Here is a 112875-nt window from a genome sequence, read left to right on the forward strand (position 1 = left end):
GCGTGAAGTGCACCACTTCGCGCTGCTGGCCGGCTACGGCGCCGAAGCCGTGCACCCGTACCTGGCCATGGAAACCCTGGCCGACATGGCCAGCGGCCTGTCGGGCGACCTGTCGCCGGAAAAGGCGGTCAAGAACTTCGTCAAGGCGATCGGCAAGGGCCTGTTCAAGGTGATGTCCAAGATGGGCATCTCGACCTACATGTCGTACACCGGCGCGCAGATCTTCGAGGCCATCGGCCTGTCGCGCGAGCTGGTGCAGAAGTACTTCCACGGCACGCCGTCGAACGTCGAGGGCATCGGCATCTTCGAGGTCGCCGAGGAAGCGCTGCGCCTGCACAAGGACGCCTTCGGCAACAGCCCGGTGCTGGAGAACATGCTTGACGCCGGCGGCGAGTATGCCTTCCGCATCCGCGGCGAAGAGCACATGTGGACCCCGGACTCGATCGCCAAGCTGCAGCACTCGGTGCGCGCCGACGACGCCAAGGGTTCGTACCAGACGTACAAGGAATACGCCAACATCATCAACGACCAGAGCAAGCGCCACATGACGTTGCGCGGCCTGTTCGAGTTCAAGGTCGATCCGGCCAAGGCGATTCCGCTGGAAGAAGTCGAGCCCGCCAAGGAGATCGTCAAGCGCTTCGCCACCGGCGCGATGTCGCTCGGCTCGATCTCGACCGAAGCCCACACCACGCTGGCGCTGGCGATGAACCGCATCGGCGGCAAGTCCAACACCGGCGAAGGCGGCGAGGACGAGAAGCGCTACCGCAACGAACTGCGCGGCATTCCCATCAAGCAGGGCGACACCCTGAAGGGCGTGCTGGGCGACGGCGTGATCGAGAAGGACCTGGAGCTGCAGGCCGGCGACTCGCTGCGCTCGAAGATCAAGCAGGTGGCGTCGGGCCGTTTCGGCGTGACCGCCGAGTACCTGGCGTCGGCCGACCAGATCCAGATCAAGATGGCGCAGGGCGCCAAGCCGGGCGAAGGCGGCCAGCTGCCGGGCCACAAGGTCTCGGACTACATCGGCAAGCTGCGTTACTCGGTGCCGGGCGTGGGCCTGATCTCGCCGCCGCCGCACCACGACATCTACTCGATCGAGGATCTGGCGCAGCTGATCCACGACCTGAAGAACGTCAACCCGTCGGCGGATATCTCGGTCAAGCTGGTGTCCGAGGTGGGTGTCGGCACCGTGGCCGCGGGCGTGTCCAAGGCCAAGGCCGACCACGTCGTGATCGCCGGCCATGACGGCGGCACCGGCGCCTCACCGTGGTCGTCGATCAAGCACGCCGGCACGCCGTGGGAACTGGGCCTGGCCGAGACCCAGCAGACGCTGCTGCTCAACGGCCTGCGCAACCGCATCCGCGTGCAGGCCGACGGCCAGATGAAGACCGGCCGCGACGTCGTCATCGGCGCGCTGCTGGGCGCCGATGAGTTCGGCTTCGCCACGGCGCCGCTGGTCGCCGAGGGCTGCATCATGATGCGCAAGTGCCACCTGAACACCTGCCCGGTGGGCGTGGCCACGCAGGATCCGCAGCTGCGCAAGAAGTTCCAGGGCAAGCCGGAGCACGTCGTCAACTTCTTCTTCTTCGTTGCCGAGGAAGCCCGCGAGATCATGGCGCAGCTGGGCATCCGCACCTTCGACGAGCTGATCGGCCGCGCCGACCTGCTCGACACCAGGGCCGGCATCGAGCACTGGAAGGCGCGCGGCCTGGACTTCAGCCGCATCTTCCACCAGGTGTCGCTGGGCGCGGACGTGCCGCTGTACCACACCGACGTGCAGGACCACGGGCTGTCGCCCGAGGCCGGCAAGGCGCTCGACCACGTGCTGATCGCCAAGGCCCGTGCCGCGATCGAGAAGGGCGAGCGCGTCTCGTTCATCCAGCCGGTCAAGAACGTCAACCGTACCGTCGGCGCGATGCTGTCGGGCGTGGTGGCCAAGCAGTACGGCCATGAAGGGCTGCCTGACGACACCATCCACATCCAGCTGCAAGGCACCGCCGGCCAGTCGTTCGGCGCGTTCCTGGCGCACGGCATCACGCTGGACCTGGTCGGCGACGGCAACGACTACGTCGGCAAGGGCCTGTCGGGCGGCCGCGTGATCGTGCGCGCCCCGCACGAGTTCCGCGGCGATCCGACCCGCAATATCATCGTCGGCAACACCGTGCTGTACGGTGCCATCGCCGGTGAAGCGTTCTTCAACGGCGTCGCCGGCGAGCGCTTCGCGGTGCGCAACTCCGGCGCGGTGGCGGTGGTGGAAGGCACCGGCGATCACGGTTGCGAGTACATGACCGGCGGCACCGTGGTGGTGCTGGGCGGCACCGGCCGCAATTTCGCGGCCGGCATGTCGGGCGGCGTGGCCTACGTCTATGACGAGGACGGCCTGTTCGACAAGCGCTGCAACACCTCGATGGTGGCGCTGGAAGCGGTGCTGGCCTCGGCCGACCAGGAGAAGGGCCAGCCCCAGGCTTCGTGGCACAAGGTCGACGGCAAGCGCGTGCTGGATGAAGTCATCCTGCGCAACCTGATCGAGCAGCATTTCCGCTACACCGGTTCCGAGCGCGCCAAGGCGCTGCTGGCCGACTGGACCACGGCACGCCGCAAGTTCGTCAAGGTCTTCCCGACCGAGTACAAGCGCGCGCTGGGCGAGATGTACGCCAAGGAACAGGCCGCCCGCGACAGCGACCGCGAAGCCATCGCGGCCTGAGCGAGACGAGCGCAGCAAAACCAACGTAGCGAAGGACCGCGGCAGCCGCCGCGGCCCCGACAAGATACTGACCCCACCGCAGGGCCGGCGACGCCGCCGGTCCCGCGCAGCATGACCAAGGACGCAACATGGGTAAGGCGACTGGCTTTCTCGAATTTCCGCGCCAGAATGAGGGCTACGAACCGGTAGTCAAGCGCGTGAAGCACTACAAGGAATTCGTGTTCGCGCTGTCCGACAGCGAAGCGAAGCTCCAGGGTGCGCGCTGCATGGACTGCGGCATCCCGTTCTGCAACAACGGCTGCCCGGTCAACAACATCATCCCCGACTTCAACGACCTGGTGTACCGCCAGGACTGGAAGTCGGCGATCGAGGTGCTGCACCAGACCAACAACTTCCCCGAGTTCACCGGCCGCATCTGCCCCGCGCCGTGCGAGGCCGCCTGCACGCTCGGCATCAACGAGCTGCCGGTGGGCATCAAGTCGCTCGAGCACGCCATCATCGACAAGGCCTGGGAAGAGGGCTGGGTCAAGCCGCAGCTGCCGCGCCACAAGACCGGCAAGACCGTCGCCGTGGTCGGCTCCGGCCCCGCCGGCATGGCCGCCGCGCAGCAGCTGGCACGCGCCGGCCATGACGTGACCGTGTTCGAGAAGAACGACCGCATCGGCGGCCTGCTGCGCTACGGCATCCCCGACTTCAAGATGGAGAAGGCGCTGATCGACCGCCGCATGGAACAGATGCAGGCCGAAGGCGTGACCTTCCGCCCTGGCGTGATGGTGACCGACGGCGAACTGCCGGCCGGCATCAAGAACTATGCGCGCGAAACCATCTCGGCCCAGGCCCTGATGGACCAGTTCGACGCCGTGGTGCTGGCCGGCGGCTCGGAAGTGCCGCGCGACCTGCCGGTGCCGGGCCGCGACCTCGCCGGCATCCACTTCGCGCTGGAATTCCTGATCCCGCAGAACAAGGAAGTCGCCGGCGACGGCGCCAACGAGATCCGCGCCGAGGGCAAGAACGTGATCGTGATCGGTGGCGGCGACACCGGCTCCGACTGCGTGGGCACGTCCAACCGCCACGGCGCCACCTCGGTGACCCAGTTCGAACTGCTGCCGCAGCCGCCGGAAGAAGAGAACAAGCCGCTGGTGTGGCCGTACTGGCCGATCAAGCTGCGCACCTCGTCGTCGCACGACGAAGGCTGCGAGCGCGACTGGTCGGTCGCCACCAAGGAATTCATCGGCGAGAACGGCAAGGTCACCGCGCTGAAGGCCTGCCGCGTTGAATGGAAGGATGGCCGCATGCAGGAAGTGGAAGGCAGCGAGTTCATCCTGCCGGCCGACCTGGTGCTGCTGGCAATGGGCTTTACCAACCCGGTGGGCTCGATGCTGGAAGCCTTCGGCGTCGACACCGATGCGCGCAAGAACGCCAAGGCCTCGACCGAAGGCGAGCGTGCCTACCATACCAACGTGCCCAAGGTGTTCGCCGCCGGCGACGTGCGCCGCGGCCAGTCGCTGGTGGTGTGGGCGATCCGCGAAGGCCGCCAGGCCGCGCGCTCGGTCGATGCGTTCCTGATGGGGCATAGCGACCTGCCGCGCTGATCCGGCGTTACCGCTGCAACAAAAAAGCCCGCCTGGCGCAAGCCGGCGGGCTTTTTTTGTCTGTGCGATGGCGGCGTTCAGCCGGCCGGGGTCTGCTCCATGGTTCGCTCCATCAGCACCGCGCTGGCGCCGTATGCGGCCAGCTTGCCGGCGTGCCGCGCCGCTGTTTGCGCCGGCACCGGGGCGTACCCGAGCCTGCGCCACCACGGCGCCGCGGACTGCACCGCGATCAGACGCGAGCGCCGCAGCCCGGCGGCGAGCGCCGCCGCCTGCGCCGCCGCGTACAGGCGCGGCGCCAGTCCGGCGCCGCGGCCGGCGGGGGCCACGGCCATGTCGTGCACGAACCAGGTCAGGCTGTCAGCGGCGGCATGCTGGCGCCAGTCATGGTCGAGCACGCCGTCCAGCGGCGGCAGGCTGTCGTCGGGCCAGGCGTGGGTGAACAGGTAGGCGGCGAGGGGGCCGCGCTGCGCGGGCTCGTGCGCGACCCAGCAGGTGGCCGGCGACAGCGCCAGCCGGCTGGCCAGTGCTGACTCGCCTTCGAGCAGACCTTCGGTATAGCAGCTGGCCTGCACCGCCAGCACGGCCGGCAGGTCGGACAAGACCATGGGCCGCACGGTGAATTTAGTCATCGGCGGATTATAGTCGCGCCCTTAGCCGCGACCTCAACCGCGTCTTTAGCCGACCTCCCGCCGCCCCGCCGCGGCGCATTCAGCAAGGCGCAGCAAGGCTTTCAGGGTTCTCCCGGCTATGGTTTACGTGCCTGTGGCGGCCCGGACATTGTCCTTACAATTTTCTAAAACAATTAACGGAAACTGCCTCGCCAATCCTTTTTCCCCAGAACCAGTTTGCCGTCTCCTCAGGAGACGGGCCGGAGGAAAACGATGTCCGAAGTGCGCAATTTGTCGCGACTTTGGCGAGGTATAGCGAAGTTCGCACCGCGCCTGCCCGCGGCCGCTGCCGCCCGGCACTGGCTCCCGCCGGTGCTGTGCCTGTACGCCCTGGGATGTGCCACGCTGGCGTTCGCCGTGCCCGCCAGGCCCGCGCATGCCGGCACCCCGCTGGCGCGCAGCATGTCGTTCCCCGATCGCCCGATGCGGCTGATCGTGCCGTTCCCGGCCGGCGGCGTTGCCGACGCGGTGGCGCGGATGCTGGCCGAGCGCCTCTCGGCCAGGCTCGGCGTGCCGGTCGAGGTCGACAACCGTCCCGGCAGTGCCGGCACCATCGCCGGCGATGTCGTCGCCAAGGCCAGCTCCGACGGCCATACGCTGCTGTTCCACCAGGCCAACATGCTGATCCAGCCGGGGCTGGAGCCGGTGCCCTACGACGTCGTGCGCGATTTCACGCCGGTGGCGCGCGTCGCCACCACGCCGCTGTTCCTGGTCATCGACGCCCGGCTGCCGATGCGCACGCCGGAGCAATGGATGACCGCGGTCAGGTCGAGTCCCGGCTCCTACAGCTACGGCTACGGCCAGCCCGGCAGCCCTTCGCACCTGTACGCCGAATACGCGGTGCGCGGCCTGCGCGGCGGCGTGCCGCTGGTCACCGGCAAGGGCGAGGCCGCGGTGGTGCAGGAAATGCTGGCCGGCCGCATCAGCGCCTGCTTCTGTTCCTTCGCGGCGGTCCAGAGCCAGGTCAAGAGCGGCGGTCTGCGGCTGGTCGGCGTGACCGGCGTGGCGCGTTCCCCGTTGGCACCGCTGGTGCCGACGCTGCAGGAATCCGGGCAGGACGGCTACGCCGCGGCGGCCTGGTTTGGCGTGATGGCGCCCGCCAAGACGCCGCGCGCCATCGTGGCGCGGCTGGCGGGCGAGCTGGACGGCGTGATGGCCGAGCGCGAGGTGCGTTCGCGTCTGCAAGCCGCCGGGCTGACGCCGCTGCGCGACTCGCCGGAGGCGTTTGCCACCGCGATCCGCTCCGAATCGATCCAGTGGCAGGTCATCCTGAAGGACGTGCCGATCGTGCAGGAGCCCTGAGCGGCACTGCGGCGTGGCAGAAGACTGGCCGGTTTCCAGGGGAAACCGGCCGGATTGCCGGGCGGCCAGGAGAATTCTGAGGCACCACAGGCACGCCGCATGTGGCGCGGGACACACGGGTGCCAGCAGGGCTAGGTAGTACACCTTATAATGCGCCCCTGTCCCGACCGGTGCCAACGTGACCGCTTCTGCTCAAAATCTTGTCGAACTGACTGCAGTGGATTTCGCCTACGCGGACCACGGCAAGCCGATCCTGTCCGGCCTGACCATGCAATTCCCGCGCGGGAAGGTGATCGCGGTGATGGGCGGCTCGGGTTGCGGCAAGACCACGGTGCTGCGGCTGATTGGCGGCCAGGTGCGGCCGCAGGCGGGCGCGGTGCGCTTTGCCGGCACCGACATCCACCAGCTCGACACCGCTGGCCTGTACGCCGTGCGCCGCCAGATGGGCATGCTGTTCCAGTTTGGGGCGCTGTTTACCGACCTGTCGGTGTTCGACAATGTCGCCTTCCCGCTGCGCGAGCACACCGACCTGCCCGAGTCGATGATCCGCGACCTGGTGCTGATGAAGCTCAATGCGGTCGGCCTGCGCGGCGCGCGCGACCTGATGCCGTCGCAGATCTCCGGCGGCATGGCGCGGCGCGTGGCGCTGGCGCGCGCAATCGCGCTGGATCCGGCGCTGCTGATGTATGACGAGCCCTTTGCCGGCCTCGATCCGATCTCGCTGGGGCTGACCGCGCGGCTGATCCGCAGCCTCAACGACGCGCTCGGCGCGACCACCATCATCGTCTCGCACGACGTGCACGAGACCTTCCAGATCGCCGACTACGTCTATTTCATTGCCGACGGGCGCATCGCCGCCGAAGGCACACCCGAGGCGCTGCGCGCCTCCACCGATCCGTTCGTGCATCAGTTCGTCCATGCCGAGGCCGACGGCCCGGTGCCGTTCCACTACGCCGGGCCGTCGCTGGCCGAGGATTTCGTCGGGGGCGCGCGATGACCAGCTTCCTGGCAGGCTTTTTCAGCGCCATCGGCGCGGCCGTGCGCCGCAGCGTTTCCGGGCTGGGCCACGCCACGCGTATGTTTTTTACGGTGCTGGCGCTGTCGCCGGCGCTGCTGCGCCGCTTCCGGCTGGTGACCGACCAGGTCTTCTTTGTCGGCAACCTGTCGCTGGTGATCATCGCGGTGTCCGGCCTGTTCGTCGGTTTCGTGTTGGGGCTGCAGGGCTACTACACGCTCAACCGCTACGGCTCCGAGCAGGCGCTGGGGCTGCTGGTGGCGCTGTCGCTGGTGCGTGAACTGGGCCCGGTGGTGACCGCGCTGCTGTTCGCCGGCCGTGCCGGCACTTCGCTGACCGCCGAGATCGGGCTGATGAAGGCGGGCGAGCAGCTCACGGCGATGGAAATGATGGCGGTCAACCCGCTGCAGCGCGTGGTCGCGCCGCGCTTCTGGGCGGGCGTGATCGCCATGCCGGTGCTGGCCGCGATCTTCAGCGCGGTGGGCATCCTGGGCGGCTACGTGGTCGGGGTGCAGCTGATCGGCGTCGACGCCGGGGCCTTCTGGTCGCAGATGCAGGGCGGCGTCGATGTGCGCGCCGACGTGCTCAACGGCGTCATCAAGAGCTTTATCTTTGGCATCGCGGTGACGTTCATTGCGCTGTACCAGGGATTCGAGGCCAAGCCCACGCCGGAAGGCGTCTCGCGCGCGACCACCCGCACCGTGGTGATCGCGTCGCTGGCGGTGCTGGGGCTGGATTTCCTGCTGACGGCGCTGATGTTCAGCAACTGAGGCGGGCGCCCGCGACGATCATGCGGGAAGTACGATTACAAGACGGCGACCAGCAGCGACAACAAGGCAGCGACAACAAGGCAGCGTCAACAAGGCAGCGACAGATACTACGGGGTTGAAGAAAGAGATTCCAATGAAAAAGAACACACTCGATTTCTGGGTGGGGCTGTTTGTGGCGGCAGGGTTCGTCGCCTTGCTCTTCCTGGCCCTCAAGGCGGGAAACATGAGCGCCTTCAGCTTCCAGGACACCTATAGCGTGCAGGCCCGCTTCGACAATATCGGCGGGCTCAAGCCGCGCGCGCCGGTCAAGAGCGCGGGCGTGGTGGTCGGCCGGGTCGCGGCGATCCGCTTCGACGACAAGACCTACCAGGCCACCGTCGAGATGAGCCTGGAGACGCGCTACCAGTTTCCGAAGGACACCTCGGCCAAGATCCTGACCTCGGGCCTGCTGGGCGAGCAGTACATCGGCCTGGAAGCGGGCGGCGACACCGCCATGCTGGCCGATGGCGCGCGCATCACCATGACGCAGTCCGCGGTGGTGCTCGAGAACCTGATCGGGCAGTTCCTGTACAACAAGGCCGCCGATGCCGGCGGCGGCTCGTCCCCCGGCGCCAGCGCGCCGGCGCCGGCTGGAGATCTCAAGTGAACGCCGCCCGCCCCCTCCGCAACCTCCTGGCCACGGCCGCCGCCGCGGCGGCGCTTGCCGGTTGCGCCACCGGTCCCACCGCCAACCCGAAAGACCCGCTGGAGCCGTTCAACCGCGAGGTCTCGAAGATCAACGAGGACTTCGACAAGGGCATCCTGCGCCCGGTCGCCGAACTCTATGCCGACTACATGCCGACGCCGGTACAGCGCGCGGTGGAGAACTTCTTCTCCAATGTCAGCGATGTCTATTCGGCGGTGAACAACCTGCTGCAGGGCAAGCCGACGCGCGCGGCCGAAGACACCATGCGCGTGGCCATGAACACCGTGCTGGGCATCGGCGGCCTGATCGATATCGCCACCCCGGCCGGCCTGCCCAAGTACAAGGAAGACTTCGGCCAGACGCTGGGCGTGTGGGGCGTGCCGGCCGGCCCGTACCTGGTGCTGCCGCTGTTCGGGCCCAGCACCTTCCGCGACACCGCCGGCATGCTGGTGGACCGTCAGGCAGATCCGTCGGCGTACTTCTACCCGGTTTCGCTGCGCAATTCGCTGGTCGGCGTGCGCATCGTCGCCGGCCGCGCCCAGTTGCTGGGCGCCAGCAACCTGCTGGAACAGGCGGCGCTGGACAAGTACTCGTTCCTGCGTGACTCCTACCTGCAGCGGCGCCAGTATCTGATCTACGACGGCAATCCGCCGGGCGCTGAAGACGAGGACGAGACCGAAGGCGCAGCGCCGGCAGCGACCGACGCCGATGCCGCGCCGGCGCCGGTTCCGCCGGCGCAGGGGGCTTCGGCGCCTGCCGCCGAGCCGCCCAAGCCCGGCGCCGCGGGCGAGACCCAGCCCGAGGGCCAGAGCATGCCCCTGCCGCCGGTGCTGCCGGGCGGCCTGCCGGGGGTACGCTTCCGCTGAGGCGCTGAAGGCGTCACAAGTGCTGTGAATGCGCTGTGACCGCTGAAACAAATTGTTTGTAGGTGGCGTCGGGTGCGCTTTTGATGGCAACGCGCGCGACGCCGCTATGTTCCAATCTGCAAGGACCCGCAGCCTCCCGTGCGTGTATCGAGGTGCCGGCGCGCGGGTCACGACCTCTTTGATAAAGAAGGAAAATCTCACATGCTCAAGCGACTGTTGCTCCCCCTCCTGACGGCGGTTGCCTTCGCCGGGACCGCGCAGGCCCAGGTATCGCCCCAGGACGCGGCGACCCCGGACGGGCTGGTCAAGGCCGTGGTCAATGACGTGATGTCGACCGTGAAGGCCGACAAGGACATGCAGGCCGGCAATATCGGCAAGATCACCGCGCTGGTCGAACAGAAGATCATCCCCAACGCCAACTTCCAGAAGACCACGCAGATCGCCATGGGCCGCAACTGGTCCAAGGCGACGCCCGAGCAGCAGAAGCAGATCACCGAGGAATTCAAGACCCTGCTGATCCGCACCTATGCCGGCGCCATCGCGCAGATCCGCGACCAGACCGTGCAGTACCGTCCGTACCGCGGCACCGCCGACGATACCGATGCCACCATCCGCACCCAGGTGATCAACAAGGGCGAGCCGATCCAGATGGACTACCGCCTGGAAAAGACCGCGCAGGGCTGGAAGGTCTATGACATCAACGTGCTGGGCGCGTGGCTGACCGAGGCCTACAAGGGCAGCTTCAACACCATCGTCGGGCAGCAGGGTGTCGAAGGCGTGATCAAGACGCTGCAGGACCGCAACCGCCAGCTCGCCAACGCCAAGAGCTGACCGGCACGCGCGGCGCGCCGCTGCGATGCAGCACGGCGCGTCGAAGTGCACTACAATGGCCGTTCGCAACACCGGCTCCCGCCCTCGCGCGGGAGCCTGGTTTTAGATTCCTCGCTTTCATTCCGCATCCAGGCCACTGACGCCATGCTTTCGCCAGGTAACTCGCTGACCAACCAGAACGCCGCCGCGGTGCTGCGCGACGGGTTGGCGCGCGTGGCCCAGGGCGACGTCGAGGTGGACTGCACGGGCCTGGCGCAGGTGGACTCGTCTGCCGTCGCCGTGCTGCTGGCATGGCATCGGGCCGCCGTCGCGCGCGGCCAGGCGCTGGTGCTGCGCGGCGTGCCGGCGCAACTGGCGCAACTGGCCAGCCTGTACGGCGTAGACGGCCTGCTCGGACTGGCGGCCGCGCCCGCCGCCACCCCACCGCGACACCACCACCGACATTGATCCGGCATCGCCGGTCGCCACCCTGGCGGCCGCACGCGATGCCGCGGCGACCGCTGGCGCGGCCGCCGAGCCCCCGGGGCGGATCCGGCGAGGATCAAGCGGGACCGACCCCGCATCCCCTATAATTCCGGGTTGTTCGCCCATCCCCCCGCCTGTTGCCGGCCCGATCCATGCCGGACCAGGATATCCGGGCACGCAGTTGCTCCCCATTTCCTGGCGGCCAGCCCGAAAGAGCCGGACCCGCCACAAACAATCGGCCATGAAAGCCATTGAAATCCACGACGTTCGCAAGCGCTACCGCAACCTGCAGGCGCTCAAGGGCGTCAGCTTCACCGTCGAACGCGGCGAATTCTTCGGGCTGCTCGGGCCCAACGGCGCCGGCAAGACCACGCTGATCTCGATCCTCGCCGGCCTGAACCGGGCCGATTCCGGCCGCGTCAGTGTGCTGGGGCACGATGTCGTCGCCGATTACCGGATGGCGCGGCGTATGCTGGGCGTGGTGCCGCAGGAGCTGGTGTTCGATCCGTTCTTCACGGTGCGCGAGACGCTGCGGCTGCAGTCCGGCTATTTCGGCCTGACCCGCAACGACGACTGGATCGACGAAATCATGGCCAACCTGGACCTGACCGGGAAAGCCGATGCCAATATGCGCCAGCTGTCCGGCGGCATGAAGCGGCGCGTGCTGGTGGCGCAGGCATTGGTGCACCGCCCGCCGGTGATCGTGCTCGACGAGCCCACCGCCGGCGTCGATGTCGAGTTGCGGCAAACGCTGTGGAAGTTCATCTCGCGCCTGAACCGCGAAGGGCACACCATCATCCTGACCACGCATTACCTCGAAGAGGCCGAGGCCCTGTGCGACCGCATCGCCATGCTCAAGTTCGGCGAAGTGGTGGCGCTGGACCGCACCAGCAACCTGCTGACGCAGTTTGCCGGGCTGCAGCTGGTGCTGACCTTCGCGCGCGGCGGCCTGCCGCCCGCGCTGGAGCCGCTGCGCATGCCGGCCAATCCGGGCGAGCGCGCGGTGCGGCTGCGGCTATCGGGCTACCAGGCGGTGGAGCCGATCCTGGCCGCCTGCCGCGAGGCGGGCTGTGACATCGAAGACATGGAAATCAACAAGGCCGACCTCGAGGACGTATTCGTGCAGATCATGCGCCGCGAAGGCCATATGCCCGGGGCGCTGCCCGATCCGGCGATGGAGGCCGCGGCATGAAGCAGCCTGGCGAGATCGACATCCTGGAAGACGCCCGCCTCGGCCCGATGGCCGTCGGCGGCCTGGTCGGCTTCCGCACCCTGCTGTACAAGGAAGTGCTGCGCTTCTGGAAGGTGAGCTTCCAGACCGTGGCGGCGCCGGTGCTGACCGCGGTGCTGTACCTGCTGATCTTCGGCCATGTGCTGGAAGACCGGGTCAAGGTCTATGACCAGATCAGCTACACCGCCTTCCTGGTGCCCGGGCTGGTGATGATGAGCGTGCTGCAGAATGCGTTTGCCAACAGTTCTTCGTCGCTGATCCAGTCGAAGATCACCGGCAACCTGGTGTTCGTGCTGCTGCCGCCGCTGTCGCACTGGGAGATGTTCGGCGCCTACGTGGTGGCCTCGGTGATCCGCGGGCTGACGGTCGGCCTGGGCGTGCTGCTGGTGACGGCGTGGTTCGCCAACCTGCATTTCGCCAACGTGGGCTGGATCCTGGTGTTTGCGCTGCTGGGCGCCGGCATCCTCGGCACGCTCGGCCTGATCGCCGGCATCTGGGCCGAGAAGTTCGACCAGCTCGCCGCGTTCCAGAACTTCCTGATCATGCCGGCGACCTTCCTGTCCGGCGTGTTCTATTCGATCCACTCGCTGCCGGCCTTCTGGCAGGCGGTGTCCCACGCCAATCCGTTCTTCTACATGATCGACGGCTTCCGCTACGGCTTCTTCGGCGTCTCGGACGTGTCGCCGCTGTTCAGCCTGGCGGTGGTCGGATCGGCGTTCGTGGTGCTGGCCGCGCTGGCGCTGCGCCTGTTGAAGTCCGGATACAAGCTGCGCCACTGAGCGGCGCCGGCCCTGTTGAATCAAGCTGAATCACGCTGAAGAGAACCCCATGCTGCCTACACCGGAACAAGTCAGGGACTACATTGCCCAAGGACTGCCCTGCGAACACCTGCAAGTCGAGGGCGATGGCCAGCATTTCTTTGCCACCATCGTCAGCAACGAATTCGAAGGCAAGCGGCTGATCCAGCGCCACCAGCGTGTCTACGCGGCACTGGGCGACCGCATGCGCGCCGAGATCCATGCGCTGTCGATGAAGACGCTGACCCCTGCGGAGTGGCAGGGGGGCGAAGGCAAGTAAGAACCATGCGCCGCGCTGGCGCGCGGCTCCAGAACAATGATGCCGGGCACGTGCCCGGACCAGACCACAGAACATGGACAAATTCCAGATCCACGGCAATGGCCCGCTCAAGGGTGAAATCCGCGTCTCGGGCGCCAAGAACGCCGCCCTGCCGATCCTGTGCGCGGGCCTGCTGACGGCCGATACCGTCGCGCTGGACAACGTGCCCAACCTGCAGGACGTGCGCACCACGCTCAAGCTGCTGCGCCTGATGGGGGTGCGGGCCGAGCACGATGGCGCGCGCGTGACCCTGAACGGCGCCGACGTCAATGTGCTCGAGGCCCCGTACGAGCTGGTCAAGACCATGCGCGCCTCGATCCTGGTGCTGGGTCCGCTGGTGGCGCGCTTTGGCGAGGCGCGCGTGTCGCTGCCGGGCGGCTGCGGCATCGGCGCGCGCCCGGTCGACCAGCACATCAAGGGCCTGCAGGCGATGGGCGCCGAGATCACCATCGAGCACGGCTTTATCCATGCCCGCGCCAAGCGTCTGAAGGGCGCGCGCGTGGTCACCGACATGATCACCGTGACCGGCACCGAGAACCTGCTGATGGCCGCCACCCTGGCCGAAGGCGAAACCGTGCTGGAAAACGCCGCGCGCGAGCCCGAGGTGACCGACCTGGCGCACCTGCTGGTCAAGATGGGCGCGAAGATCGACGGCATCGGCACCGACCGCCTGGTGGTGCACGGCGTCGAGCGCCTGCACGGCGCCAGCCACAGCGTCATCGCCGACCGCATCGAGGCCGGCACCTTCCTGTGCGCGGCCGCCGCGACGCTGGGTGACCTGGTGCTGCGCGGCGTGCAGCCCGAGATCCTCGACACCGTGCTCGACAAGCTGCGCGAAGCCGGCGCCAGCATCGAGACCGGCGCCGACTGGATTCGCCTGGCGATGCCGCACCGCGCCCGCGCGGTGAGCTTCCGCACCTCCGAATACCCGGCCTTCCCGACCGACATGCAGGCCCAGTTCATGGCCCTGAACGCCGTCGCCGAAGGCACCGCGCGCGTGACCGAGACCATCTTCGAAAACCGCTTCATGCACGTGCAGGAACTGAACCGCCTGGGCGCCGACATCACCGTCGAAGGCAACACCGCGGTGGTCAACGGCGTGCCGCGCCTGTCGGGCGCCAACGTGATGGCGACCGACCTGCGCGCCTCGGCCAGCCTGGTGATCGCCGGCCTGGTGGCCGACGGCGAGACCGTGATCGACCGCATCTACCACCTGGACCGCGGCTACGACCGCATGGAAGACAAGCTGTCGGCAGTGGGCGCGAAGATCCGCCGCATTGCCTGAGCACCAAGGACTGAAGCCCGATGAGCCCCGCTTTCAACGCATCGCCCAACCAGCTGACGCTGGCGCTGTCCAAGGGCCGCATCTTCACCGAGACGCTGCCGCTGCTGGAAGCGGCCGGCATCCGTGTCACCGAGGATCCCGAGACCTCGCGCAAGCTGATCCTGCCGACTTCCGATCCGGCGGTGCGCGTGGTGATCGTGCGCGCCTCGGACGTGCCGACCTACGTGCAGTACGGCGCGGCCGACTTCGGCGTGGCCGGCAAGGACGTGCTGATGGAAAGCGGCATGGCCGGCCTGTACGCGCCGATCGACCTGAACATCGCGCGCTGCCGCATGTCGGTGGCGGTGCCGGCCGGGTTTGACTACGCCAAGGCGGTGCGCCAGGGCGCGCGCCTGGCCGTGGCCACCAAGTATGTGCAGACCGCGCGCGAGCATTTTGCGAAAAAGGGCGTTCACGTCGACCTGATCAAGCTGTACGGTTCGATGGAGCTGGGCCCGCTGGTGGGGCTGTCCGACGCCATCGTCGACCTGGTCAGCACCGGCAGCACGCTGCGCGCCAACAATCTGGTCGAAGTGGAAGAGATCGTGCAGATCTCGTCGCGGCTGGTGGTGAACCAGGCCGCGCTCAAACTCAAGCGCGAGCGGCTGGCACCGATCCTCGAAGCCTTCGAACGCGCTTCGGCGGCGCAGGCCTGAGAGGCCATCGCCGCCCGAGAAGGAAAGAAGTCATGAACCCAACCGAAATGGAAAACCTGCCGATCCGCCGGCTCGATTCCAGCGAGCCGGGCTTTGCCGAGGCGCTGCGCCAGGTGCTGGCCTTCGAGGCTGGCGAAGACGAGGCCATCGATCGCGCCGCCGCGCAGATCCTGGCCGACGTGAAGTCGCGCGGCGATGCCGCGGTGCTGGAATACACCCGCCGCTTCGACCGCGTCGAGGCGGCGTCGATGGGCGCGCTCGAGGTATCGCAACAACAGCTCGAGGCCGCGCTCGAAGACCTCGAGCCCAAGCGCCGCGCCGCGCTGGAGGCGGCCGCCGCGCGCGTGCGCGCCTACCACGAGAAGCAGAAGATCGAATGCGGCAGCCACAGCTGGGAATACACCGAGGCCGACGGCACCATGCTGGGCCAGAAGGTGACGCCGCTGGACCGCGTCGGCATCTACGTGCCGGGCGGCAAGGCCGCCTACCCGTCGTCGGTGCTGATGAACGCGATCCCGGCGCGGGTCGCGGGCGTCAAGGAAATCATCATGGTCGTGCCCACGCCCGGCGGCGTGCGCAATGAACTGGTGCTGGCCGCGGCGCAGATCGCCGGCGTCGATCGCGTGTTCACCATCGGCGGCGCGCAAGCCGTGGGCGCGCTCGCCTACGGCACCGCGACGCTGCCGCAGGTCGACAAGATCGTCGGCCCTGGCAACGCCTACGTCGCCGCGGCCAAGCGCCGCGTGTTCGGCACCGTCGGCATCGACATGATCGCGGGCCCGTCCGAGATCCTGGTGATCTGCGACGGCACCACCGACCCCGACTGGGTGGCGATGGACCTGTTCTCGCAGGCCGAGCACGACGAACTGGCGCAGTCGATCCTGCTGTGCCCGGACGCGGACTATATCGCCCGCGTGGAAGCCAGCATCCAGCGCCAGCTTGGCACCATGCCGCGCCGCGACGTGATTGCCGCGTCGATCTCCGGCCGGGGCGCACTGATCAAGGTGCGCGACATGGAAGAGGCCTGCGAGATCGCCAACGCGATCGCGCCGGAACACCTCGAGATCTCGGCCGAGAACCCGCGCCAGTGGAGCGAGAAGATCCGCCACGCCGGCGCCATCTTCCTGGGCCGCTATACCAGCGAGTCGCTGGGCGACTACTGCGCCGGCCCCAACCACGTGCTGCCGACCTCGCGCACCGCGCGCTTCTCGTCGCCGCTGGGCGTCTATGACTTCCAGAAGCGCTCGAGCTTGATCGAGGTGAGCGAGGGCGGCGCGCAGATGCTGGGCCAGATCGCCGCCGAACTGGCCTATGGCGAAGGGCTGCAGGCCCACGCCCGCAGCGCGGAATACCGTTTCAAGCGTAGCTAACCCTGACCCAACCCACCTGGAGCTTCCATGTCAGCCGTAGAGCCCTCCCTGATCGAACGCATCATCCGTGACGACGTGCGCGCCATGGGCGCCTACCACGTGCCGGATTCGCACGGTCTGGTCAAGCTCGACGCGATGGAAAACCCGTACCGCCTGCCGCCCGCGCTGCGCCAGCAGCTGGCCGAGCGGCTGGGCGAGGTGGCGCTGAACCGCTACCCGGTGCCGAGCAGCGAGGCGCTGCGCGCCGCGCTCAAGCGCGTGATGCAGGTGCCGGCCGGCATGGAGGTGCTGCTCGGCAACGGCTCGGACGAGCTCATCAGCATGCTGGCGCTGGCTGCGGCCAGGCCGGGCGCGAAGGTGATGGCGCCGGTGCCGGGCTTTGTCATGTACGCGATGTCCGCGCAGTTTGCCGGCCTGCAATTTGTGGGCGTGCCGCTGCGCGCCGACTTCACGCTGGACCGCGCCGCGATGCTGGCGGCGATGGCCGCGCAGCAGCCCGCCATCATCTACCTGGCCTACCCGAACAACCCCACCGGCAACCTGTTCGACGCCGCCGACATGGAGGCCATCATCCGCGCCGCGCAGGGCGAGGTCTGCAACAGCCTGGTGGTGGTCGACGAGGCCTACCAGCCGTTCGCCCAGCACAGCTGGATGCCGCGCCTGACGGACTTCGGCAACCTGCTGGTGATGCGCACCGTATCGAAGCTCGGCCTGGCCGGCATCCGCCTGGGCTACCTGGCCGGCGCGCCGGAATGGCTGGCACAGCTGGACAAGGTGCGCCCGCCCTACAACGTCAACGTGCTGACCGAGGCCGCCGCGCTGTTCGCGCTCGAGCATGTGTCGGTGCTCGACGAACAGGCCGCGCAACTGCGTGCCGAACGCACCCGCGTGGCCGATGGCATGGCGGCGCAGCCCGGGGTCACCGTGTTCCCGAGCGCGGCCAATTTCCTGCTGGTGCGCGTGCCGGATGCCGCACAGACCTTCGAGCGCCTGCTGGCGCGGAAGGTATTGATCAAGAACGTGAGTAAAATGCACCCGTTGCTGGCCAATTGTCTGCGCGTCACGGTCAGCACGCCCGAAGAAAACGCGCAGTTCCTTGAGGCATTCGCAGCGTCGCTGCAGGATTAACACCATGCGTGTTGCAGAGGTCACCCGCAATACTTCGGAAACGCAGATTCGCGTTTCCCTGAATCTCGACGGCAGCGGCCGCCAGAAGCTGGCGTCGGGCGTGCCGTTCCTCGACCACATGCTGGACCAGATCGCCCGGCATGGCATGTTCGACCTGGAGGTCGAAGCCACCGGCGACACGCATATCGACGACCACCATACGGTGGAAGACGTGGGCATCACGCTCGGCCAGGCGGTGGCCAGGGCCATCGGCGACAAGAAGGGCATCACCCGCTACGGCCACAGCTACGTGCCGCTGGACGAATGCCTGTCGCGCGTGGTGATCGATTTCTCGGGCCGCCCTGGCCTGGAGTTCCACGTTCCCTTCACGCGCGCGCGCGTGGGCAGCTTCGACGTCGACCTGACCATCGAGTTCTTCCGCGGCTTCGTCAATCATGCGGGCGTGACCCTGCATATCGACAACCTGCGCGGCATCAATGCCCATCATCAGTGCGAAACCGTGTTCAAGGCCTTCGGCCGGGCGCTGCGCATGGCGGTGGAGCTGGACCCGCGCGCGGCCAACACGATCCCGTCGACCAAGGGTACCCTCTGAGCTTTCTGAAACCGTAGGCGTGCCGGCTGGTTGCGGCGCCCGCTGACGTTCCCAGTCTGAACCTGGCCAGCGACGCTGGCGACCCGCAACCAATGGATACGCTCAAGTCGTTTATCTCGCTGCTGGCGCTGATCAACCCGATCGGGGCGATCCCGTTCTTCATCAGCCTGACCACGCAGCAGACCGAAGCGGAAAAGCGCCATACCATCAAGATCGCGTCGATTTCGGTGGCGATCGTGGTGGCGGTGTCGGCGTTGCTGGGGCAGCAGATCATCGAGTTCTTCAATATCTCGGTGGCGTCGCTGCAGGTGGGCGGCGGGCTCATCATGATCATGATGGCCATGAACATGCTGAATGCGCAGACCAGCCGCACCAAGGCCACGCCGGAAGAAGAGGATGAGGCCGGGGTAAAGTCCAGTATCGCGGTGGTGCCGCTGGCGCTGCCGCTGCTGACCGGGCCGGGATCGATCAGCACGGTAATCGTCTATGCCGGCAAGACCCAGCATTGGTACCAGTTGCTGATCCTGGTCGGCATCGGCGCGCTGCTGGGCGCGGTGGTGTACCTGGTGTTCCGCGCGGCCGACCCGATCGCCCGGGTCATCGGCCGCACCGGCATCAATATCGGCACGCGCCTGATGGGCCTGATCCTGTCGGCGCTGGCCGTGGAATTCATTGTGGACGGGCTGAAGACATTGTTGCCTGTTTTGAAATCATGACTACCATAGCAATTGTGGATTACGGCATGGGCAACCTGCGCTCGGTGGCGCAGGCGCTGCGTGCCGCGGCGCCGGAGGCCGATGTCCGGGTGGTGGATGCGCCCGAAGGCATCCGCTCGGCGGACCGCGTGGTGCTGCCGGGCCAGGGCGCGATGCCTGACTGCATGTCGGCGCTGGGTGCGTCGGGGCTGCAGGAAGCGGTGGTCGAGGCCGCCGCCAGCAAGCCGATGCTGGGCGTGTGCGTGGGCGAGCAGATGCTGTTCGAGTTCAGCACCGAAAGCCGCGCCGGCACGGATCGCACTCCGGCGCTGGCGTTGATGCCCGGCCAGGTGGTGCGTTTCGCGCTGGACGGCATGACGCAGCCCGACGGCTCGCGTTTCAAGGTGCCGCAGATGGGCTGGAACCGGGTGCGCCAGGCCAGGCCGCACCCGCTGTGGAACGGCATTCCGGACGACAGCTGGTTCTATTTCGTCCACAGCTACTATGTGCAGGCGCAGGATCCGGCCCATATCGCCGGCGAAACGGAATACGGAGTCGTGTTTACCAGCGCGGTAGCGCGCGATAATATTTTCGCGACGCAGTTCCACCCCGAAAAAAGCGCGGCCCTGGGCCTGCAGCTGTACCGGAACTTCGTCCACTGGAATCCCTGAAGCGCAGCCTTGCCGATTCGCGATTCGCTTGTGTTCGCTTGTTGACCCGATGCTCGACCGCTGACCGACCCGGCACCTGACCCGTTTCCGATCGACTATCGACCCGACCTGACCGGCACGCGCCGGTCTCGCTCAATCTCACTCACTCAACCACGCTCGTCACGCATATGTTGCTCATTCCGGCCATCGACCTGAAGGACGGTCAGTGTGTACGCCTCAAACAAGGCGACATGGACCAGGCCACCGTCTTTTCCGAAGATCCCGCCGCCATGGCACGCCACTGGGTGGAGCAGGGCGCCCGCCGCCTGCACCTGGTGGACCTGAACGGCGCGTTCGTGGGCAAGCCCCGCAACGAGGCGGCCATCAAGTCCATCATCGCCGAAGTCGGCGACGAAATCCCGGTGCAGCTGGGTGGCGGCATCCGCGACCTGAATACCATCGAGCGCTGGCTGGACGACGGGCTCTCGTACGTCATCATCGGCACCGCGGCGGTGAAGAACCCCGGGTTCCTGAAGGACGCGTGCTCGGCCTTCGGCGGCCATATCATCGTCGGGCTCGATGCCAAGGACGGCAAGGTCGCCACCGACGGCTGGAGCAAGCTGACCGGCCACGAGGTGGCGGACCTGGCGCGCAAGTATGAAGACTACGGCGTCGAGGCCATCATCTACACCGACATCGGCCGCGACGGCATGCTGCAGGGGATCAATATCGATGCCACCGTCAAGCTGGCGCAGTCGATGTCGATCCCGGTGATCGCCAGCGGCGGGCTGTCCAACCTGGCCGATATCGACAACCTGTGCGCGGTCGAAGGCGAGGGCGTGGAAGGGGTCATCTGCGGCCGCGCGATCTACTCCGGCGACCTCAACTTTGCCGACGCGCAGGCGCGCGCCGACAAGCTGCGCGACGGGCAATAAGGCAACGGCGCCGCGGGGCGCGGCCGCCTGGCCGCTGCCAGCACGGCAGCGGTGGCGGACAAGGAATCTCATGCTAGCCAAACGTATCATCCCCTGCCTGGACGTGACCAACGGGCGGGTGGTCAAGGGCGTCAACTTTGTCGAGCTGCGCGACGCGGGCGATCCCGTCGAAATCGCGCGCCGCTATGACGAGCAGGGCGCCGACGAAATCACATTCCTGGACATCACCGCGACCAGCGACGGTCGCGACCTGATGCTGCATATCATCGAGGACGTCGCCTCGCAGGTGTTCATCCCGCTGACGGTCGGCGGCGGCGTGCGCACGGTCGAAGACGTGCGCCGGCTGCTCAATGCCGGCGCCGACAAGATCAGCGTGAACTCGTCGGCGATCGCCAATCCGCAGCTGGTGTCGGACGCCACCGCGCGCTATGGGTCGCAATGCATCGTGGTGGCGATCGACGCCAAGCGCAGTTCCGCCCCGGACGAAGCGCCGCGCTGGGAAGTCTTCACCCACGGCGGGCGCAAGGCAACCGGGCTGGACGCGGTGCAATGGGCACGCGAGATGGCGACGCGCGGCGCCGGCGAGATCCTGCTCACCAGCATGGACCGCGATGGCACCCGAAGCGGCTTCGACCTGGAACTGACCCGCGCGGTCAGCGATGCGGTGCCGGTGCCGGTGATCGCCTCGGGCGGCGTCGGCGGCCTGCAGGACCTGGCCGACGGCATCACGAAGGGCCGCGCCGACGCGGTGCTGGCCGCCAGCATCTTCCACTACGGCCAGCATACCGTGGGCGAAGCCAAGGCATTCATGGCCCGCGAGGGCATTCCGGTGCGGATCTGATCATGCCGAAGAAGTGGCTCAACAAGGTGAAATGGGACGACAACGGCCTGGTGCCGGTGATCGTCCAGGAAGTCGGCTCGAACGACGTGCTGATGTTCGCGTTCATGAACCGCGAGGCGCTGCTGCGCACCGTGGAACTGGGCGAGGCCGTGTTCTGGTCGCGCTCGCGCAAGCGCCTGTGGCACAAGGGCGAAGAATCGGGCCATGTGCAGAAGGTGCACGAGATCCGTCTGGACTGCGATGAAGACGTGGTGCTGCTGAAGGTCACGCAAATCGACAGCATCGCCTGCCATACCGGGCGCCACTCCTGCTTCTTCCAGAAGTTCGAGGGCGATGCGGATGCCGGCGACTGGCAGACAGTCGAACCGGTGCTGAAGGACCCTGCCCAGATCTACACCAAGCCATGAGCGACAACGCACTCAGCAGCAACGATGTCCTGGCGCGCCTGGCCGAGGTGCTGGAATCGCGCAAGCCCGCCAACGGCGGCGACCCCGACAAGTCCTACGTGGCGCGCCTGTTCAGCAAGGGCGACGACGCCATCCTGAAGAAGATCGGCGAGGAAGCCACCGAGACCGTAATGGCCGCCAAGGACGCGCGCGCCGCCGGCGAGAGCGGCGCCGCGGCCGGAAAGGTGGTCTATGAAGTGGCCGACCTGTGGTTCCACAGCATGGTGCTGCTGGCAAACTTCGGCCTGACGCCGGCCGACGTGGTCAACGAACTGGCGCGGCGCGAAGGGCTGTCCGGCCTGGAAGAAAAGGCCCGGCGCAAGGACTAGCCGGCGCGCGCGCCGGCCGGTCTCCCGCCTGCCGCAAGGCAGGCTTCCAACCGAGGGCAATCATGGCGAACGACTACACCGGGCAGGTCACCACGCCCAGCGGCGAACAACTGGGCAGCCTGCGCAAGCTGCTGCACATCCTCTACGCGCTGTATGCGATCTTCTGGCTCACCGGCGGCATCACCGCGCTGATCGCCATCGTGATCGACTACGTCAAGCGCGATGACGCGCGCGGTTCACTGTATGCCTCGCACTTCGCCTGGCAGATCCGCTCGTTCTGGTGGTCGGTGGCGTGGGGCGTGCTGGGCGGGGTGCTGTTCGCGACAGTTGTGCTGATGCCGCTGGCCTTCGCCGTCTGGGGCGTGCTGTCGCTGTGGATGCTGTATCGTATCGTCAAGGGCTGGCTGTATCTGAACGACAGCAAGCCGATGTACCCGGACCAGCAGTTCTGATGTCGCGGGATGCCGGGCCGCCGGATGCATGAGGCGGTCAACGGGCCCCGGTCGTCGCAATGAAATTTTCATGAACGCTCAGGATAATTGCATCTTCTGCAAGATCGTGGCCGGCCAGCTGCCGTCGAACAAAGTCTATGAAGACGACGACATGCTGGCTTTCCACGATATCCATCCCAAGGCCCCGGTACACTTGCTGGTCATTCCCAAATCGCATGTCGACTCGCTGGCCGATTGCGGCGCCGGCGAAGGACAGGTGCTTGCTAGAATGATGCTGAAGGTGCCTGAACTGGCGCGCGCGGCCGGCTGTTCCAACGGCTTCCGGACGGTGATCAACACCGGTCCGGACGGCGGACAGGAGGTCTACCACCTGCACCTGCATGTGCTGGGTGGACCGCGCCACGCCTGGAAGGGACCGCTGCCCTGACCGGGCAGCCTTGGCAGGGGAGCGTCCGCGGCGGCAACGCCCGGGCAGAAGCTGCGCCGGCAACCGTCGCCCGGCGCGGCCATCACGGGACGGAACAACGGGTCCGGGCAACAAGGATTGCGCCCGCGGCTGCATCAGGAGCAAGAAATGGGTTCGTTTAGCATTTGGCACTGGCTCATCGTGCTGGTGATCGTCATGCTGGTGTTCGGCACCAAGAAGCTGCGCAATATCGGCCAGGACCTGGGTGGCGCGGTCAAGGGCTTCAAGGACGGCATGAAGGACGGCGAAGACAAGGGCGCCCAGCCGGCCGCCTCCAAGGAACTGCGCGATTCCACCACCATCGACGTCGACGCCAAGGAAAAGTCCCGCCAGCAATAAGCCGGCGGTGTGCCCTCCCTTCCACGCAAATCTCGCTGCCGCGTGCTCGCGCACGCCCGCGCTATTCCGCATGTTGTCCGCATGATGTGTCCGCATGATTGATCTCGGCATTTCCAAGCTGGCGCTGATCGGCGCCGTGGCACTGATCGTGATCGGTCCCGAACGGCTGCCCAAGGTCGCGCGCACGGTCGGCGCGCTGGTCGGCCGTGCGCAGCGCTACATCAACGACGTCAAGGCCGAAGTCAGCCGCGAGGTCGAACTCGAAGAACTGCGCAAGATGCGCACGGAGTTCGAGGACGCCGCGCGCGATGTCGAGCGCACCATCCACAAGGAAGTCAGCGAGCAGACCCAGGCGCTCAACGAAGCGCTGGGCGGCGCCGAAGCCAGCGCAGGCACCGGCGCCGGCAGCAGCAGCGACGCCGGCGGCGGCTTCGTGCCCAGCTGGGACGCGGCGCACAAGGCGCACAACGGTCGCAAGAGCTGGCGCGTCAAGCAAGGCGCCCGTCCGCTGTGGTTCAAGCGCCAGCACAATGTCCGCGTCTGGGTGCAGTCGGGCGCGGCGCGCGTCAAGCGGCACCGGCCGGCCGTCCGGCCATCACGTTCCTTCTTCGAATAAGCATGGCGCGCGGCGAACTCCTGCCGGCCGCCATGGCCGCTGTCGTTGTGTCCGCCTCCCCACGCCGCCACGTTGCGGTTTCATCGATCCACTTGCCAGCCCTCGCGGCTGAGCGGTTCACGCCATGAGCGACACCCGGTCCTCCGATCCCCAAGACCCGCAAGACGAGTCGCAGCAGGAAACCTTTATCTCCCATTTGATCGAGTTGCGCCAGCGACTGGTCAAGGCGGTGGCCGGCATCATCCTGGTGTTCGTCTCGCTGGTCTATTGGGCGCCGGTCATCTTCAACCTGTTCTCCGCGCCGCTGATGGAATCGCTGCCCAAGGGCGGCAAGATGATCGTCACGGATGTGACCGGCTCGTTCTTCGTGCCGATGAAGGTGACCTTGCTGGTGGCGTTCCTGATCGCGCTGCCGTGGGTGCTGTACCAGGTCTGGCAGTTCGTCGCACCCGGCCTGTACCAGCATGAGAAGCGCCTGATCCTGCCGCTGGTATCGAGCAGTTATTTCCTGTTCCTGTGCGGCGTGGCCTTTGCGTATTTTCTGGTGTTCCCCACGGTGTTCCATTTCATGGCCCACTACAACGCGCCGCTGGGGGCGGAGATGTCCACCGACATCGACAAATACCTCAGCTTCGCCATGACCACGTTCCTGGCCTTCGGCATTACCTTCGAAGTGCCGGTGGTGGTGATCGTGCTGGTGCGCTTCGGCGTGGTGGAACTGGAAAAGCTCAAGCAGATCCGTCCCTATGTGATCGTCGGGGCCTTTATCATCGCCGCCATCGTCACGCCGCCTGACGTGCTGTCGCAACTGCTGCTGGCGGTCCCCCTGGTGGCGCTCTATGAACTTGGCCTGATCCTGGCCCGTTTTATCGGCCGCCCGGCGGCCGAAGAGGCCACTTCCGCAGAAACGCAGCCTGACGAATCGCGCTGAGGCAGGCCTTTTCGCAGGCTCGCGCGCTGGTTTGCACCAAATTGGGGATTTTTGCCCGCATTCCTGTTGCTCCCCGACAACAAAATCCGCCGGTAAGCATGGTTTACGCCGAAAAAGCCTTCTGAGGGCCGGGGGGGCTGGCACATAATACGCAGCAGACGTGAATGTAAATGCGTCGCCCAAGCACTTGGGCAACCAAGATTTCCCAATCAGTTGACAAGGAAAGTGTCGATATGAAGATGAAACTGTTTGCTGCTGCCGTCGCCGCTCTGGCCGCTGGTGGCGCGTATGCCCAGTCGAGCGTGACCCTGTACGGCGTGGCTGACGTCGGCCTCGAATACGTCAGCAAGGCCAACGCTGCCGGCGACGATCTGTTCCGCATGTCGTCGGGTAACCAGTCCGGTTCGCGCTGGGGCCTGCGTGGCGTGGAAGACCTGGGTGGCGGTCTGAAGGGCGTGTTCGTCCTGGAAAGCGGTTTCGACCTGGATGACGGTCGTTCGTCGCAAGGTGGCCGTCTGTTCGGTCGTCAAGCCTACGTCGGTCTGCAAAGCAACTTCGGTTCGCTGCTGCTGGGCCGTCAACAGACCGCCTTCTATGACTTCGGTCTGATGTATGACCCGATGGCCATCTCGTCGCGCTACGGTATCCTGGCTCAGGACGCCGCCTTCGCTTCGCGCGCTGACAACACCGTCAAGTACATCGGCAAGTTCGGTGGCCTGACCGCTTCGGCCTTCTACAGCTTCAACAACAACGGCCAGGAAGTCGCCGGCGCCTTCCGCCGCGGCCAAGAGTACGGCGCGCTGCTGAGCTACGCAGCTGGCCCGCTGTCGATCGGCGCAGCCTACGACGAAGCCCACGGCACCACCGTCGGCCCCGTCACTGCTCCCGTCGACGCAAGCGGTCAGCGTATCCGCCGCGCCACCGTGGGTGCCAACTACGCCTTCGGCCCGGCCAAGGTCTACGCTGGCTACCGTTGGGCCAAGGCTGCCGACGGCGCAAGCCTGCCGGGCCAGGTCGCTACGACCGCCAACCCGGGTGCCATCAACGGTACCTCCAACCTGTACTGGCTGGGTCTGGGTTACCAGCTGACCCCGGCGTTCTCGCTGTCGGGCGCTGCGTACTACCAAGACTTCCGCAAGAGCGACGCGGATCCGTGGCAATTCGTCGTGACCGCCGACTACGCGCTGTCGAAGCGTACCGACGTGTACACCTCGCTGTCGTACGCTCTGAACGACAACGGTTCGCTGCTGGGCGTGAACGGCTTCAACACCGTTCAGGCTGGCAAGGACCAGTTCGGTGCTGTGGTTGGTCTGCGTCACAAGTTCTAATCTGACGCGGGTGCAAGCCCGTATCAGGTTGGCTTGAAAAACGCCGGCATCCGCAAGGATGCCGGCGTTTTCTTTTGTGCCATGAGGTGGCGCGGAAATGCGCGAGTGCCTGGTCTCTCCCGCGTCATGTGGCATGTGAACCGCCACGGGGTTGTCCTTACCTTCGCGGTGCCCTCCGCCTGTCGCGCATGCCTGCCGTCGGGACAGGGGCCGCCGCGCAAGCCGCACGCCAGCCACGCAAAGACTGACCAGCGCCGGATTCCCGAGTCGTAGTTGATGCCGCCAGGCATGACACGGTCGCGGTCGCGAAGCCGGACGCAAGTCGACGTCCCGCTCTCGCCGCCACCTCCCAGCCGGCGGGCGTGGCAGCCATAAAAAAACCCGCCATCGCTGGCGGGTTTTGCTTGCTCCGGCACGGGCAACGCCGGACTTACTCTTCCTCTTCAAACGGCAGCGAGCGCCGCGGCGGCGGGGGCCGCTTGCCGATGGTGACCGTCAGGTCCGTCGGCTTGCCGCGGCGGATCACCGTCATCTTGATGTCCACGCCTGGCTTGAGCTGCGCAATGGCATTGAGGAGCGCCGTGGTGTCGGTGATCGACAAGCCATCCACCTTGGTCAGCACATCGCCGGGCCGCACGCCGGCCTTGTCCGCCGGGCCACCCTGGACCACCGCGGCGATCAGTGCGCCTTCCTTGGCATCGAGCCCAAACGATTCGGCAATTTCCGGTGTCATGTCCTGCGGCTCGACGCCGATCCAGCCGCGCGTCACGCTGCCGGTCGAGATAATCGACTCCATCACCTGCTTGGCCGTCGATACCGGAATGGCGAAGCCGATACCCAGCGAGCCGCCCGAGCGCGAGTAGATCGCCGTGTTGATGCCCAGCAGGTTGCCCTGCGCATCGACCAGCGCACCGCCCGAATTGCCCGGATTGATCGCGGCGTCGGTCTGGATGAAGTTTTCGAAGGTATTGATGCCCAGATGACTGCGCCCCAGCGCCGACACGATGCCCATCGTCACGGTCTGGCCCACGCCGAACGGGTTGCCGATGGCCAGCACTACATCGCCCACCTTGACGTTCTCGAGCCGCCCCAGCGTGATCGCGGGCAGGTCCTTGAGCGTCACCTTCAGCACCGCCAGATCCGTCTCCGGGTCCGAGCCGACCACCTTGGCATTGGCCTTGCGGCCATCGGTCAGCGCGATCTCGATCTCGTCGGCGCCGTCGACCACGTGGTGGTTGGTTAGAATGTAACCCTCGGCACTGACAATCACGCCTGATCCCAGGCTCGACACCGGCTCCTGCCGTTCCGGCAGGCGGTCGCCAAAGAAGAAGCGGAACCACGGATCCTCGGCCTGCGGATTGGGCGAGCGCTTGTTGCCGTTCTTGCTGGTAAAGATATTGACCACCGCCGGCATGGCGGACTGGGCGGCCTCACTGTAAGACCCTTCGGCGGCAGGGCCGGACACGTTGGGCACGACTTCCTTGAGCGCCACGATGGGCGACCCGGACTGGACCGCGACGCGCCCCCTCTGCAGCCATTCAGGCTTGAGCGTTGCCACGACGAACCAGACCGCCAGCACGACGGTGACAGCCTGGGCAAAGAACAGCCAAAAGCGCCGCAACATATTGGAGTTTTGAGCAGAAAATGAAAACAAAAGAGCTTGAATTGTACTTGAACGACCTGTTGGAAGTTTCCCGTTACAAGGACTATTGTCCCAACGGGCTGCAAGTGCAAGGTCGCTCGGAGATCACACACGTGGTGACCGGCGTGACGGCAAGCCTGGCGCTGATCGACGCCGCCGTCGAGGCCGGCGCCGACGCCATCCTCGTGCATCACGGTTATTTCTGGAAAAACGAGGATGCGCGCGTGGTCGGGCAGAAGCATGCGCGCCTGAAGCGCCTGCTCGGGGCGGACGTCAATCTGTTCGCCTACCACTTGCCGCTGGATAATCACCCGGAATTCGGCAATAACGCCCAGCTTGGCCTGCAACTCGGCTTCACTCCCACCGGCCGCTTCAGCGATGACCAGCTCGGCTGGACCGGTACGCTGCCCGCGCCGATGCCGCTTGCCGCGCTGGCTGCGCATGTCGGCGGCGTGCTCGGCCGCGAACCGCTGGCGATCGGCGCGCCGGAGCAGATGATCCGCACCGTCGGCTGGTGCACGGGCGGGGCGCAAGGGTATTTCGATGCCGCGGTGGCTGCGGGAGTCGATGCTTATCTGAGCGGCGAAGTTTCGGAGCAGACCACGCACCTGGCACGCGAGAGCGGCGTGGCGTATCTGGCGGCGGGCCATCATGCGACCGAACGCTATGGCATTCGCTCGCTGGGCGAGCATGTGGCCGAACGCTTCGGCCTGCGCCATACCTTTATTGATATTCCGAATCCGGTCTGATCTGACAAAAAAACAAAACGGCCCCAGCGGGGCCGTTTTATCGTTCGGGATTCGAGTCAGCGGGTCTTCAGGCTGTCGCGGATTTCGCGCAGCAGCACGACTTCCTCGGGCGGAGCGGCGGGCGGCGGCGGCGGTTCTGCGGCACGCATCCGGTTGAAGGCGCGCACCATCAGAAAGATGATGAAGGCCAGGATGATGAAGTTGACGACGATGGTCAGGAAATTGCCGTAGGCAAATACCGGTACGCCGGCCTTCTTCAAGGCATCGAGCGTCAGCGGTGTCCCGGGAGGGGGATCCGCCAGAGCAATGAACATGCTGGAGAAATCCAGCTTGCCCACAACCCGGCCCACCAACGGCATGATCAGGTCGTTGACCACCGAATCCACGATCTTGCCGAAGGCCGCGCCGATGATCACACCGACAGCCAGGTCGATGACGTTGCCGCGTACGGCGAAGGTTCTGAATTCCGAGATCATGCCCATGGGGGGTTCTCCTTCTTGTGGCGATGGGTGAACGGTTTCAAGCTGGAAGCCTGCCGCATCACTCACCGGAAATCAAGCATGCAGGCGGACTTCCGGGATGCATGTCCGATAATCGCGCGAGGCCGTGGCATTTTCTGCCTATCTAGTGCGCAGGTGTCTAAGGTACACTTTATGGTTGACGCAAAATCTAAATTGACTTCCCCTGGGGTTTGGAATGAGTGACCAGCAAGACGTGAAGAGCGTGGATAAAGGTCGCCGCAATTGGTTGATCGCGACATCCGTCGCTGGCGGCGTCGGAGGCGTGGCGGTAGCGGTTCCTTTCGTCAGTACCTTTGCACCATCGGAGAAGGCCAAGGCCGCGGGTGCCCCAGTCGAGGCGGATATCGGCGCCCTGAAGCCGGGCGAGATGATGACCGTCGAGTGGCGCGGCAAACCGGTCTGGATCATGCGGCGCACGGAGGAGCAACTGGCGTCGCTGAAGAAGACGGACGGCGAAGTGGCCGATCCCAATTCCGAAATCCCGTTCACCATGCAGACGCCCGAGTACTGCAAGAACGAAACCCGTTCGCGTCCCGAGCACAAGGACGTGCTGGTGGTAGTGGGCATCTGTTCCCATCTCGGCTGTTCTCCGTCGGGCCCCTTCGCCCCCGGTGCCAATCCTCAGCTCGGCGCTGATCCCGGTTTCCTCTGCCCCTGCCACGGCTCGACCTTCGACCTGGCCGGGCGCGTCTTCAAGAACAAGCCGGCTCCGCAGAATCTCGATGTTCCCCCCTACCAGTTCCTGTCCGACAGCAAGATCGTGATCGGCAAGGACGAGAAAGGAGAAGCCTGATCATGGCGGCCGAAAAACAAGTCAAGACGACCGGCCTGCTGGGCTGGATCGACGCCCGCTTTCCCGCGACCCAGCTGTGGGAAGACCACCTGTCCCGCTACTACGCGCCGAAGAACTTCAACTTCTGGTATTTCTTCGGTTCGCTGGCGCTGCTGGTGCTGGTGATCCAGATCGTTACCGGCATCTTCCTGGTGATGAACTACAAGCCGGACGGCACGCTGAACGCCGCCGGCATTCCCGTGGCCTTTGCCAGCGTGGAATACATCATGCGCGAAGTCCCGTGGGGCTGGCTGGTGCGCTACATGCATTCGACCGGCGCCTCGGCGTTCTTCGTCGTGGTCTACCTGCACATGTTCCGGGGCCTGCTGTACGGTTCGTACCGCAAGCCGCGCGAGCTGGTCTGGATCTTCGGTTGCCTGATCTTCCTGTGCCTGATGGCCGAAGCCTTCATGGGCTACCTGCTGCCGTGGGGCCAGATGTCGTACTGGGGCGCCCAGGTGATCGTGAACCTGTTCTCGGCGATTCCGGTGATCGGCCAGGACCTGTCGCTGTTCATCCGCGGTGACTACGTGGTCAGCGACGCGACCCTGAACCGCTTCTTCTCGTTCCACGTCATCGCCGTGCCGCTGGTGCTGCTGGGCCTGGTGATCGCCCACATCATCGCGCTGCACGAAGTGGGCTCGAACAACCCGGACGGTGTCGAGATCAAGGCCAAGAAGGACGAAAACGGTATCCCGCTGGACGGCATCCCGTTCCACCCGTACTACTCGGTGCACGATCTGCTCGGCGTTGGCGGCTTCCTGATCCTGTTCTCGGCCGTGATCTTCTTCTTCCCCGAAGTGGGCGGCTATTTCCTGGAAGCCAACAACTTCTTCCCGGCTGATCCGCTGAAGACCCCGCCGCATATCGCGCCGGTCTGGTACTTCACGCCGTTCTACTCGATGCTGCGCGCCACCACGTCGAACTTCCTGCCGATCCTGTGGGTGTTCTTCGCGCTGCTGCTCGGCATGGTGTTCCTGCGCAGCAAGGATGCGCGCGTGAAGATCGGCGCCATCGCCATCGCGGTGATCCTGGCCGTGGGCTTCTACTTCATCGACGCCAAGTTCTGGGGCGTGCTGGTGATGGGCGGCTCGGTGGTGATCCTGTTCTTCCTGCCGTGGCTCGACTGCTCGCCGGTCAAGTCCATCCGCTATCGTCCCGCTTTCCACAAGACCATCCTGATCGTCTTCGTGGTGGTGTTCCTGGTGCTCGGCTATCTCGGCGTGCAACCGCCGTCGCCGGTGGGTGAGAAGGTGTCGCAGCTGGGTACGCTGCTGTACTTCGCCTTCTTCCTGACCATGCCGCTGTGGAGCCGTGTCGGCGAGTTCAAGCCGGTCCCGGAGCGTGTCACGTTCCACCCGCACTGAGCGAAGCGAACCCCGACAAGAGCACAAGGACACAAGATGAAAAAGCTGCTTTCGATCCTCGCGCTGGCCGGCGCCTGCATTGCCGGCGCGCCCGCCATGGCATCCGAGGGGGGCTTCCCCCTCGAGCCGGCGCCGGTGAACACCGCCGACCTGTCGTCGCTGCAGCGCGGCGCCAAGGTGTTCGTCAACTACTGCCTGAACTGCCACGGCGCATCGATGATGCGCTACAACCGGCTCAAGGACATCGGCCTGACCGACGACCAGATCCGCGAGAACCTGCTGTTCACCGCGGACAAGGTCGGCGAGACCATGAACATCGCCATGCAGCCGAAGGAAGCCAAGGCCTTCTTCGGCGCGCAGCCGCCGGACCTGTCGGTGATCGCGCGTGCCCGTGGCGACGACTGGCTCTACACCTACCTGCGCACCTTCTACCGCGACGACAGCCGCGCCACCGGCTGGAACAACCTGGTGTTCCCGAGCGTCGGCATGCCGCACGTGCTGTGGGAACTGCAGGGCCAGCGCGCCGCCAAGTTCACCGAAGTGGAAGAACACGGCGAGAAGGTGCACAAGTTCGCCGGCTTCGAGCAACTGAGCCCGGGCAAGCTGAGCAAGGTCGAGTACGACCAGATGACCGCCGACCTCGTCAGCTTCCTGGACTGGATGGCCGAGCCCGCGCAGAACCACCGCAAGCGCCTGGGCGTCTGGGTGCTGCTGTTCCTGGGCGTGTTCACCGTGTTCGCCTGGCGCCTGAACGCGGCGTACTGGAAAGACGTGAAGTAAAAACTGTGACAGGGCCGGATCGGCCCTGATCCAACGAGGCCAGGGGCGGTCGCTGCGGAAAGGCAGCGCCGCCCCTGGCCTTTTTATTGGTGGCAGCCACAAAAAGCGTCGTATTTGCCACTTATTTGCTTTTCGGTAGCCGACTTTGGCAGAATGGCAGACCTTACTGTCCGACCCAGCTCCGGCTAAGCCCAAGGAATCCAACCATGATGGTGTTGTATTCGGGTACGACTTGCCCGTTTTCCCAACGTTGCCGCCTTGTCCTGTTCGAAAAGGGCATGGATTTTGAAATCCGCGACGTCGACCTGTTCAACAAGCCCGAAGATATTTCGGTGATGAACCCGTACGGCCAGGTGCCTATCCTGGTCGAGCGCGACCTCATCCTGTATGAGTCGAACATCATCAACGAATACATCGACGAGCGCTTCCCGCACCCGCAGCTGATGCCGGCCGATCCGGTCCAGCGCGCGCGCGCCCGCCTGTTCCTGTTCAACTTCGAAAAGGAACTGTTCACCCACGTCTACACGCTGGAGAACGAAAAGGGCAAGGCCGCGGAAAAGAACCACGAACGCGCCCGCGCCGCCATCCGCGACCGCCTGACGCAGCTCGCCCCGATCTTCGTCAAGAACAAGTACATGCTGGGCGAAGAGTTTTCGATGCTCGACGTCGCCATCGCGCCGCTGCTGTGGCGCCTGGACCACTACGGCATCGAGCTGTCGAAAAACGCCGCGCCGCTGCTGAAGTATGCTGAACGCATTTTCAGCCGTCCGGCGTACATCGAAGCGCTCACCCCGTCCGAAAAGGTGATGCGCCGCTAACCGGCACCGGCCCGACGGCATCCGCCCTCGGGCCCTCGCGGCGCCATTGGAAGCACAATGCCTGAAACCTCCACCAAGCCTTACCTGATCCGCGCCATCTACGAATGGTGCACGGACAACGGCTTCACGCCGTACATCGCCGTCTTCGTCGACGCCAACACCAACGTGCCGCGCGAGTTCGTCAAGAACAACGAGATCGTGCTCAACGTCAGCTTCGACGCCACCAGCGGCCTGGACATGGGCAACGAGTGGATCACCTTCAGCGCACGCTTCGGCGGTGTCTCGCGCAAGATCGACGTGCCCGTCGAGAACGTGCTGGCCATCTACGCCCGCGAGAACGGGCAAGGCATGGCTTTCCCGGTCGAACGCAGCATGCCGGAAACGCAGGCCGCCACCGAACGCGAAAACAACCCGCCGCCCAAGCTCGCCCCGGTGGAAGCCGAAACCCCGGCAACCCCCGGCGACACCGGTCCCGGCGACGACGACACGCCGCCCCCGGTGCCCCGCATCGGCGGCAAGAAGCCTGCACTGAAAGTGGTGAAGTAAGCCATCCCAAAGCCGACCGCAATGCAGTAGAATCGCGGTCTGCACCAGACATGCCGGCTTAGCTCATCAGGTAGAGCAGTTGATTTGTAATCATCAGGTGGCGGGTTCGAGTCCTGCAGCCGGCACCAAAGAATTCAAGGGGTTACGCGAATTTTGCGTGGCCCTTTGCTTTTTTGAGTGGCGAAAAGTACAGTTTCGGTACACCCCGGCGCCGTCATTGGCCGTACCGTCGTCGACAACTGTGCTTCTCCGTGCCTACCGAACCCCGTCCTGATTCCCCTTCAGCGGATGCGGTGCCTCTTGCCCGCATGTTTTCCTATGTCGGGTCTCACCTATTCGAATCTATAGCGCTTTTGCTCACCTGTGGCGCTGGTCTCAGCTACGCAGTCGGCCGCTCCTACCTCGATGGATGGGCTGAAGTGGCTGGAGTGCCAACGCTTCTCTTCCGCGCGGACTTTTACGACACCATTCTGGCCGGTGTACAACTCCACCGTGTTTGGCGAACGGCCGTTATCGTCATAGTGTTGGCGATAGCATATTTTTGGGCGATCTCAGCAATTCTAGACTTGTGGCCTGGACGTATTGCAAGCGTCCGGCGCCGACGACAATGGCAGGACGGCTGGGGCCATCTGAAGTTGAGAGATCGCTTTGCCAAAGCGGCCAGGACGGCCGGCAAGGGAGTGCCTCCCCACCTTCGCAATGGCATCGCCGAGATTTCGCGTTGGCAAGTACTTGGCCGCCGAGGCGAACGTAGGAATGAGTCTACGAGGACTAAGAGGAGAAATGGTCGGCCGAGCATAGGCACGCTCTATCTGGTACTAACGATTTCGTTTGCTACTTTGGTGACCGCTACATATTTCCTCATTCAGATCCTTCTGCTGAAGCCTGCAAGCTCTGATGGGGCTCGGACGGCAGTTAAGGCGTATGTCGCGGTGACTGGCCATATCCCTTACCAATATGAGCATGAGCGGGGTGACACGAGTCGTCACGTGCTGCGAACTTGGGCGTGTGAAGGTCGACACATACTTTCCCAGTACCGAACGGTGACGCTTGTCGAGGATCTCACAGACGGAGCGGGTGGGAGCGGAGAGTCAGTAAGTGGTCAGCATCCTGAAAGGCCTAGGCGGGAAACGTACTACGTGCTCCAGGGAGTTGATAAGACCTTTGCGCTACTGGGGAAGGGTGGGTCGGTAATTCGATCTTTTGGCGATGGACCCTTCAGCTTGCGGGAGTCGCGTGTCCGACCAATTTCAAAGCTCGCGCAAGATTGCCAGGGCAATGAGTGAGTGGCTATGGCAACGATTGTGAAGACACCGTCTGGGACGTGGAAGGCCGTAATACGCAGGTCAGGATGGCCGACGACAGCCAAGACCTTCCGGACAAAGCGTGATGCGGAAGATTGGGCTCGGCGGACAGAAAATGAGATGGTGCGAGGAGTGTTTCTATCGCGTGCGCCATCCGAAAGACTAACGATCGCGAGCGCGTTGAGGCGTTATCTGGAAGATGTGTCGATAACGAAGAAGGCGACTACGCAGCGAAGTGAGCGATTTACAGCGAAGCACCTGGACGAGTATTTTTGGGAAGTATTCCATGGCGGCTGTTAGCGCTGAACTGGTTGCGAAATACAGAGACCAGCGCTTGGCCGCTGGCAAGTCCAACAACACGGTACGTATCGAGCTCGCGATGCTGGGCCACCTTTTCCGAACAGCAATTCAGGAGTGGGGGATTGGCCTAACCTTCAATCCTGTCTCCAACATTCGGAAGCCGAGCCTAGGCGCTGGGCGCAATCGACGCCTAGACCACGAAGAGCAGGGGCGGTTGTTTGCTGCGGCAGATGCTCACAGTAATCCAATGCTCGGCTGGATTGTGCGATTTGCGGTAGAAACAGGCATGCGGTCATCCGAGATAGTCGGAATGCGGCGCGGACATATTGATTTGCAGCGCCGCGTCGTCACTCTCTACGATACGAAAAATGGAGCTACGGACATTCTGACGATGGTAATCGAAAACCCGATGCGGCCGCATGACACTGATTTGGTGTTTTTTGACGAGCCAGGACGGGACGGTCAGCGCAAGCCATATGTTTTTCAGAAGCTCTGGGCACGTATCACGAACGACATGGGGCTGGAGGATCTCCATTTTCATGATCTTCGTCATGAGGCTGTCAGCAGATTGGTAGAGGCGGGCTTGAGCGACCAAGAAGCTGCGGCCATTAGCGGGCACAAGTCGATGCAAATGCTAAAGCGCTATACGCCTCTTCGAGCGGAGGACCTGGTTGGCAAGCTAGACCGCATTGCCCAAGCGGATTCAGCCTAGTCCGATTCGACATTGTTTTTGGGGATGTAAAACAGATCCCAGACACCCTGATGTGCTGATCGATGATCGATGCCGACGAATTTCTCGTTGGTAATTCCTTTCGACTTGCCGTCGGCGCTACTCCCTGCTGCGGCCTCGCCGCCCTCAAATAGACGCAACCGCTTGAGAGTGCTTTCGCGCTCTGCTTCCCTTGCAAGCCACTGCTCGCGGAGCTCGGCGTAGCGGGACCCATCAGCCAAAGCGTAGGCGCTATCTAGGCTTTCAGTTGCGATCCAGTGCGCGAACGGCTTGCGCCTCTCTGCCGCGTACCAAGCTGTCAGATGAGCTCGGTCGCCAATCGGGCATCGACCTTGACAATGAGCAGCAGCGAATGCTTGGGGCAAAAGCTGCGTGAGAAGTCGCTCGCCCAAATTTCAGCCATACCCGACTGCTGGCGCCTCGACTATTTTCGGGACCTTCATGCACGGCTGCCGTTTGAACTTCAACATCACGTGTGCCGGTACTTGTCCACAGGCGAAGGCGCACAAGAGTCGACGCCGACTACCCTATCCAAGTGCCGATACCCTATCCAGTAGGGTATCGTACGGTAGCGGCGTTAACATTAACTCTACAGTTAACCTAACAAAAACTTTAACCGATGCCCGCGGCGGGCAGGGCGGTCCACTGCGCAGAGTTTGCGATGCAGGCGTTCCGAGCGATGACCAGAGCCTAGTAATGCGCTCATAGATGGCGTATGACATCAGGTTTAGTGCGGCGGTAGCTGCGTCAACCCACTGCAAATCAACGGGCGTCGTAGCGCGGAAGCGCTACGACGATGCTCGTACTATGCGAGTACAAGTCATGATCAATGGAATAATCGACGACTGCGCCACGCGATTCGAGGCAGCCACCGAAATTCTGAACACACTTATCGCACTGTGCGAACACGACCTGAGCAGTGAGCAAACTGCGTCCGCGCTCGGCCAAGCCCGCATCGATCAACTACACGATCGCCGACGCGCGTTAGTGCTGATGCGTCGCGCTCTTGATCCAAGCGACTTAGAAAGGATCGAGCAGATTCTCAAAGAGGAGGGCGCTGCTGTACGGTCGCGCATGGACGAGTTGCGCTCCGCAGCACGCAATCACCTATCCGCGAGATGACAGCAGTTCCAGCGCCAGCTTTCGTCAACGAAAGCCCGTGAGAGTGGTTTGCGCTAGGGCAGGATAGGAAATGTGCTACAGATCGCAACAATGCCACGCTCCGCCGCCTATCCTGCGCTGGGAGACGCCTCAATGATGCAGCCACGCCGCAACCGGCTTTCGTCAACGAAAGGGACAAAAGGTTAAGGGGCCTAGCGCGCAGGATAGGCTTTGTGCTGCAAAGCGGCCACGATGACGCTCCAAAGCCGAACAGGGCGACAGAAGAGCTAAGAGCAGCAACGTGCCGGCCTTGGGTGTATTTCCGGATATGCGGAATCCCCGGTCCACCGTGGAGCGCAGGTTTTGAGCCTACGGATGCGACCAGGCTATCGGGAAGTGGAATTTTCCTAGTAGCTTGGCACGTAGGGCTCATTGGAGTCAAACCATCGACCCGGCCGTGCTGGATTGCTGTCGCGCACCAAGCTAGCGCGAAACTGTGCGCTCATGTTCCCTACCTTAGTAAGGTGCCCTAACCGGCGAAAAATGCGAAGATGTGTATCCCGTATCATTTTGTACTTGGTAAGTCGGCAGCGCCAAGCGACTAAGCTTGACAGGCTCTCAACATCGCACTCAGCACGAAGATGAAACAAGAAGATATCGAGATCATAAAGAACAAGATCTGTCCGCTTTTGAAAAAAGGGGAGTTGTCGCTATTACTTGGTGCAGGATTTAGTTATAGGAACAAATCTATCAAAGCGGAACTTCCATCAGGCGATGAGCTTCGTGACGAGTTGCTGCGTGAGTGTAAGAAGACACCCGGCCCGCGTACCACCTTGAAAGATGCATATCTAACTGCATCAAGAAACATCCCAAACTTCAACGAATATCTGAAGCAGTATTTCACCGTCGACCACGTTCGCCCTTGGCAGGCGAAAATATTCGAATACGTTTGGAGTCGAATCTATACTACAAACATAGATAATGTTTTGGACGTCGCGTACCAGTCGACGAAGACATCGAACCGACTCTCAGGTGATTTTTCATTCTTCAACTATTGCGATCAGGCTTCGATTGGCGGGGTGATAGGCAGTACCCCTGTGGTGACAATTCATGGCACTATCAGAGATCTTGAGGCGGGATTCATATTCTCAAACTTCGAATATGCCATGGCAGCAAGTAAGCTATTTGATTGGCATAATGAGTTGGCGGCCAGAATTTTGATGGGTGGTCTTGTTGTTGTCGGAAATCAATTGGATGAATCCGACATTGAAAGCCATATTTCACGTCGCCTAAATACGTACGGAAGTATAGTGCCAGAAGCGAATAACTGGATCGTCATGCCAGATCCCGACCCGATTAAGAAGGAAAACTATATCGCTTCGGGGTATAACGTCATTGATGCCACTGCTGAAGAGTTCTTTGGCGTGTTGTTTCGTGAAGTTAAGTCGAAAAAAATAGATGATATTGTTTTGGAGTCTATACCGGCTGTTCGCAAGCGTTTTGCGACAGCGGCTGCCATGGCTTGGTTTAAGGAGGCGTTCGATCCAGTAATTGGTGAGATCGAGCGTGCATCCGAGACGCGCGGGATTCTCCGTCACTACGTAATGGGCGCGCATCCGGAGTGGTTCTATATCACGAATAAGGCGCATGCAGTTACCTCGCGTGTTACAGAGCTCACAAAGTCGATTTCTGCTCGAATGACTGCCGGGCAATCTGGTGTCGAAGTTCTACATGTTGTCGGGCCAAGTGGATCTGGCAAAACTACGGCCATTCGCTCTGCATTGTCGGAGTTAGTGGAAAAATATCCCTATATCTATGAATACAATTCGGTTAATGGAATTGATATTGATAGATTCCTTGCTATTTTGTCGGGTTTCACGGAAAAATCCATATTTGTCTTCTACTCTGCGGCTGAGTTTTACTATGCTGTGAACGCAGTAAGACTCGGGATGGCCGATAAAGAGTTGCCATTCTGTCTGTTCGTGCTGGAAGATCGCATTAATGATTACAAGTCGAACTTGCGCCATCTGCCAGATTGTGAGGACGTGTCGTCTACGTTCCAGTTCGGATCCCTACAGTTTGATGAGGCTAAAGCGATTTGCGAGAGAATTGCAAATCACGCAATTGTCTTTGATAAATTTTCAAACCTGCCTCTCGAAAAGCAAGCTGGTCGTTTGATGGACAAGGAGCGGGGTTACAATGGCGACCTCCTTTCGGCATTGTATTCGTTGACTACCCACGAAAACTTCGAGACAAAGATCTTTGAGGAGTATCAGTCCGTTGAGGATAAAGAGGCCAAGCGGATACTAAGTGTTGTATCAACTATCAATTCGCTTGGTTTTTCAGTACCGATCAATTACGTCGCGGGAATTGTCGGAATTTCAGTGGAGAGAGTTTCGGAGCAGTTGGCTAATGGCCTCTCTGGTATTCTTGTTGACTTTGCGTCGCGCGGTATTGTGGCCTGTCGGCATCGGGTGATCGCGGATTGCTATTTCAATAATTGCATCCAGGGGCAGGGGGATGTGGGGGAGATTTCTGATGTCCTCCAATATCTCTCCAACAAGTTCACCATTGAGGATATTAAATTTCATCCTCTGGCATATCAAATGTACAAGGAAATCGTTTCGTTCAATTTCCTATACGAGCGATATTTCCCCTCTCGTACCCGAACGGACGATACCGAGAAAACTTATCATCAGGCGCAAAAATATTATGGTCAGGATGGTGTATTTTGGCTTCAATTTGGTCGATTCTATAGAAAAATACATCGCCTTGACGATGCAATCGAATGCTTTAGAACTGGGCTCGAATTCTATGAATCTTTCCAGACAAAGCACTCGTTGGGACATACGTTGCTAATGAAGTATCTCGATGAGGGCCTCGAGGATCGCTCGATTTACGATGAGGGGCTGCAATTTCTTGAGATGGAACGTTTGCGTCGAGGTACAACGGACCCGTATCCCACGACCACCATATGCGAGTCTCTGATTCAAATTTGCCAGAAAAGAAGAGATGTTGGTGCGTATGAAAAACTGAAGGAGTGTATCAACTATGGGTTGAAACACTTCAAAGAGGATGAGTATTTCGAGAGGCAGGTTCGTCGGTACCTAAAGTTGCCGGCCCCTTAAGAACGATTCAACCCTCGGCGCATGCAGGGGGGCAAGCCTGATCCAGTGATGAGTCGCTTTTGCTTATGCGAGATACCGCATTAACGCATTACTGCGTCAGCTTGGGCTCTGTACCGCTTTGTTCATTGCACCTCTAACTGGCGAGATTTGGACGGTAGGCACACTTTTCCCAAATGAGGACTTGCATTCAATCTAGCGCGAAAGACTTTTGGGCGGTTCCTGGTCGTTTGGGAGGGTGGACGGCCGCCGACGTGCCAATGCGGAGATCGAGCGCCTTGCTTTGCAAGGTATGGAGGCGGACGAATAGTTGAGCACTTGCCACTGGCGCACATCAAAGTAGCCGATGCAAGCCGTGGCTAGCAGCAGGATGGCAGTACACAAACAAGCTCGCGCCGCCTGTGCTCCCTTACGCTAAGTTACTGAATCTAAAGTATTTTATACTTTTGTCGCTTACGCCTACTTTGGCTTGAAAATCAGTAACTTACTGATTTATCATCAGGTGGCGGGTTCGAGTCCTGCAGCCGGCACCAAGAATTGAAAGACGGGCTACGCATTGCGTGGCCCGTTTTGTTTTTGGCGGTGTCCGAGGCGTTGTCACTGGGGCAGCCGCGCTGACATCTGGGCCATCGACGCCCGTTTTCCGTAGTTTCACGCCACCATCCTGTCGATTCCCGGCAACCGCATGTCAGCGCCGTTGGCGCGGTGGTAACCTGCCCCCATTTCCGCCCAACCACCCACCCGTGCCTTTCCCAAACTCCCGCCTCTGGCGCTCGGCCCCCGAGCAACGTGCCTACGAAGAAGCCCGCCACCGCGTGCGCGCGTTGCGCTTCTTCTATCTGCACGCCATGGTCTACGTGGTGGTGAACGCGATGCTGATCGGCTTCCATCTGATGGGACCGTCGCATCGGCCCTGGGCGGGTGGCCCACTGATGGGTTGGGGGATTGGCCTGGCGGTGCACGGCATCATGACCTGGGGACGTGTAGGCCTGCTCGGGCGGCGGTGGGAAGAGCGCAAGATTGCCGAGTACATGGCGCAGGAGCAGGTGCGCACGCTGTCGACGGAGAAGCAGCTGGTCGAGGCCCGCATGAAGCTGCTGCAGGCGCAGATCGAACCGCACTTCCTGTTCAACACGCTGGCCAACGTGGTCAGCCTGATCGAGCCCGCGCCGCAGAAGGCCACGATGATGCTGGAGCATTTCATCGCCTATCTGCGTGCGTCGCTGGCCGCCAGCCGCGCTACGCAAGGCACGGTGGCGCAGGAGGCGAAGCTGCTGCGCGATTATCTGGCGCTGATCCGCATCCGCATGGGCGAGCGGCTGCAATACACGGTCGATGTCGACCCGCAACTCGAAGCGATGCCGCTGGCGCCGATGCTGCTGCAACCGGTGGTCGAGAATGCGATCAAGCATGGCCTGGAGCCGAAGATCGAAGGCGGGCGCTTGCTGGTCCGGCTGGAGCGGCAGGGCGCGCGCATGCTGGCGACGATCGAGGACGATGGCATGGGGTTCCGGCCCTCGGCCGGCGCTGGTGTCGGGCTGTCGAACCTGCGCGAACGGCTGGCCGTGCTGTATGACGGTGACGCCCACGTCAGGATTGAAGAGCGCTCGCCCGGCACCGCCGTACTGATCGATCTCCCGCTGCCACCCGCATCCTGAACCGGAGACGCACCATGACGCCCACCGCCCTGATTGCCGACGATGAAGAGCATCTGCGTGCGTACCTGCGCGGCAAGCTGCAGCGCCTGTGGCCGGAGTTGCAGATCGTTGCCGAGGCGACCAACGGCATCGAAGCCGCCGACGCCATCGCGCGCTTGTCGCCGAGCGTTGCCTTCCTCGATATCAAGATGCCGGGCCTGTCGGGGCTGGAAGTGGCGCAGGGGTTGGAAACCGAAACGCGGGTGGTGTTCGTCACCGCCTATGACGAGTTTGCGCTCGATGCGTTCGAGCGCGCCGCAGTCGACTACCTGGTCAAGCCGGTCAGCGAGGAGCGCCTGGGCCGCACCATCGAGCGATTGCGCAAGGCGTTGCAGGAAGCGGCGCCGCTGCCCGAGTTGGCGCAACTGCTGAACCAGCTGACACGCGCCCAGCCGCGCGCCGAAGGTGCCAGCCAGTTGCGTTGGGTGCGGGCCAGCCGTGGCAATACCACCAGCCACGTGCCGATCCAGGAGGTGATGTATTTCCAGAGCGAGGACAAGTACGTGGTGGTGCATACCGTGGATGGCGAGCACCTGATCCGCACGCCGTTGGCGGAGCTGATTGCCGGTCTCGATCTCGAGGTGTTCTGGCAGATCCACCGCTCGTCCATCGTCAATATGGAATACGTGGCCGGCACGCGGCGCGATGAGTCCGGGCGGCTGTTTGTCCGGATGCGCGGCAGCGATGCCGAACTGCCGGTATCGCGCGCCTACATGCATCGGTTCCGGCAGATGTAGGCCGGCTGGCGCGCGCGCCGCCGGCCAGTGGTCTGTCTAGTGTCGATCCATGAATTCCTGGATCTTGCGCTGTTCCCAGTCGCGGCCGCGGCGCGACAGCCGCATCCAGACCAGCAGCCCGTGCACGGTCAGCCCGAGCCCCCAGGCCAGCGTGGTGGTCAGCGGCCACGGCCAGCCCGTGGTGGCGTAGTGCGACCAGGGCGGCGAGGGGAAGTAGAAGAAGCGGAACCACAGCCATGCATTGACCACCGCATAGACCAGCAGGTGGATATACCAGCCGCGCAGCGCGCGCACCATGCGGCGCGCGCGCCAGTAGGCCATGGCGTTGGGGTCGTTGGGCGGGAAGGCGTGGTGCATGGGATACCTCGTCATCAGGAAGGTTGGCATGCGACAGGTATAGGCCACCGCCAGGCGCCGTTCCAGGCCCATGGGCTGAATCGACGGATTTCGTTCGCGAGCGTGCACGCCGTCAGCGTCAATGTCGCGCCATCGCCACCTTCATGATTGCACTTTCAGTGCATCCCAGACCGCTTGCACCCCTGGCAGCGGTGCGACTGCGCCGTGGCCAGTGGTGGCCAGCGCGGCCGCCACCGCTGCCCAGCGCGCGGCGGACACAGCGTCATCTCCGGCCACCAGCCGCGCGAGATAGGTTCCGTCGAAGCAGTCGCCCGCGCCGGTCGCATCGACCGCGTCGACGCGGAATGGCGCCACGGCGGTCAACTGTCCGCCATCGGATACCAGGCAACCCTGGCTGCCCAGTTTCAACACCACATGCGGCGCGCCCATGCGATGGCACCAGTCGACGATGCCCACGGGATCGTCGAGGCCGGCAAGCCGGCGCACGTCGTCCAGGCTGGGCAGGAACAGGTCGCACAACGGAAGTGTGGCGACGATGACTTCACGGGCGCGCTCCAGGGGCCACAGCCTGGGGCGCAGGTTGGGATCGTAGGACACCTTGGTGCCGGCCTGGCGGGAGATGCGGATGGCCTCGCGCACGGTACGCTTGGCTGACGTGCTGATGGCCTGGCTGATTCCGGAGACGTGGAGCCAGGTGGCCCGTTCCAGCAATGCGACCGGCAGGTCGCCGGGTTGCATCCGGCTCGCGGCGGAGCCCGAGCGCCGATAGGTGAAGACGTGGCCATCCGGGCCGTGATGGACGAAGTAGAGCCCGGTAGGTGCCGATGCGTCGATGACGACGCCGCTGGTGTCGACGTGTTCGCGGTGCAACAGGCACCGGCACATGCGGCCGAATTCGTCGTCGCCCAGCCGGGTCAGGTAGGCGCACCGCGCACCCTGGCGCGCCGCGGCGATGACGGCGTTGGAGGTATCGCCGCCGAAGCCCTGCAAGTAGGTCCGCGACCCGCGCGGGCCGGTATGGTTGAACTCGACCATGGCCTCGCCCAGCGCGACGATGTCGAAGCTGGCGCGCATGTCAGGCGTCCTCGCCCAGGTCGAGCAACACCTTGCAGCTGACGCGGGGCTGGTTTTCGGCGAGGTCGAATGCGTAGGCCACGTCGCGGAAATTGACCTGGTGCGTGATGATCCGGCCGGGATCCACCAGACCGCGCGCGATCCAGTCGATGACGGTGGGGAACATCGCGCAATTGAGACGCGAGGCGTACAGGGTCAATTCCTTGCTGGTCAGCGCTTGCTGCGGCAGGGCCGATGGCGTGGCGGAAAACCCCAACACGCCGATGCGGCCTGCCGGCGCGGCGATGGCAACGGCTTCTTCCAGGATCGCAGGATGGCAGACCGCATCGTAGATCAGCGTCGGCCCGCCCGCCGCGCCGCGGCGCTCCAGCGCGCGCGCAAGCGGCTCGCGCGCGGTGTTGATGATTTCGTCATCCGCGGCGCCGCAGGCTTGCGCCAATGCCAGCCGTTCATCGACATGGTCGGTGATGAAGGTGCGTACACCATAGACGCGCTTGAGCACCTGCAGCAGGTTGAGTCCAACCGGCCCGGCGCCATAGATCAGCGCTACGTCCGAGGGCAGTACGCCGGTGCGGTGGGTGGCGTTGGCGGCCACCGCAAACGGCTCGATCACCGCGGCACTGGCAGTCGGCATGCCATCGGGCACCGGGTAGGCGTTACGTGCCGGCACGCATGCGAATTGGCTGAAGCCGCCATCCCGGTGCACACCGATCACCTGGAGCCGCTGGCAGACATTGTGCCGGCCGATCCGGCACGCATGGCATTGACCGCAGCTGACCACCGGATCCACCACCACCCGTTCGCCGATGCGGTCGGCGCTGACGCCCGCGCCAACCGCATCGACATGGCCCACGAACTCGTGGCCGATGACGCGCGGATAGGTCACGAACGGATTCTTGCCATGGAAGATGTGCAAATCCGAACCGCACACTCCGGCAAGGCGCACGCGCACGCGCACCTCGCCTTCGGCCGGGACCGGGTTGGGTCGCTCGCACACGGCCATGCGGTGTGCTTGCTCGACGACTACGCTCAACATGCTGGCTCCTTGTTCCGGTCAACTGGCGCGGCGGCTACCAGTTCCACATCGCGCCGTCGCGCAGCCGCGCCACCGGCAGGTAGGCGCGTTCGTACGGATAGCGGGCCGCCAGCCGCTCGTCGATGTCGACGCCAAGGCCGGGCACGTCGTCCATCACCAGGTAACCGTCCTCGAGGCGGTAGTTGTGCGGAAACACCGCGTCGACCAACGCGCCATGCGGCATCAGTTCCTGGATGCCGAAGTTTGGCGCCCACAGCCCGAAGTTGACCGCCGCGGCCATGCATACCGGTGACAGGTCGGTGGCGCCGTGGAAACCGGTGCGCACCTGGTAGGTCGCGGCGAAGTCCGCGATGCGGCGCACATGCGTGATGCCGCCGGCGTGAACGATGGTGGTGCGGATGTAATCGATCAGCTGTTCGCTGATCAGGTCCTTGCAGTCCCACAGCGAATTGAAGACCTCGCCGGCCGCGAGCGGCGTGGTGGTGTGCTGGCGGATCAGCCGGAACGCCTGCTGGTTCTCGGCCGGCGTCGGATCTTCCAGCCAGAACAGGTTGAAGGGCTCCAGCGCCTTGCCCAGGCCGGCCGCTTCGATCGGTGTCAGGCGATGGTGCGCATCGTGCAGCAGGTGGGGAGCGAAGCCGACGGCTTCGCGCACCTTGTGGAACAGTTCCGGCGTGTGTCGCAGGTAGAGCGAGGTATCCCAGGGTTCCTCCGGCGGCAAGCCCTTCTGCGCCGGCTCATAGTGACCCGGTTGCGTGCCCACGCCGTACACCTTGGACAAGCCGGGCACGCCCGACTGCACGCGGATTGCCTTGTAGCCTTGCGCGATATGGCTGTGCACCGCGTCGACGGCTTCGGCGTGGTCGCGGCCGGTGGCGTGGCCGTACACCATCAGGCCATGGCGGCTGCGGCCGCCCAGCAGCTGCACCACCGGCATGCCGGCCAGCTTGCCCAGGATGTCCCACAGTGCCATGTCGATGGCCGCGATCGCGGTCATCGTGACCGGCCCGCGCCGCCAGTAGGCGCCGCGGTAGAGGTATTGCCAGATGTCTTCGATCCTGCGCGGATCGCGGCCGATCAGGCACGGAATCACATGCTCGTCCAGGTACGTGCGCACTGCCAGTTCGCGGCCATTGAGCGTGGCGTCGCCCAGCCCGTACGCGCCGGCATCGGTGACCACCTTGACCGTGACGAAGTTGCGCCCCGGGCAGGTGACGATGGTTTTTATCTGTTCGATCTTCAAGGGTGTCTCCGGCCGGATCGTCGTTGTCGTGGGCCCGATGGCGCCGCCTGGTTGCGCAACGCCTGCATCGGTGAGGATGCGGCCAGAGTACTGCGGGCCGATTGCGGCGGAGTACGGCCGATTCCGCAATCAAATGCAGCGTTAGCCGCAGTTGAATCGCGAAAGCACCGCACGTTGGACACCACGGCGGCGTGCAAACTTCTTCGCATCGAAGACAACGCCGGATGCACGCACGATGCTGCTGCCAACAGACCTGCCGAGGTACCGCTGATGAGGCTCACGCAACGCAACGGTTGCCGCGCCAATCGTGAAGTGCGCCAGCCCGGCTACGATCGCGGACGCTTGTCGCGCGGCGTGCTGCATCTTGGCCTTGGCGCATTCCATCGCGCGCACCAGGCGCTGTACACCGAGGCCGCAATCCGCGCCGGCGATAGCCGCTGGGGCATTGTCGGCGTCAGCCTGCGCGAGCCGCGCACACCGCGCATGCTGGCGGCGCAGGACTTCCTGTATTCGGTGACCGAACGCGAAGGTGCGGCGGCTACGACGCGTATCGTCGGCGCCGTGGTGCAAGCCTGGTATGCACCGCATGCGCTGGAGGAGGTGCTGGGTGCGCTGGCCGACCCCGGTATCGCGGTGGTGACCTGCACGGTCACGGAAAAGGGCTACTGCCAGCATCCGTCCAGCGCCGACCTGGACACGGACCACGCCGATATCCGACACGACCTGGCCTATCCCGACACGCCCAGAAGCACGCTTGGCGTACTGGCTGCCGGACTGCGCCGCCGGCCTGTTGGGGCGCCGCTCAGCATCGTTTGCTGCGACAACATGCCCGCCAACGGCCAGACGCTGCGCAAGCTGCTGGCGCAGTACGCAGCGCTGACGGCCCCGGCACTGGCCCGCCGCGTGCGGGACGACGTGGCATTTCCCAACACCATGGTGGACCGGATCGTGCCCGCCGCCACGCCGGCATCGCGCCGTGACGCGCAGCGTCGCCTGGGTTTGCGCGACGAGGCCGCCATCGTCTGCGAAGCCTTTACGCAGTGGGTGATCGAGGACCGCTTTGCCGGACCCAGGCCGGCATGGGAAGCGGGCGGCGCGCTGATGACGAGCGATGTCCGGCCGTTCCAGGCGATGAAGCTGCAGCTGCTCAACGGCACGCATTCCGCCATCGCCTATGCCGGGCAACTGTGCGGGCTGCAGACCGTTGCCGAGGCCATGGACGATCCGCTGGTCGGCGCCTTCGCGCGCGGCGTGATGGCGGACCTGCGCGCCACCGTGCAAGCGCCGCCCGGATATGACGTGGACGCATACAGCGAGGCCTTGCTGCAGCGCTTTCGCAATGCCGCGCTCGATCATCGCACTGTGCAAATCGCAGCCGACGGCACGCAGAAAGTGCCGGTGCGCTGGCTGCCCGCCCTGCGTGCCAGTGCAGGCATCGAGCGGCCCTGGCTGGAACGCGCGCTCGCGGCCTGGCTGCATTGCCTGCGCAGCGGACGCAGCGATGGCGGCCGCGCGCTTGCCTTCGACGATCCCGGCGCACCGGCGCTGGCGGCGTGCCTGCGTGGCGCCCACAGCGATGCCGACGCCGTGACACAGGCACTCGCGCACGCTCCTGTCTTCGGCAGCGAGCCGTGGCCCGTGCCGCTGGCCGACCGCCTCGCCCGTCACCTGGCGGTGCTGCGCGTTGGCGGCACCGCCGCGCTGCTGTCGTCCTGAGCCATCCCCATCCGACAACAAGGAGACCACCACACCATGGCCATGCTGTTGACCCGACGCCGTTTTGGCGCGCTAGCCGCCGGCTCGCTGGCGATGACGCTGCCGGCAGCCCACGTACTGGCCCAGGCCGCCACCATCCGCCTGAAGTACGGCACCGCCTTTCCCGCCGACCATCCGGGCACGCTGCGCATCCAGCAGGCGGCGGTGGCCATCCGCCTCGACACCGGCGGCAAGGTCGATTTGCAGGTCTATCCCAACAGCCAGCTCGGCAGCGAGCCCGACATGATCGCGCAGGTGCGCACCGGCGCGATGGACTTCATGTCCACGGCCGGCACCAACCTGCAAACGCTGGTGCCGACCGCCGGCATCAACGGCGTGGCCTTCGCCTTCAAGGACTACGCCACGGTCTGGGCCGCGATGGATGGCGACGTCGGCGCCTATGTGCGCGCCGCGCTGGGCAAGGTGAACCTGCACGTCTTCGACAAATGCCTGGACAACGGCTATCGCAACATCACCTCGGCGAGCCGGCCGATCAACACGCCGGCGGACCTGAAAGGCTTCAAGGTGCGCGTGCCCGGCATCCCGCTGTGGATCTCGATGTTCAAGGCGCTGGGCGCGTCGCCGACGGCCATTCCGTTCGGCGAACTCTACTCAGCGCTGCAAACTCGGGTCGTCGACGGACAGGAGAATCCGCTCGCGCTGATTCGCAGCGCCAAGCTTTATGAAGTGCAGAAGTTCTGCGCGCTGACCGGACACACCTGGGACGGCCACTTCATCTTCGGCAACGCCAGGAAATTCCGGGCGCTGCCAGCGGAGGTGCAGGCCGCCATCACCGCCCACTTCACCGCGGCGGCGCTGAAGCAGCGCGAGGACATCGCGCGCCTGAACACCGATGCGCAGGCCGAGCTGAGCCGCCTCGGCATCGTCTTCAACCAGCCCGATCCCGCGCCGTTCCGCGCCTTGCTGCAAGGCGCCGGCTTCTATGCCGAATGGAAGAAGAAATACGGCGACGAAGCGTGGTCCAGGCTGGAGAAATACGCGGGCCGTCTCGCATGACGGCTGGCACGAACGATAAAGAAGACAAGGAGACATCGATGGAGCACACCGCTGAAGCCATTGCGCCAGCGCTCCCGGCGCCATCAGCCGCCGCGGCCTGTTGGCGCCGCCTGCTGGCCTGCATGGTGGAGGTGCCGGCCGCGCTGATCGTGCTGGCAGAGATCCTGCTGCTGGGCGGCGGTGCCTTCGCGCGCTACGCGCTGCACCAGCCGGTCCCATGGACGGATGAACTGGCCAGCATCCTGTTCCTGTGGCTGGCGATGCTCGGCGCCATCATCGCGCTGGACCGCGGCAGCCACATGCAACTGACCACCTTTATCAAGAACCTGCCGCCCGCCAGGCGCGCCTGGGTCGACGCGCTCGGCATGTGGCTGGTGGTGGCGTTCCTGTCGCTGTTGCTGCGGCCGGCGTGGGAGCATCTGACCGAGCACCTCGAGGTGTCGACGCCGACGCTGGAGATCAGCGAAGGCTACCGCGCCGCCGCGGTGCTGGTCGGGATCGTGCTGATGCTGGTTGCGGCGATCTTGCGCCTGCTTGCGGCGCACTGGAAACCGGTGCTGGCGACCGGCCTGATGGTGGCAGTGTGTAGTGGCGTGCTTTGGCTGCTGTCGCCCACGCTGATGACGCTCGGCAATGCCAACCTGGTGATCTTCTTCCTGCTGATGCTGGTTGCATGCGTGGCCATCGGCGTACCGATCGCCTTCGCCTTCGGCCTGGCAACGCTGTGCTACCTGTCGCTGTCGACGGCCACGCCGCTGTCCATCATCCCGAACCGCATGCAGGAGGGCATGTCGCACCTGATTCTGTTGGCGGTGCCGCTATTCGTCTTCCTGGGCGCGCTGATCGAGATGACCGGCCTGGCGCGGGCGATGATCCACTTCCTGGTCAGCCTGATCGGCCATTTGCGCGGCGGCCTGCAGTATGTGCTGCTGGGCGCGATGTACATCGTCTCCGGCATCTCGGGCGCGAAGGCCGCCGACATGGCTGCCGTGGCGCCAAGCCTGTTCCCGGAAATGAAGCGGCGTGGCGCCAGGGACGGCGACCTGATCGGTCTGCTGTCGGCATCGGGCGCGATGTCGGAAACCATCCCGCCCAGCATCGTGCTGATCACGGTGGGATCGGTGACCGGGGTATCGATCACGTCGCTGTTCATCGGTGGCCTGATGCCCGCCGCGGTAGGGTTGGTGATGATGTCCCTGGTGGTCTGGTTCCAGACCCGCAAGGAAGACATGAGCCGCGTGCCACGGCCGTCGCGCCCGGTGATCGTGAAAGCCCTGCTGGTTGCGCTGCCGGCACTGGCGCTGCCCATCATCATTCGCACGGCGGTGGTCGAGGGGGTGGCTACCGCGACCGAGGTGTCTACGATCGGCATTTTCTACGCGGTGCTGGCCGGGATCCTGGTGTATCGCCGGTTCGAGTGGCGGCGGGTCTATCCGATGCTGCTGGATACGGCGGCGTTGTCCGGTGCGATTCTGCTGATCGTCGGCTGTGCCACGGCGATGGCGTGGGCGCTGACGCAGTCCGGCTTTGCGCAGGACCTGGTGCGGATTCTGTCGTCCGTTCCCGGTGGCAAGACCGGTTTCCTGCTGGTATCGGCGCTGGCCTTTGTCATCCTCGGCAGCTTGCTGGAAGGTATTCCCGCCATTGTGTTGTTCGGGCCGTTGCTGTTTCCCATTGCCAAGCTGGTTGGCGTGCATGAGGTGCATTACGCCATGGTGGTGATTTTTGCGATGGGCCTGGGCCTGTTCGCGCCGCCCTTTGGCGTGGGGTTTTATGCCGCCTGTGCGATCGGGCGGGTGTCGCCTGACGTGGCGATGCCGCGGGTGTGGCCGCATATGGCGGCGTTGTTTGTGGCGCTGGTGCTGTTGACGTTGGTGCCTTGGTTTTCGATCGGGTTTCTGTGAGGGGACTTCTTTGCGTGGCTCCGTACTGCGGATTCCGGGCTCTGCCGCGGAGCACATCGCGGCGCACGCATGGCACTGTCGCGAGCGAGCCCGAGGGTCTATTCCAGCCCGCTTGTTTTCTCCCCTCTCCCGCTTGCTGTATAGACCGGGGACATAGGTAACAGGTGTGCCAGGACATGGGTAACACTTTTCCCGCTTAGTCAGCGGGAGGACAACGTTGCCCTGGAGCCAAACCACCGTGAAGCAGCAAAGAGAAGAGTTCGTCCGCCTGGCACGCCAGGCGGACGCCAATATTGCGGAGCTTTGCCGCCGCTTCTGCATCAGTCGCAAGACCGGTTACAAGTGGTTGAACCGAGAGGATCTGGACGACCGAACTCGGCGGCCACATAGCTCTCCCGGCCGAACGCCAGCTGCCGTCGAAGAGGGCGTGCTAGCGATCCGAGCCGAACATTCGGCCTGGGGCGCCCGCAAGATCGCACGCGTACTGGAGCGTGACCACTGCGTCCAAATCGCCCCGAGCACAGTCAATTGGGTGCTGCGCCGCCATGGCTTGATCGATCCGGCCGCCAGCTCGGCCGCTACAGCCTGGCAGCGCTTCGAGCACGACCGGCCCAATGCACTATGGCAAATTGACTTTAAAGGCCACTTCGCTACCGACACGCAGCGGTGCCACCCACTCACGGTCTTGGACGATCACTCCCGGTTCAATGTGCTGCTCAGGGCCTTGGGCAACGAACAGTTTGAATCCGTACAGGAAGCGTTAGAGAAGGCTTTTGCGCGCTATGGGCTGCCCGAGCGCATCAATGCAGACAACGGCCCGCCCTGGGGTTCTCCAGTGCCCCGTGCACTTACCACGTTGGGTGCTTGGCTGATCCGCCTGGGGGTGCGGCTCAGTCATAGCCGACCTCGCCATCCGCAGACCAACGGTAAGGACGAGCGCTTCCATCGAACCATGCAGGCAGAGCTGTTGGCCAACCAGCGCTTCCGGGATCTGGACGATGCGCAGCATCACTTCAGCCATTGGCGCCACGTGTACAACTTCAAGCGCCCACACCACGCCCTGGATATGGAGACACCCGCAAGCCGCTATGCGCCTAGTCCACGGACGATGCCGCGCGAGCTCCCGCCTATCGAGTACGGCAGCGATGACATCGTGCGAAAGGTAGGCGACGGTGGGCGCATCTGCTTCCGAGGAAAGACGTTCCGGGTCGGACGAGCCTTGGTCGGAACGCCCGTAGCGCTGCGCCCTCGCGTGGATTTGGACGGCACCTTTGATGTCTACTTCTGCCATCAGAAGGTGGCCACAATAGACCTACAGGAGGCCAATTAAACTGGAGACTGGACTGTTACCCATGTCCTGGCACATGTGTTACCCATGTCCCCGGTCCATACAGCTTGCGGGAGAGGGGCGGGGGAGAGGGCCGGCGCATCAACGAAGTCACCAACGTAACAGCCCTGGAAGATGTCCCACTACGCAGATCGCAGCCTCAAGGTCGGATGGTTCGAAAGTGGTACGGAATCCTAAGGCGCCCTACAGGTTGCATCGACCACTGGCGGGCCGTGGGCATGCAAGAGTCTTATGCCGCAACGTCTCCGTCACTGCCTTGCGACTCCACCTTGGATGCCCATCCCGACTTTGCGGCGCGTAGCACGATCTTCTGCTTCTCCGCGCGTTCGATTGCGTTGATGCGCTCAATCACAGAGGCAATCGGTGCATTGCCTTCTGCGCGCGCCAGGTAAAGCAGGCGCACCAGCTTGTCGGCCCAGCCTGGCAACTTGCCGGTTTTTTCCCAACGCGCAATGGCCTGCTCATTGTTGCCAAGCAATTTCGCCAGGCCGGCTTGCGATTGCATCAACCCGGCGCTGCGGAGGTAGCGAAATTCCGCACCGGTGAGAGGGGAGGGCTTCTTTGCCAGAGCCAGGCAAATGGCGACGCAAAGACCATCCAGGTCCTCGATAGACACGCCTTCGCCATAGGGCGTTTTATGGACTTTGTAGCCATTGACCAGCCACACGTTCTTGAGGCCGCCGTCTGTGTAGTGGTACATCTTCTTACCTTTTGGTCACATCCATCACCGTAATGACCGTCAAGTCGGACGCGGGGTAATCGACCAGAACAACGACGCCAACGTTGATTCCCGAAACATAGCGTTCCATCACGCAGCGAAGACCGGGTGCCCGCATGTCGGGCTCCGGGTCACGCGAGATGACGCCTTTACGAAGCGCTTCGAGAACCATCGGGTCGTTGATCATCCGCAGCGACATTCGCTCTCGCGCATGAGGCACGAACACGATGTTCGACGTTTCCATTGCACATGCGTGAATGTGCTTTTCCAACTGACGTGTCGACGGGTGCCTCACTGGGCCACCTATTATTTTGATAGGTTGAAGTGTATCCCAGTTTCTCCCGCTGCCACCGCCAAGAGACTGTACCGCGCCGTAGATAGATCGATTTCCGACATAGGACCTCCTATCGTTGCATGAAGGTCCGCCGTGTGACGCAAGAGGGGGGCGGCGGGCCTGACGACGAGGGTGGAAACCGGTGTCACAACCATTGCCGGTCAGCTTTTCGGCTGCCTCATCCGGCCCGCCATGGATGGCTTGCACGTATAGGCAAGAACGGTCGTCACGGACGACCGTTCAGTTGAGGCATTCGAGTTTCCACACTCGGTCACTGTTGTTCGATGACAGCCCCAGTCTCCCGCGCCACGGCACGCAGCGCGATAAGACAGTTCGCATTCCCATACGGACGCCGCATCCTGCCCGAGCCTCGCTCGCCAGCAAATAGCCGAAATCCTAAGAGCGCCTTCGAAGCGAAGATTCTTCCCATTGAAGGGAAAACTTCCGGGCATTTGATCGAGATGAAGATCGCGTTTCGAATCGGCATTCCTCCGTTGATTTCCTTTAGATGCAGGAGCACAAATAGACGATTGCTATGCGCAACGTCGCCATAGCGCGTCTGTATAACAACGCGGTTTGGCGCATTGGCAAATGGATCCTGCACGCTTCCACCAACAGCTGTTTTCCTCTACCCATCGCCTGTATGCCCTCGACGGTGAAGGCGCACTGGCCGAACTGGCAATGGAAGCCTGGCTCGGCCGCGAGGCCATCTCTGCGCTGTTTGAGTGGCGCATCGTGGCGGTCAGCGCCAACCCCGATATCGCGCTGGACAGCCTGCTCGGCCAGCGCATCACGCTGCAAACGACGCTCGCAGGCGGCAGCCAGTCACGCCGTACCGGCCTGATCCGGCAGGCCGAGAAACTCGGCGCTGACGGCAGCCTCGCGCGCTACCGCCTGACCGTGGTGCCCTGGCTGTGGCTGACCACGCAGCAGCGCCACAGCCAGGTGTTCCAGAACCGCAAGCTCGACAGCATCATCGAAGCCGTTCTGCAGGACTACGCGCCGTACGCGCAGTGGCGCTATGCCGCCGGCGCCGAAGCCCGCATCGCCGCGTTCGGCGAACGCGACCACATCGCGCAATTCCGCGAGACCGACTACCAGTTCCTGTCACGCCTGCTGGCCGAAGCCGGGTTGGGCTATACCGTGGTGGAAGATAACGAGGCGCCCTTCGGCCATGCCGTGGTGATCTTTGCCGACAGCGCGCAATTGCCCGAAGATCCCGAGTCAGCGGCCGGCGGCGGCATCCGCTATCACCGTGCACATAGCCAGGAATCGGCTGACGCCATCCAGCAGTTGATCTGCGAAACCCGTGCCGCGGTCGGCGGCGTCGCGGTGGGCGCGTGGGATCCCGAAGGCAAGCGCACCATCCGTGGCCACGCGCCGGCGCGCTTCGGCGTCTTTTCAGGCCAGGCCGCCAGCCCCGATCCTTATCTGTCCGTCAGTCTGTCGCTGGCGCCGGACACGGCCAGCGCACTGCGCGTCGCCGAGCAGGTGATGGAAGCTATCGAAGCCCGCGCGCTGGTGTTCACCGGCAGCGCTTCCGTACGCACCCTGCGCAGCGGCACACGACTGAGCGTCATCGGCTGCCCCCACCTGCCGCCGCAGGAAGACGATACGGCGGCGTATCCGCTGCTGCTCGACGCGGTCGAGCACTGCGGCATCAACAATCTCGCCGTGGAAACGCGCGCCGCGCTCGCCGACCGGATGGGGCCGCTGGAAGCGGCGTTGCGCTTCGACACGCCGCCGCCGGCGCCGGATGCCGCGGCAATCACCGCCGGCCTGATGCACAGCTTCGTCGACGACGCGGCCGAGCGGCTGGTGCCGACCCCAGCCCTGCTGGCGGCGGCTCGGGAACATGGCCATGCGGCGCGCTTCCGTGCCTTCGACGCGCGCCGTCCTTGGCGCGCCGCCGTGCTGGCGGGCGACTGCCCGCGCCTCTATAGCCGGTCCACCCCGCTGGGCGTGCATACCGCAATCGTGGTCGGCCCGGACGGCCAGACCGAGGCCGACGGCAACGCCGAACACCACGCCAGCCCGCGCGGCCACATCCGCGTGCGCTTCTCCTGGCAGCGCGGCGAGCGCGCCGACGACCGCAGCAGCCGCTGGGTACGCGTGGCGCAGCGGCAAGCCGGTGCGGGCATGGGCTGGCAATGGCTACCGCGCATCGGCCAGGAGGTGCTGGTCAAGTTTGCGGACAACGATATCGACCAGCCGTTCGTGATCGGCGCGCTGTACAACGGCCAGGGCGAAGCCGGCATCGCACCCACGCCGGGCGGCAAGTCGATGGCCGCCACCACGTTCTCGCAGCCGTATGACGCCAGCGGCATCTATGCAATGGGCTCCGATAGTCAGCCAAGCGCGCAAGGCAACCTCGCAGGCGGCAACAGCCCGGGGTGGCACGGCATGGGCGCCGATCCGGAAGGCCACCGCAACGACGCCGCGCTGACCGGGTTCAAGAGTCAGGAACATGGCGGCAAGGGCTACAACCAGCTGGTGTTCGACGACACCGACGACCAGCTGCGCACGCAACTCGCCACCACCGAACAAGCCACGCAGCTCAATCTGGGCCACGTGATCCACCAGCAGGACAATCGCCGCGGCAGCTTCCGGGGGCAAGGGTTCGAGTTGCGCACCGACGGCCACGTCGCGATACGCGGCCGGGCCGGGCTATTGCTGACGACCTATCGCGATGCCGTCACGGGCCGCGTGCTGCCGACTGGCGACAACGCTGCAGGCATCGCGCTGTTGCGGCAGGCGGGGGATCTGGTCAGGACGCTGAGCGACGGCGCGATCACGCACCAGGCCCAGGCACTGTCTACTGGCAAGGATGACGCGGCGCCGCTGGCGAAACAAGCCAAGGCCGCAGCCGGCATGGTTGATGGGCAATCCCTCGATGCCGCGGTGGATGACGCGACTTGCGGCAATACCAGCACGCCAGGCAAGGTGCCGCACCAGGGCGAGCCGATGGTCCACCTCAACGGCAGGGCTGGCGTGGCTATGGTCGCGGGCCAGGACTTGCAGCTCGCCATCGGCGAAAGCGTCGTGCTGGCCAGCGGGCAGGACAACAACGTCGCCGTCGCGGGGCAGGGACGCATTCATGCGGGACAGGCGATCGGCGTGGCGGCGGGATTGTCTTCGCCCGGCGAGGGCAACGTCGGGCTGCAGCTGACTGCGGGCCAGGATGATATCGATCTCCAGGCGCAGCATGACTTGCTGAAGCTGGCGGCGCGAGAGGACCTGACGATTGTCTCGGCAAATATGCATGTGGACTTTGCTGCGGCCAAGCGCATTCGTATTGCGACGGCTGGCGGGGCTGCCATCACGATTGAGGGGGGCAATATCACCTTCGAATGTCCGGGGCCGATTACCTACAAGGCAGCGCAGAGGATTTTCGAGGCAGGCGTCCGCCACGACTATCCGCTGCCGATGGCACCGGCGACTCCATGGGAGATACCCGGTTCCTTCCCATACTCCTGAGCCGGAGTGCGCCATGATCATCAGCTATCCCATTCTTACAATGCCGCCGGCAGGCAACGCCATGGAAGAGTCGGAGGACGCCTGGCTGGCGCGGCTGCTGGCCGAGTCAGACGACCCGAAGGGCGCGTATCCGGCCCGCATGGTCGGCAACACGTACTGTTGGCACGGCGGTCTGCATGTCGGTGCCAATGCGGCCACGCCGGTTCGCGCCATCGCAGATGGCACCATCGTGGCCTACCGGCTGGCACCCAATACCGAAATTTATGAAGGGCAGCCCTATGACACCAGTTTCGTGCTGCTGCGCCATCAGACCGAAACCGGCGCCGCCACGCCATTGGTGTTCTATTCGCTGTACATGAACCTGGTCGCCGCCGAGCATTTGCACGGTCGTATCGACACGCTGCCGGCGTGCTACCGAACCCGTACCAGCCCGGACGCGCGGGTGCCGGACGATCCCAAGAAAGCCAAGGTCTACCGACGCGACATACTGGGCTATCCGGGAAGCCAGCACCAGGCCGGGCGCAGTGGCTTCCATTTCGAGATCTTCTGTACCGACGAGGCACTGGCTGGGTTTTTCCGCGACAGCAGCCTCATCACGGAAAAGGGCAGCGCCGATATCTACGGCGACATTCACTTCGTTATCCCGGAAGGCAAGTCATTTGTAGCGGCGCATCCGCGCTTGCCCAAGGGCAATGGGGTATGGCGGACGGCGGACAAGGATGGCAACTCGATGTTTCCGTCTGGCACGGCGGGAAGCAATGCCGGGCAACCGCTCTATGTCAGCGTCCGTCTGGAGAAGGACAAGCGCATCACCACCACACGCGTACGCACGGCGCATGGCCAGTACCGCGAAATCGGCCGGGTCGTGCAGCCGGGTTATGCCTATGCCATGCTGGCTCTCGCGGAGGCGCTGTATCCGGACAACCCAAGCGCCGGACTGGAGTGGCTTACCTTCGGGCGTGTGCTGAGCGAAGAGCGCACCCGCCACACCGACAATTGGCAATTGATGCCCTATGCGCCTGGCTCGGCGGGCTATATAGACCTGTCGCAGGCCGGCATCGTGCGGTTGTCTGACGCGGACTTCCCGCACTGGTTGGGCTGGAAGAAGGTCGAGGAAGGTACGATGCTGAGTCCGGGCGATGCCATCGTCGACGAGCCGGCGACGCTACAGATGCTGAGCGACAACGGCGATGCGGGCAAGGCGGCGCTGCGTCATCTGGTGGTCAAGCATCCGACTGAATGGGATGTCTCTGACCTGGACGTACGCTTTGCGCGCCTGCGCAAACCGGGGATGCCGCTGGTTTCGGAGGACAGCTGGCAGCGGTTCAAGGAACAGGCGCAGAAGCTGGCATTCTGGCAGCACACAGGATTGCAGCGTGCGGTATGGCATTTCCATCCGCTGCAATTCATTCATCATATGCGTAGGGCGCTGTGGCTTAGTGTTGATGAGCTCAGGCAGGCTGTGCCGGCGAGGATGTTGCGAGGCCTTGGGGCAGGGATTCCGGCCAAGATAGTTTATGAAGCAGCACAGAATTCGGCCGGGAAGTTGATCGCATCCCACTACAAGCAGTTCAATACCATGTGGCGAAAATATGGAGTGACTACGCGGCCGCGTCTTGCCGCGTTCTTAGGGAACTCGGTACAAGAAACGATCTGGCTCAGTACTTTGGTAGAGGTCGGTGGAGGGAACAATTGGTATGCGCCATGGTATGGGCGGGGAGCTTTGCAGCTTACTCATCCAGGGAATTACATCGGGTACTGGAAGTTCCGGGGGCGTAACATCGACACCTCGCTCAGCACGATGCTTGCCACTGCTCATGAAAACGCAAGCAAGCTACGCAGCAACGTGCCGCTTCACGCTGTGGAGGCTCGCATACCAGATGCTGTGGCAAGGTGGCGCGGTGAGATAGTGGACAAGCATTATGAGGCCGCGGACAGCGCTGGCTACTATTGGTTATTGAACCGGGCTAACGAAGAGGCCGACGAATACACCCCTAACAAGAGACGGACCTTCAACATTCATTTCAGCAGCCGGCTAAAGAAACGAGAGCCGTATGTGTTCTACGAAAATGTGTCGTTCCGGCGAGTGGCTTGCACCGTTAACCTGCCGGATCATTTGGGGCGGGATAATCCCGCGTTGAACGGCCTTGTGGATAGGTATCACGCCTACGCCTATGCGCAAGTATTGCTGTTCGAGCATCCGACCTTTCCCGATGGTGCTGGCATGGAGCAAATCAAACCGGAGGACTATGGATGGAAAAATTGAAGCTGCAAGGCCACCTAGCGTTGGTTAGACGTTGGGCGGCTCTTGCCTTGCTGCCTGCTGCATTGAATGCCCGGGCTGGCTTGGACAATGATGCGGCTCTGCCAAATGGCATGCAGCGCTACGTAATCCCAATGAGTGATTGCGCGGTCGAGTTTGTAGCGAAAGCTGGCGGCTATGCTGACCTAGCCGAGCCCAGTCCTTCTCTATTCGGCTATTTCCGACACAACAACCACTATCCGAAGGATCGCTATGATCGCGCCCTGCATTTCTCGATCAGCTGTCATGTCGGAGCTGCTAAAGAGATATGTCCGAAACTAATGAAAGCATATCGCGGCGTTGATAAGGCCCATGCAAGGGATATTCAATTCAGACAACTTGGCGAACTGAACCCACGCTACTACAGCGAGGCGTACATCGAGACATGGAGCGCAATTGCGCCGCCACGTCCTCGGACATTGGCCTTCTGCATGGGTGATGAGCATCGCGCGGTTATGAGTGAAAACGGCGACGTGCTATTAGGCTACGACCCGCGCGAGATCACCGAAACGCGCGGCAAGCCGATCTTGAAACGATCGGAGCGAGCGTTACCCGACGTCCTGGCCATCATCCGTTCAATGCGATTCGTCCCCGACCCATAGCATCAGACGCTCTCAGTCGACCAACGTCGCCAACGCCTCCCGCGCCTCCCGCCTCAGCTTTTCCAGATCCAGCCCCACCACCGCCCCATCGCGCACCACCTGCCTCCCCCGCACCAGCACATCCCTAACCGGCGTCGGCTCTCCAGCCGCGACCGGTGCCGTGCCGATGTCATGGAACCCATGGAACCGCAGCCCGCTGACGTCATAGATCGCCAGGTCCGCCGATTGCCCGGGCGCGAGCGTGCCGATGCCGGGCAGCCCAAGTACCTGCGCTCCGCCTGCAGTGCCCCAGTGAATCACTTCCTCGACGCGCGTTTGCGCGGCACCGCCCAGCGCGCGATGCACCAGCCAGGCGAAATTGGCCTCGTGCACCATGCTGCCCGATTCATTCGACGCGACTCCATCCACCCCAAGCGATACCGGCACGCCCGCATCCGCCATCGCCCGCACCGGCGCGATGCCGCTGCCGAGCCGTGCGTTGCTGACCGGGCAATGCGCCATGCCGGTGTTGGTTACGGCCAGCATGCGGATTTCTTCGGGATTCACCGTGACGAGGTGGGCGAACCAGACATCCGGTCCCAGCCAGTCGTGGTCGGCGACGAACTGCACCGGCGTGCACTGGTATTTCTCGCGGCAGAACCTGACGTAGTTGTCGGTCTCGGACAGGTGCGAATGCAGGCGCAGGTCCACGCCCCGGCCAAAGGCGGCGAGTTCGCGCAGCAGCGCGGGCGGTAGCGAGAAGGTCGGTGTCGTCGGTGCCACCACCACGCGGCGCAGGCCGTCGGGTGAGGCGTCGTGGTAGCGCGTTTTCAGCCGTTCGATGTCGGCCAGCATTTCGTCCAGCGTTTCGGGCACCAGGGCTGTTGCGCGCATGCCGGGATGATCCGAGGCTGACTGGATCGCGCCGCCGCGGCACAGCACCAGGCGCATGCCGAGCTCTTCCGCCACCTCGAACAGCACGTCGCCGGTTTCCGCGCCGTGGCCGTGGTGATACAGGTAGTGGTGATCGGCGCAGGTGGTGGTGCCGGACAGCAGCAGCTCCGCCATGCCCAGCCGCACCGCGGTGCGGAAGATCTCGGGGCTGAAGCGCGCCAGGCGCGGGTAGGCGACCGACGCGAGCCATTGCTCGAGTCCGGCGTTCATGCCGCTGGGCACGGCCTTCAGCAGGTTCTGGAACAGATGGTGATGGGTGTTGACCCAGCCTGGATAGATTACGCAGCCGCTGGCGTCGAGCACGGCTTCGCCGTCCTGGCGCGGCAGGCTGGCGCCGATCTCGGCGATGCGGCCGTCGCGGATGCGGATGTCGGCGGCGCCCGCGCGCGCGGCAGTGCCGGCGCGGCCGGTCATCACGGCGGCGGCGTTGCGGATCAGCAGGGCGCCGGCCGGCGCGTTGGTGGCGTGGATGGTGTTGGTGTTAGGCACCATGTTTTCAGACCCCTTGGACGTTGTCGGCATTGGCGGGCAGCGCGTCGGCTTCACGGGCTGGCAGGCCGTTGAGAATCAGGTTGAGGACCACGGAAACCACGCAGGCGATGATCACGCTGCTGTGGACAAAGGGCTGCAGGAAGCCGGGCAGCTTCTCCAGCATGCCGGGCAGCATCACCGGCATCATTGCGCAGCCCAGCGTGATCGAGACGATGGACAGATTGTTGGGGTTGCGCTCATAGTCCACGTCGCCCAGCGTCTTGATGCCGGCGGCCACGACCACGCCGAACATCACCATGGTGGCGCCGCCCAGCGCAGCGGCGGGAATCGATGCAAACAGCGCGCCGATCTTGGGCACCAGTGCCACCGCGCACAGCATCACGCCGCAGGTGGCGACCACCCAGCGGCTGCGCACGCCGGTGACGATCACCAGCCCCACGTTCTCCATGAACGCGATGTACGGAAACGCCGCGAACATGCCGCCGATGGCGCTGGCCAGGCTGTTGGCGCGCAGGCCGCGGGTGGCGTCGCGCTCGGTCAGCGGGCGCTTGACGATATCGCCGACGGCGACGAACAGGCCCATCGATTCCACCATCTGCACCACCATCACGATCACCATGGTGGTGATGGCACCGATGTTGAAGGTGGGCATGCCGAACGCGAACGGCGTCACCATGGTGAACCAGGGCGCGCGCGTGACTTCGTCGAAGCTGCCCATGCCCAGCATCCACGCCACCGCGCCGCCGACCAGCAGGCCGATCACCACCGACAGGTTGCGCACCAGTTCGCCGCCGTGCCGGTTGATCAGCAGGATCAGTGCCACCACGCCGAAGGCGACCAGGAAAAAGATGGGCGCGCCGAAATCCGGCGCGCCCCTTCCGCCTCCAAACCAGTGAAACGAAACCGGGAACAGGGACAGGCCCACCGCGGTGATGGTGCAGCCGCTCACCACCGGCGGGAAGAAGCGCTTGAGCTTGCCGATCACGGGCGCCAGGAACATCGCGATCACGCCGGCGGCGATGATGGCGCCGCAGACGCCGTTGAAGCCCAGCGCCGGGTCGGTGCCGATGGCGATGACCGGGCCGACGGAGCTGAACGCCACGCCCTGCATCAGCGGCAGGCGCACGCCGAACTTCCAGAAGCCCACGGTCTGCAGCAGCGTGGCGATGCCCGAGGTGAACAGCGCGGTGCTGATCAGCATGGTGGTCTGGGCCGGCGTCATCTTGAGCGCCCCGGCCACGATCATCGGCACCGCGATGGCGCCGAGATAACTGACCAGCATGTGCTGGAAGCCGAGCGACGCCATGGCGCGGGCCGGCAGGATCTGGTCGACGGGATGAACCGCTGCTTGCATGATGTTGTCTCCTGCCGCTGCTGGGGAAAGTGCGCCATGCCGGCGGCGGCTGGCCCGGTCTGTGTTTGCCGGGTTCGGTCCGTCACGGTGCCATGCGCGGCGCATGACGCGCGCATGCCTTGCACAGTAGTGATGTACGGCATGCCGTCATAGCGTTATTGCGAAGGCTGTGGCACGGGGCCGCAAGCGGGCTGGCGAAATGCGCGCTGGGGGCATCAGGGGTTTCCCTTGGGTTGCGTAAGCGGGGTGGGGGTCATAGGATGGATGACGTATCTCGCGGCGAGCGCTTTCCGCGTGTTTGCTCCCCTCTCCCGCTTGCGGGAGAGGGGCAGGGGGTGAGGGCAGGCGCCGGCATACCGACGGCGTGGACTTCGTTGACGCTCCGGCCCTCACCCCCACCCCTCTCCCGCGCGCGGGAGAGGGGAGCGTGAACCGCGGCTGTTGGCAGTGGCATGCGTATCGGCAGGCAAGCCTTTGTGTTCTCCAACTTTCCGTCCCCATTACATATGCCACCCACCGCAGCCTGGTCCGCCGCAGCCCAGCGCCCGTCAGTCTCTCGCGGCGGCGACCTCGATCGCATCCAGTCGCTGTCCGGCCGCGTGTTCGGCCCGACGCGGCTGCGCGCGGCGGAGGATGATGCGGCGCTCGATGCGCGCATCGATACCAGCACCATCGGCCGGCTGACGCTGGTGACCATCGCCTACAACCAGGCGGTGCAGATCGAGCCGCAGCCGAACAAGGACGAGTTCGTGATCCAGACCGTGCTGGCCGGCACGTGCCGCGTCGAGACGCCGCGCGGCGCGATGCTGATGCCGCCGGGAGCGACCTTCGTGTTCTCGCCGACGGTGCCGACCACGCTGTCGCTGGATCCGGGCTGCGAGCGCTTCAGCGTGGTGATCCGCCGCCAGCTGATCGAGGAAGCGTTCCGCCAGCAGTTCAGCTTCGAGCCGCCGGCGCCGATCGAATTCGACATGCAGCCGGTGGCCGACGATGGCCGTGCCGCTCGCTGGCAGGCGCTGGTGAGCTACCTGCGCGCGGAAACGCGCGTGCGGCGCGAAGGCAGCGGCGTGCCGGCCGTGGATGCCAGCATCGAACGCATCGTTTTGTCGACCCTGCTGCTCGACCGCTTCGCCGCGGACGGCAATATGCTGCCGCGGCGCTTCGAGGCGGTATTGCCCGACTACGTGCGCCAGGCCATTGCCTACCTGCGCGCCAACCTGGACCAGCCGCTGACGCTGGAGCAGATCGCCGCGCATTGCGGGGTGTCGGCGCGCACGCTGCAGCTGGGCTTTCGCAAGAGCAAGGACACCACGCCGATGGAGTACCTGCGGCTGCTGCGCCTGCATGGCGCGCGCGCCGACCTGCGGCGCGCGCCGCAAGAGAAGGGCATGGTCGGCACGATCGCGCTGCGGCACGGCTTTACCCACCTGAGCCTGTTCTCGCGCGAGTACCGGCGCGAATTCGGCGAGCTGCCGTCGCAGACCTTGCGCGCGGCCGCGTCGCAGCGGGACTGACGGCAAGCCAGCCCCGCTGCCGCCCGGCACGGCATCAGGCGGCCTGCGCCACCGGCAGGCACACCTTCAGCAGTGTCTGCAGCCGCAGCTTGTCGAGATGGCGGCCGATAAAGACGAACTTGCTTTGCGCCGGTTCCGCGCCCCACGCCTCGGCGGGATGGAAATCCATCAGCCGGTGCACCGCCTGCAGCACGTAGCGGCGCTCATCGCCCGCCACCGCGACGATCCCCTTCATGCGGAACACATCGTCGCCCTGCGCGGCCAGCAGCGCCTTCAGCCCATGCTCGAGGCGCTGGCGGTCGAACGGCTGGTCGAACACCAGCGAGACCGAGGTCACCGACGGATCGTGACGGTGGCCGTGCGTGTCGTCATCGTGCGCGTGGTCGCAGTGCTCGTCGCAGATGTGGTCGTGGTCGTGGTGATCCGCCTGGTCGTGCGCATGGGCGTGGCCGAGGTGGTCATCGTGCGCATCCGCCTGTATCGATCCCGGCGTAAAGCCGCCGATGCCGAGGATCTTGCCCAGGTCCACCTGCGCGAAGTTGGAGCGCAGGATCTGCGCGCCCTCGTTCAGGCGGTGGATGCGGGCTTCCAGCCGGTCGAGCTGCGCGGCGTCGACCAGGTCGGTCTTGTTGAGGATCACGCGGTCGGCGGCGACGATCTGGTCGACCGCCTGGTTGTCGAAGCCGGTCAGCTGGGGATCGTCGAGATGGCTTTCGATATGCACCGCATCGACCAGCGTCAGGATGCCATCGAGCGTGACCTGTCGCGCGACTTCGTTGTCCATGAAGAAGGTCGCGGCGACCGGCGTCGGGTCGGCCAAGCCGCTGGTTTCGACCAGGATATGGTCGAAGCGCTCGGGGCGTTCCAGCAGCTTCTGCAGGATGCGCACCAGGTCCGTGCGCACGTCGACCACGCAGCAGATGCAGCCGTTGGTCATCTGGTAGATCTCTTCATCCGACGTCATCACCAGGTCGGAGTCGACGTCGACTTCGCCGAACTCGTTCTCGATCACGGCGATGCGGTGGCCGTGCTTCTGCGTCAGGATGTGGTTGAGCAGCGTCGTCTTGCCCGAGCCGAGGAAGCCGGTGAGGATGGTGACCGGGATGGGCGGCTGTTGTGCGACGGCAGGTGCGTTCATGTTGTCTCCTGATTTCTACCGGTTGGGTACTGCGTTCCTCGCTGCGGCGAGGCGAAATCTTCTGCTCAGGCGGTGGCGACGTTGGGGCGCAGGCCTTGCCAGCGTTCCACCAGACCGCCGTGCGGCACGTCGAACAGGTCCAGCACGCGCCCCACGGTGTGGTTGACGATGTCGTCCACCGACTGCGGATGTGCGTAGAACGCCGGCACCGGCGGCAGCACGATGGCGCCCATCTCCGTGACCGTGGTCATGTTGCGCAGGTGCACCAGGTGGAAGGGCGTCTCGCGCGCCAGCAGCACCAGCCGCCGCCGCTCCTTGAGCATCACGTCGGCGGCGCGGGTGACGAGGTTGTCGGCCAGCCCGGTGGCGATAGCGGCCAGCGTGCGCATGGAGCAGGGCGCCACCACCATGCCGTCGCAGCGGAACGAGCCGCTGGCGATGGTGGCGCCGATATCGCGCACGTTGTGCACCACGTCAGCCATGGCCTCGATCTGCGGGCGCTGCAGGCCCAGTTCATGGTGCGCGGTCAGCAGGCCGGACGGCGAGCAGACCAGATGCGTCTCCCAGCCGTCCAGTGCCGCCAGCGCCTGCAGCATGCGCACGCCGTACACCGCGCCGCTGGCACCGGTGATGGCAACGACCAGGCGTTGCTTGCGGCTCATGGCTGTTTGCCTTCCCGCGCGGCCTTCTCCGCCAGCGCCTGCAGCACCTGTTCCGGCTTGATCGGGTAGTGCCGGAAGCGCACGCCGATGGCATCGAACACCGCGTTGGCAATCGCCGGCCCGATCGCGACGATCGGGTCTTCGCCCACGCCCTTGGCGCCGAACGGGCCGCCGGGATCCGGCGCGGCTTCGAGGATCACGGTGCGGATTTCGGGCATATCCATCGCCAGCGGCATCTTGTAGTCGACGAAGTTGGCGTTGAGCGAGCGGCCGGTGCGCATGTCGATCTGGTAGTCCTCGTACAGCGTGTGGCCGATGCCCTGCTGGATGCCGCCTTCGATCTGGCCCGCGGCCGCCACCGGGTGGATCACCTTGCCGACGTCGTGTACCGGCACCACCTGGCGCACGGTGATGAAGCCGGTCTCGGTGTCGACCGCCACCTCGACAAAATGCGCCGCGAACGAATACGACTTGGTCGGATGATAGGTGGCGGTGCCGACCAGCTGCGCGGCGGGAATGCCCTTGCGCGGCATCACCGCCTCGCGCACCGTCAGCGTGGGCCCGTCGCGGTCGCGCACGGCGATCACGCCGGCCGACAGTGTCAGGTCCTCGGGCTTGCATTCCATCAGCTTTGCGGCGCGCTCGAGCAACTGGCGCTTGATCTCGCCCGCCGCCATCTGCGCCGCCTTGCCGACCATGTAGGTGGTGTGGCTGGCAAAGGCGCCGATGTCCCACGGCACGACGTCGGTGTCGCCGTGCACCACCGACACCGCTTCGAACGGCAACGTCAGTTCTTCCGCCACGATCTGGGCGAGCGCGGTATGCGCCCCGGTACCCAGCCCGGCCGCGCCGGTCAGCAGTACCACGGTGCCGTCCTCGTTCATCTTGATGATGGCGTTGCCCTGTTCCTTGATGCCGGGATAGGCGCTGCTGCCGTGCATCTCGCAGCCCAGGCCCCAGCCGGTGCGCACCGGGCCGCTGGTGTCGCGCGGGCGGCGGCGCAGCGCGGGCCAGTCGAGCAGGGCCATGCCTTTCTCGATGCAGGCTTCCAGGCCGTGCCCGATCAGCGGATGGTTCGAGGGCGCGATATCGCCTTCGCGCACTGCGTTCTTCAGCTTCAGTGCGGCGGGGTCCATGCCCAGGTGGGCGGCGGCCTCGTCCATCTGCACGTCGAGCGCGTAGTAGGTCTGCACCACGCCGTAGCCGCGGAACGCGCCGGCGATCGGGCTGTTGGTGTAGACACAGCGCCCTTCGAGCAGCACGTTGTCGCAGCGGTACAGCGACACCATGGCGGCGGTGCCGACGTTGGTCACGCCAGGGCCGTGCGAGCCGTAGGCGCCGGAATTGAACACCACCTTGGCCTGGCGCGCGGTAATGGTGCCGTCGTTGCGGAAGCCCTGCTTCAGCCAGATCTTCGCCGGATGGCGCGTGCGGCCGCCGAGGAAGGTTTCCTCGCGGGTGTATTCCATGCGCACCGGCCGGCGCGTCTCGCGCGCCAGCAGCGCGCACAGGAACTCATGCTGGAACAGGTCCTGCTTGGCGCCGAAGCCGCCGCCCATGTGGTCGACCAGCACGCGCACCTTGTGCAGCGGCAGCCCCAGCACCTCGGCCATGATGCCGCGCACCATGAAGGCGGTCTGGGTCGAGATCCACACCGTCAGGTTGCCGTTGCCGTCCCAGCTGCAGGTCAGCACGTTGGGCTCCATGTAGGCCGGCGTGGGACGGCCGCCCTCGTAGACGCCTTCGAGGATGAAGTCGGCCTCGGCAAAGCCGGCTTCCACATCGCCGCGCCGGACGATCACCGGCGGCAGCACCAGGTTGCCGCCGGGCTCGCGCTCATGGATGCGCGGGGCGTCGGAGCGCTCGGCATCTTCCGTGGTGAAGACCGCGGGCAGCGTCTCGTATTCGACCTCGATCAGCTCGAGCGCGCGCTCGGCAATCTCTTCGCTGACCGCTGCCACCGCGGCCACGCCTTCGCCCCAGTAGCGCACCTTGTAGTCCAGGATGTACTGGTCGCAGGTCAACGACGCGGAGCGCGGGTGCGGCGAGCCGGCGTGCAGCACGCGCGGCACGTTCTCGTGCGTCAGCACCGCCTTGACCCCGGGCAGCGCCAGCGCGCGCGAGGTGTCGATGCGGCGGATGCGGGCGTGGGCGACGTTGCTGCGCTTGATCTTGCCGTACAGCAGGCCGGCGAAGGGCATGTCGGCAACGTACTTTGCGTTGCCTGTGACCTTGTCGAGCAGGTCGGTGCGCTTGACGCTGTGTCCGATCACGGCGTGGGTCATCATGCCTCCTCGCTGGCGCGGATGCGGTGCGCGCACCCGGCGGGGTCCATGGCCGCGGCGGTCTGCTCGATGGCCTCGATGATCTTGGTGTAGCCGGTGCAGCGGCAGATATTGCCGGCAATGGCGAAGCGGATCTGGTCGCGCGTGGGATGCGGGTTGTCGTCGAGCAGCGCCTTGGCCATTACCACGAAGCCCGGCGTGCAGAAGCCGCATTGCGCGGCGCCGCAGCGCATGAACTGCTCCTGCAGCGGATGCACGGTGTCGGGCGCGGGCTGCACGCCCTCGATGGTGGTGATGTGGCAGCCGTGCGCTTCGGGCGCCAGCACCAGGCAGCTGTTCATCGGCCGGCCGTCGATGATGACGGTGCACGAGCCGCATTCACCGACGTCGCAGCCCTTCTTGGTGCCGGTCAGGCAGGCGTCGTTGCGCAGGGCGTCGAGCAGCGTGCTGTGCGGTTCCACCGCCAGTTCGCGCGCTTCGCCGTTGATGACGAGTTCGATCATTTTTCGCATGATGCTCCGCGCAAGGCGGCCTCCAGGGCTTGTTCGAGGGCGCGGCGGGTCAGCACGCTGACCATCTGCCGCCGGTAGGCTTCGCTGGCGCGCACGTCGCTGATCGGACGGGCTTCGTCCATGGCGGCGTGCGCGGCCTGCAGGATCAGGGCCTCGGTCAGGCGCTGGCCGCGCAGCAGGTGCTCGGCGCGCGCCGCGCGCACGGGCGTGGGGCCGACCGCCGCCAGCACGATGCCGGCGTCGGCGCAATGGCCGCCCTGCACCGTCAGCGATACCGCTACGCCGACGGTGGCGAGTTCCATCTGCACGCGGCGCCCATGCTTGAGATAGACCTTGCCGGTGCCGGGCCGCGGCGCCGGCACGGTGATGCGGGTGACGATCTCGTCCGGCGCGATGGCGGTCTTGCCGACGCCGGTGACAAAGTCCTCGACGCGCAGTTCGCGCGAGCCGGACATGCCGTACAGGTGCACCGAGGCGCCGTCGGCCACCAGCGGCGCAATCGAATCCGCCGACGGCGACGCCCGGCAGACATTGCCGACCACGGTGGCGCGATGGCGCACCTGGATCGAGGCGAAGTCGGTCACCGCCTTGGCCAGGCCGGCGTAGTGGCGCTGCACGAAGCTGGAGGTCTCGACCGCGCGCGTGGTCACCAGTGCGCCGATGCGCAGGCCGTTGACCGGATCGAACGTCAGCACGTCCATGCCCGGGATCTTCTTGATGTTGATGACCTGCTCGGGCTTGCGCACGGACTCCTTGATCTGCACCAGCAGATCGGTGCCGCCGGCGAGCACGCTGGCCTTGCCGCCGCACCGGTGCAGCATGGCCGAGGCTTCCGCCAGCGTCGCCGGTTCGAAATACTCAAACGCTCTCATTGCTCCTCCTGGTCTGTGCCGTCGGCGGCGGCTGCCGGTGCTGTTGCCGGCCTGTGGGGCGCGCGCCGTTGAATTCATCATGGGCGCAGGGCCTTCATCGGTAAAGGCCTGCAAACGGATTAATTGATCGTGTTACCCTCTGAATCAGACGCGCCAGCCAGACCACGGCAACAGCAAGCGCGCATCCGCATCTCCGGAGGTAGACCACGTGCCCAACCTGAGCAACATGAACGTGTCGCTGCGCCAGTTGCGCGCGTTCATCGCCGTGGCGCAGGAGCGCCACTTCACCCGCGCGGCCGAAAAGCTGGACCTGTCGCAGTCGTCGGTCAGCGCGCTGATCCATGAGCTGGAAGCCAACCTCGGCCTGAAACTGTTCGACCGCCACACGCGCCAGCTGCACATCACCCAGGCCGGTGCCGAGCTGCTGCCGCTGGTGAAGAAGGCGGTCGCCGATATCGACAGCGTGATCGAGAACTCCAGCGAACTGCGCACGCTCGGGCGCGGGCGCGTGTCGATCGCGGCGTCGTCGATCCAGGCGGCGTTGATGCTGCCGCGCGTGATGCGCGAGTTCTGCGTCAGCCATCCGGGCGTGAAGGTGGAGCTGCACGATGTGTCCGAGCACGAAGTGACCAAGATGGTCAGCTCGGGCGAGGTCGACTTCGGCATCGGCACCATCCCCGAGGGCCAGCCCGACCTGAGCGCGCACCGGCTGATGGACGATGCCTTCGTCATCGTGATGCCCGCGCACCATCCATTGCGCCGGCGCAAGACGCTGCGCTGGGAGGACGTGGCGGGCCTGCCGGTGATCGGGCCGCACAAGGGCAACCCGATCCGCGACTGCCTGGACACCGCGCTGGCCGCGCGCGGCATCACGCTGCAGCGGGTGCACGAGGTGTTCCTGCCGCTGACCATGGTCGGCATGGTCGACGCCGGCCTGGGCATCGCCGTGATGAGCGCGGCGGTCACGCGGCTGACCACCGCGCTCGGGCTGGCGACGGTGATGCCGACCGATCCGGTGATCCACCGCGAGATCTCGCTGCTGGTGCACGCGGACCGGTCGCTGTCGCCGCCGGCCCAGGCCTTCCGCGATTTGCTGATGCGCTATCGCGCCAGGCTGGCCGAATCCGCCTGACCGCGGTTGGCTGCGTCTGACCGTGGCTGACTTCGGCCGGCTACGTCATGCCGGTTCCTTGGCCAGGCCGTGGGGCTGGGGGGCCGGCGAACGCGCGTTGAACAGCAGGTTCAGCAGCACCGCGGTCAGCGTGCCGAGCAGGATGCCGTTCTGGCAGAACTTGGCCAGCAGCTCCGGCATCTGCGCGAAGAACTTGTCGGACACCAGCGGGATCATGCCCAGCGCCACGCTGACGGCGACGATGTAGGCGTTCTTCTTGTTCTCGACAAAGTCCACATGGCCGAGGATGCGCACGCCGGTGGCCGCGACCATGCCGAACATCACCAGCGCCGCGCCGCCCAGCACGTACTGCGGGATCGAGGCCGCGAAGAAGGCCAGCTTGGGCAGGCAGCCCAGCACGATCAGGATGCCGCCGGCGGTGGCGCAGACCCAGCGGCTGCGCACGCCGGTGACCTGCACCAGTCCCACGTTCTGCGCGTACGAGGTGTAGGTGAAGGTATTGAACACCGCGCCCACCAGCGCGCCGACGCCGTCCGCACGCAGGCCGCGCGCGAGGTCTTCGGGGCCGACGGGGCGGTCGACGATTTCGCCCAGCGCCAGGAACTGGCCCACGCCCTCGATCATGATCACGATCATCACCACGCACAGCGTGACCGCGGTCATGGCGTCGAAGGTGGGCCAGCCGAAGTGGAAGGGCGTGATGAACTCGACCCAGTGCGCGCTGTGCAGGCCGTCGAAGTTGACCTTGCCCAGCGCCAGTGCGATCACGAAGCCCACCCCAATCCCGATCAGCACCGCCACGTTGCACAGGAAGCCGCGCGCAAAGGCGACCAGCGCCAGCACCGTGCACAGCACCGCGGTGGCGATGGCGATGTTCACCGGCAGGCCGAAATTGGGGTTGGGCACCGGGCCGGCCGCGGTGTTGAGGGTGGGGTTGCCGCCCGCGGCCCAGTTGATCCCGACCCGCATCAGCGAGACCCCGATCACCAGCACCACGGTGCCGGTCACCACCGGCGGGAACCAGCGCACCATCTTGCCGACATAAGGCGCGGCAAAGTAGGTGAAGATGCCCGCCACCATCACCGCGCCGAACACCGCTGGCAGCCCCAGCGACGGATTGGAGCCGGTGGCGATAATCGGCGCGATCGCGGTAAAGGTGACGCCCATCATCACCGGCAGCCGGATGCCGACCTTCCAGATGCCGATGCTCTGGATCATCGTCACCAGGCCGCAGCAGAACAGGTCGGCGGCGATCAGGAAAGCCACCTGGTCCTTGGGCAGCTTGAGCGCGCCGCCGATGATCATCGGCACGGCAATGGCGCCGGCGTACATCACCAGCACATGCTGCAGGCCCAGGGCGAGCAGGCGGGGCGGGGGCAGGACCTCGTCGACGGGATGCACTGGGGCATGCCCTTGCGTAGGCAGGGTGGGGTTCATGCTGTCTCCTTTGGTCGGTATCACGCCGGTTGCGCATTGCGCTAACGTGTCGCCAAGGTCGCCGGCGTTTCCTCTGCGGGATGGTCGTGCCATCCTCTCGTGCGAAGCCCGCGCCAGTCCTGTCTGTCAGTCCAGCATGACAGCGGCGCAGGGAAGGTACAACGTTCACGGCGGATTTATCGATCGGGTGAAACGATGAATCCGCCGTTTTCAGCGGGTTATCCCTGAGCCTCGCCTCACGGCATGTGGGATGGCCCACGCTCCAGCCGTGCCAGCAACGCGGCCGCGCGCGCCATCGCGGCAGGATCGATGCGTGCGCGGATGCCATCGAAATTCGGCCCGCGCGTCGCATCCAGTCCCATGCGTGACGTGGTGCCGACACCGGATGCCGACGGATCGAGCGCGCTGCCGGGCAGGCCGTCCACCACCACCACATCCAGGTGCGGCTGCAGGTGCGTGGCCATGGCCCACAGCACTTCCTCGTCGCGCGTGATGTCGACATCCTCGTCCACCGCCACCACCGTTTTCAGGTAGGGGTCCCAGCCGAGCAGGCCCAGCATCACCTGGCGCGCCTCGCCCGGGCGGCTCTGGCGCAGCGCCACGTAGGCGTGGAAATGCGTGCCGGAGCTGGGGTAGTGCACCGCGGTGACGCCCGGGAAGCGCTCCCTCAGCTTCTCGACCATCTCGGATTCGCGCGGGATGCGGCCCAGGTTCAGGTGCTCGGCCGAGTTGCCGCCGACCACGTCGACCAGCCACGCGTCCGTGCGCCGCATCACGCTCTGCACCCGCAGCAGGTTATTGGTCGAGCGGTCCGACGAGTAGCCGGTGAACTCGCCGAACGGGCCTTCGTCGACGCGCGCCTCGGCATCGATCACGCCTTCGAGCACGATCTCGGCATGCGCCGGCACCAGGATGCCGTGGCGCGGCGTGCGTACCACTTCCAGCGGCGCGCCGAACAGGCCGCCTGCGACATGGCGCTCGTCCACGCCGAACGGCAGCCGCGCCGCGCCGGCCAGCATGAACAGCGGATGCGCGCCGATCACCATCGCCACCGGCAGCGGCCGGCCCAGTTCTGCGGCGCGCTGCTGCATGCGCCACAGGTGGCCGCGCGAATGCAGGCTGGTGGCGATCTCGGTGGGCGAATGCAGCATCGAGCGGTGGTAGCTGGCGTTGCCGATGCCGCTGTCGGGGTCTTCCGCGATCAGGATCGCGTTGGTGATGTAGGGGCCGCGGTCGGTGGCGAAATGCTTGATCGCCGGGAGCGTGCACAGGTCGATGTGTTGCGTCTCGACCTGGCCGGTGACGGCGCCGCTGTCCAGCACGCGCGGTGCCACCATGCGGCGGCTGCGGGCCTGGTACTCGGCATGGATGCCGGCGGGCGGCACGCCGCCGAGCATGCGCCCGACGCGCTCGCGCGAGGCAAAGAGATTGGTGGCCAGCGCTGTGCCCAGCCCTTCGACGTGGTCGAACAGCAAGGCCGGATGGCGGCCTTGCGCCGCCAGCGCCCACACCAGCGCGGTCGGGTCCTGGTCGGCGCCGACCGGCTCGCGGACATGCAGCACGTCTTCGGGAAAGGCCTCGCGGTAGGCCGCCAGGAACTGGTGGAAATCCTGCGAGGTATCGTGGAAAGGCTGGTGCGCCGCTGCCGTCGAGGCGAAGGGCGCTGAAGGCGAGTTCATGATCGGCTCCTGTGGTCAGGGTTGGCCAGGGCGAAGGCTGCCCCGGCGGCCGCGCCTGCGCGCGGGCCGCCGTGCCGTGCCTGCCTGCCGAACTGCTACCGGCTAGCGCGTGCTGGCGTAGGTATCCTTCAGCCGCGCCAGCGCTTCTTCCTGTGTCCTGGGCGGCGCCGTGGTCTCGATGCCGACCAGCCGGGCGATGTTGTTGCCCATGTAGTCCTCGAGCCCGTCCTCGTCCAGGTCCATGCCCTGCGGCGCGGGGCCGCACAGCATTTCCAGCTCGCGCAGCCACATGCCGGGCTCGTTGGGCGGCGTGTCGGTGCCGAACACGATCTTGTCGCGCGGCAGCTGGCGCGCGAACTCGACGATGCGCGACTGGAAGCACCAGCCCGATTCGCAGTACACGTTGGGCGTGTCCATCGCCATCCAGAACGCCTCGAACGAGTAGTTGCCGCCGGTCTGGATGCCGAAATGCCCGATGATGAAATTGACCATCGGGAATTCGCGGATGATCGGGTAGAACATCGTCGGGATGGTGTACGGGCCGTCGCCGGTGTGGATCAGCACCACCACGTTGTACTTGGCGCAGACCTTCATCGCCGGGCGCAGCCAGTCGAGCGCGCGGTCGGGCCGGTAGCCGTGCATGTTGGCATGCAGCTTCAGCATCTTGAAGCCGTACTCCTTGACGTGGAATTCCAGCTCCAGCGCGCCTTCTTCCGGGCCCCAGCGCGGGTTGAAGGTGAAGTTGCCGATAAAGCGGTCAGGGTACTTCTGGCACAGCTCGGCGATATACGCCATGTAGTCGCGGATGCCTTCGCGGCCGCGGCGGTTGCCGTCGCGGTAGCCGGTGTTGCCCGGTGGCGGCTGGATAAAGCCCATGTCGATGCGGCGCGGCTTGCCGTTGATCATGTAGGGGCCGTCCATCATCTTGAGCATGCGCTCGCCGTTGAAGGGCTCGCCGGTGTGGCGCCAGGCTTCGTCGACCAGGTTGGTCGGGTGCAGGTGGGTGTCGATAATCATGTCGGGTGCTCCGGAGTCCGTTGTCGTTGGCGCGGGTGCGGGGCTTAGGCGGCCAGGCGCGCTTTCGCTTCTTCCAGCGTGCGCGGCACCGGCGTCGGCTCCAGGCCGATCATCCGGGCGACGTTGTTGCCGAGGTAGTCCTCGAGCGTGTCTTCATCCAGGTTCAGGCCCTGGGGCGGCTCGAAGCACAGCACTTCCAGCAGGCGCAGCCACATGCCGGGCTCGTTGGGCGGGGTGTCGGAACCGAACAGGATCTTGTGCTTGGGCAGCACCTTGGCGAACTCGACGATGCGCGACTGCAGGCACCAGCCCGATTCGCAGTAGACGTTGGGCATGTCCATCGCCATCTGGAACGGCTCGAAGCAGTAGACGCCGCCGGTCTGCACGCCGAAGTGGGCCATGATGAAGTTCACGGTCGGGAACTCCTTCATCATCGGCACCCATTCGGTCGGGATGCTGTAGGGACCGTCCCCGGTATGCAGCTTGACCAGCACGCCCAGCTCGGCGCATTTCTGCAGCGCCGGGCGCAGCCAGTCGAGCGCGCGGTCCGGGCGGTAGGCGTGCATGTTGGCCTGGAACTGGACCATCTTGAAGCCCAGCTTCTTCACGTAGTGCTCGATCGCGTTGACGCCGTTCTGCACGCCGCAGCGCGGGTTGTAGACGAAGCAGCCGATAAAGCGGTCGGGGTACTTCTTCACCATCTCGACCGTGTACGCCATGTACGCGTCGATCGATTCGCTGCCCGACTTCACGCCATCGGTGTAGGTGTAGATGGTGTTGCCTTGCGGCGGCTGGATAAAGGCCTTGTCGATGCGGCGCGGCTTGCCGTTGATGGTGAATGGGCCGTCCATCATCTGGATCAGGCGCTCGCCGGTGAACGGGTCGCCATCGTGGCGCCAGGCCAGGTCCACCAGGTTCGTCGGATAACAGCTGGTGTCGATGATCATGGGAGATCCCCTAACAATGACTAGGTTGGACACGCATGCGGCGGGCGCGCGCGAACGACGCCGCGGGGCCGGCCTTGCATGCTGCGATCGGGAGTCTTTGTCAGGGGAGCGTCTGGACCACTGCGCCACCGACGAAACACTCCGTCAGTGAGCAATCTCCAGTTGAACGTCGCGGCATTGCGCCGCTGCTGTCCAATCGACCGCTTCTACCCACGCGCTCTTTATACATAGCGCTTCGGCACGGGTCAAGCGCATCATGTGTTGCGCCGCACGAACAGTGGGGCCGGCCTGCATTCCAAAGCACGGTGCGAATCCGCTACATTGCGCAGACCGTGCCGGCAGGCCCTGCCGCGCGGGGCATCGACAATACGGGCCGCTTGCTTGGAACGGGGTTCATCACAGGGAAGGGGAAAACATGCACGGCAACGATCCGATGAAGGCGAGGGCCATGCTGTCCGTAGCGCTGGTTGCGCTGGTTGCGCTGACCACGCTGGGCGGCTGCGGCGGCGATGGCGGACAGACCGGGATGGTGTCACCGACGGCCGCTTCCGCGACGCGGTACATCAACGAAACTACCACCAGTGCCACCACCCGCTGGGCCCCGGCGCTCACCGACACCTGGCAGATTCAGCTGACCGGCAGGCTCAACACCAGCTATGCCGTGACCGCCTATGACTTCGACCTGTTCGATACGCCGCAGGCCACCATCGATGCGCTCAAGGCGCAGGGCCGGCGCGTGATCTGCTACTTCTCGGCGGGCAGTTCCGAGGACTGGCGTCCCGACTTCAACCAGTTCACCGAGGCCGACCAGGGCGCCGCGCTGTCGGGCTGGGCCGGTGAGCGCTGGCTGGATACGCGCTCGGCCAACGTGCGCCGCATCATGCAGGCGCGCATGGACCTGGCGGTCAGCAAGGGCTGCGATGCGGTCGATCCCGACAATGTCGATGGCTATACCAACAGCAGCGGCCTGCCGTTGACGGCCGAGACCCAGCTCGACTACAACCGCTTCCTGGCCGCCGAGGCGCATGCGCGCGGGCTGGCAGTCGGTTTGAAGAACGATGTGGCGCAGGTGGCCGAGCTGGCGGCCAGCTTTGACTTCGCCATCAATGAACAGTGCTTCCAGTACCGCGAGTGCGGCGCCTATACCGCGTTCACGGGGCAGGGCAAGCCGGTGTTCCAGATCGAATACGCCACCAAGTACCGCGACGCCGCCACGCGCGCCGGACTGTGCGCCAAGGCGCAGGCAGCCAACCTGCGCACCCTGGTGCTGCCGAGGACGCTGAACGGGTCGTTCCGCTACGCCTGCGACGCCTGAGCGCGCGGATCGATGCCGCCGGCGGGGGCGGCGCGTTCCAGCTCCCGCCAGGCCAGGTAGAGCCGCGTATCGAACTCGAGCTGGTGGTAGCGCGGCTCCATGTATTCGCAGAGCCGGTAGAAGGCCTTGTCGTGCTCGCTTTCCTTCAGGTGGGCAAGCTCGTGCACGACGATCATGCGCAGGAACTCCGGCGGCGCCTCCTTGAACAGCGAGGCGACGCGGATCTCTTTCTTGGCCTTGAGCTTGCCGCCCTGCACGCGCGAGATCGCGGTATGCAGGCCGAGCGCGCGCTGGGCGGAATCCAGGCGCGCATCGAACCCCACCTTGTGCAGCGGCGGCGCGCTGCGCAGGTATGCCTGCTTGAGGTCCGTGGTGTATTCGTACAGCGCGCGGTCGGTCTGCACGGTGTGGCGCCCCGGATAGCGGCGGGCAAGGTGGTCCCCGAGCCGGCCGGCGGCGACCAGTTCGCGCACCTGCTCCAGCACAGTAGGCGGATAGCCGCCCAGGAAGCGCATCGGGTCCTTGCCGGCGGGACGCCAGGTCTCATTCACCACGGCGGCCGGCTCAGTGGTGGTGGTGATGGTGGTGCATCCAGCTGTTGTCCAGCGAATTGACGAAGGACTCGACCGCGTCCTTGTCGCCGGTGGCGTGGCGCATCATCTCGCCGCACTTGCAGAAACCCTGGTACGGGGTGATGTGCGAGCACGCCGACGTCTTCTGCAGGTACAGCGTGACGGGTTTGGTGCACTTCTTGCACTTGAACTTCAGGGTCAGGGCGGGTTTGCTCATGGCGATGGCTTGAAAAATCAGCGGAAAGACGAACCTGGGATTGTACCGGCGCAGGCCAAAGCTGGCCGGGCCCGGGCGGCGCGTCCCGGCGTGCCTGATACACTCCGCCATTCCCGCACCTACTCCAGCACCATCACCAACACGCACCCATGGCACAGTACGTTTTCACCATGAATCGCGTGGGCAAGATCGTTCCGCCCAAGCGTCACATCCTGAAGGACATCTCGCTGTCGTTCTTCCCGGGCGCCAAGATCGGCGTGCTCGGCCTGAACGGCTCGGGCAAGTCCACGCTGCTCAAGATCATGGCCGGCCTCGACAAGGAAATCGAGGGCGAAGCCACGCCGATGCCGAACCTGAACATCGGCTACCTGCCGCAGGAGCCGCAGCTCAACCCCGAGCAGACCGTGCGCGAGTCGGTGGAAGAGGCGCTGGGCGGTGTGTTCGAGGCGCGCAAGAAGCTCGATGAAATCTACGCCGCGTACGCCGAGCCGGACGCCGACTTCGACGCGCTCGCCGCGGACCAGGCCAAGTACGAAGCCATCCTCGCCGCCAGCGACGGCAACAACGTCGAGCTGCAGCTGGAAATCGCCGCCGACGCGCTGCGCCTGCCGCCGTGGGACGCGAAGATCGAGCACCTGTCGGGCGGTGAAAAGCGCCGCGTGGCGCTGTGCCGCCTGCTGCTGTCGCGCCCCGACATGCTGCTGCTCGACGAGCCCACCAACCACCTGGACGCCGAATCGGTCGACTGGCTCGAGCAGTTCCTGACGCGCTTCCCGGGCACCGTGGTGGCCGTGACCCACGACCGCTACTTCCTCGACAACGCGGCCGAGTGGATCCTGGAACTGGACCGCGGCCACGGCATTCCGTGGAAGGGCAACTACAGCTCGTGGCTGGACCAGAAGGAAGCGCGCCTGAAGCAGGAAGAGGCCAGCGAATCGGCGCGCCAGAAGGCGCTGCACAAGGAACTGGAGTGGGTGCGCCAGAACCCCAAGGGCCGCCAGGCCAAGTCCAAGGCGCGCCTGGCCCGCTTCGACGAGCTGAACAGCCAGGAATACCAGAAGCGCAACGAAACCCAGGAAATCTTCATCCCGGTGGGCGAGCGCCTGGGCAACGAGGTGATCGAGTTCGACAACGTCAGCAAGGGCTTCGGCGACCGCATGCTGATCGAAAACCTGAGCTTCAAGGTGCCGCCCGGGGCGATCGTCGGCATCATCGGCCCCAACGGCGCCGGCAAATCGACCTTCTTCAAGATGCTGACGGGCAAGGAACAGCCCGACAGCGGCGAGATCAAGATCGGGCCGACCGTGAAGATGGCCTTCGTCGACCAGAGCCGCGACGCGCTCGATGGCACCAAGACCGTGTTCGAGGAAATTTCGGGCGGCGCCGATATCCTGACGGTGGGCCGCTACGAAACGCCGTCGCGTGCCTATATCGGCCGCTTCAACTTCAAGGGCGGCGACCAGCAGAAGCAGGTCGGCACGCTGTCGGGCGGTGAGCGCGGCCGCCTGCACATGGCCAAGACGCTGATCGCCGGCGGCAACGTGCTGCTGCTGGACGAACCGTCCAACGACCTCGACGTGGAAACGCTGCGCGCGCTGGAAGACGCGCTGCTGGAGTTCGCCGGCTGCGTGATGGTGATCTCGCACGACCGCTGGTTCCTGGACCGGATCGCCACGCACATCCTGGCCTTCGAGGGCGACTCGCATGTCGAGTTCTTCCCCGGCAACTACCAGGAGTACGAGGCCGACAAGAAGCGCCGGCTGGGCGAGGAAGGCGCCAAGCCGAAGCGGATCCGGTATAAGCCGATCGTGCGGTGATGGGCTACGTTTTCGATGGAGTGCCGGACTGAGAGACCGCACGTTGCTGACTACCCTGACACACAGCGGGCTTGCTCCTCTCTCCCGCTTGCGGGAGAGGGGCAGGTGGTGAGGGCAGGCGCTGGCATACCACCGGCCAGGACTTCGTTATAGACGCCTGGCCCTCACCCCAACCCTACCCAGGAACCGTTGCTAACCCATTGATTCTGCTAGTACCGCCAAAGAATCAAATGCCACCGTCATTCCCGCGAAGGCGGGAATCCAGCGTCTTAAAAGTCCCCCTTCGGGGGACAGAAAGCCACTGGGTCCCCGCCTTCGCGGGGACGACGCCCCGGTTCGTGGCAGCAAGTCGGCAAGTGCAAGACGTGCGTTGATCTCTCCCGCAAGCGGGAGAGGGAGCACACAGGTGGCACTTCCAGACCGAGGCGCCGCCACATGCAAAGCCCCGACTCAGTTGAGCGGGGCTTTTTGCTTTGCTTCAGCGGCAACCATGCCTACCCCCGCACCAACCTCACCCGCGTAATCTCCGACGGCGCCCCGAACCGCTTCGGCGGTCCCCAATAGCCGGTGCCGCGGCTGATATAGACCCACAGCGAACCATGCCGCACCAGCCCCGCGGTGTACGGCTGCTGCATCGGCACGAACAGGTTCCAAGGCCAGAACTGGCCGCCATGGGTATGTCCCGACAGTTGCAAATCGAAACCGGCTTGCGCCGCCGCGGGCGCGGTGCGGGGCTGGTGGGCCAGCAGCACGCGCACGCCGGCGTCGGCGGGGGCGCCGGCGATGGCGCGCTGCGGGTCGCTGCGGTGGCTGTCGTGGAAGCGGCCGGCGGAGTAGTCGGTCACGCCGCCCAGCACCAGCGCGGCGCCGTCATGCTGCAGCACCACGTGCTCGTTCATCAGCACGCGCAGGCCCAGCCGGCGCAGTTCGTCGATCCACGGCTGCGCGCCGGCGTAGTACTCGTGGTTGCCGGTGACGAAGTAGGCGCCGTGGCGCGCGCGCAGCCGGGCCAGCGGCGCGGTGTGGGCGGACAGCTCGGGCACGGTGCCGTCGACGAGGTCGCCGGTGATGGCGACGGCATCGGCCTGCAGGCTGTTGACGCGCTCGACGATGCGCTCTAGGTAAGGCCGCTTGATGGTGGGACCGACATGGATGTCGCTGATCTGGGCGATGGTGAAGCCATGCAGCGCCTCCGGCAGGCCGCGCACCGGGACGTCGACCTCAACCACGCGCGCCAGCCGGCGCGCGTTGACATAACCCGCCAGCGTGACCAGCAAGGCCAGCAGCGGCACCGCCACGGCGCTGCCGGCGGCGAGTCCGGGCGCACGCCAGCCGAGCAGCTGCCCCGCCAGCCAGGCGGCGGCGAACGCCACGTCGCGGACCAGCGTCAGCACCAGCAGCGATGAGAAGAAGCCCATGGCGAGCATGCCGATCCACGACACCAGGTCCGACCACGGCTGGCTGACGCGCCGGGCCAGCAGTCCGGCCGGCAGCAGGGCGCAGGACAGGGCCAGCCAGACCACTGCCAAGGCCTTGACCGCCACCGGCACCGGCATCGCCGGCAACAGGCGCAGCCCGATATAGCCATGCAGCAGCGCCGTGATGAGGGCCGCGGTCAGGATGGTGGTGCGTGGGGGCATGGGGCAGGGGCCGGGATGGAGTGTTCAGAGATGAGGGCCGCGGCGGCCGGCTTCAAGGGCCGGGACGGTGGCACCGGGCCATGCAAGATGCACACCCGCTGCGCCCGCGCGCGCCGCAACGGCGCATTGCGGCTTGACGCCGCCTCGCCGCGGCCCAATGCCTGTCTTATTGGGACGATCCGCGCGTCCTTCGGGGCGGGCGGCTGATCTGTCCGTTTTCTGGCGGATCCTGAATGTTTTCGAATCGGATTGTTCCCATTGACGGGCTAATCTAGATTCGCGAAATGGGCCGCCTGTTGTGCAGCATGGTGCCCGCGAGTGCCGGCCGGCTGGCCAGCCGGCGCAGGCGGCGCCCTCCCGGAGAAACCCATGTCGTTTCGGTTAAAGCAGACCAGCGCGCTGATCGCGGCGGCCTGGCTGGCGCTGGCCCCGTTCGCGCCCCAGGCCGCCACGCCGCCCAAGTCGTCGTCTTCGTCGGCGGCGGCCGCGGCACCGCTGACCTGGCCGCGCAACTTTGATACGGCCGCCGACCATGTCGAGCTGTACCAGCCCCAGATCGAGACCTGGGAGGGCAACCGACTGTCCGGGCGCGCCGCGGTGGCGGTGGGCGACAAGGCGGCCTCGCCGACCTACGGCGTGGTCCATTTTTCTGCCACCGGCGATATCGACAAGCCGTCCGGGCTGGTGCAACTGAGCCGCATCACGGTCGACAGCGTCGAGGTCCCCACCCGCCCCGACGCCGCCGACCGCGTGCGCCAGGCACTGGTATCGCGCCTGCCGGCCAACGGGCTGACGGTGCCGCTGGACCAGCTGCAGGCCAGCTATGCCGTATCGCAGCAACTGGCGCAAGCCGGCCGCGTCGCGGTGCGCAATGACGCGCCGCAGATCCTGTTCGCCACCACGCCGACGCTGCTGGTGCTGGTCGATGGCGAGCCCGCCTGGCGCACCGTGCCGGGCACTTCGTACGAACGCGCGCTGAACAGCCGCGCGCTGCTGCTGCGCGCGCCGGGCGGCGAGCTGTTCCTGAAGGCGGCCGGCTACTGGTATCGCTCGGAATCCGCCGGCGGCGCCTGGGAGGCGGTGGCGACGGTGCCCCAGGCGCTGGAAAGCGCCGCCGGCAAGGCGGCGGCCGGCATGAAGCCCGATGCGATGCTGCCCGCCGACGGCAAGCGGCCGGCGCGGGCCCCGGCGATCCTGTTCGCCACGCAGCCGACCGAGCTGGTGGTGACCAGCGGCGCGCCGCAGATGGCGCCGGTCAGCGGGGTCAGCCTGCTGACCATGGCCAATGCCGACCACGCGGTCTTTGTCGATCCAGCCGCCAACCAGTATTACGTGCTGGTCTCGGGGCGCTGGTTCCGCGCGCCGATGCTGACCGGGCCGTGGCAGTACGTGCCTGGCAGCCAGCTGCCGGCGGACTTCGCGCGCATTCCGCCGACCGATCCCAAGGCCAATGTGCTGGTCTCCGTGCCCGGCACGCCGCAGGCGCGCGAGGCCGAGATCGCCGCCACCATCCCGCAGACCGCCACGGTGTCGCGCAGCAAGGCCAGCCTGACGGTCACGTATGACGGCGCGCCGCGCTTCGTGCCGATCACCGGCACCTCGCTCAGCTATGCGGTCAATACCGGCACGCCGGTGATCGAGGTCGACGCCAGCCATTACTACGCGGTGGCCAACGGCGTCTGGTTTGCCGCGCCGGCGCCGACGGGCCCCTGGCAGGTCGCGACCGAGGTGCCGTCCGCCATCTACACCATCCCGCCGACCTCGCCGGTGTACTACGTCACCTATGTGCGCATCTACGCCGTCACGCCACAGACCGTGGTGGTGGGCTACACCCCGGGCTACATGGGGGTGGTGGTAAGCGCCGACGGCACCGTGGTCTATGGCACCGGCTATGTCTATCCGCCCTACGTGGGCGCGGTCTACTACGGCTATCCGGCCACCTACGGCTACGGCGCGGGCTTCGGCATCGGCCTGGCCGAGGGCTTCGCCTTCGGCTTCGCCGCGGGCGCATTCTGGGGCGCGGCGTCGCCATACTGGGGCCCGTACTGGTGGGGCGGCCCTTATAACTGGAACTACGTCAACGTCAACCAGGCCAATTTCTACGGCCGCTGGGGCCAGGGCACGGTGACCCACGCGCAGGGCTGGAATGCCTGGACCGGCACCGAGTGGCGCGGTACCGCGGGCGCCGGCTACAACCCCGCCACCGGCGCGCGCTACCAGGGCAGCCGCGGCGCCGCCTTCAACCCGTATTCCGGCGACTACGCGGCCGGCCGCCAGGGCAGCTTCGCCAACCCGTCGACCGGGCGCGAAGGCGCGGCGCGCGGTGGCGTGGCCGGCAACACCTACAGCGGCGACTATGCGGCAGGACGGCAGGCCGCCGGCTACAACGCGCAGACCGGCCGCGTCGGCGCGGCCGAGGCCGGCATTGCCGGCAATACCCAGACCGGCCAGCACACCGCCGGCAGCCGCGGCTTTGTCGCCAACCCCGGCAAGGACAACGCGGTGGTGTGGAACAACGGCAATGTGTATGCCGGGCACGACGGCTCGGTCTACCAGCACACCGACAACGGCTGGCAGAAGCACACCCCCGGCGGATGGGAGCCGGTGCAGCCGGGCAACGACGCCACCGCCAGGCTGGAGCAACAGCGCCAGGCACGCGAGACCGGCCAGCAGCGCCTGCAGGGCATGGCGGGAGCCTGGCAGGGGCGCGGCCTTGGCGGCGCTGGTGGAGGATTCGCCGGTCGCGCCGGGGGTTTCCGCGGCGGCGGTTTCCATGGCGGCTTTCGCCGCTAAAGCTACGGCATCAGGCTACGGCAGCAGCGCGCTGACAGGGCGCTTTCGAAAGCAGTAAAGACGTCGACAAAAGAATTGAATTGGCGCGCGGCCGGGCCGGGCCTTACCCTGCCGGAGAGAAGGGGAGCGCGGCCGGCGGACCGGTGCGGCGTAACATGGCCGGCCACGGCGTCCGCCCGCAGCCATCGCATGCATAACCATGGCGGGAGAGGGATCCGTGAATACTGCATTCCATTGGCGCGGTGCGCTCTGGCTGGCCTGCGCCATGACGCTGGCCGCCTGCGGCAACGACAAGCCGGCAGCGCATGCGCCACCGGCAGCCGAAGTCACCGTGATGACCGTGGCGCTGCGCGACGTCCCCATCGTCTACGACTTTGTCGGCCAGACCCAGAGCTCGCAGCAGGTGGAGATCCGCGCCCGGGTCAATGGCTTTCTTGACCAGCGCGTCTATACCGAAGGCGCCGTGGTCAAGGCCGGCCAGACCATGTTCCTGATGGATCCCAAGCCGTTTGCCGCGGCGCTGGACGCGGCCAACGCCGAGCTGGCGCAGCAGGTGGCGCGGCTCAAAACCGCCAACGCCGACCTGGCGCGGGTACGCCCGCTGGCCGAGCGCAACGCGTTGAGCCAGCGCGACCTGGACGACGCGACCGGCAAGCAGCAGTCCGCCGCGGCCGCGGTCGAGGCGGCCCGGGCCAACGTTACCAACGCCAAGCTCAACCTGGGCTACACCACCATCAAGTCGCCGGTCACCGGCGTGTCCAGCTTTGCCAAGAAGCAGGCAGGCAGCTATATCGATCCTTCCAACAGCCTGCTGACCTACGTCGCCAAGCTCGACCCGATGTGGGTCAACTTCAGCCTGTCGGAAAACGAGGTGTTGACCGCGCGCACCGGGCAGGAATCCGGCGCGCTCAGGTTCCCGGCGCAGGGCGCGTTCGACGTGGTGATCGTGCTGGCCGACGGCAGCCAGTTCCCGCATCACGGCAAGATCACCTTTGCCGATGCCGCCTTCAACGCGGAAACCGGCACCTACATGATCCGCGCCGAGGTTGCCAATCCCGAAGGCACGCTGCGCCCCGGCCAGTTCGTGCGCGTGAAGCTGCATGGCGCCGAGCGCAGGCAGGCCATCGCGGTGCCGCAGGAAGCCATCATCCAGGGTCCGCGCGGCCAGCAGGTGTGGGTGGTGGGTCCCGACAACAAGGTGCAGCAGCGCGTGGTCGAGGCCGGTCAGTGGAGCGGCGACAACTGGATCGTCAGCACCGGCCTGAAGGCCGGTGAGCGCGTGGTGGTCAGCGGCATGCTGCGGCTCGCGCCGGGTGCTCCGGTGCGGCCGGTGGAAGCCACCGCGGCGCGGCCGGCGCCCGCTGCCGCGTCCGGCCCGGCCGCTGCAGCCGCGGCAGCCGCGCCGCCACCCCAGCCCCAGGCTGCCGCCGGCGCCGGGGGCAAGCCATGAAGCTATCCCATTTCTTTATCGACCGGCCGATCTTTGCCTCGGTGCTGTCCATCATCATCGTGGTGGGCGGCCTGGTGGCGCTGACCAGGCTGCCGATCGCCCAGTTCCCCGAGATCACGCCGCCGTCGATCACGGTCAGCACCAAGTATCCGGGCGCCAGCGCCGAGGTGGTGGCGCAGAACGTGGCCGCGCCGATCGAGCAGCAGGTCAACGGCGCCGACAACATGATGTACATGAACTCGTCGAGTTCCTCCACCGGGGACATGACGCTGAACGTGTATTTCGAGATCGGCACCGACCCGCAGCTGGCGCAGGTGGACGTGCAGAACCGCGTCAACCTGGCGCTGCCGACGCTGCCGGATGCGGTCACGTCGCAGGGCGTGTCGGTGCAGAAGCGGTCATCGGCGTTCATGATGGTGATCGCGCTGTATTCGCCGGACAACAGCTACGACCAGACCTTTGTCGGCAACTACGCCAACATCTATGTGCTGGATGCGCTCAAGCGCATTCCCGGCGCCAACCAGGCGTCGATCTTCGGCAGCCCCGACTACGCCATGCGCATCTGGCTGCGGCCGGACCGGATGGCGTCGCTCGGCATCACCGTGGAAGACGTCAAGAACGCGGTCAGCGCGCAGAACCAGCAGTATTCCGCCGGGCGCATCGGCCAGTCGCCCACCGACGGCGAGGTCAAGCTGACCTTCCCGATCGCCACCAAGGGCCGCATGACCGAGCCCGCCGAGTTCGAGAACATGATCCTGCGCGCGCAGTCCGGCGATGCCGCGCTGGTGCGGCTGAAGGACGTGGGCCGGGTCGAGCTGGGCCAGAAGGACTACTCGCTGCGCAGCCGCTACAAGGGCAAGACCGCGACGCTGATGGCGGTCTACCAGCAGCCCGGCGCCAATGCGCTGGACGTGGCCAAGCAGGTGCGCGGCACGCTGGCCGAGCTGAAGAAGTCGTTCCCGCCCGGCCTGGAGTATGAGGTGGCGCTGGACACCACCGAGTTCGTGCAGGAGTCGATCGGCGAGGTGGTGCACACGCTGCGCGACGCGGTGATCCTGGTGATCCTGGTGGTGTACCTGTTCCTGCAGAGCTTCCGCGCCACGCTGGTGCCGATCCTGGCGGTGCCAGTGTCAATTATCGGCGCCTTTGTCGGCATGAGCATGTTCGGTTTCTCGGTCAACATGCTGACGCTGTTCGGCATGGTGCTGGCGATCGGCATCGTGGTCGACGACGCGATCGTGGTGATCGAGAACGTCGAGCGCAACATGACCGAGTTCAACCTGCCGCCCAAGGAGGCCGCCAAGCGCGCCATGGACGAGGTCAGCGGGCCGGTGGTGGCGATCGTGCTGGTGCTGCTGGCGGTGTTTATCCCGGTGGCGTTCCTGTCGGGCATCACCGGCCAGCTGTACAAGCAGTTCGCGGTGACGCTGGCGGTGTCGGTGGTGCTGTCCGGCGTGGTCGCGCTGACGCTGTCGCCGGCGCTGGCGGCGATCCTGCTCAAGCCCGGCGAGCAGAAGAAAAACCGCTTCTTCCGCTGGTTCAACGCCAGGTTCGACCGCCTGATCGAGCGCTATGACGCCGCCAACCGGGCGGTGATCCGGCGCACGGTGGTGTCGCTGGGGGTGATCGTGGCGATGCTGGCGGCGATCGGGCTGATGTTCGCGCGCATCCCGTCGTCGTTCCTGCCGGTGGAGGACCAGGGCTATCTGCTGGGCGCGGTGATCATGCCGGATGCGGCCAGCCTGGACCGCACCCAGGCGCTGTCGCGCCGCGCCGAGGACTGGTTCTCCAAACAGCCGGGCGTGGCCGCGGTGGCGGCGCCGACCGGCTTCAGCCTGATCGATTCGCAGAACAAGTCCAACGCCGGCACGCTCTTTGTCTCGCTCAAGGGCTTCAGCGAGCGCGGCGACGGCGAAAGCGCGGCCGACCTGATCGCCAACGCAAAGAAGGAGTTTTCCACCTACCAGGAGGGCGTGGTGATACCGATCAACCCGCCTTCGATTCCGGGCCTGGGCAGCACCGGCGGCTTCGAGTTCTGGCTGCAGAGCACCGGCGACGGCACCTACCAGCAACTGGAGGCCAGGGTGCGCGCGTTCATCGCCAAGGCGCACGAGCGGCCCGAGCTGACCGGCGTGAATTCCACCATCAACACCCGTTCGCGCCAGCTGATGGTGGAGGTGGACCGCGAGCGCTCCGAGACCCAGGGCGTGCCGGTGGAGCAGGTCTACTCGGCGCTGCAGACCATGTTCGGGTCGCTCTACGTCAGCCAGTTCCCGAAGAACAGCCGGCTGTTCCAGGTGATCCTGCAGGCCGAGCCGGACTACCGCTCGCGCCCGGAGGATATCGACAAGGTCTACGTGCGCAACCGCAACGGCGAGATGGTGCCGATCAAGGCGGTCACCACCGTGAAGTACGTGCCCGGGGCCGACATCGTCACGCGCTTCAACAACTTCCCGGCCGCCAAGATCATGGGCGACGCCGCGCCTGGCTACAGCTCGGGCCAGGCGCTGCAGGCGATGGAAGACATCGCCAGGGAAGTGCTGGGCGAAGGCTACAGCTTCTCCTGGAGCGGCCAGGCGTACGAGGAAAAGACCGCGGGCTCGACCGCGGTCTATGTCTTTGCCTTTGCCTTGCTGATGGTGTTCCTGATCCTGGCGGCGCAATACGAGAAGTGGTCGTTGCCGATCGGCGTGCTGCTGGCGGTGCCGTTCGCGCTGTTTGGCGCGCTGCTGGCGATCCTGATGCGCGGCATGCAGAACGACGTGTACTTCCAGATCGGCCTGACGGTGCTGATTGCGCTGGCGGCCAAGAACGCCATCCTGATCTTCGAGTTCGCGGTGGAGATGCGCCACAAGGAAGGCCTCAGTGCCTACGACGCCGCGCTGCACGCGGCCAGGTTGCGGCTGCGGCCGATCATCATGACCTCGCTGGCATTTATCCTGGGCTGCGTGCCGCTGGCGATTGCCAGCGGCGCCTCGGCGGCGAGCCGGCAGTCGCTCGGCACCGGCGTGATCGGCGGCATGCTTGGGGCCACGGTGATCGCGCTGTTCTTTATCCCGCTGTTCTTCTGGGGCCTGGAGACGATGTCCGAGCGCAAGCCCAAGGCCAAGGGCGCCGCGCCGACGACAACTACACCGCCCACAACGCCACCGGCCACGCCGCCGACGGGAGAGCCGTCATGAGCGCGCGCCGCACGCTTGCCGGCGCCTGCCTGGCCGCGCTGCTGGGCGGCTGCGCCATCGGCCCCAACTACCAGCGCCCCGAGACCCCGGACCCGGCGCAGTACCGCCTCGACACCGGCGTGCTGGCAGTGGCCGCGGACAGCGCGTGGTGGGACAGCTTTGGCGACCCGGTGCTCAATGCGCTGGTGGAGGCGGCGCTGCGCAACAACTACGACGTGCGCATCGCCGCGGCCCGCATCGACGAGTTTCGCGGCCAGCTGATGGTCGCGCGCAGCGGCTTCTTCCCGCAACTGGGGCTGTCCGCGTCAGCGGCGCGCCAGCGTGCCGGCACCTTCAACGGCACGCCGTTCGCGGGACTCGACGGTCCGCGCAATAGCTACCAGCTGCTGGCCAACGCCAGCTGGGAACTGGACCTGTGGGGCCGCATCCGGCGCCAGGCCGAGGCCGCCGAAGCCGAAGTCTGGAACGCCGAGTACGGGCGCCGCGGCGTGGTGCTGGCGCTGGCGGCGTCGGTGGTGCAGGGCTATGCGACGCTGCGCGGGCTCGACGCGCAGCTGGAGATCGCACAGCAGACGCTGGTGTCGCGCGCCAGCGGGCTCGATATCTTCCGCCAGCGCTACGAGGGTGGCGTGATCTCGCAGGTCGAGCTGGCGCAGGCGGAAAACGACTACTACTCGACCGAGGCGTCGATCCCGCCGCTGCGCACCGCCATCGCCCAGACCGAGAACGCGCTGTCGCTGTTGCTGGGGCGCGAGCCCGGTCCGGTCGAGCGCGGCAAGCCCGTGCACGACCTGCTGCCGCCGCCGGCGGGCGCCGACCTGCCGGCGGCGCTGCTGTCGCGCCGCCCCGACGTGCTGCAGGCCGAGCAGGCCGCCATCGCCGCCAACGCGCAGCTGGGCGCGGCGCAGGCGCTGTACCTGCCAGCGGTGAACCTGAGCGGGCTGTTCGGCGCCATTGCCAGCACGCCCGGGGCGCTGTGGCACAGCGCGTCGCAGGTGTGGGGCATCGGCGCCGGCCTGACCCAGCCGGTCTTCCAGGGTGGCGCCATCCGCGGCCAGGTGCAGAGCGCCGCGGCGCAGCGCCAGCAGGCCATGCTGGCCTACCAGGGCACCGTGCTGGCGGCGCTGGCCGACGTCAACAGCGCGCTCGCCAACAGCATCGAAACGCGCAAGCGGCTGGTCAGCCTGCGCCAGCAGGAGAAAAGCCTGCTGGTCTATGCCGACCAGTCCAGTGCGCGCTACGAGGGCGGCTATTCCAGCTATCTGGAAGTGACCACCGCGCAGGAGAAGCTGTTTGCCACGCAGCTGGCGGCGGTGCAGGGCCAGGTCGATGTGCTGACCGGTGCCGCGGCGCTGTACAAGTCGCTCGGCGGCGGCTGGCCCGCGGTGCCGCAGGATGTGCGCGAGGCAGGGATGCAGGGGGATGCGAAGGTGTTGACGCGGTAGCGCGCGGTCTTTTTTGGTCCTTACCGCTGCCACGAAGTGCATGTCCTCGCTATTGCCAGCGCCGGCCCTCACCCCCCTCTCCCGCAGGGAGAGGGGGGCAAACAGTGGAACCGTCGCGCGGAGCTTGCCGTTTGGGTACTCCCTCTCCCTCTGGGAGAGGGTTGGGGTGAGGGCGGGCGCTGCCACGAAGTGCATGTCCTCGCAATTGCCAGCGCCGGCCCTCACCCCCGCCCCTCTCCCGCAGGCGGGAGAGGGGAGCCAACCGGCAGTGTCGTTCAACCCATTACCGCGCCGACCACTCCCCCTGTCTGACCCCCAGCGCCGTGACCACGCCATACGCCGTGATCCCCAGCGCCACGCCCAGGAAATGCCCGTCCAGCCCCATGCCGAAGATATTGGCCAGCACCCAGCCGCCGCCCGCGGCCAGCGCGATCCGGCACAGCCCGGCCGCCACCGGCCAGCGCATGCGGCCCGCGCCCATCGAGGCGAAGTACAGCGCCATGCCGAGGCCGAAGCCGCCGAATGCCGGTCCCACCCATGACAGCGCGCGCGCGGCGATGGCGATCACTTCGGGGTCATGGGTGAACAGGCTGGCGAAGCGCACCGGCGCCAGGCCGACGGCGGCGCCCGCGCTGCCGGCGATGGCCAGCGCCAGCATTGCCCCCACCCACGCCGTGCGCCGCGCGGTGTGCCAGTCGCCGGCGCCCACGGCGCGGCCGACCAGCGCCGTCAGCGCCGAGCCCACGCCGAAGGCCAGCGGGATCATCAGGAATTCCAGCCGCGCCGAAATGCCGTAGGCCGCCACCGCGGCAGTGCCATGGTGGCGCAGCTGCGCGGTGACCAGGATGGTGGTCAGGTTGGCCACCGAGGCCAGCGCGCACGCCACCAGCCCCACCGACAGGATGCGCGCGAACAGCGGCCACGACAGCCGCACCCGCAGCACCGGCACGAAGCCCGCGCCGCCGCGCGCCACCACCACCGCCATCGCCAGCGCCGCCGCCCACGACACCGCCGCCAGCGCCGCGCCGATGCCGGCCAGCCCCATGCCGGCGGGCTCGGCCAGCAGCCACGACAGCACCGGGTACGCGATCCACATCAACGCCAGCACGCGCGCCGCCAGCGCATGGCGGCCGCCGCCGCGCAGCACCGACGCCAGCGTGTTGGCGAGCCAGGCCGGGATCGCACCGGCGCCGAACAGCCAGATCGCATAGGTGGCGGCGGCCTCGGCGGCGGTGGCGCCCGCCACCGCGCCCAGCACCGCGCGCGGGAACCCCGCCAGCGCCACGGCAAACGCCAGCCCGGCGATCACGGCGATCCACAGCGCATGCATCACCAGCGCCGAGGCATCGTCACGCTTGTTGGCGCCCAGCGCGCGCGCAATGGCGGCGACCACGCCGCCGCCCATGGCGCCGGTGGACATCTGCTGCAGCAACAGCGCAAACGGCAGCACCACGGCCCAGCCGGCCAGCGCCGCCGTGCCCTGGCGCGCGGCCAGCCAGGTTTCGATCAGCTGGGCGGCCGCCTGCAGCAGCGCGATCAGCGCGGTGGGTCCGGCCAGCTTGCCGATGCGGCGGGCGATTTCGGTGGCCGGCACCGCGTCGGCCGGCAGGCTGCCCGCGGGCAAGGCGCGCGTGTCAGTCATGGCCGCGCTCCGGTCCGACCGCCCCGGCTTCGCCGAAGCGACGGCGCAGGAAGCGGCCAGCGCCCGGCCCAGGCAGCACGCGCACGTCATCGAGCGTGATCGCGCTGCCGTCGGCGCGCGTCAGCGCGGGCTCGGCGATCTCGGTGCCGGTGCGGCGGTCCTGCAGCAGCGTCAGCGGCCCCTTGTCGTCGGTCATCCAGCGGTCGGCCCAGGCCTTGAGCGCCACATAGGCCGGAAAGAAATCGCGGCCCTTGTCGGTCAGCTGGTAGACATGGCGGGCGCCGCCCTCGGGCGCGACGCGCGCCAGCAGCCCGTGCGCGACCAGCGTCTTCAGGCGCGCGCTGAGGATGTTGGGGGCGATGCCCAGGTTGCGTTCGAATTCGTCGAAGCGCGTGCTGCCGTAGAAGGCCTCGCGCAGCACGAGGATGGCCCAGCGTTCGCCCAGCACGGCCATCGAGCGGGCCACGGGGCAGGGCATCGCGGTGAAATCGGTAGGGGGCATGGGTCTCCGCCGTTGCGTGCTGCTTGCTTTCAAATTGCAAGCTGGTTGCAGCATAGCTTGCAAATTGAAAGCATGCAGGCGGCGGGCGACCATCGCCGGCTGAAAACGTGCGTTCACCGGCCAGCGGTGCCGGCTACTTCACCGCATCGCGGAATACCTCCAGCTTGTCCAGTTCCTCGCGCAGGAAGCCGATCAGCGCGCGCGTGGCCATCGACGGATGCAGGTTGGGCGTGGTGATGATGAACAGCTTGTTGCCCAGCCCTTCCGGACGCCAGTCCGGCAGCACCGGCACCAGATGGCCCGCCCGCACTTCTTCCCAGCCGATATAGACCGGCAGCATGCCGATGCCGTGGCCTTCGCGCACGGCGCGAGCCAGGAACAGGAAGTGCTCGGACTGCAGCGTGGGCGTCAGCGCCACGTCCACGCGCTGGCCGTCGCGGTACAGCGACAGCGGGAACTGCCGCGGCGGATACGGCGGGCACAGGAAGCTGCAGCCGGCCAGGTCAGGCGGCACCCGCACCGGCGCAATCCTGGCGAGGTATTGCGGCGATGCATACAGTTGCCAGCGGATATCGCAGATTTCACGCGCCACATGGTCCAGCGGCGGCGCCGAGGTGACCTTCAGCGCCACGTCGATCTCGGCCGCGATCAGGTCGTTGACGCGGTTGGCAAAGAACACGCGCAACGTAATCCCGGGATGCTTGTGCGCAAACTGCAGCAGCAGCGGCGCGATATAGGCGTCGCCCAGCCCGGTGGGCACGCTCACGCGCACATGGCCGCGCAGGGTCCGGCCCAGGCTGTCGATCTCGGCCTGTGCCGAGGCGACCTCCTGCAGGATGCGCACGCCGTGCTGGTACAGCGCATGGCCGGGTTCGGTCAGCTCGAGCCGGCGCGTGGTCCGGCGCAGCAACTGCGCGCCGGCCTGGTGTTCCAGCTCGCGCAGCTGGCGGCTGACCTGCGATCGCGTGACGCCGCGCCGGCGCCCGGCTTCGGCCAGGTTGCCGGCATCGACGATGTCGACGAAGGCCTGGATCAGGTTGAGGTCCATCGGGGATTGCCTGCAGGATTGTCACGTCTGGCGCAACATTGTGATTCCACCTCGCCCGATTGTCGATGCGTGGCTGCGCCGATACAGTGGTCGGCTGACGAACCCGGCAAGGAGACAGCGGATGGCCACGGACCTTTGGTATCAAGACATGCACCGCAGCGGCGAGGCCTTGCTGGCGCGCGGCGCCCGGCTGGCCGGCGGCCTGCGCGCGCTGGGCGTGCAGGAAGGCGACGTGGTCGCGGTCCTGCTGCGCAACGATCCGGTGTATGCCGACGTGGTCCATGCCTGCCGCATCGCCGGCTGCTACTACTGCCCGATCAACTGGCACTTCACCGCCGAGGAAGTGCGTTTTCTGCTGACCGACAGCGGCGCCAAGGTGCTGCTGGTGCAGGACGACCTGCTGCCCGCGGTGCGCGACGCCGTCCCGGCCGGCATGGTGGTGCTGTCGGTGGGCGGCCCCGCCGAAGGTGCCACCGAATACGAGGCCTGGCTTGCGCAGCAGCCCGCCTACGACGGCCCGCGCGTGGCGCCGCGCGGCCATATGGCGTACACCTCCGGCACCACCGGCCGGCCCAAGGGCGTGGTGCGCCAGCCGCTGCCGCTGGACGGCCTTGAAGAGCAGCTGGCGCGCGTGCGCTCGGTGGTGCGGCAGAGCTACGGCCTGGAGCCGGGCTGCCGCGCGCTGATGTCGGCGCCGCTGTACCACAGCGCGCCGGGCTCATTTATCCAGAACGCGCTGCAGATGGCCGAGCGCCTGGTGCTGACGCCGCGCTTCGACGCCGAGCAGGTGCTGGCGCTGGTGGAGAAGCACCGCATCGACGTGCTCTACCTGGTGCCGATCATGTACGTGCGGCTGCTCAAGCTGCCGCCGGAGGTGCGCGCCCGGTATGACTTGTCCTCGATCCGCTTCGTCGCTTCGACCGGGTCGCCGTGCGCGCCCGAAGTCAAGCGCGCGATGCTGGAGTGGCTGGGCCCGGTGATCCATGAAACCTATGCCTCCAGCGAAGCCGGCATGATCACCGTGGCCACGCCCGCCGACGCCGCCGCGCGCCCCGGCACCGCCGGCAGGCCGGTCGACGACGCGCAGCTGCGCATCCTGGACGAGCACGGCCGCGAATGCGCGCCGGGCGAAATCGGCCTGGTCTATGTGCGCCAGCCCGCTTACCCCGACTTCACCTACCGCAACAATGAGGCCGCGCGCGCCGCGATCGACCGCGACGGGCTGGTGACGCTGGGCGACATGGGCTATGTCGATGCCGACGGCTACCTGTTCATCTGCGACCGCGCTTCGGACATGGTGATTTCCGGCGGCGTCAACATCTACCCGGCGGAGATCGAGCATGAGCTGGTGCGCTACCCCGGCGTGGCCGACTGCGTGGTGTTCGGCATTCCCGACGCGGAATACGGCGAACGGTTGCTGGCCATGGTGCAGCCGATGCCGGGCGCGGACATCCGCGAGGCCGAGGTGATCGACTGGCTGCGCCAGCGACTGTCAGGTTTCAAGGTGCCGCGCAGCATCGTGGTCGAGGCGCAACTGCCGCGCGACGAAACCGGCAAGCTGGCCAAGCGCCGGCTGCGCGACCGATACTGGGAAGGCCGCCAGCGCCGCGTCTAAGCGCAACGGTGGGACTGCACCAGGCCCAAGCCGATAACCACAGGAGGAGACGCGATGCAGAACAAACCGACCAGGACAACCGGACTCAAGCCACGGCGCGCCTGGCTCGCCGCGATCGCGGCCGGCGCGGGGTGCGCGCTGGCGCTCTGGGGCGGAGCCGCGCAGGCGGCCTATCCCGACCGGCCGCTCAAGCTGGTGGTGCCGTACACGCCGGGCGGCTCGACCGACCAGTTCGGCCGCGCGCTGGCCGATGGCATGTCGCGCCAGCTGGGCCAGACCGTGGTGGTGGAAAACCGTCCGGGTGCCGCCACCATGATCGGCACCACCAGCGTGGCGCGCGCGCCGGCCGACGGCTACACCATGGTGCTGGCGACCAACGGCAGCATGGTGCTCAACCCGATGCTGTACAAGAAGATCCAGTACGACCCGCCCAAGGATTTCCGCATCTTCAGCATCGGCGCCGAGGCGCCGCTGGTGGTGGTCACCAACACCAAGGTGCCGGCCGGCAATATCCGCGAGTTCGCGGCCTACGCCAAGGCCGAGGGCGGCAAGCTCAACTATGCCTCGGTGGGCCTGGGCAACGCGCTGCAGCTGGCCACGGAGATGCTCAAGACCGAACTGGGCATCGGCGTCACGCACGTGCCCTACAACGGCAGCGCGCCGGCGCTGGCGGCGCTGCTGGCCAACGACGTGCAGCTGATGGTGGACGTGGTCAGCACCTCGCTGCCGCATATCAAGGCAGGCAAGCTCAAGGCGCTGGCCGTCACCGGGCGCCGCCGCCTCGAGGTGCTGCCCGACGTGCCGACCGTGGCCGAGAGCGGCTATCCCAACTTCCAGGCCGCCACCTGGTTCGGCCTGGCCGTGCCCGCGCAGACGCCGCCCGAGGCGGTCGCCAGGCTGCAAGCCGCCGCCGACCACGTGCTGAAGGACCCGCAGTTCCGCGCCACCTTCAGCGCCCTGGGGCTGCTGGTGCAGCCGCCGCGCACGCAGGCCGAGATCGACCGCTATCTCGAAGCCGACCGCGCGCACTGGGGGAAGGTGATCAAGGCGAACAACATCTCGCTGGACTGACGCGCCGGAACTTGGTGCGAATGCTTTTCCGCACCGCCGGCTTTCTCCCCTCTCCCGCTTGCGGGAGAGGGGAGCGTTCACCAGCGGTGGCAGGCTTTTCCCGACTGGGTCGGCAGGACGCAAGTCTGTCCCAGCTTGCGCATTCATCCGCCGATCACCGGCCCCGGCCAGGTCGTCGCATTGACGTTGGGCGTATAGTTCAACGTCATCCCGGTACCCGCCGCCATACGCGCCGCGCCGGATGCCTACGCCACGTCCCAGTCATGACCGATCGCGAGCCCAACGATCCCAAGCCTCCCGCTTTTTCTTCCACCGATCCGGACGCCAGCCCGGACTCCGAGGCACGCCCCGATGCCGGTATCCCCCCTCCCGATCCCCGCCTGCTGCACCAGATCAGCCGCCGCGCGCGCGTGGCGGCTTGGCGCAAGTCGCGCCAGGCCGGCCGCATCTCGCGCACCACGCTGCGCTATGCGGCGTTCATGTTCGGCGCGGGCTGCGTCGGGCTGTTCGCGCTGGTGTTCGCGTGGATCGCCGAAGTGGCGCTGCACTGGAACCGCCAGCTGACCCAGGCCACGCCGTGGCTGGCGTTCGTGATGCTGCCGTTCGGGCTGGCCGCGCTGCGCTGGCTGACCATCCGGTTCGCGCCGCAGGCGCGCGGCAGCGGCATCCCGCAGGTGATCGCGGCGGTGACCTTGCCGCCGTCGGGCCCGGCGCAGACGTTGCTGGTGTCATTGCGCCAGTCGATGTGGAAGGTGGTGCTGACCGCCGCCGCGCTGCTGGCCGGCGCCTCGGTCGGGCGCGAGGGCCCGTCGGTGCAGGTGGGCGCGGCGGCGATGCTGGCCTGGGGGCGCTGGTGCCAGGAGAAGCTGCGCTTTCGCATCGGCTTCCATCCCAATGCGCTGATCGCCGCCGGCGCGGCCGGCGGGCTGGCGGCGGCGTTCAACACGCCGCTGGCCGGGGTGGTGTTCGCGATCGAGGAACTGGGCCGCGGCACCGCGGTGCGCTGGGACCGCCTGGTGCTGTCGGGCGTGCTGACCGCGGGTTTCGTGTCGCTGGCGGTGCTGGGCAACAACCCGTACTTCGTGGTCAAGGTGCCGATGCTGGGCCTGCATGAGGCCTGGGGCCCGGTGCTGCTGTGCGCGGTGGTCACCGGCGTGCTGGGCGGCGTGTTTGCCAAGGCGCTCAAGGGCGGCGTGCCGGCGCTGCTGCCGGGCGCGTGGCGCGACTGGCCGGGACGGCATCCGGTGTGGACCGCGTTCGGTTGCGGGCTGGTGGTGGCGCTGCTCGGCTGGGCCACCGCGGGCGCGACCTTCGGCACCGGCTATGAGCAGGCCGCGGCGCTGATCAATGGCGAATCGCAGGCCACGCTGTGGTTCGGGCTGGCCAAGCTGGTGGCGACCGTGGTGTCGTACTTCGCCGGCATCCCGGGCGGCATCTTCACGCCCGCGCTGGCGATCGGCGCGGGCATCGGCGAAAACGTCGCGCACCTGGTCAGCGGCATGGCCGAGCCGCGCGTGCTGGCGCTGGTGTCGATGGCGGCGTTCCTGGCCGCGGCGACGCAGGCGCCGATCACCGCCAGCGTGATCGTGATGGAAATGACGCGCACGCAGGACCTGACGGTGTTCCTGCTGGCGGCGTCGCTGCTGGCGTCGTTTATCTCGCGGCAGTTCTCGCCGCACCCGTTCTACCACCAGGTCGGCCACACCTTCCGGCGCGAGGCGCTGGCGCTGGCGCGCAAGCCCCAGGCGGGTTGATGCCGGCGCGGCGCCCAAGGGGCGGCGGCGCCGGCGCCATCGGGTAAGCTAGCGCACGCCCCCTTGTCGCCCTTGCCGTGCGCGGCCGCAAGTGAACCGTGCGCCACGATCTTGCGCCGCGCCGGAACAACCCGGCGGGGGCGGGCTCCAACCCGGAGCCTTTCACCAGGAGTCCGTTTTGAAATTCCCCGTTGCCGGGCTGGCGCTTGCCGGCCTGCTGGGCGCCGCCGGCGCCCCTGCCGCCCCTACCGCCACCCCCGCCTCCGCGCCGGCCGCCAAGCCCTCGGCCCAGGCCGAAAACAGCGCGCTGTCGCCGCTGCTGGCCATGCTGGAAATCGGCAACCCGCTGCCGGCGCTGCCGGACTGCGCCGACAAGCGCTCGCCCGACGGCCGCGATGTCACCGGTTTTTGCGTCGAACTGAAGGGCGACGGCCTGATGCGCCAGGTCGGCGTGCCGCGCGCACAGCGCCCGGCGTTCATGGATGGTCCCTATGTGGTGGCCTTTGTCGACCGCAATGCGCTGGTCGGCCTGGTGGTGCCGACTGCCGGCGCCAATTCGCAGCAGGCCGCGGCCGACAGCATCAGCGCGCTGTACGGCAAGCCCTTCCGCCAGGAGCAGGAGGACATGCCCGACAAGGCGGGCAAGACCGTCAAGACGCTGCATGCCGGCTGGATGCAAAGGCCGCTGACGGTGGAACTGTACGCGATGCCGGAAGACCCCAACACCGGCACCATCGAGATGCTGCTGCCGCAGGCGCGCGCGCTGATGGCGCACAAGGACGCCGAGGTCGACAAGCAGCTCAACCCGGCCTCGGCGCCGGCGGCCAAGGGCAAGGCCGCCGCCGCCAAGCCCGCGCTGAAGGCCACTCCCAAGCCGGAAAGGCCGGGCAGCTGGTAACGGCACGCGCAGGCGGCGACCCGCCCGCCTGCGTCGCCGGCAGCCTCACAGTCCTTCCATCACCTTGTCCAGCCCCCGCACCACGCCGCGCACGGTGTGGACCTTGCGGATCGCCAGCAGCGCGCCGGCAACATAGGGCTTGGAGCCGTCGCCGGCCTCGTGCTTCAGGTGCAGGCGCTGGCCGTCGGCGCCGAAGATCACTTCCACGCCCAGCTGGTAGCCCGGCAGCCGCACCGCGTGCACCTGCGTGCCCGACATGGTCGCGCCGCGGGTTTCCTTCGGGCCGTTGACCTGGTCGACCGGCACCGCCTGCGCGGCGGCCTTGACCTGGCCGAGCCGGTACGCCAGCTCGCGCACCGTGCCGGAGGGCACGTCGATCTTGCCGGCCTTGGCGTAGTCGATGATCTCCCAGTGTTCCAGGTGGCGCGCCGCCATCTCGGCAAACTTCTGCAGCAGCACCACGGTGATGGCGAAATTGCCGCAGGCGAGCACGCCGCGCTCGGCCCGGCGCGCGGCCGCGTCGATCTCGGCATAGTCGTCGTCGGTCAGTCCGGAGGTGCCCACCACCACGTGTGCGCCATGCGCCAGCGCCTGCAGGATGTTGTGCTTGGCGATGCCCGGTTTGGTGTATTCGACGTAGACGTCGTAAGGCGTCTCGCCCAGCGACTCGATGCTGGCGGCGGCCACGCCCGGGGTCCCGGCATGGCCGGTCAGCTGCGCCAGGGTCTGGCCGGCGGCGCCGCGCGACAGGCCGGCCACCAGGGTCATGTCGGCCGCATGGGCCACGCCGCGCGCCAGTTCGCCGCCGGCCCAGCCGGTCACGCCGCCCACGGCGACACGGATCGGATTGTTCATGTTCTGTTGCTCCGCAAAGGCTGATGGGTCTGGCAGCATACCGCGTCAGCCGGCGGCGCGCCGGCGGTCGAGCTTGCGCGCCAGCACGATCGAGGTGGTGGTGTGGTTGACGCCGTCGAGCATGCCGATCTCGTCGAGCAGCCGGTCGAGCCGGTCATGCGTGTCGCAGCGGATCGCCACCAGGTAGTCGACCGGGCCGCTGACCGAATTGACTTCTTCGATCTCGGGCAGCCGCTGCAGCGCGCGCAGGATCGCGGGCGCGGCCTTGGGCTGCACCGACAGGCCGCAGTAGGCCAGGATCGCGTTGTCTTCCATGCGCTGGCCCAGCCGCACGCCGTAGCCGGCAATCACGCCGCTGCGCTCCAGCCGCGCAATGCGCGCGACCACGGTGGTGCGCGCGATTCCCAGGTGCCGGGCCAGGTTGGCGGCGCTTTCGCGGGCATTGGCCTGCAGCAGCGACAGCAGGTGGCGGTCGGTGGTGTCGAGTTCGGTCATTGCGTCGGGATGCCTCGTCGTTTCGTTCGATTATGGCGGTTTTTCGTCGTTCTTGGGCCTTCATTGTGCCGGCCGGGCTATCCATACTCCAGTCAACGGAACCCTCTTTTTTGTGGACGGAGACATCATGCAAGCCTCGAATCTCGGCCGGCAGGCCCCGCGCGACCTGCCCGCGGCGGCCCGCCCGCTGCACGTGACGGTGCTGGGCGCCGGCAAGATCGGCCGCACCATTGCGGCCATGCTGCACGACAGCGGCGACTACCGCGTCAGCGTGGTCGACCATGACGGGCGCCGCCTCGATGGCCTGCCGCGCGGCGTGCTGGCGCGCGCCGGCGATCCCACCGAGCCCGGCACCTGCGCCGCGCTGCTGGCCGGCGCCGACGCCGTGCTCAACGCGCTGCCGTTCCATGCCGCGATCAGCGTGGCCTCGGTGGCGGCGCGCCTCGGCGTGCATTACTTCGACCTGACCGAGGACGTCGCCGCGACCCAGGCCATCCGCCAGCTGGCGCAGGGCTCGCGCTCGGTGCTGATGCCGCAATGCGGACTGGCGCCGGGCTTTATCGGCGTGGTCGGGCACGACCTGGCGCAGCGCTTCCTGCGCGGCGGTGGCGAGCTGCTGGACCTGCAGATGCGGGTGGGGGCGCTGCCGCGCTACCCCAGCAACGCGCTCAAGTACAACCTGACCTGGAGCACCGAGGGACTGATCAACGAGTACTGCAACCCGTGCGAGGCCATCGTCGACGGCCGGCGCGTGGAACTGACGGCGCTGGAAGGGCTGGAGAGCTTTGCGCTGGACGGCATCGAATATGAAGCCTTTAATACATCGGGCGGCCTCGGCACGCTGCCCGAGACGCTGGCCGGGCGCGCGCGCCATGTCGATTACAAATCGATCCGCTATCCCGGCCACTGTGCGCTGATGAAGCTGCTGCTCAACGACCTGCGCCTGCGCGAACGCCGCGACTGGCTGCGCGATATCTTCGACCGCGCCATTCCGCTGACCGAGCAGGACGTGGTGATCGTGTTCGCCACCGCCACCGGCTATCCGGCCGGCGGCGAACGCGGGCGCGGGCCGCTGACGCAGGCTTCGTTCTCGGCGCGCATCGGCGGGGTCGACGGCGCGGACGGGCATGTCAATGCGATCCAGCTGACCACCGCCGCGGGCATCTGCACCGCGCTCGACATGGTGGCCACCGGCGCGCTGCCGCAGGCGGGCTTCGTGCGGCAGGAGTCGATGCCGCTGGACGCCTTCCTGGCCAACCGCTTCGGCCGCCACTACACGCAGCATCCGCTCCAGGAGAGCCTCGTATGAAAGCGCAAGAATTTGCTGCCTGCTGGGATTCGCTGGGCCTGCCGCGGCCGTGGCGGGAAGGGACGCCGGCCGGCGCCGTGACGGTGCGCTCGCCGGTGGACGGCGAGGCCATCGGCCACCTGCCGGCCTGCACGCCGGCGCAGGCCGACGCGCTGATCGCGCGCGCCCATGCGGCGCAGAGCACCTGGGCGCTGCTGCCGGCGCCGGCGCGCGGCGAGATCGTGCGGCGCTACGGCGAGGTGCTGCGCGAACACAAGCCGGCGCTGGGCCGGCTGGTGTCGCTCGAAGCCGGCAAGATCCTGCAGGAAGGGCTGGGCGAGGTGCAGGAGATGATCGACATCTGCGACTTCGCGGTCGGCCTGTCGCGCCAGCTGCACGGGCTGACCATCGCCTCCGAGCGCCCGCAGCACGCGATGCGTGAGACCTGGCACCCGTACGGCCTGTGCGGCGTGATTTCGGCGTTCAACTTCCCGGTGGCGGTGTGGGCGTGGAATGCCGCGCTGGCGCTGGTGTGCGGCAACGGCGTGATCTGGAAACCGTCGGAGAAGGTGTCGCTGTGCGCGCTGGCCGCGCACGGCCTGCTCGAGCGCGTGCTGGCCGCGGCGGCGCCGCAGCACAACGGCATCTCGGCGGTGCTGCCGGGCGGGCGCATGCTGGGCAGCCACCTGGTGGCGCATCCGGCGGTGCGGCTGGTCAGCGCGACCGGCTCGACCCGCATGGGCCGCGAGGTCGGCATCGCCTGCGCCGGGCACTTCAAGCGCTGCATCCTCGAGCTGGGCGGCAACAACGCCGCCATCGTCGCCCCGTCGGCGGATATCGAGCTGGCGGTGCGCGCCATCACCTTTGCCGCGGCCGGTACCGCGGGGCAGCGCTGCACCACGCTGCGCCGCTGCTTTATCCATGCCGACCTGATGGACACCATGGCGAGCCGGCTGATCACCGTGTTCGACCGCCTGCCGGTCGGCGATCCGCTCGAAGACGGCACGCTGGTCGGCCCGCTGATCGACACCGCCGCCGGCGATGCCATGGCCAACGCGCTGGCGGCGTGCCGCGCGCAGGGCAATATCGTCACCGGCGGCGAGCGCCTGCTGGCCGACCGCTATCCGCATGCGCACTACGTGCGGCCCGCGCTGGTGATGACCGATGCGCAGCACGACACCATGCTGACCGAGACCTTCGCCCCGATCCTGTACCTGATGCCGTACACCACGCTGGACGAGGCCATCGCGCTGAACAATGCCGCCGCGCACGGGCTATCGTCGTGCATCTTCACCGAATCGATGCGCGAGGCCGAGCGCTTCCTGTCCTCGGCGGGCAGCGACTGCGGTATCGCCAATGTCAATATCGGCACCAGCGGCGCGGAAATCGGCGGTGCCTTCGGCGGCGAGAAGGCGACCGGAGGCGGCCGCGAGTCAGGCTCGGATGCGTGGAAGGGCTATATGCGCCGCGCCACCAACACCATCAACTACGGCGATTCGCTGCCGCTGGCGCAGGGCATCCGCTTCGAAATCTGACGGCATCCCGGGGGCGGGCGAGATGGCGCGTAGGGAACGGTAACAAGCGTTACACGGCCTTGACGCCGTATTACGCGTTCCGCCCGTATAACGTCAGCAAGGCAGGCACATGCCCGTTGCGACCCCAAGGATGAAATGATGAGAATGCTGACGATTGGACTGGCTGCCGCTGCGGCATCGATGACCCTGCTGGGCGGCTGCGCCGTCTATCCCACGCCCGCCGGCCCGGCGGTCGGTCCGGCGCCGGTGTACGTGGCGCCCGCGCCGGTGGTGGTGGCGCCGCGTCCGTACTACTACGGCGGCTACGGCTACTATGGCCGCGGCTATCGCCGCTGGTAAGCGGTCCCGGTAAGCGCGCCGGCGCGGCTCAGTTGCCGGCCGCGTCGCCGGCGCGGGCGTTCAGGCCGCCCCAGCTGGGCGCGAGGGCCTGGCCGATTTGCGGCAGGTCGACCAGGTCCAGCACCCGCCCGACCGTATGGTCGACCAGCTCGGCAATGCTTTGCGGCTTCTGGTAGAAGCCCGGCACCGGCGGGAACACGATCCCGCCCATTTCCGTCACCGCCGTCATGTTGCGCAGATGCGCAAGGTTCAACGGCGTTTCCCGCACCATCAGCACCAGCTTGCGGCGCTCTTTCAGCGTGACGTCGGCGGCGCGCGTGATCAGGTTGTCCGAGAATCCGTGCGCGATCGCCGCCAGCGTGCGCATCGAGCACGGCGCCACCACCATGGCCTGCGCGCGGAACGAGCCGCTGGCGATGGTCGCGCCGATGTCGCGCACGTTGTGCACGACGCTCGCCAACGCTTCCACCTCGGCGCGGCCGATGTCCAGCTCGTGCTGCAGGTTCATCACGCCGGCCGGCGAAATCAGCAGGTGGGTTTCCACCGCGGGCGCCGCGCGCAGCACCTGCAGCAGGCGCACGCCGTAGATCGCCCCGGTGGCGCCGGTGATGGCGACGATCAGCCGTTGCGGTGTGCCGCCAGCCCCGGACATGGCCGGACTCAGCCCTTCAGCAGGGTTTGCAGTTCGCCGTTCTGGTACATCTCCATCATGATGTCCGAGCCGCCGATGAACTCGCCGTTCACGTAGAGCTGGGGAATGGTCGGCCAGTTGGCGTATTCCTTGATGCCCTGGCGGATGCCTTCGTCGTCGAGCACGTTGACCGTGGTCGGCGCGTCGACGCCGCAGGCCTTCAGGATCTGGATGGCGCGGCCGGAGAAGCCGCACATCGGGAATTGCGCGGTGCCCTTCATGAACAGGACTACGGGATTGCCCTTGACGATCTGGTCGATCTGTTGCTGCACGTCGCTCATGGTTTGCTTTTCAGTGGGGCGAGGCCGTGTCGCGGGCGCCGCCTGGGGAGAATGGGATACCGCGCGGCCGGGCCGCACGGCGGGAATCTGAGGCGATTTTACCGGAATCGCCGCCGCGCTTCAGGGCGCCGCGGCCGTGCCGGCGGGCTGCGCGCCCGGCCAGCGCCCGCCGGTGCAGCGCTCCAGCCCGGCCAGGTCGCGCGCGGTGAAGACCTCGTCGAAGCCGGAGGCTTCAAGCAGCTGGCGCGTCGCCGCCGCCTGGTCATAACCGTGTTCCATCAGCAGCCAGCCGCCGGGCAGCAGCCGCGCGCCGGCGCCGCCGACGATGGCGCGCAGGTCGGAGAGGCCATCGTCGTGGTCGGTCAGCGCGTCGATCGGCTCGAAGCGCAGGTCGCCTTCGGCCAGGTGCGGGTCGCCCGCGGCGATATAGGGCGGATTGCTGACGATCAGGTGGAAGCGCAGGTCCGGCGGCAGCGCCGCGTACCAGTCCGAGACCAGGAACTCGATGCGCTCGGCGCCCAGCGCGCGGGCGTTGTCCTGCGCCACCATCAGCGCGCCGGGCGAAATGTCGGTGGCCCAGACCCGTGCGTCGCGCCGCTCGCGCGCCAGCGTCACGGCAAGGATGCCGGAGCCCGTGCCGAGATCCAGCACGTTGGGCTGCGGCACCGTGGCCAGGCGCGCGAGCGCCGCTTCCGCGGCAACCTCGGTGTCGGGGCGCGGGATCAGCACATCGGGGGTGACGCGGAACTTGCGGCCGAAGAATTCACGCTCGCCGATCAGGTAGGCCATCGGCTCGCCCGCCAGCCGCCGCGCCAGCAGCGTGGCAAACGCGTCGCGCTGGGCGATGGTGAGCGCGTCGGTGTCGCGCGTGATCAGTTGCGTGCGGCTCAGGCCGGTGACATGGGTCAGCAGCATGCGCGCTTCCAGCGCAGGCAGGCCTGCCATGGCGGCCAGGGTCTGCGCCTCGCGCAACGTGGGGGTTGCCGGCAGCGCGGTGGAATCGGTGGAGGACATCAGCGGGGCAAGGGACGGTTCTGGTGCCGGCTATAAAAAACCCCACCGGTGCGAGACCTGGCGGGGCTTTGGGGCGGTGCTCTGCGGTGAAGCTTCCGGCTTCGCGCCAGTGTACCGCTCATCGGCCGCGGCGGGCGCAATGGCCCTGCCGGGACGATTACTTATTGACGGCGTCCTTGGCCTTGTCGGCGCCGGCGTTGACGGCATCCTTGGCAGCCTGCTTGGCGTTCTCCATGGCGTTGCCGGCGTCTTCCTTGGCCTTCTCCGCGGCGGCCGAAGCGTTCGAGGCGGCGTCGCTGGCGGCAGCCCTGGCGGCATCTGCGGCGTTGCTGGCGGCAGCGGCGGCATCGCTTGCAGCGGCCTTGGCGGATTCCGCGGCGCTCTGCATCGCGCTCTCGGCATTCGAGGCGGCGGGCGGCGCTTCTTCCTTCTTGCTGCAAGCGGCCATGGCCGCGGTAATCATCAACAGCGCGAGCAGTTTTTTCATGATTTCGTCCTAGCTATGTTCTCGGGAGTGACTACCCGGCACCATTCTCCGTTTGCCGGTCGAAATCGATTATAGACAGCGACTTTACCCCCGCCAGTGCTGTTTCAAGCATTTACAAGAAATACAAAGATATCGGCGACTTTACGCGGTGTTCATTACCGAAGCGTCGGCAGACGCCGCAGAAGTGGCGCTCAGGCGTCTTCGCCCAGCGCTGCCAGCTGATCTGCCTGGTGCTCGGCGGCCAGCGCCGACAGCAGTTCGTCCATGTCGCCGTCCATGATCATGTCGATCTTGTACAGCGTCAGGTTGATGCGGTGGTCGGTCACGCGGCCTTGCGGGAAGTTGTAGGTGCGGATGCGGTCGCTGCGGTCGCCGGAGCCGATCAGGCTGCGCCGCGTGCTGGCTTCGCGCGCCTGCGCGGCGCGCGCCTGCATGTCCTTGATGCGGGCGGCGAGCACCTTCATCGCCTTGTCCTTGTTGCGGTGCTGGCTGCGGTCGTCCTGGCACTCGACCACGATGCCGGTCGGCAGGTGGGTCAGGCGCACCGCGGAATCGGTCTTGTTGACGTGCTGGCCGCCCGCGCCGGAGGCGCGGAAGGTGTCGATGCGCAGGTCGGCGGGATTGATCTCGACCTCGCCAAGCTCGTCGGCCTCGGGCATCACGGCGACGGTGCAGGCCGAGGTATGGATGCGGCCCTGGGCCTCGGTGGCCGGCACGCGCTGCACGCGGTGGCCGCCCGATTCGAATTTCAGCCGCGAAAACGCGGCATCGCCGGCGATCCGGATGATCACTTCCTTGTAGCCGCCCAGGTCCGATTCCGATTCGCTCATCACCTCGACCTGCCAGCGCTGCCGCTCGGCATAACGCGTGTACATGCGCAGCAGATCGGCGGCGAACAGCGCGCTTTCCTCGCCGCCGGTGCCGGCGCGGATTTCCAGCAGCAGGTTGCGGTCGTCGTTGGGGTCCTTGGGCAGCAGCAGGCGCTGCAGGCTGGCCTGCAACGCTTCCAGCCGCTCGCGCGCGGCGGCGATCTCGTCGGCGGCGAAGTCCTTCATTTCCGGATCGTCGAGCAGCGCCTGCGCGGTGGCGAGGTCATCCTGGGCCTGCCGGTACTGCCCGTATTGCTCGGCCACGGGAGACAGCTCCGCATGCTCGCGGCTGAGCTTGCGGTACTGGTCGATATTGGCGGTCGCGTCTTCGCGCGCGAGCAGGGCGTTGACTTCGTCGAGTCGCTCGGCCAGTTGGTCGAGCTTGGCAAGCATGCTGGCTTTCATCGGGGCGGACAGGGAATCGGGTGGGCCGGGCCGCGCGCGCAAAGAGGGGCGGCGGCGAGGGGCGTGCGGCGCGGCGCGCCGGCGAGGCAAGCGCGGCTAGCGCTCGGAATGGCTGCTGTGGCGGAACAGGCCCGGCACCAGGCGCAGCAGCGCCTCGCGGTCCTCGCCCTGGGTGTGGTTGAGCGCGTGCGTGGGGCCGTGCAGGAACTTGCGCGTCAGCGCGCCGGAGAGCGCCTCGAGCACGGCCTGCGGGTCGTCGCCGCGCGCCAGCATGCGGCGCGCGCGCTCCAGTTCGGCCTGGCGGATGGCTTCGCCGCTGCTTTGCAGTTCGCGGATGACCGGCACCACGCTGCGGGTTTCCAGCCAGTGCATGAAGTTCTGCACGCGGCTTTCGATGATGGCTTCGGCCTGCGCCACCGCGGCCTGGCGCAGGGCGTTGCCTTCGCGCACGACCGCGCCGAGGTCGTCGACGGTATACAGGAAGACGTCGTCCAGGCGCGAGACTTCGGGCTCGACGTCGCGCGGCACGGCCAGGTCGACCATCATGATGGGACGGTGCTTGCGCCGCTTGACCGCGCGCTCGACCGCGCCCAGGCCGATGATCGGCAGCGAGCTGGCGGTGCACGACACCACGATGTCGAACTCATGCAGACGCTCGCCCAGGTCCGACAGGCGGATCGCGTTGGCGGTCAGGCCCTGGCCGCTGAGCTGCTCGGCCAGCTTCTCGCCGCGCTCGACGGTGCGGTTGGCCACCACGATCTGGCGCGGCTGCTGCGCGGCAAAGTGGGTGGCGCACAGTTCGATCATCTCGCCCGCGCCGATAAACAGCACGCGCTGGGTCGAGACGCTTTCGAAGATCCGCTGCGCCAGCCGCACCGCGGCCGCGGCCATCGACACCGAATGCGCGCCGATCTCAGTCTGGCCGCGCACTTCCTTGGCCACGGCGAAGGTGCGCTGGAACAGCTGGTTCAGGTAGGTGCCGAGCGAGCCGGCTTCACCGGCGGTGCGCACCGCGTCCTTGAGCTGGCCCAGGATCTGGGTTTCGCCCAGCACCATCGAATCCAGCCCGCTGGCCACGCGGAAGGCATGGCGCACGGCTTCGGACTGCGGCAGCGCGTACAGGTGCGGCGCCAGCTCCGTGGCCGGCACGTTGTGATGCTGCGACAGCCAGCGCAGGGTATGTTCGAAGCCATCCGTGCCGGGCGTCAGGACGTCGGTGGCACAGTAGATTTCGGTGCGGTTGCAGGTGGAGAGGATGGCGGCTTCGGTGCCGCTGCGCCCCGACAGGTGGGAGCGCAGGGCCCCCAGCGCCGGCTTGATCTGCTCGAGCGGAAACGCCACCCGCTCGCGCAGCGAGACAGGTGCCGTGGTGTGATTGATGCCGATCGCGAGCAGTTGCATTGTTGGGGACTGGTGTGGTCCGGAGCGCGGCCGGACCGGATGCCATTATACCGCCGGGACCGATCATTGCAGTCACCCGCCCCTACGGGTGGCAGCGGCCGCGGATTGCAGTATCGTTATGCCGCGGCCCATGGTGGCTGTGATGCAAACAACACAGGAGAAGCGGATGCTGGGCACCTTGATCGTCGGTTTGCTGGTGGGCCTGGCGGCGCGCCGGCTGCACCCGGCAGGGCGCGTGGTGACCCTGCCGGCCGCGCTGGTGCTGGGCGCGGCGGGCGCGGCGGCAGCTTTCTACGGCGGCCGCGCGCTGCACTGGTTTGTCGACGGCCAGCTCGGCAGCTGGCTGGCGGTGATCGCCGGGTCGGCGCTGCTGGTGGGCGTCTGGGGCACGGTGCGCCCGCGCGGACGGTAAATACTGAACCGACTTTCCGGTCAGGAATCTGCGGGGGGTTTGATCCCGGTCAGACGGCCGCGTTGCCTGGCGTCAGGCCCTGGCCGCGAGCAGACGGCGCAGTACCCCGCTGGAATAGTGGCTGGCGACGTCCGTCAGGAATGCCGAAAAATCCACATGCGCGGTGTCGTCGGCGCGGTCGGAGATGGTCCGCATCACCGCGTAAGGCACGCCATATTCATGGCAGACCTGCGCCACCGCGGCGCCTTCCATCTCGACCGCGAGCAGGCCCGGCAGCCGCTCGCGCAGTTCCGCCACCGCGGCGGGCGAGCCGATGAACTGGTCGCCGCTGGCGATCATGCCGTGGTGCAGGGCGGGCGCCGCGACGCCAAACTTCTCGCGCACCGCCAGCGGCACGTCGACGGCCAGGTCGTGGCGCAGGAAGTCCGCCGCGGCCGCATGCAGCTCGGCAGTCAGCGCCGGATCGGCCGGGAATTCGGCGCGCTCCAGCAGCGGCACTTCATGGCGGCCGAAGAAGGGGCGCGCATCCAGGTCATGCTGCAAGGTGCGGTCGGCGATGACGATGTCGCCCACCTGCGTGGTCGCACCAATGCCGCCGGCCAGTCCGGTAAAGACGATCTGCGTGGCGCCCAGCTCGCGGATCAGCGTGACCGTGGTGGCCGACGCCGCCACCTTGCCCATGCGCGCCAGCACCAGCACGCACGGCTGCCCGTACAAATGGCCGGCGTAGTAGTCGCGCATGCCGATGGTGCGTACGGTCGCACGGCTGTCGTCATGCCGCATGGCGGCGACGAGGTCGTCGACTTCATCGTGGATGGCGGCAAGGATTCCGAGGGTCATGGGCGAAGCCTGGAGAAAAGGCCACAGCATACCGCCCCGCGCAGGCCGGGCCCAGATGCGCGCGCGGCCGCACGCCCCCTCCCACGCGACAGGTGCGGCCCAGGTATCACTTTGCTAAAGTCGCCGTCATTCCAGCACGCAAGGGCGAGCATGCAAGCAACCCGCATCGGAGCAAATGGCCCGGACCGCGAAGCCGTCGGCGAGCGGCGCGCCGTCCGCCAGGCACTGGCCCACTGGCGCGCGCTGCGCCGCCTGGCGCCGGCAGCGGTGGCCGCGCCATGGGCGCGCACCGAACCGGTCGCCGCGGACTGGCGCCGCTGGCTGGACACCGCGCTGATGGCGCTGGGCACCGCCCTGCTGTGCGCCGGCGTGATCGTGTTCTTTGCCTTCAACTGGCAGGACCTGCACAAGTTTTCCAAGTTCGGCTTGCTGGCCGGCGCCATCACGCTGCTTGCCGGCTTTGCCTGGCTGCGCCCGGCCGGCGATGCCGCCGGCCGGGCCGCGCTGGGCGGCGCGCAGGTGGTCGCGGGCGTGCTGCTGGCTGTGATCGGCCAGACCTACCAGACCGGCGCCGACGCCTGGCAGCTGTTCACGCTGTGGGCGCTGCTGGCGCTGCCGTGGGCGCTGGCGGCACGCGCGGCGCCGCACTGGTGGCTGGTGATCGTGGTCGGCAACCTGGCGCTGCTGCGGTATTTCAGCATCCGCTTCGGCGTCGACGGCGTGTTTTCGCTGCTGTTCGATTCACGCCACGTGCGCACCGCCACGCTGGCGTTGCTGGGCGCGGTGGCGCTGCAGCTGGTGCTGTGGCAGCTGCTGTGCGCGAAGGCGCCGGCGCTTGGCTTTCGCGGGCTGACCGGCGGGCGCATGCTGGCGGCGCTGGCGTGCCTGCATGCCGGCTCGCTCGGGCTGGCCAGCCTGCTGCGCAGCGACTTCGACGCCGCCGCCTTCGCGCTGGCGGTGCTGGCGCTGGCCGCGCTGGTCTGGTGGTTCCGCTGGCATGCCTTCGACATCGTGGTGCTGAGCCTGGCCTGCCTGACCGGCATCGTGCTGGCCGTGGCCGCGGTCGCCAAGGTGCTGTTCGAGGGCAAGGACGATTTCGGTGCTTTCCTGTTGCTCGGCCTGCTGACCATCGGCCTGGCCGCCGCCGCGGCCGCCTGGCTGATGCGGGCCTGGCGCAGCCAGCTGGAGCGGGCATGAGCAACGTACTGCAGACTGAGCAACGGCTCTGGCAACAACTCGCCGCACGCGGCGAGGTCCAGGGCGAGCCGCCCGCGCATCCCCATACGCCGTGGGCGGTGCGCTGCCTGATGGGCGCGGCGGGCTGGCTGGGCGCCTTGTTCTTCCAGTTCTTCCTGATTGGCACGGTCTTCGTTGCCGCACGCGAGAACGGCGTGGCGATGGCCGTCACCGGGCTGGCCATGATCGCGCTGGCGGCGCTGCTGTACTGGCGCGGCGGCGGTATTGCGGCGGGGCAGTTCGCGCTGGCTGTCAGCCTGAGCGGGCAGGGCATGGCCGTGTTCGGCCTGACCGAGGCGCTGGGCTTCACGCGCGTGGCCGAGAGCGCCGGCTTCTGGGCCGCACTGGCGCTGTTCGAGGCCGCGCTGGCCTGGCTGGTGCCCAACCGGCTGCACCGGCTGCTGTGCGGGCTGGGCGTGTGGATCGGGGTGGCCGGCGCGGTGCATCTCGCCATCGCCGGCAGCAAGCCGCAGGACTGGCTGTTGCTGACGTGGTCGCTCGGCTGGCTGGTGCCGCTCGGCGCGGCCCTGGCGGCCGGCTTCACGCTGGCCGAAGCCCGCCTGTGCGCGCACGGCCGCCATGCGCTGCTGGAACCGCTGGCCGACGCGACCCTGCTGTTCACGCTGGCGGCGGCTCTGGTGGTCACCGGCATGAGTCATCCGCTGGCGTGGCTGGAGGGCCCGGAAGCCGCGCGCATCCCGCTGGCGCACTGGGCCGCGGGCGGACTGGTCACGCTGATGCTGGCCGGCTTCGCCCTGGCCGAATGCCGCCGCCTGGCGCTGGGCCCGGCCATGCAAGGCGCCGTGCTGGGCGGCCTGGTGGCATTCGGCGCGCTGATGGCGGCCGCGCCCGCGGTGGTGGCCGGCGTGCTCGCGCTGGGGCTGGCGCTGCGCCGCGCCTCGATGCCGTGGCTGGGCCTGGGCGTCACCAGCATCGCCATCGGCTTTATCTGGTACTACTCGGCGCTGCACTGGACCCTGCTGGCCAAGTCCGCCACACTCGCCGCCGCCGGCGTGCTGCTGCTGGCCGGCCGCCACTGGCTGCTGCGCCGTGCACGGATGGAGATCGCATGAAACGATGGATCCTGATCGCGTGGGCGCTGACGCTGGCGCTCGCCGCCGTCGGCATCGCCGGCAAGGAGCGCCTGCTGGCGCGCGGCGATACTGTTTTCCTGCGGCTGGCGCCGGTGGACCCGCGCTCGCTGATGCAGGGCGACTACATGGCGCTGAACTTCGACATCGGCAACCAGATCCGCGCCGCGCAGGCGCAAGACCGCCAGCTTCCGCGCGACGGCGTCGCCGTGATCCGCCGCGACGCACAGGGCGTGGCCAGCTTCGTGCGCGTGCACCGCGCCGAGCCGCTGGCTGCCGGCGAGCAACTGCTGCGCTACCAGACCGCGCGCTCGCGCTGGGGCGGCATGCAGGTGCAGGTGTCGACCGACGCGTATTTCTTCCAGGAAGGGCAGGGCCAGCGCTTCGCCCAGGCCGAATACGGGGAATTCCGCGTCGGGGCGGACGGGCAGGCGCTGCTGGTGGGGTTGCGCGGGAAGGGGATGGAGAAGCTGTGAAGCGGGCGCGACAGGCGCCGCGCCCGTAAAAAAGCCCGCATCGCTGCGGGCTCTTTCATGGGTCTGGCGGGAATCAGACGTTGAACAGGAAGTTCATCACATCCCCATCCTTCACCACATATTCCTTGCCTTCGGCGCGCATCTTGCCGGCTTCCTTGGCGCCGGTTTCGCCCTTGAAGGCGATGAAATCGTCATAGGCGATGGTCTGCGCGCGGATGAAGCCGCGTTCGAAGTCGGTGTGGATCACGCCGGCCGCCTTGGGGGCGGTGTCGCCCACGTGGATGGTCCAGGCGCGCACTTCCTTGACGCCGGCGGTGAAGTAGGTCTGCAGGCCGAGCAGCTTGAAGCCGGCGCGGATCACGCGGTCCAGGCCCGGCTCTTCCATGCCCAGGTCGGCCAGGAACTCGGCCTTGTCGGCGTCGTCGAGGTCGGCGATCTCGGCTTCGATGGCGGCGCACACGGCGACCAC

102 protein-coding genes, 1 tRNA gene and 1 pseudogene (2 of these 104 only partly in view) are annotated in these 112875 nt (G+C 66.3%); 67 read left to right on the forward strand and 37 right to left on the reverse strand.

The genetic code is table 11. The features are described 5' to 3' along the window. Together LIN44_RS02690 and LIN44_RS02695 are read left to right on the forward strand one after the other, a co-directional pair. On the forward strand, nucleotides 1-2701 hold the 3' portion of the coding sequence (locus tag LIN44_RS02690) for a glutamate synthase-related protein (protein ID WP_227314324.1). The gene continues 2009 nt to the left of window position 1, outside the view; 2701 of the gene's 4710 nt are visible here — the last part of the coding sequence; the start codon falls outside the window, past its left edge; its stop codon occupies nucleotides 2699-2701. 128 nt (nucleotides 2702-2829) lie between these two features. Further along, entirely contained in the window at nucleotides 2830-4293 is a 1464-nt protein-coding gene (locus LIN44_RS02695; protein WP_227313407.1) for a glutamate synthase subunit beta, read from the forward strand. 77 nt (nucleotides 4294-4370) lie between these two features. On the opposite strand, the gene LIN44_RS02700 is transcribed toward LIN44_RS02695, so the two are convergent. Continuing rightward, nucleotides 4371-4922, reverse strand: a complete 552-nt coding sequence (locus LIN44_RS02700; RefSeq protein ID WP_227313408.1) for a GNAT family N-acetyltransferase — start codon at nucleotides 4920-4922, stop codon at nucleotides 4371-4373. Nucleotides 4923-5174: 252 nt separating this feature from the next. Here LIN44_RS02700 and LIN44_RS02705 point away from each other — a divergent pair, with 252 nt between their 5' ends. The 27 genes from LIN44_RS02705 to LIN44_RS02835 all read left to right on the forward strand — a co-directional run bounded on the left by LIN44_RS02705 (nucleotide 5175) and on the right by LIN44_RS02835 (nucleotide 26340). After that, nucleotides 5175-6263: a tripartite tricarboxylate transporter substrate binding protein gene (locus LIN44_RS02705; RefSeq protein WP_227313409.1), complete on the forward strand. Its 1089-nt coding sequence runs from the start codon at nucleotides 5175-5177 to the stop codon at nucleotides 6261-6263. A 178-nt stretch (nucleotides 6264-6441) separates the two neighbouring features. Continuing rightward, nucleotides 6442-7260, forward strand: a complete 819-nt coding sequence (locus tag LIN44_RS02710; RefSeq protein ID WP_227313410.1) for an ABC transporter ATP-binding protein — start codon at nucleotides 6442-6444, stop codon at nucleotides 7258-7260. Nucleotides 7261-7268: 8 nt separating this feature from the next. After that, complete coding sequence (gene mlaE, locus LIN44_RS02715) at nucleotides 7269-8048, forward strand: lipid asymmetry maintenance ABC transporter permease subunit MlaE (RefSeq protein ID WP_227314325.1); 780 nt, start codon at nucleotides 7269-7271, stop codon at nucleotides 8046-8048. 133 nt (nucleotides 8049-8181) lie between these two features. Continuing rightward, nucleotides 8182-8694, forward strand: a complete 513-nt coding sequence (gene mlaD / locus LIN44_RS02720) for an outer membrane lipid asymmetry maintenance protein MlaD (RefSeq protein ID WP_227313411.1) — start codon at nucleotides 8182-8184, stop codon at nucleotides 8692-8694. Next, nucleotides 8691-9599: a VacJ family lipoprotein gene (locus tag LIN44_RS02725; protein ID WP_227313412.1), complete on the forward strand. Its 909-nt coding sequence runs from the start codon at nucleotides 8691-8693 to the stop codon at nucleotides 9597-9599. Before mlaD ends, LIN44_RS02725 begins: the two co-directional genes overlap by 4 nt. A gap of 201 nt (nucleotides 9600-9800) precedes the next feature. Beyond that, nucleotides 9801-10430 (forward strand): phospholipid-binding protein MlaC, encoded by a 630-nt coding sequence (locus tag LIN44_RS02730; protein ID WP_227313413.1) that lies wholly within the window; start codon nucleotides 9801-9803, stop codon nucleotides 10428-10430. 144 nt (nucleotides 10431-10574) lie between these two features. Then, the gene (locus tag LIN44_RS02735; RefSeq protein WP_227313414.1) at nucleotides 10575-10877 is read left to right on the forward strand and encodes a lipid asymmetry maintenance protein MlaB; all 303 of its coding nucleotides are present in this window, start codon (nucleotides 10575-10577) and stop codon (nucleotides 10875-10877) included. 259 nt (nucleotides 10878-11136) lie between these two features. Continuing rightward, entirely contained in the window at nucleotides 11137-12087 is a 951-nt protein-coding gene (locus LIN44_RS02740) for an ABC transporter ATP-binding protein (protein WP_112776708.1), read from the forward strand. Further along, entirely contained in the window at nucleotides 12084-12905 is an 822-nt protein-coding gene (locus tag LIN44_RS02745) for an ABC transporter permease (RefSeq protein WP_227313415.1), read from the forward strand. The genes LIN44_RS02740 and LIN44_RS02745 overlap by 4 nt, the downstream gene beginning before the upstream one ends. A gap of 49 nt (nucleotides 12906-12954) precedes the next feature. Beyond that, complete coding sequence (locus LIN44_RS02750; protein WP_227313416.1) at nucleotides 12955-13203, forward strand: BolA family protein; 249 nt, start codon at nucleotides 12955-12957, stop codon at nucleotides 13201-13203. Between the two features lie 73 nt (nucleotides 13204-13276). After that, the gene (gene murA, locus LIN44_RS02755) at nucleotides 13277-14527 is read left to right on the forward strand and encodes a UDP-N-acetylglucosamine 1-carboxyvinyltransferase (protein WP_227313417.1); all 1251 of its coding nucleotides are present in this window, start codon (nucleotides 13277-13279) and stop codon (nucleotides 14525-14527) included. Nucleotides 14528-14547: 20 nt separating this feature from the next. Beyond that, nucleotides 14548-15222 carry an ATP phosphoribosyltransferase gene (gene hisG / locus LIN44_RS02760; protein WP_227313418.1) on the forward strand — a complete coding sequence of 225 codons (675 nt, stop codon included), beginning with the start codon at nucleotides 14548-14550 and terminating at the stop codon, nucleotides 15220-15222. A gap of 32 nt (nucleotides 15223-15254) precedes the next feature. Further along, on the forward strand, nucleotides 15255-16592 hold the full coding sequence (hisD, locus tag LIN44_RS02765; protein WP_227313419.1) for a histidinol dehydrogenase: 1338 nt from the start codon (nucleotides 15255-15257) through the stop codon (nucleotides 16590-16592). 27 nt (nucleotides 16593-16619) lie between these two features. Further along, on the forward strand, nucleotides 16620-17720 hold the full coding sequence (gene hisC, locus LIN44_RS02770) for a histidinol-phosphate transaminase (RefSeq protein WP_227313420.1): 1101 nt from the start codon (nucleotides 16620-16622) through the stop codon (nucleotides 17718-17720). A gap of 4 nt (nucleotides 17721-17724) precedes the next feature. Continuing rightward, nucleotides 17725-18312 carry an imidazoleglycerol-phosphate dehydratase HisB gene (hisB, locus tag LIN44_RS02775; RefSeq protein WP_010812330.1) on the forward strand — a complete coding sequence of 196 codons (588 nt, stop codon included), beginning with the start codon at nucleotides 17725-17727 and terminating at the stop codon, nucleotides 18310-18312. 92 nt (nucleotides 18313-18404) lie between these two features. After that, complete coding sequence (locus tag LIN44_RS02780; protein WP_227313421.1) at nucleotides 18405-19028, forward strand: YchE family NAAT transporter; 624 nt, start codon at nucleotides 18405-18407, stop codon at nucleotides 19026-19028. Further along, on the forward strand, nucleotides 19025-19678 hold the full coding sequence (hisH, locus tag LIN44_RS02785; protein WP_227313422.1) for an imidazole glycerol phosphate synthase subunit HisH: 654 nt from the start codon (nucleotides 19025-19027) through the stop codon (nucleotides 19676-19678). Before LIN44_RS02780 ends, hisH begins: the two co-directional genes overlap by 4 nt. A gap of 167 nt (nucleotides 19679-19845) precedes the next feature. Then, nucleotides 19846-20592 (forward strand): 1-(5-phosphoribosyl)-5-[(5-phosphoribosylamino)methylideneamino]imidazole-4-carboxamide isomerase, encoded by a 747-nt coding sequence (hisA, locus tag LIN44_RS02790; protein ID WP_012354087.1) that lies wholly within the window; start codon nucleotides 19846-19848, stop codon nucleotides 20590-20592. Between the two features lie 70 nt (nucleotides 20593-20662). Further along, a complete protein-coding gene (gene hisF, locus LIN44_RS02795; protein WP_227313423.1) occupies nucleotides 20663-21433 on the forward strand; it encodes an imidazole glycerol phosphate synthase subunit HisF in 771 nt (256 codons plus the stop codon). Nucleotides 21434-21435: 2 nt separating this feature from the next. Further along, a complete protein-coding gene (gene hisI, locus LIN44_RS02800; RefSeq protein ID WP_092317504.1) occupies nucleotides 21436-21840 on the forward strand; it encodes a phosphoribosyl-AMP cyclohydrolase in 405 nt (134 codons plus the stop codon). Next, complete coding sequence (locus LIN44_RS02805) at nucleotides 21837-22208, forward strand: phosphoribosyl-ATP diphosphatase (RefSeq protein ID WP_012354084.1); 372 nt, start codon at nucleotides 21837-21839, stop codon at nucleotides 22206-22208. The genes hisI and LIN44_RS02805 overlap by 4 nt, the downstream gene beginning before the upstream one ends. A 62-nt stretch (nucleotides 22209-22270) precedes the next feature. Beyond that, a complete protein-coding gene (locus LIN44_RS02810; RefSeq protein WP_115705107.1) occupies nucleotides 22271-22660 on the forward strand; it encodes a hypothetical protein in 390 nt (129 codons plus the stop codon). Nucleotides 22661-22730: 70 nt separating this feature from the next. Then, on the forward strand, nucleotides 22731-23087 hold the full coding sequence (locus tag LIN44_RS02815) for a histidine triad nucleotide-binding protein (protein WP_012354082.1): 357 nt from the start codon (nucleotides 22731-22733) through the stop codon (nucleotides 23085-23087). A gap of 147 nt (nucleotides 23088-23234) precedes the next feature. After that, nucleotides 23235-23465, forward strand: coding sequence for a Sec-independent protein translocase subunit TatA (gene tatA / locus LIN44_RS02820; RefSeq protein WP_012354081.1), 231 nt, complete (start codon nucleotides 23235-23237; stop codon nucleotides 23463-23465). A gap of 94 nt (nucleotides 23466-23559) precedes the next feature. Further along, nucleotides 23560-24081: a Sec-independent protein translocase protein TatB gene (gene tatB / locus LIN44_RS02825; protein WP_227313424.1), complete on the forward strand. Its 522-nt coding sequence runs from the start codon at nucleotides 23560-23562 to the stop codon at nucleotides 24079-24081. A gap of 124 nt (nucleotides 24082-24205) precedes the next feature. After that, complete coding sequence (gene tatC / locus LIN44_RS02830; RefSeq protein WP_115681296.1) at nucleotides 24206-25012, forward strand: twin-arginine translocase subunit TatC; 807 nt, start codon at nucleotides 24206-24208, stop codon at nucleotides 25010-25012. A 233-nt stretch (nucleotides 25013-25245) separates the two neighbouring features. Then, complete coding sequence (locus LIN44_RS02835) at nucleotides 25246-26340, forward strand: porin (protein ID WP_227313425.1); 1095 nt, start codon at nucleotides 25246-25248, stop codon at nucleotides 26338-26340. Between the two features lie 430 nt (nucleotides 26341-26770). Here the strand turns inward: LIN44_RS02835 and LIN44_RS02840 are convergent, their stop codons facing one another. After that, nucleotides 26771-27964, reverse strand: coding sequence for a Do family serine endopeptidase (locus tag LIN44_RS02840; RefSeq protein ID WP_227313426.1), 1194 nt, complete (start codon nucleotides 27962-27964; stop codon nucleotides 26771-26773). Nucleotides 27965-27984: 20 nt separating this feature from the next. Here LIN44_RS02840 and LIN44_RS02845 point away from each other — a divergent pair, with 20 nt between their 5' ends. Further along, nucleotides 27985-28731 carry a Nif3-like dinuclear metal center hexameric protein gene (locus tag LIN44_RS02845; RefSeq protein WP_227313427.1) on the forward strand — a complete coding sequence of 249 codons (747 nt, stop codon included), beginning with the start codon at nucleotides 27985-27987 and terminating at the stop codon, nucleotides 28729-28731. Between the two features lie 56 nt (nucleotides 28732-28787). On the opposite strand, the gene mscL is transcribed toward LIN44_RS02845, so the two are convergent. Beyond that, on the reverse strand, nucleotides 28788-29213 hold the full coding sequence (mscL, locus tag LIN44_RS02850; protein ID WP_227313428.1) for a large conductance mechanosensitive channel protein MscL: 426 nt from the start codon (nucleotides 29211-29213) through the stop codon (nucleotides 28788-28790). Nucleotides 29214-29427: 214 nt separating this feature from the next. On the opposite strand from mscL, the gene petA reads away from it, so the two are divergent. From petA to LIN44_RS02885, 7 genes and pseudogenes are all read left to right on the forward strand, one after another. Further along, nucleotides 29428-30045, forward strand: a complete 618-nt coding sequence (petA, locus tag LIN44_RS02855; RefSeq protein ID WP_227313429.1) for a ubiquinol-cytochrome c reductase iron-sulfur subunit — start codon at nucleotides 29428-29430, stop codon at nucleotides 30043-30045. Nucleotides 30046-30047: 2 nt separating this feature from the next. Continuing rightward, nucleotides 30048-31451 (forward strand): cytochrome bc complex cytochrome b subunit, encoded by a 1404-nt coding sequence (locus tag LIN44_RS02860; RefSeq protein WP_012354073.1) that lies wholly within the window; start codon nucleotides 30048-30050, stop codon nucleotides 31449-31451. 36 nt (nucleotides 31452-31487) lie between these two features. Further along, complete coding sequence (locus LIN44_RS02865; protein ID WP_012354072.1) at nucleotides 31488-32231, forward strand: cytochrome c1; 744 nt, start codon at nucleotides 31488-31490, stop codon at nucleotides 32229-32231. 206 nt (nucleotides 32232-32437) lie between these two features. Continuing rightward, nucleotides 32438-33049 carry a glutathione S-transferase N-terminal domain-containing protein gene (locus LIN44_RS02870; protein WP_010812311.1) on the forward strand — a complete coding sequence of 204 codons (612 nt, stop codon included), beginning with the start codon at nucleotides 32438-32440 and terminating at the stop codon, nucleotides 33047-33049. Nucleotides 33050-33106: 57 nt separating this feature from the next. Next, a complete protein-coding gene (locus LIN44_RS02875; protein ID WP_227313430.1) occupies nucleotides 33107-33595 on the forward strand; it encodes a ClpXP protease specificity-enhancing factor in 489 nt (162 codons plus the stop codon). 52 nt (nucleotides 33596-33647) lie between these two features. Then, nucleotides 33648-33723: transfer RNA gene (locus tag LIN44_RS02880), tRNA-Thr, on the forward strand. A gap of 1164 nt (nucleotides 33724-34887) precedes the next feature. After that, nucleotides 34888-35911 (forward strand): annotated as a pseudogene (locus tag LIN44_RS02885) (integrase). Here LIN44_RS02885 and LIN44_RS02890 read toward each other — a convergent pair. Then, the gene (locus LIN44_RS02890; protein WP_227313431.1) at nucleotides 35908-36294 is read right to left on the reverse strand and encodes a hypothetical protein; all 387 of its coding nucleotides are present in this window, start codon (nucleotides 36292-36294) and stop codon (nucleotides 35908-35910) included. The pseudogene LIN44_RS02885 and the gene LIN44_RS02890 sit on opposite strands and share 4 nt — an antisense overlap. Nucleotides 36295-36751: 457 nt before the next feature. On the opposite strand from LIN44_RS02890, the gene LIN44_RS02895 reads away from it, so the two are divergent. The 4 genes from LIN44_RS02895 (at nucleotide 36752) to LIN44_RS02910 (ending at nucleotide 42589) form a co-directional block, all read left to right on the forward strand. Next, complete coding sequence (locus tag LIN44_RS02895; protein ID WP_227313432.1) at nucleotides 36752-37051, forward strand: hypothetical protein; 300 nt, start codon at nucleotides 36752-36754, stop codon at nucleotides 37049-37051. Between the two features lie 620 nt (nucleotides 37052-37671). Then, nucleotides 37672-40158, forward strand: a complete 2487-nt coding sequence (locus tag LIN44_RS02900) for an SIR2 family protein (RefSeq protein WP_227313433.1) — start codon at nucleotides 37672-37674, stop codon at nucleotides 40156-40158. An 812-nt stretch (nucleotides 40159-40970) separates the two neighbouring features. Beyond that, the gene (locus LIN44_RS02905; protein ID WP_370641636.1) at nucleotides 40971-41813 is read left to right on the forward strand and encodes a sensor histidine kinase; all 843 of its coding nucleotides are present in this window, start codon (nucleotides 40971-40973) and stop codon (nucleotides 41811-41813) included. Between the two features lie 14 nt (nucleotides 41814-41827). Then, the gene (locus LIN44_RS02910; protein WP_227313435.1) at nucleotides 41828-42589 is read left to right on the forward strand and encodes a LytTR family DNA-binding domain-containing protein; all 762 of its coding nucleotides are present in this window, start codon (nucleotides 41828-41830) and stop codon (nucleotides 42587-42589) included. 36 nt (nucleotides 42590-42625) lie between these two features. Here the strand turns inward: LIN44_RS02910 and LIN44_RS02915 are convergent, their stop codons facing one another. The 4 genes from LIN44_RS02915 to manD form a co-directional block, all read right to left on the reverse strand. Then, a complete protein-coding gene (locus LIN44_RS02915) occupies nucleotides 42626-42946 on the reverse strand; it encodes a 2TM domain-containing protein (protein ID WP_116386628.1) in 321 nt (106 codons plus the stop codon). Between the two features lie 141 nt (nucleotides 42947-43087). Further along, the gene (locus tag LIN44_RS02920) at nucleotides 43088-44020 is read right to left on the reverse strand and encodes a sugar kinase (protein WP_227313436.1); all 933 of its coding nucleotides are present in this window, start codon (nucleotides 44018-44020) and stop codon (nucleotides 43088-43090) included. A gap of 1 nt (nucleotide 44021) precedes the next feature. Beyond that, nucleotides 44022-45056, reverse strand: coding sequence for a Zn-dependent oxidoreductase (locus LIN44_RS02925; RefSeq protein ID WP_227313437.1), 1035 nt, complete (start codon nucleotides 45054-45056; stop codon nucleotides 44022-44024). Between the two features lie 34 nt (nucleotides 45057-45090). Beyond that, entirely contained in the window at nucleotides 45091-46299 is a 1209-nt protein-coding gene (gene manD / locus LIN44_RS02930; protein ID WP_227313438.1) for a D-mannonate dehydratase ManD, read from the reverse strand. Nucleotides 46300-46569: 270 nt separating this feature from the next. Here manD and LIN44_RS02935 point away from each other — a divergent pair, with 270 nt between their 5' ends. The 4 genes from LIN44_RS02935 to LIN44_RS02950 all read left to right on the forward strand — a co-directional run bounded on the left by LIN44_RS02935 (nucleotide 46570) and on the right by LIN44_RS02950 (nucleotide 52305). Further along, nucleotides 46570-48015, forward strand: a complete 1446-nt coding sequence (locus tag LIN44_RS02935; RefSeq protein WP_227314326.1) for a mannitol dehydrogenase family protein — start codon at nucleotides 46570-46572, stop codon at nucleotides 48013-48015. A gap of 36 nt (nucleotides 48016-48051) precedes the next feature. Further along, entirely contained in the window at nucleotides 48052-49071 is a 1020-nt protein-coding gene (locus LIN44_RS02940; RefSeq protein WP_227313439.1) for a TRAP transporter substrate-binding protein, read from the forward strand. 38 nt (nucleotides 49072-49109) lie between these two features. Further along, complete coding sequence (locus LIN44_RS02945) at nucleotides 49110-50975, forward strand: TRAP transporter large permease subunit (protein ID WP_227313440.1); 1866 nt, start codon at nucleotides 49110-49112, stop codon at nucleotides 50973-50975. Nucleotides 50976-51192: 217 nt separating this feature from the next. Further along, nucleotides 51193-52305, forward strand: coding sequence for an IS481 family transposase (locus LIN44_RS02950; protein WP_227313057.1), 1113 nt, complete (start codon nucleotides 51193-51195; stop codon nucleotides 52303-52305). A 247-nt stretch (nucleotides 52306-52552) separates the two neighbouring features. Here the strand turns inward: LIN44_RS02950 and LIN44_RS02955 are convergent, their stop codons facing one another. Beyond that, a complete protein-coding gene (locus LIN44_RS02955; protein WP_227313441.1) occupies nucleotides 52553-53023 on the reverse strand; it encodes a hypothetical protein in 471 nt (156 codons plus the stop codon). A 4-nt stretch (nucleotides 53024-53027) separates the two neighbouring features. Then, a complete protein-coding gene (locus LIN44_RS02960; RefSeq protein WP_227313442.1) occupies nucleotides 53028-53285 on the reverse strand; it encodes a DUF4258 domain-containing protein in 258 nt (85 codons plus the stop codon). A gap of 681 nt (nucleotides 53286-53966) precedes the next feature. On the opposite strand from LIN44_RS02960, the gene LIN44_RS02965 reads away from it, so the two are divergent. The 3 genes from LIN44_RS02965 to LIN44_RS02975 are packed head-to-tail and all read left to right on the forward strand — an operon-like array spanning nucleotide 53967 to nucleotide 59756. Further along, nucleotides 53967-56852, forward strand: a complete 2886-nt coding sequence (locus LIN44_RS02965) for a type VI secretion system Vgr family protein (RefSeq protein ID WP_227313443.1) — start codon at nucleotides 53967-53969, stop codon at nucleotides 56850-56852. 13 nt (nucleotides 56853-56865) lie between these two features. Beyond that, nucleotides 56866-59118 (forward strand): M23 family metallopeptidase, encoded by a 2253-nt coding sequence (locus LIN44_RS02970; RefSeq protein WP_227313444.1) that lies wholly within the window; start codon nucleotides 56866-56868, stop codon nucleotides 59116-59118. Beyond that, nucleotides 59106-59756 carry a hypothetical protein gene (locus tag LIN44_RS02975; protein ID WP_227313445.1) on the forward strand — a complete coding sequence of 217 codons (651 nt, stop codon included), beginning with the start codon at nucleotides 59106-59108 and terminating at the stop codon, nucleotides 59754-59756. Before LIN44_RS02970 ends, LIN44_RS02975 begins: the two co-directional genes overlap by 13 nt. Nucleotides 59757-59768: 12 nt before the next feature. On the opposite strand, the gene LIN44_RS02980 is transcribed toward LIN44_RS02975, so the two are convergent. Then, nucleotides 59769-61181, reverse strand: a complete 1413-nt coding sequence (locus LIN44_RS02980; protein WP_227313446.1) for an amidohydrolase family protein — start codon at nucleotides 61179-61181, stop codon at nucleotides 59769-59771. A gap of 4 nt (nucleotides 61182-61185) precedes the next feature. Continuing rightward, nucleotides 61186-62535, reverse strand: a complete 1350-nt coding sequence (locus LIN44_RS02985) for a nucleobase:cation symporter-2 family protein (RefSeq protein WP_227313447.1) — start codon at nucleotides 62533-62535, stop codon at nucleotides 61186-61188. A 506-nt stretch (nucleotides 62536-63041) separates the two neighbouring features. On the opposite strand from LIN44_RS02985, the gene LIN44_RS02990 reads away from it, so the two are divergent. Next, nucleotides 63042-64049 carry an AraC family transcriptional regulator gene (locus tag LIN44_RS02990; RefSeq protein WP_227313448.1) on the forward strand — a complete coding sequence of 336 codons (1008 nt, stop codon included), beginning with the start codon at nucleotides 63042-63044 and terminating at the stop codon, nucleotides 64047-64049. A gap of 34 nt (nucleotides 64050-64083) precedes the next feature. On the opposite strand, the gene LIN44_RS02995 is transcribed toward LIN44_RS02990, so the two are convergent. The 5 genes from LIN44_RS02995 to LIN44_RS03015 all read right to left on the reverse strand — a co-directional run bounded on the left by LIN44_RS02995 (nucleotide 64084) and on the right by LIN44_RS03015 (nucleotide 69518). Continuing rightward, on the reverse strand, nucleotides 64084-65187 hold the full coding sequence (locus LIN44_RS02995) for a GTP-binding protein (RefSeq protein ID WP_227313449.1): 1104 nt from the start codon (nucleotides 65185-65187) through the stop codon (nucleotides 64084-64086). A gap of 65 nt (nucleotides 65188-65252) precedes the next feature. Then, a complete protein-coding gene (locus LIN44_RS03000) occupies nucleotides 65253-65849 on the reverse strand; it encodes a UbiX family flavin prenyltransferase (RefSeq protein WP_227313450.1) in 597 nt (198 codons plus the stop codon). Next, nucleotides 65846-68134: a xanthine dehydrogenase family protein molybdopterin-binding subunit gene (locus LIN44_RS03005; RefSeq protein WP_227314327.1), complete on the reverse strand. Its 2289-nt coding sequence runs from the start codon at nucleotides 68132-68134 to the stop codon at nucleotides 65846-65848. The genes LIN44_RS03000 and LIN44_RS03005 overlap by 4 nt, the downstream gene beginning before the upstream one ends. After that, a complete protein-coding gene (locus LIN44_RS03010; RefSeq protein ID WP_227313451.1) occupies nucleotides 68134-68646 on the reverse strand; it encodes a (2Fe-2S)-binding protein in 513 nt (170 codons plus the stop codon). The genes LIN44_RS03005 and LIN44_RS03010 overlap by 1 nt, the downstream gene beginning before the upstream one ends. Further along, a complete protein-coding gene (locus LIN44_RS03015) occupies nucleotides 68634-69518 on the reverse strand; it encodes a xanthine dehydrogenase family protein subunit M (protein ID WP_227313452.1) in 885 nt (294 codons plus the stop codon). The genes LIN44_RS03010 and LIN44_RS03015 overlap by 13 nt, the downstream gene beginning before the upstream one ends. Nucleotides 69519-69744: 226 nt before the next feature. Between LIN44_RS03015 and LIN44_RS03020 the strand changes: the two genes are divergently transcribed. Next, a complete protein-coding gene (locus LIN44_RS03020; protein WP_227314328.1) occupies nucleotides 69745-70650 on the forward strand; it encodes a LysR family transcriptional regulator in 906 nt (301 codons plus the stop codon). 45 nt (nucleotides 70651-70695) lie between these two features. On the opposite strand, the gene LIN44_RS03025 is transcribed toward LIN44_RS03020, so the two are convergent. The 4 genes from LIN44_RS03025 to LIN44_RS03040 all read right to left on the reverse strand — a co-directional run bounded on the left by LIN44_RS03025 (nucleotide 70696) and on the right by LIN44_RS03040 (nucleotide 75730). Beyond that, a complete protein-coding gene (locus tag LIN44_RS03025; protein WP_227313453.1) occupies nucleotides 70696-72087 on the reverse strand; it encodes a nucleobase:cation symporter-2 family protein in 1392 nt (463 codons plus the stop codon). 236 nt (nucleotides 72088-72323) lie between these two features. Beyond that, a complete protein-coding gene (locus tag LIN44_RS03030; RefSeq protein ID WP_227313454.1) occupies nucleotides 72324-73766 on the reverse strand; it encodes a UbiD family decarboxylase in 1443 nt (480 codons plus the stop codon). A 102-nt stretch (nucleotides 73767-73868) separates the two neighbouring features. Beyond that, a complete protein-coding gene (locus tag LIN44_RS03035; protein WP_062801891.1) occupies nucleotides 73869-74783 on the reverse strand; it encodes an amidohydrolase family protein in 915 nt (304 codons plus the stop codon). Nucleotides 74784-74827: 44 nt separating this feature from the next. After that, nucleotides 74828-75730, reverse strand: a complete 903-nt coding sequence (locus LIN44_RS03040) for an amidohydrolase family protein (protein WP_012354042.1) — start codon at nucleotides 75728-75730, stop codon at nucleotides 74828-74830. A gap of 415 nt (nucleotides 75731-76145) precedes the next feature. Here LIN44_RS03040 and LIN44_RS03045 point away from each other — a divergent pair, with 415 nt between their 5' ends. Continuing rightward, nucleotides 76146-77045 (forward strand): endo alpha-1,4 polygalactosaminidase, encoded by a 900-nt coding sequence (locus tag LIN44_RS03045; protein ID WP_227313455.1) that lies wholly within the window; start codon nucleotides 76146-76148, stop codon nucleotides 77043-77045. Here LIN44_RS03045 and LIN44_RS03050 read toward each other — a convergent pair. Both LIN44_RS03050 and LIN44_RS03055 read right to left on the reverse strand, forming a co-directional pair. Next, complete coding sequence (locus LIN44_RS03050; protein ID WP_227314329.1) at nucleotides 77027-77560, reverse strand: M48 family metallopeptidase; 534 nt, start codon at nucleotides 77558-77560, stop codon at nucleotides 77027-77029. The genes LIN44_RS03045 and LIN44_RS03050 overlap by 19 nt on opposite strands. Nucleotides 77561-77609: 49 nt before the next feature. Further along, complete coding sequence (locus tag LIN44_RS03055; protein ID WP_010812270.1) at nucleotides 77610-77834, reverse strand: hypothetical protein; 225 nt, start codon at nucleotides 77832-77834, stop codon at nucleotides 77610-77612. A gap of 149 nt (nucleotides 77835-77983) precedes the next feature. Between LIN44_RS03055 and ettA the strand changes: the two genes are divergently transcribed. Further along, entirely contained in the window at nucleotides 77984-79651 is a 1668-nt protein-coding gene (gene ettA / locus LIN44_RS03060) for an energy-dependent translational throttle protein EttA (RefSeq protein ID WP_227313456.1), read from the forward strand. Nucleotides 79652-80145: 494 nt separating this feature from the next. Here the strand turns inward: ettA and LIN44_RS03065 are convergent, their stop codons facing one another. Next, a complete protein-coding gene (locus LIN44_RS03065; protein WP_227313457.1) occupies nucleotides 80146-81291 on the reverse strand; it encodes a metallophosphoesterase in 1146 nt (381 codons plus the stop codon). Between the two features lie 369 nt (nucleotides 81292-81660). Between LIN44_RS03065 and LIN44_RS03070 the strand changes: the two genes are divergently transcribed. From LIN44_RS03070 to LIN44_RS03085, 4 genes are all read left to right on the forward strand, one after another. Beyond that, complete coding sequence (locus tag LIN44_RS03070) at nucleotides 81661-84084, forward strand: carbohydrate-binding family V/XII (RefSeq protein ID WP_227313458.1); 2424 nt, start codon at nucleotides 81661-81663, stop codon at nucleotides 84082-84084. Nucleotides 84085-84283: 199 nt separating this feature from the next. Continuing rightward, nucleotides 84284-85534: an efflux RND transporter periplasmic adaptor subunit gene (locus LIN44_RS03075; RefSeq protein ID WP_370641609.1), complete on the forward strand. Its 1251-nt coding sequence runs from the start codon at nucleotides 84284-84286 to the stop codon at nucleotides 85532-85534. Then, nucleotides 85531-88716: an efflux RND transporter permease subunit gene (locus tag LIN44_RS03080; RefSeq protein ID WP_227313460.1), complete on the forward strand. Its 3186-nt coding sequence runs from the start codon at nucleotides 85531-85533 to the stop codon at nucleotides 88714-88716. The genes LIN44_RS03075 and LIN44_RS03080 overlap by 4 nt, the downstream gene beginning before the upstream one ends. Then, the gene (locus LIN44_RS03085) at nucleotides 88713-90161 is read left to right on the forward strand and encodes an efflux transporter outer membrane subunit (protein WP_227313461.1); all 1449 of its coding nucleotides are present in this window, start codon (nucleotides 88713-88715) and stop codon (nucleotides 90159-90161) included. The genes LIN44_RS03080 and LIN44_RS03085 overlap by 4 nt, the downstream gene beginning before the upstream one ends. 283 nt (nucleotides 90162-90444) lie before the next feature. Here the strand turns inward: LIN44_RS03085 and LIN44_RS03090 are convergent, their stop codons facing one another. From LIN44_RS03090 to LIN44_RS03100, 3 genes are all read right to left on the reverse strand, one after another. After that, on the reverse strand, nucleotides 90445-91803 hold the full coding sequence (locus LIN44_RS03090; RefSeq protein WP_227313462.1) for an MATE family efflux transporter: 1359 nt from the start codon (nucleotides 91801-91803) through the stop codon (nucleotides 90445-90447). Continuing rightward, nucleotides 91796-92305 (reverse strand): helix-turn-helix domain-containing protein, encoded by a 510-nt coding sequence (locus LIN44_RS03095; protein ID WP_227313463.1) that lies wholly within the window; start codon nucleotides 92303-92305, stop codon nucleotides 91796-91798. The genes LIN44_RS03090 and LIN44_RS03095 overlap by 8 nt, the downstream gene beginning before the upstream one ends. Nucleotides 92306-92438: 133 nt before the next feature. Further along, nucleotides 92439-93353: a LysR family transcriptional regulator gene (locus LIN44_RS03100; RefSeq protein WP_227313464.1), complete on the reverse strand. Its 915-nt coding sequence runs from the start codon at nucleotides 93351-93353 to the stop codon at nucleotides 92439-92441. Between the two features lie 121 nt (nucleotides 93354-93474). Between LIN44_RS03100 and LIN44_RS03105 the strand changes: the two genes are divergently transcribed. From LIN44_RS03105 to LIN44_RS03120, 4 genes are all read left to right on the forward strand, one after another. Further along, complete coding sequence (locus tag LIN44_RS03105) at nucleotides 93475-94968, forward strand: acyl-CoA synthetase (protein ID WP_227313465.1); 1494 nt, start codon at nucleotides 93475-93477, stop codon at nucleotides 94966-94968. Nucleotides 94969-95022: 54 nt separating this feature from the next. Further along, nucleotides 95023-96039, forward strand: coding sequence for a tripartite tricarboxylate transporter substrate binding protein (locus LIN44_RS03110; RefSeq protein ID WP_227313466.1), 1017 nt, complete (start codon nucleotides 95023-95025; stop codon nucleotides 96037-96039). 263 nt (nucleotides 96040-96302) lie between these two features. After that, nucleotides 96303-97793 (forward strand): chloride channel protein, encoded by a 1491-nt coding sequence (locus tag LIN44_RS03115; protein ID WP_227313467.1) that lies wholly within the window; start codon nucleotides 96303-96305, stop codon nucleotides 97791-97793. A 178-nt stretch (nucleotides 97794-97971) separates the two neighbouring features. Beyond that, complete coding sequence (locus tag LIN44_RS03120; RefSeq protein ID WP_227313468.1) at nucleotides 97972-98691, forward strand: hypothetical protein; 720 nt, start codon at nucleotides 97972-97974, stop codon at nucleotides 98689-98691. A gap of 45 nt (nucleotides 98692-98736) precedes the next feature. Here LIN44_RS03120 and dapB read toward each other — a convergent pair whose 3' ends face one another. Next, nucleotides 98737-99546, reverse strand: a complete 810-nt coding sequence (gene dapB, locus LIN44_RS03125) for a 4-hydroxy-tetrahydrodipicolinate reductase (RefSeq protein WP_227313469.1) — start codon at nucleotides 99544-99546, stop codon at nucleotides 98737-98739. Nucleotides 99547-99591: 45 nt separating this feature from the next. Further along, nucleotides 99592-100041 (reverse strand): Lrp/AsnC family transcriptional regulator, encoded by a 450-nt coding sequence (locus tag LIN44_RS03130; protein WP_010809873.1) that lies wholly within the window; start codon nucleotides 100039-100041, stop codon nucleotides 99592-99594. Between the two features lie 127 nt (nucleotides 100042-100168). Here LIN44_RS03130 and LIN44_RS03135 point away from each other — a divergent pair, with 127 nt between their 5' ends. The 3 genes from LIN44_RS03135 (at nucleotide 100169) to LIN44_RS03145 (ending at nucleotide 103203) form a co-directional block, all read left to right on the forward strand. Further along, nucleotides 100169-101350 carry a saccharopine dehydrogenase C-terminal domain-containing protein gene (locus LIN44_RS03135; protein ID WP_227313470.1) on the forward strand — a complete coding sequence of 394 codons (1182 nt, stop codon included), beginning with the start codon at nucleotides 100169-100171 and terminating at the stop codon, nucleotides 101348-101350. Next, on the forward strand, nucleotides 101347-102864 hold the full coding sequence (locus LIN44_RS03140) for an aldehyde dehydrogenase family protein (RefSeq protein WP_227313471.1): 1518 nt from the start codon (nucleotides 101347-101349) through the stop codon (nucleotides 102862-102864). The genes LIN44_RS03135 and LIN44_RS03140 overlap by 4 nt, the downstream gene beginning before the upstream one ends. Before the next feature lie 144 nt (nucleotides 102865-103008). Continuing rightward, nucleotides 103009-103203, forward strand: a complete 195-nt coding sequence (locus LIN44_RS03145; RefSeq protein WP_227313472.1) for a hypothetical protein — start codon at nucleotides 103009-103011, stop codon at nucleotides 103201-103203. A 28-nt stretch (nucleotides 103204-103231) separates the two neighbouring features. Here the strand turns inward: LIN44_RS03145 and LIN44_RS03150 are convergent, their stop codons facing one another. The 6 genes from LIN44_RS03150 to hemA form a co-directional block, all read right to left on the reverse strand. Beyond that, entirely contained in the window at nucleotides 103232-103855 is a 624-nt protein-coding gene (locus LIN44_RS03150; RefSeq protein ID WP_115681248.1) for a UbiX family flavin prenyltransferase, read from the reverse strand. A gap of 8 nt (nucleotides 103856-103863) precedes the next feature. Then, nucleotides 103864-104175 carry a Grx4 family monothiol glutaredoxin gene (gene grxD / locus LIN44_RS03155; RefSeq protein WP_012354019.1) on the reverse strand — a complete coding sequence of 104 codons (312 nt, stop codon included), beginning with the start codon at nucleotides 104173-104175 and terminating at the stop codon, nucleotides 103864-103866. A 120-nt stretch (nucleotides 104176-104295) separates the two neighbouring features. Beyond that, nucleotides 104296-105189: a peptide chain release factor N(5)-glutamine methyltransferase gene (prmC, locus tag LIN44_RS03160; RefSeq protein WP_227313473.1), complete on the reverse strand. Its 894-nt coding sequence runs from the start codon at nucleotides 105187-105189 to the stop codon at nucleotides 104296-104298. A gap of 157 nt (nucleotides 105190-105346) precedes the next feature. After that, nucleotides 105347-105676, reverse strand: a complete 330-nt coding sequence (locus tag LIN44_RS03165) for a hypothetical protein (RefSeq protein ID WP_227313474.1) — start codon at nucleotides 105674-105676, stop codon at nucleotides 105347-105349. Nucleotides 105677-105867: 191 nt separating this feature from the next. Then, a complete protein-coding gene (gene prfA / locus LIN44_RS03170; RefSeq protein ID WP_227313475.1) occupies nucleotides 105868-106950 on the reverse strand; it encodes a peptide chain release factor 1 in 1083 nt (360 codons plus the stop codon). A gap of 96 nt (nucleotides 106951-107046) precedes the next feature. Then, nucleotides 107047-108351 (reverse strand): glutamyl-tRNA reductase, encoded by a 1305-nt coding sequence (gene hemA, locus LIN44_RS03175; RefSeq protein WP_062801867.1) that lies wholly within the window; start codon nucleotides 108349-108351, stop codon nucleotides 107047-107049. Between the two features lie 166 nt (nucleotides 108352-108517). On the opposite strand from hemA, the gene LIN44_RS03180 reads away from it, so the two are divergent. Next, on the forward strand, nucleotides 108518-108763 hold the full coding sequence (locus LIN44_RS03180; RefSeq protein ID WP_227313476.1) for a hypothetical protein: 246 nt from the start codon (nucleotides 108518-108520) through the stop codon (nucleotides 108761-108763). 72 nt (nucleotides 108764-108835) lie between these two features. Here the strand turns inward: LIN44_RS03180 and LIN44_RS03185 are convergent, their stop codons facing one another. Next, nucleotides 108836-109603: a 5'-methylthioadenosine/adenosylhomocysteine nucleosidase gene (locus LIN44_RS03185; protein WP_227313477.1), complete on the reverse strand. Its 768-nt coding sequence runs from the start codon at nucleotides 109601-109603 to the stop codon at nucleotides 108836-108838. A gap of 150 nt (nucleotides 109604-109753) precedes the next feature. Between LIN44_RS03185 and LIN44_RS03190 the strand changes: the two genes are divergently transcribed. From LIN44_RS03190 to LIN44_RS03200, 3 genes are read left to right on the forward strand one after another with little or no spacing between them, the layout of a single operon-like run. Continuing rightward, nucleotides 109754-110800, forward strand: coding sequence for a DUF2157 domain-containing protein (locus LIN44_RS03190; RefSeq protein WP_227313478.1), 1047 nt, complete (start codon nucleotides 109754-109756; stop codon nucleotides 110798-110800). Then, entirely contained in the window at nucleotides 110797-111912 is a 1116-nt protein-coding gene (locus tag LIN44_RS03195) for a DUF4401 domain-containing protein (protein ID WP_227313479.1), read from the forward strand. The genes LIN44_RS03190 and LIN44_RS03195 overlap by 4 nt, the downstream gene beginning before the upstream one ends. Continuing rightward, nucleotides 111909-112406, forward strand: coding sequence for a GDYXXLXY domain-containing protein (locus LIN44_RS03200; RefSeq protein ID WP_227313480.1), 498 nt, complete (start codon nucleotides 111909-111911; stop codon nucleotides 112404-112406). The genes LIN44_RS03195 and LIN44_RS03200 overlap by 4 nt, the downstream gene beginning before the upstream one ends. A gap of 73 nt (nucleotides 112407-112479) precedes the next feature. On the opposite strand, the gene ychF is transcribed toward LIN44_RS03200, so the two are convergent. Next, a protein-coding gene (gene ychF / locus LIN44_RS03205; protein ID WP_025585754.1) for a redox-regulated ATPase YchF crosses the window boundary here: on the reverse strand, nucleotides 112480-112875 show its final stretch. Its footprint extends 696 nt past the window's final position; the window shows 396 of its 1092 coding nt (coding positions 697-1092); the start codon falls outside the window, past its right edge; it ends in the stop codon at nucleotides 112480-112482.

This window comes from Cupriavidus sp. MP-37, from assembly GCF_020618415.1.
Classification (GTDB): domain Bacteria; phylum Pseudomonadota; class Gammaproteobacteria; order Burkholderiales; family Burkholderiaceae; genus Cupriavidus.

Excerpts from the sequence above, each read along its gene's own strand:
- LIN44_RS02695 (WP_227313407.1), top strand. The coding sequence starts at position 2,830 with ATGGGTAAGGCGACTGGCTTTCTCGAATTTCCGCGCCAGAATGAGGGC.
- LIN44_RS02700 (WP_227313408.1), bottom strand. The coding sequence starts at position 4,922 with ATGACTAAATTCACCGTGCGGCCCATGGTCTTGTCCGACCTGCCGGCC.
- LIN44_RS02705 (WP_227313409.1), top strand. The coding sequence starts at position 5,175 with ATGTCCGAAGTGCGCAATTTGTCGCGACTTTGGCGAGGTATAGCGAAG.
- mlaD (WP_227313411.1), top strand. The coding sequence starts at position 8,182 with ATGAAAAAGAACACACTCGATTTCTGGGTGGGGCTGTTTGTGGCGGCA.
- LIN44_RS02730 (WP_227313413.1), top strand. The coding sequence starts at position 9,801 with ATGCTCAAGCGACTGTTGCTCCCCCTCCTGACGGCGGTTGCCTTCGCC.
- LIN44_RS02735 (WP_227313414.1), top strand. The coding sequence starts at position 10,575 with ATGCTTTCGCCAGGTAACTCGCTGACCAACCAGAACGCCGCCGCGGTG.
- LIN44_RS02740 (WP_112776708.1), top strand. The coding sequence starts at position 11,137 with ATGAAAGCCATTGAAATCCACGACGTTCGCAAGCGCTACCGCAACCTG.
- LIN44_RS02745 (WP_227313415.1), top strand. The coding sequence starts at position 12,084 with ATGAAGCAGCCTGGCGAGATCGACATCCTGGAAGACGCCCGCCTCGGC.
- LIN44_RS02750 (WP_227313416.1), top strand. The coding sequence starts at position 12,955 with ATGCTGCCTACACCGGAACAAGTCAGGGACTACATTGCCCAAGGACTG.
- murA (WP_227313417.1), top strand. The coding sequence starts at position 13,277 with ATGGACAAATTCCAGATCCACGGCAATGGCCCGCTCAAGGGTGAAATC.
- hisG (WP_227313418.1), top strand. The coding sequence starts at position 14,548 with ATGAGCCCCGCTTTCAACGCATCGCCCAACCAGCTGACGCTGGCGCTG.
- hisD (WP_227313419.1), top strand. The coding sequence starts at position 15,255 with ATGAACCCAACCGAAATGGAAAACCTGCCGATCCGCCGGCTCGATTCC.
- hisC (WP_227313420.1), top strand. The coding sequence starts at position 16,620 with ATGTCAGCCGTAGAGCCCTCCCTGATCGAACGCATCATCCGTGACGAC.
- hisB (WP_010812330.1), top strand. The coding sequence starts at position 17,725 with ATGCGTGTTGCAGAGGTCACCCGCAATACTTCGGAAACGCAGATTCGC.
- LIN44_RS02780 (WP_227313421.1), top strand. The coding sequence starts at position 18,405 with ATGGATACGCTCAAGTCGTTTATCTCGCTGCTGGCGCTGATCAACCCG.
- hisH (WP_227313422.1), top strand. The coding sequence starts at position 19,025 with ATGACTACCATAGCAATTGTGGATTACGGCATGGGCAACCTGCGCTCG.
- hisA (WP_012354087.1), top strand. The coding sequence starts at position 19,846 with ATGTTGCTCATTCCGGCCATCGACCTGAAGGACGGTCAGTGTGTACGC.
- hisF (WP_227313423.1), top strand. The coding sequence starts at position 20,663 with ATGCTAGCCAAACGTATCATCCCCTGCCTGGACGTGACCAACGGGCGG.
- hisI (WP_092317504.1), top strand. The coding sequence starts at position 21,436 with ATGCCGAAGAAGTGGCTCAACAAGGTGAAATGGGACGACAACGGCCTG.
- LIN44_RS02805 (WP_012354084.1), top strand. The coding sequence starts at position 21,837 with ATGAGCGACAACGCACTCAGCAGCAACGATGTCCTGGCGCGCCTGGCC.
- LIN44_RS02810 (WP_115705107.1), top strand. The coding sequence starts at position 22,271 with ATGGCGAACGACTACACCGGGCAGGTCACCACGCCCAGCGGCGAACAA.
- LIN44_RS02815 (WP_012354082.1), top strand. The coding sequence starts at position 22,731 with ATGAACGCTCAGGATAATTGCATCTTCTGCAAGATCGTGGCCGGCCAG.
- tatA (WP_012354081.1), top strand. The coding sequence starts at position 23,235 with ATGGGTTCGTTTAGCATTTGGCACTGGCTCATCGTGCTGGTGATCGTC.
- tatB (WP_227313424.1), top strand. The coding sequence starts at position 23,560 with ATGATTGATCTCGGCATTTCCAAGCTGGCGCTGATCGGCGCCGTGGCA.
- tatC (WP_115681296.1), top strand. The coding sequence starts at position 24,206 with ATGAGCGACACCCGGTCCTCCGATCCCCAAGACCCGCAAGACGAGTCG.
- LIN44_RS02835 (WP_227313425.1), top strand. The coding sequence starts at position 25,246 with ATGAAGATGAAACTGTTTGCTGCTGCCGTCGCCGCTCTGGCCGCTGGT.
- LIN44_RS02840 (WP_227313426.1), bottom strand. The coding sequence starts at position 27,964 with ATGTTGCGGCGCTTTTGGCTGTTCTTTGCCCAGGCTGTCACCGTCGTG.
- LIN44_RS02845 (WP_227313427.1), top strand. The coding sequence starts at position 27,985 with ATGAAAACAAAAGAGCTTGAATTGTACTTGAACGACCTGTTGGAAGTT.
- mscL (WP_227313428.1), bottom strand. The coding sequence starts at position 29,213 with ATGGGCATGATCTCGGAATTCAGAACCTTCGCCGTACGCGGCAACGTC.
- petA (WP_227313429.1), top strand. The coding sequence starts at position 29,428 with ATGAGTGACCAGCAAGACGTGAAGAGCGTGGATAAAGGTCGCCGCAAT.
- LIN44_RS02860 (WP_012354073.1), top strand. The coding sequence starts at position 30,048 with ATGGCGGCCGAAAAACAAGTCAAGACGACCGGCCTGCTGGGCTGGATC.
- LIN44_RS02865 (WP_012354072.1), top strand. The coding sequence starts at position 31,488 with ATGAAAAAGCTGCTTTCGATCCTCGCGCTGGCCGGCGCCTGCATTGCC.
- LIN44_RS02870 (WP_010812311.1), top strand. The coding sequence starts at position 32,438 with ATGATGGTGTTGTATTCGGGTACGACTTGCCCGTTTTCCCAACGTTGC.
- LIN44_RS02875 (WP_227313430.1), top strand. The coding sequence starts at position 33,107 with ATGCCTGAAACCTCCACCAAGCCTTACCTGATCCGCGCCATCTACGAA.
- LIN44_RS02895 (WP_227313432.1), top strand. The coding sequence starts at position 36,752 with ATGATCAATGGAATAATCGACGACTGCGCCACGCGATTCGAGGCAGCC.
- LIN44_RS02900 (WP_227313433.1), top strand. The coding sequence starts at position 37,672 with ATGAAACAAGAAGATATCGAGATCATAAAGAACAAGATCTGTCCGCTT.
- LIN44_RS02910 (WP_227313435.1), top strand. The coding sequence starts at position 41,828 with ATGACGCCCACCGCCCTGATTGCCGACGATGAAGAGCATCTGCGTGCG.
- LIN44_RS02915 (WP_116386628.1), bottom strand. The coding sequence starts at position 42,946 with ATGCACCACGCCTTCCCGCCCAACGACCCCAACGCCATGGCCTACTGG.
- LIN44_RS02920 (WP_227313436.1), bottom strand. The coding sequence starts at position 44,020 with ATGCGCGCCAGCTTCGACATCGTCGCGCTGGGCGAGGCCATGGTCGAG.
- LIN44_RS02925 (WP_227313437.1), bottom strand. The coding sequence starts at position 45,056 with ATGTTGAGCGTAGTCGTCGAGCAAGCACACCGCATGGCCGTGTGCGAG.
- LIN44_RS02935 (WP_227314326.1), top strand. The coding sequence starts at position 46,570 with ATGAGGCTCACGCAACGCAACGGTTGCCGCGCCAATCGTGAAGTGCGC.
- LIN44_RS02940 (WP_227313439.1), top strand. The coding sequence starts at position 48,052 with ATGGCCATGCTGTTGACCCGACGCCGTTTTGGCGCGCTAGCCGCCGGC.
- LIN44_RS02945 (WP_227313440.1), top strand. The coding sequence starts at position 49,110 with ATGGAGCACACCGCTGAAGCCATTGCGCCAGCGCTCCCGGCGCCATCA.
- LIN44_RS02955 (WP_227313441.1), bottom strand. The coding sequence starts at position 53,023 with ATGTACCACTACACAGACGGCGGCCTCAAGAACGTGTGGCTGGTCAAT.
- LIN44_RS02960 (WP_227313442.1), bottom strand. The coding sequence starts at position 53,285 with ATGGAAACGTCGAACATCGTGTTCGTGCCTCATGCGCGAGAGCGAATG.
- LIN44_RS02965 (WP_227313443.1), top strand. The coding sequence starts at position 53,967 with ATGGATCCTGCACGCTTCCACCAACAGCTGTTTTCCTCTACCCATCGC.
- LIN44_RS02970 (WP_227313444.1), top strand. The coding sequence starts at position 56,866 with ATGATCATCAGCTATCCCATTCTTACAATGCCGCCGGCAGGCAACGCC.
- LIN44_RS02975 (WP_227313445.1), top strand. The coding sequence starts at position 59,106 with ATGGAAAAATTGAAGCTGCAAGGCCACCTAGCGTTGGTTAGACGTTGG.
- LIN44_RS02980 (WP_227313446.1), bottom strand. The coding sequence starts at position 61,181 with ATGGTGCCTAACACCAACACCATCCACGCCACCAACGCGCCGGCCGGC.
- LIN44_RS02985 (WP_227313447.1), bottom strand. The coding sequence starts at position 62,535 with ATGCAAGCAGCGGTTCATCCCGTCGACCAGATCCTGCCGGCCCGCGCC.
- LIN44_RS02990 (WP_227313448.1), top strand. The coding sequence starts at position 63,042 with ATGCCACCCACCGCAGCCTGGTCCGCCGCAGCCCAGCGCCCGTCAGTC.
- LIN44_RS02995 (WP_227313449.1), bottom strand. The coding sequence starts at position 65,187 with ATGAACGCACCTGCCGTCGCACAACAGCCGCCCATCCCGGTCACCATC.
- LIN44_RS03000 (WP_227313450.1), bottom strand. The coding sequence starts at position 65,849 with ATGAGCCGCAAGCAACGCCTGGTCGTTGCCATCACCGGTGCCAGCGGC.
- LIN44_RS03005 (WP_227314327.1), bottom strand. The coding sequence starts at position 68,134 with ATGACCCACGCCGTGATCGGACACAGCGTCAAGCGCACCGACCTGCTC.
- LIN44_RS03010 (WP_227313451.1), bottom strand. The coding sequence starts at position 68,646 with ATGCGAAAAATGATCGAACTCGTCATCAACGGCGAAGCGCGCGAACTG.
- LIN44_RS03015 (WP_227313452.1), bottom strand. The coding sequence starts at position 69,518 with ATGAGAGCGTTTGAGTATTTCGAACCGGCGACGCTGGCGGAAGCCTCG.
- LIN44_RS03020 (WP_227314328.1), top strand. The coding sequence starts at position 69,745 with ATGAACGTGTCGCTGCGCCAGTTGCGCGCGTTCATCGCCGTGGCGCAG.
- LIN44_RS03025 (WP_227313453.1), bottom strand. The coding sequence starts at position 72,087 with ATGAACCCCACCCTGCCTACGCAAGGGCATGCCCCAGTGCATCCCGTC.
- LIN44_RS03030 (WP_227313454.1), bottom strand. The coding sequence starts at position 73,766 with ATGAACTCGCCTTCAGCGCCCTTCGCCTCGACGGCAGCGGCGCACCAG.
- LIN44_RS03035 (WP_062801891.1), bottom strand. The coding sequence starts at position 74,783 with ATGATTATCGACACCCACCTGCACCCGACCAACCTGGTCGACGAAGCC.
- LIN44_RS03040 (WP_012354042.1), bottom strand. The coding sequence starts at position 75,730 with ATGATCATCGACACCAGCTGTTATCCGACGAACCTGGTGGACCTGGCC.
- LIN44_RS03045 (WP_227313455.1), top strand. The coding sequence starts at position 76,146 with ATGCACGGCAACGATCCGATGAAGGCGAGGGCCATGCTGTCCGTAGCG.
- LIN44_RS03050 (WP_227314329.1), bottom strand. The coding sequence starts at position 77,560 with ATGCGCTTCCTGGGCGGCTATCCGCCTACTGTGCTGGAGCAGGTGCGC.
- LIN44_RS03055 (WP_010812270.1), bottom strand. The coding sequence starts at position 77,834 with ATGAGCAAACCCGCCCTGACCCTGAAGTTCAAGTGCAAGAAGTGCACC.
- ettA (WP_227313456.1), top strand. The coding sequence starts at position 77,984 with ATGGCACAGTACGTTTTCACCATGAATCGCGTGGGCAAGATCGTTCCG.
- LIN44_RS03065 (WP_227313457.1), bottom strand. The coding sequence starts at position 81,291 with ATGCCCCCACGCACCACCATCCTGACCGCGGCCCTCATCACGGCGCTG.
- LIN44_RS03070 (WP_227313458.1), top strand. The coding sequence starts at position 81,661 with ATGTCGTTTCGGTTAAAGCAGACCAGCGCGCTGATCGCGGCGGCCTGG.
- LIN44_RS03075 (WP_370641609.1), top strand. The coding sequence starts at position 84,284 with ATGGCGGGAGAGGGATCCGTGAATACTGCATTCCATTGGCGCGGTGCG.
- LIN44_RS03080 (WP_227313460.1), top strand. The coding sequence starts at position 85,531 with ATGAAGCTATCCCATTTCTTTATCGACCGGCCGATCTTTGCCTCGGTG.
- LIN44_RS03085 (WP_227313461.1), top strand. The coding sequence starts at position 88,713 with ATGAGCGCGCGCCGCACGCTTGCCGGCGCCTGCCTGGCCGCGCTGCTG.
- LIN44_RS03090 (WP_227313462.1), bottom strand. The coding sequence starts at position 91,803 with ATGACTGACACGCGCGCCTTGCCCGCGGGCAGCCTGCCGGCCGACGCG.
- LIN44_RS03095 (WP_227313463.1), bottom strand. The coding sequence starts at position 92,305 with ATGCCCCCTACCGATTTCACCGCGATGCCCTGCCCCGTGGCCCGCTCG.
- LIN44_RS03100 (WP_227313464.1), bottom strand. The coding sequence starts at position 93,353 with ATGGACCTCAACCTGATCCAGGCCTTCGTCGACATCGTCGATGCCGGC.
- LIN44_RS03105 (WP_227313465.1), top strand. The coding sequence starts at position 93,475 with ATGGCCACGGACCTTTGGTATCAAGACATGCACCGCAGCGGCGAGGCC.
- LIN44_RS03110 (WP_227313466.1), top strand. The coding sequence starts at position 95,023 with ATGCAGAACAAACCGACCAGGACAACCGGACTCAAGCCACGGCGCGCC.
- LIN44_RS03115 (WP_227313467.1), top strand. The coding sequence starts at position 96,303 with ATGACCGATCGCGAGCCCAACGATCCCAAGCCTCCCGCTTTTTCTTCC.
- dapB (WP_227313469.1), bottom strand. The coding sequence starts at position 99,546 with ATGAACAATCCGATCCGTGTCGCCGTGGGCGGCGTGACCGGCTGGGCC.
- LIN44_RS03130 (WP_010809873.1), bottom strand. The coding sequence starts at position 100,041 with ATGACCGAACTCGACACCACCGACCGCCACCTGCTGTCGCTGCTGCAG.
- LIN44_RS03135 (WP_227313470.1), top strand. The coding sequence starts at position 100,169 with ATGCAAGCCTCGAATCTCGGCCGGCAGGCCCCGCGCGACCTGCCCGCG.
- LIN44_RS03140 (WP_227313471.1), top strand. The coding sequence starts at position 101,347 with ATGAAAGCGCAAGAATTTGCTGCCTGCTGGGATTCGCTGGGCCTGCCG.
- LIN44_RS03145 (WP_227313472.1), top strand. The coding sequence starts at position 103,009 with ATGCTGACGATTGGACTGGCTGCCGCTGCGGCATCGATGACCCTGCTG.
- LIN44_RS03150 (WP_115681248.1), bottom strand. The coding sequence starts at position 103,855 with ATGTCCGGGGCTGGCGGCACACCGCAACGGCTGATCGTCGCCATCACC.
- grxD (WP_012354019.1), bottom strand. The coding sequence starts at position 104,175 with ATGAGCGACGTGCAGCAACAGATCGACCAGATCGTCAAGGGCAATCCC.
- prmC (WP_227313473.1), bottom strand. The coding sequence starts at position 105,189 with ATGTCCTCCACCGATTCCACCGCGCTGCCGGCAACCCCCACGTTGCGC.
- LIN44_RS03165 (WP_227313474.1), bottom strand. The coding sequence starts at position 105,676 with ATGAAAAAACTGCTCGCGCTGTTGATGATTACCGCGGCCATGGCCGCT.
- prfA (WP_227313475.1), bottom strand. The coding sequence starts at position 106,950 with ATGAAAGCCAGCATGCTTGCCAAGCTCGACCAACTGGCCGAGCGACTC.
- hemA (WP_062801867.1), bottom strand. The coding sequence starts at position 108,351 with ATGCAACTGCTCGCGATCGGCATCAATCACACCACGGCACCTGTCTCG.
- LIN44_RS03180 (WP_227313476.1), top strand. The coding sequence starts at position 108,518 with ATGCTGGGCACCTTGATCGTCGGTTTGCTGGTGGGCCTGGCGGCGCGC.
- LIN44_RS03185 (WP_227313477.1), bottom strand. The coding sequence starts at position 109,603 with ATGACCCTCGGAATCCTTGCCGCCATCCACGATGAAGTCGACGACCTC.
- LIN44_RS03190 (WP_227313478.1), top strand. The coding sequence starts at position 109,754 with ATGCAAGCAACCCGCATCGGAGCAAATGGCCCGGACCGCGAAGCCGTC.
- LIN44_RS03195 (WP_227313479.1), top strand. The coding sequence starts at position 110,797 with ATGAGCAACGTACTGCAGACTGAGCAACGGCTCTGGCAACAACTCGCC.
- LIN44_RS03200 (WP_227313480.1), top strand. The coding sequence starts at position 111,909 with ATGAAACGATGGATCCTGATCGCGTGGGCGCTGACGCTGGCGCTCGCC.